The sequence below is a fragment of the Adhaeribacter aerolatus genome, assembly GCF_007991635.1.
Lineage (GTDB): Bacteria > Bacteroidota > Bacteroidia > Cytophagales > Hymenobacteraceae > Adhaeribacter > Adhaeribacter aerolatus.
Genome location: NZ_BJYS01000002.1, coordinates 1 through 115,343, shown reverse-complemented (window position 1 = coordinate 115,343; position 115,343 = coordinate 1). Strand labels below are relative to the sequence as shown.

Sequence of the window (115,343 nt, the reverse complement as noted above, 5' to 3'; positions counted from 1 at the left end):
CGGTGATCGTAGTAAGACAGCATAATGAGCAGGTGTTTTTCGTTCTGCTGGGTGGTGCCGCCGTACACGAAAAAAGTTTTTTTCACGGCAGGGGCATAAATAGCTACCGGAATATGGTTAGCGGTATAAGTACCCAAACCACCGGAATATTTATCGCCGTACTCCGAAAACTGCCCCAGCGTAAACCAGATGCCCTTGTACCCATCGGCCCGTTTAATTTGCGCCTCCGCTCCTACTGAAATCAGCAGTACGAACAGCCCAACTAAGGCATAACGCCAGCTTTTAAGTTTATCCATTTTGTACTTTCTTGCTACCACCTGCTTATTTGTTTTTAGCTTCCAAAACCATACTTTGTCCGGCCAGGCCGTCCGCCGGCAACTTAACTTGTATGGTAGTACCTTCTTTTTTGCCTTGCCAATTAGCTTGCCAGTTGTCACCGGTTCCTTCAAAGCGGCTGGTAATATTTAGTTGTAGCGATTGTAACTTGCGCGAAGGGTCAGATACCGTTAATTTTTGGATACCGTTTTTACCTGTCTGGACCATCACCATACAAGGACTTTGGGCGGTAAGCGTTAGACCTTTAGAGATATTTATTTTGCCGGGCTGGTAAAATACGATTTGGCTTACATTAGTAGCTTTATTATTTACCGCCTGCAATTCGGGGGTATTTGCCAATATTTCTAAGGGAGCTTTTTTGCGGTAAGCTTCTACCTGGGCAGCTGCCAGATTGGGTACTACAATATAAGCGTAGCTAGCATTTTGCGGCTTGATGCCGTGGTCGAGCCACACCTTAAACACGTCTTTTTTTACTTCTTTAGTAGTAGCCCAGGTATGATGGTTGATTTCGCGCCAGTTACCGGTAGCGGTATTGTTTTTCAGGTGCAGTGCCGTGGGGGTCGGAAAAATATAGGCAATATTATCGTGGGCCACCCACGAAACTTTATCTAGTGTGTGTTCACCTGATGGCAGAGTTTCTTTCTGGTTATTGCGTTTTACCGTTACCTGCTGGTTCAGCAAACTTTGGTTCAGGGTGGTGGCTACCGGGTAATCGGCTTCGGCAGTAATACCGGCGCCCAGGCAAACGTATTCGTTCTCGAAGAAAAACCAGGCTTTGCGGGCTTTTAGCGGGTCGTGTACGCTGGTTAAATCAATGGCCGCGGCACCCAGGTTGCCATCGGTTACCCCGCCTACAAAATCAGATTTTCCTTTCTTGGCAATTTGCTTCCAGTGCGGCAAAGCGGGTTTCTGCACCACCGTAGTACCGGGTATTTTTTGCCAATCCCACACCGGGAAAATATTAAAATATTCCTGGCCCGTGCGGGAAATAAAATTAGAGCCATCGGCGAAATGGTGGTTTTTCAGGCCCTCCTCGTTGTGTGGTTCTTCCATGTTATTCCCGCGGCTCGAATGCATCCGGACCGAAGCGAAATAGTTGGGTCGCTGGTGGGTAAAATATTCGGAATGCCAGAAAAAGTGGGTCCGCGCTAAATTTGGTTTTATTTCGCCTTGGCGGATTTTAACAATATCCGCCAGTTCGTCGCGGCGGTAGTTCGAGGCTAGCAATAAGTTTTGCGCTAATTCGGCGCTGGCCGGGCTAAGAATATCTTTGCGGGATAAATCACGGTTTTTGGCGCCCAGATCCGGGTACCGGCCGTACACCATCGATTGACAAATACCATCGAGAAAATAATCGACGAGCAATTTCATGGCCGATTCGGGTAAGGTGTATTTGGTACCCGCAATTTTTACGGCCCAGTACGCAAACGAGCTGGCGTAACCAGTGCCGTAAGACAAAGTAGATATTACATTATCGGTGCGATGGTGAAAACTTAAATCCGGCTTAAGCCCCCTACCGGTCGTAACTTTTATTTCATCTGCCATTACCCGCACTACCTTTTCCACAACCTGCTCGTCGCGGGCGAATAAACCTTGTTTACCTAGCATGGCCGCTATTTGAATCAGGTCGCCGCCCGGCCGCGCTCCAAAAGCTTCCAGGCTGGCGCGGTTCGCAATTTTTAAACCTTTCTCGCGCTGGGTTGGGGTTAAATCGGTATCCAGCACCAGCAAAATATTAATCATGTGGCCGGGCGTACCCATTTCGTTCCACCACCAGTTATCGCAAATAAAATCGTGCTTCAGCCAGAAATCCAGCGCCGCCGAAACCGCCTTTTTCAGTTCGGGATTTCCCTGGAATTTAGAACCCGGCTTCTTGAGCGCGCGACCCATATCCAGCATATTTTGCAAATGCTCGCTGTGCTGAAAACCGGTACGCGATACATCCTGATAATTAATATTCGGCCAACTGCCATCCGGCTTTATGGTTTTGATTAGTTGAGTTATTTCGCCTTCCTTAACGGCGGGCTCCAGCAAATCCTCGATAATCCGGGTGCGGATTTTTTCCAGATCAGCATTGGCAGTTTTATCAGGGGCAATATTTTCTGTATTAGATTTTAAAATTTCTGATTTATTGTGCGCAACTGCCCCTAAAGGCAATAAATAAACATAGCAGTAAAAACTTAACAGGCAAACAGATTTATAATTCATGGCGGATAAACAGAGTATTGGAGCAAGAAGTAGCTAAACCTGACTAATAAATAAGTGGCGAGAAATATTTAGATGAATAATTGATTTAGAAATTTACCACCCCTACCCCTCCTAAAACAGGCTACCATTAGGACACATGTTGTGTAAAAAACTGGTTTTCAATTAGTTATAAAATACTGAAATATTTTGTAAAATGTTGATAATAAGCAGTTTATAAAACAAGTGTCCTAATGGTAACCTAAAACAGGAGGGGAGCTTTCAATATATATTAATCGACTTATTTATAGGGCATTAGGTTATAAATATTACTTATCGGCTCGCTTTAATCAAAAGTTAAAAAGGGTTTCATGAGCGTGGGGAAAGTCCAGGCGAAATGGTGCGTGGGGTAATACAGCGGCCGTGCCTCTTTTACATAGGCGTTGTACTTTTCTTCTTTATAAATCGGGTACATGGCCTCCAGTAAGTTGCCGGGCCAGGAACCAGGTTTGCCGGGGTGCGGATTTTGGAACCACTTCCACTCGTCGGGATGCTGGCTGTGGTAAAGCATGTAATCCAGCGCGGTTTTAATGGAGCGGCCGTTTTCCTGGTAAGTAAACAAATTGGTGCCATCGGCCTGGTAGGCTACCCAGCTCGCAGCCGTAATAGGAGCCAGGGAAAAGTAGGTATACCAAATGCCATTGGCCTCGCGCTTAACTTCTTCGGGCATGTGCCCGTCGGGCGCAATTTTATGAAACAAGTCGCTTTTTATTAACCGGATATTTTCGGCCACTTCTGCTTTGTCGTCGAGCAGATAAGCCGTGAGAATAGAGCCCAGCCGGCCCCAATCGGCCCAGTTGTTTTTGCGGTTGCGGATTTCGTCGGCCGATTTCCGGTAAACGTTTTTGGCCCAGCCCATAAATTGCTCTTTATCCTTTTTCTGCCAGCCTTTGTAGTTATAGAGGAGTTCGGCCGAAATAATCATGGCCGTACCGGAGTAAGCCATTACCAGGCTGCCGTCGGCATTCGAATATTTTGTATTCTTGTTTGCCCAGGCCATTAAAAAATCCAGCGATTTATCGGCATACTTTTTTTTACCGCTTAACTGGTAAGCCAGGGCACAAGCGTAAGCATTAAAAGCATCGGTCTGTAAACTTTTGGAGTTGGTCCGGTGGGCAAGCGCATCGCGGTAATAGCCCGGCACATTAAAATCGGCCAAGGCATGGTCTTCTGCCTGTAACGCCGAATCCGCTTCGGCTATTAATACCTGATAAGCCTGGTAGTAAGGCTGCTCTTTTTGTTTGATTTTTTTCTTTACAAAGTCAATCTGCTTCTTCGGGTGCATGCCGCCCGGATGCTCATAAGCAATTGCCGATTGCTGTAAAGCAAGACAGAAGAAAATAATTAATAGGCGTACACTTCGCATTTGAGTTAATTTAAAATTTATTGCCTGTTAAGTAGGCTCAGGTTTTATGAAAATATTACCCCTGAATTTATTAGGAGCGGTTTAATTACTACTCAAAATTTTTAGAGGATAAGTTTAAGCAATCCACATTTGTCGTTCAGGAGGAAACTTTTTGGCTATCTGCTAAATAGGTTCCTCCTGAATGACAAATGTGGGTTCAAAAGCCTTATAGAATTTTACCAATCCCGTACTCCATACCACTACTTACCAGGCAGCGGCGATTTTGGCCAGTGGGCCAATGGATGCACTTTATTGGTTGCTTTCTTCTCGGCGTTTTCCGGAATTAACAAAACTGTAAGGGCACCTTTGGTTTGGGCCGGCATTTTGGCTTCGAAACCGACTAAAGTGGTGCCGGGGTTAGGTGCATCGTAGTCTTTAGGAGGATCGGTAGACCAGGTTTTCATGGTTATTTGCGCCGGTTCCTGCACCTGCAAAATCATCTTTTTACCGTTTTGGGTTAGCTCCGCGCGGTTTTTGCCGGTTATTTTTACCTGGGCTGGCGTTAACATAGTCCAACGAATAGTGCTGGCCTGGGGCATAGTTTCCAATTCGTCGCGTACCACAACATACGCTTGGTCCACGATGGCAATTCCCCGGTTTGCTTTGGCCAGCGAACCTTCGTAAACGGTGCTCATATCGGTAGTGGCACTCATAAAGGCCGGTGCTTTGGAGAAACCCGTAATAGGCGCTTTGCCAGCTACCCGTTGCAGTTCGTTGTTTACAGTAAGCGTATTATGCACCCGGTTGGTGTACCGGAAAACTTCCCAGCGTTGCGCATCCTGGGTGCGGCCAAATAATTGAATGCCTTTTGATTCCAGCGATTCGTAACCTTGCATGCCGAAGTCCATGGCCCAGCGTACGCCATTAGCTTCCATTACAAATGATCCAATGTCCATGTGGGCGTGGTTTACCGATGCCGAACCGCCTTTGAAACCCACGTAAATAGCGTTGGGGTCGGTCCAGGAAGTGCGCATGAGCGCCACCGGCATACTGCCCGCACCGGCCCAGACTTTCTCTGTTGGGGTTGGAATATTTAGAATGCTTTGGCCATTGCTCCAGATCATAATGGCCGGCAACAAGCGATCTCTTACGTGTCTGCTCGCCTCCTCATTTTGCAAGCGGCTGCGCTCTACCCATAACACCGATGGGTCTTTTAATTTATTGGCAAACCAGAACATGGCAGGCTGCAAACCGCCACCGGTACCAGCATCGGAATAGTTAAAAGAGCTACCCGATGGGCCCGTCATGTTTTGCAGGTAACCGGCCGTCTGCAGAAAACCAGGCTGGCTGTTCAAACCAAAATCCTGCCCAAAGGCTTTCTCAATGGCACTGTTAAACATCACGTTAAAGCTGGTGCCGTAGCCCCAATAACCGTAACCTTCGGGGTAAGCGCCCCCTGGACTATAATCTTTCATGGGCAACACAATGGTTTCGATGGCGCGGTTAATAATATTGCGGGCCAGTTCGGGCTGATCTTCGTAAATAGCTAAGGCACCGTAGGCCATGCCGGCATTACAAACCTGATTCCAGTTGTGGGTAACTTTCAGCCAACTGTTGTGCTTGGGGTTCATGGAAGGTTCCAGTCCCTTTTTCAGGATGGCTTCTTTTATAGAAGCTTTGGCAGTTGACGATAAATTTTGATGCAGCCAGTCGTAACCAATGGCCATAGCCATGGTCATTTCGGCTACATCCAGAAAGTGCGAAGGATTCCAGTCGCTAAAACCCGCAATGGCAACCATTTCCTTTTCGGCCCGGGCTAGATATTTTGGTTGCTGGCTTAAGCGATAGGCGTACGACAAAAAGAATATCCGCCGCAAAGCTTCCCGCGATTTATCGAGTAAGCGGCGGCCAATCTGAATTCTTTCTACCGGAGGTTTATCCAGTAAATTATCGCTTTCGGCCAAAATAGCCTGGTGCATTTTCTCCCAGGTTTTATCGGCCGAAATGGTTTTCCGGATAGTGGCTTCTTCGCCTCCTAGCAATAATATACGCGGGTGTGCCGGAAGTTTGGTGTTGGTGGTGATAGGCCCGGTTTGCGCTGCTACCGAAGTGGTAAGCAGCAGCAAAACGGCCAGGGCATTCATTAAGTGGTGGAATAATTTCATTTGGAAAAATTTAGTTGGTATTGTAATTCGGATTGGTTAGCAGCTTAATTAATTATTGCGGATTGGGAACCCAGTTACCTTTGTTGCCTTGCCAGACCCACATCCGCGGATTACCGGCCATTTCCTGCGCTGGTGCATTTTCACGGTGGGCCCGCCACATAGCGGTTACAAACGGATCGAAAGTGGTAGTTTCGGCTTTGGGGCGCGGATGAGTACCGCGCGCATTGGCATACGGATCGTCCAATCGCATCCACCGATCGATGTAATCAAAATGCGCATCGTGGTTCCAACCTTTTATGGCTTTTAGGTACCGCGCTGCGAGGGCAGTTCCGGTCCAGGCGACGGCATTGCAGCACAAGCGGTAGCTCTCGGAAGTTTTATCCCATTTCTCCCATTGTTCTGGCGGTTTCTCTTCGTAGTGGTCGCGCTTGCCGTGGTGCATCACCATCCAATAAAGCGCGTTTTGTCCAAACCAGCCTTTGCCGTAGTAGGTTTGGGTATCTTCGTGGAAAAAGGCGGTTTCGGGCAGTTGCGTAAGCGTGGGGTTATCGAGCATCAGGCTGGCAAATAATATTGGCCACTTGCGGCCGCTCGAATGGCCGCCGCCTTCGTTCCAGTACCCGCCCACCTGGGCTAACCCGTACAAATCAATGCCCCGTTGAATTAAACCTATGGCTAATTTTTCTTTTTGCGCCTGCGGTACATCCAGCAACAGCATTAAACTAGCCATCGAAACCAGGCGGGCGTGTTCACGACCATAATTAGGTCCGTTTTCGTTGGGCACCAGTTCCTGCTGTTCCCAGCTCATGAGGTGGTCCAGCCAAGGCCGCTGGAAATAACGTTCAAATTCTGACCATGAGGGCACTTCGCCGGCGGACTTTAGTTGGGGCAATTTTTTCCAATTAATATTTCGTGCCTGAAAGATTAGTTTTTCGGTACCGGCATAAGGGGGCCGGAACGCATCACGGGGCGGAACGGCTTCTAAGCAAGTTAAAACAGCGGCCGTTTTCATTACGGTCTGACATTTCTTTTCGGATTCCGGCAGAAAATTTTTCGCAAAATTATCGACCGGCAAAGTGGTATTGCTGATAGAAGAAATTAGTGACCGGTTGGGTGCAAGCTGCAAGGGCAACTTAATTACACCATTAGGACTGTACGACCCGGACCGGGAATCGTAGCTTTGTCTGGTACCTACCTTTAGCACAATCATAGAACCGTTGCGCATGGCCGTATCGGTTTTCAGGCTGGTATCGCCCCAATGGTTAATATTTATTTTGGTAGCGTCTTTCCGGATGGGACCGGGCTCCGGGGTAATTTTGGTAATGGTTACAGGACCAACCACCCACCAATCGCCGGTAATAAACTGACCGCTTTGCACGGGTTTATCAAAAGTCCAGGTAATGCCGTATTGGGTTATTTCCTGCCGGTAATCGGTTTTTGCCAAATCGACCCCGGCGTACTGCGGCTTACTGCACCGGGTAAAGGCTAAAAGGAGAAGCAGTTGAAGGGTAACTAAAGTAATTTTTTGCATAAATTATTCTTAAGTCACTGCGCCCGGACTAATATTAAATTTAGTCAAGGCTGTTGAATAAAATTTATCGGTAAACTCGACGCTAAGCAGCTTTATTCTTTTGTTTTAGGTTTGAAAGTCCTGGTATTAATTACCCTTTGGATTTAAACAAAAACACATATTCCTGTCGGAGAACATCTTCCTTTAAATTATTGCCGTTTTTTAGTTATCAGCTAATGTTAATCCTCCCCCTACCCCCTCCAAAGGGGGACTGTTCCTGGTTTTGGCGTTAGGTTAACAGCACTGCCTTTTAAGCTACTGCTGCTAGGGCATTAAGATAACTTTATCCGAACGCACCAGTTGCTGCTCGTTTTGGTTGCCGTTACCAGTATATTTATTGTTTTGAATTTTGCTATTGCGCGCGGCAAAGGCCTCTACGCCATAGCCATCGTTGAACTGAATTTGGTTATTGCTGACGGTAATATTTTCGGAGCCGCGCGACAGAAATTCTACCATTACGCCGCTGTGGTCGTTCGCCTCAATTAAATTATCCTTAATCGTAATATTTTTTGATTCGGAAATTAATACCCCGTAGTAAGCATTGCGGGCTATTTCGGAATTGGTAATAGCGGCATTCTGACAATGGTCTAAAGCGATACCGCTGCCGTGGGGCGAAGTATCCAGGCGGCTGTCTTTAATATTTATGTCGGAACAATGGGTTAACAAGAGGTTGTGTTGCAATTTGGGACCGGGTACTATGTTAGAGCCGTTTTCGTCCAAATCGCAGCGGGTAATATTTACATCCGTAGCGCCACTGATCAGCACGCCGTTAAACGTACAATTTCGCACAGTTAGGTTCGTAAGATTAATGCGCTTCATCTGTCCTTCCTGCAAGGCCCGGAAAATAATACCACCCCGGTTGTAGCCACCACGGTAAGAACGGGCACTGTTGGGATCGCTGGGTGGTTCTGGTTTATTAGAGCCTTCCACTACCAAATCCCGGATGGTTACATCGTGCAGGTCGTTAGCCGCATTAACCAAAGCTTCTCTTTCACCAGAAGCTGGGTCCAGGAAAAGAATGGTACCTAACCCTTCGCCGGCTAATGTTATGTTGCTGGGTATTTTAAGCGTGGTAGGTAAAGTATGTAAGCCCGATTTGGCCACCACCCACTTACCAGTGCCGGCTGCCGAGTTCAGCGCCTGTTGCAATGATTGGCCGGGCGAAACCATAATGGCATTCTCCGGAAAATTAAATTTAGTCCCTGCTCCAGCACCGGCCACATAACCAATGGGGCTTGGTTTGGGTGTACCGGATTTCGTTTGAGCTTTGGTGGCAGGTACCCGCACGGCCGTTAAAATACTGCGGTTAGCCTTTGGGCGGATTGAGTCGAGGGCCATTTTGGTGTAAGGCATTTCTACGCCGCGGGCCTTGTAATGAGCATAAACGGCTTCGTAATCATCGCGAAGGGTTTTGGCCCGCTCCGATATTTTACCGTAACTCTGGGGCTGCTGGCCGAGCAAAAAGCCGGCGGTATACTCGTAGCCTAAAGCCAGCCGGTTACTTCCCAAAGAGAAAAGATCAACGCCCTGCGTGTAAGCTATTTGAGCAGCTCCCGCAAATTCGCCCAAACCTAATTGTACGTGGGCCTGATCGCGGGTACTTTCCTGGCACTGGCCGCTGGGGTAAATATATTTGAAAATACTGCCGTTTACCGGCGCTCGTAAATAATGATTAACCGCATTCTGGAACATTTCGAGGTTATCGGTAAAAATCGCCATGGCCATAATCGAGTGAATAATGGCGCCATCCCAGTTGCCGTTAGCCTGCGGATAATAATGCCGCATTAACGGATAGTACACCGTCATCAGCATATTTGAGAAGTTCTCTATTTCTTTTGGTTGCCAGCCGGCGTTGGTGTAGCGCAATATTTCGGCAGCATTGCAAAGTACATGGCCGGTCCAGGCAGCCAAGAGTTTGGCATCGTTGTAATCAAAATCCCAGAGCACCGGCGCCCAGGCATTTAGTATTTTGATCGCTTTGTCCGCGTAGGCTTTATCCTGGGTAATATACCAAACCAGCGCGCAGTTATAAGCCATTTGGGCACTTTTGGCTAAATCATCGCCGCCAATATTTGGTTTGCCGTAAGGCCCACGCAGCACGTGCGTATGCGGCTTAACGGTATAATTTAAATCTGCTACGGTTTTGAGGCGGGCAAAGGCATCTTTATAAGGGTGTTCGCCTTTCAGCACCAGGCTTCTCAGGTGGGCCAGATCCTGAGCGGTTTGGTCGATGCCCGGATGAATAAACTTTTGCGCCGAAGCACGCGTGGGCATTATGGCGTTTAACGCGGCAGTTAAGGCAAAGAATACCATGCAGACCGTGAAACGCGCTCTCATATCCATCCCAAATAGTTGGTTCTTTAGTTAAGAACCCCGCTTACCGCGGGGTTCTTCTTATTGGTAGTGTATTCTTAGATTATATTCCTTATTAAGAAATTGCCTATTGCAGGGTAAACCGCTTAATACTAATCACGGCACTCTTGTTGGTATTATTTACTGAATTAACAAAGATATAAGCCCGGTATTTGCCATCGGCCGTTTCCACCCAAACCCCTGATTCTGCTCTCATGTTTATAGCAAAATTAGGCGCATCAGCTAAATTAAGTTCCTGGAAATCCAAATCATCAATAAAAATCCCGAACTGTAAACGGGCCAGTTGCTGATCCCTGAGGCCAAAAGCTTTGCTTACCTTAGTACTTTTATTAACTCCCGCCGGAAGCGTTATACCCGGCAAATATTGCGGATCGGCAGCCGGTGAAACCAAAGAATGGGCAAAGGAAGCAGGAGTAGTACGATGCAGGTAAACCAGGTCAATTTTATCGGCGTTGGCAGCAGCGTTGGCTGCGGTATAAACAGCCATATCAGCAATAGAAATATAACTGGCGGCGCCATCTCTTACGGCTAAATCCAACTTCATATCCATTTTAGATATTTGGTAAGGCCCCATCGCGTAAGTAACCGTTTCGCCGTTGCTACTGTTAGCCGTGAAGTTGAAGGTTACAGTTTGGCCACGGGCCGCTTCCGGAATAACGTAATAATAGCGTAGCGTGGCGGCGGTTGTATCGGTGGTAAAAGACACTTTGGTTATTTTACCTTCTGTGGCCGATGGTTCCCCGATTTTTACGCCTACATCCTGGCCACTGCCATTGGTGTAAAAAGATCTGTTTTCGAGAAACGTTCCGGTAGCGCCTTCTATAGATGCTTCTACCTGGGCTGAAACTAATTTACCTCTGGTTCTGGGTACGGCCATAGCATAGGCAAATTCAATTCTTTGTCCCACCAGGTTTGGCCCTAAGGTGCGCTTGATAACATCGTTCTGGAGCGCATCTTTTGTTTCCGGAATAGCGTATTCTTCTTCCTTACAGGCATTCAGGAGCAGAATTATTGCCAGCAGGAAGGTTATATTGATAAAATATTTGTTTTGCATAATCATTTCTTTAAATATCAAAAAGACTACTATTTCTGAACTGTAATAATTACCGTATAAGGCTTTTTAACCTTGCGGTTACCCGAAATAACGGTGTAAGTTTTAGGATTACTTAAATCAGAAAAATCAACTCTTCCCACAATTTTAGGATCCAGTTTGGCATCGGTTACGAGCGAAAACTGCGGATAAAGATTCTTTAAATCGGTACCGAAGAATACCTCCACATTTATGGTTTGGGCGGTGGTATCAATAACGGCAGCCTTACTCCTTACCGTTTGAAAATCAGAACCAAGTAATTCAAAACTACTGACGTAGCATTCGCCCCGGTTGGTAATAAGCAAGCCATCTTCATCAATTGGAAAATCTTTTTTGCAGCCAGCCCAGACAAATGGTACCAGTAAGCAGAAAACTAATATTTTAATATGTTTTTTCATCTTCAAATTTTTATAAATCTCAAGTAATCTTTTCTGGATTACCCATTACAACCATGGGGTATTCTGGGTTAAATTAGGATTCCGATCGCGCTCGCCCGGCGGTATTCTAAAGATATAGTTCTGTTGGTAAGTGCGTTCCGGCGTATTCTGGAAATAACGGGTTACGTTTGCACCGTGGGTATCAATTGTCCAGACACCCTCGCTGGCCGGTGGGCCCCATACTCTTTCCAAAGCTCTCCAGCGGCGCAGGTCGAAACCGCGGTGGCCTTCGGCTACCAGTTCAATTATTCTTTCCTGTTCAATGGCATCAAAGAATGCCTCTTTGCTGCTGGTTTTGTCGGATTTTAAAGCCGGCAGGTTACCGCGATGGCGTACTTTATTAACCAAGGCAATCGCATCGGGCTGGGGTCCGTTTACTTCATTCGTAGCTTCGGCGTACATCAGGTAAACATCGGCTAAGCGCATAACCGGGAAAGCATAATCGCCTTCGCTCCGGCCCTGCCCGGCATAGTTGCGGACAAACTTCCGGAACATATATCCGGAATTAGTGCCGTCGGTATTATAGGTAATGGTTTTATAGGGTTCGCCTTCGATGTTTATGGTTATAGGTTGAGCCCAGGTTTTATAAATAAACGGCACCCACCCGGTAGATTTCAAAGACGCCATACCAATACTTACTTCATAATCCCACATCATAGTGGCTTTCATACGATAATCGCGGTCGGCATAACTTTGCGGATTTATGGCGGAATTGAGCAAGGTTCTGGCCCCGGCAGTAGTAGGGTTACGGGGTATTAGTTTAGGAGCAAAATCGCCGGTAGTAGTTAACTGATAGCGGTCGGCTATTTCGTAGCGGGGCGACATCCAGCCCTGAGAACCTTCGTGCGAGCGACCGGAAAAGTCGCGCATTAACTCTTCGCCCTGGCCGGTACCCGTACCACCATGGGTAAATGACATAATCATTTCCGGATCGCCGTTGGCAACCGGCATAAACAGGTAAAAATAGTTAGGCAGATCCTCGGCCTCGCCAAGTTTATCAATATTACCGGGCTCACCGTTGCGGAATAGCGTTAAACCAAATCCTTCGATAACCTGTTTAAAATCGGCAGCAGCACCTTTAAAAGCGGCTTCGGCAGCGGCGGCACTGGGCTTAAAACCTTCCAGTTCCGGCCAGCCGTTTTTATTCCAGGAAGCCCAGTATAGTTGCAGTTTACCACGAAACGCCAGGGCAGCCGGTTTACCAGCCCGACCTACGGCAGATCCTTTTACCGGTAGTTTCTCATAAGCATAAGTAAAATCCGCCATAATAGAGTCTTTTACCTGGGCTATGGGTGTACGGGCCAAGGTGGCTACCTGTGAGTTGTCGGTTATAACATTCCCAATATAAGGTACATCGCCCCACATGGAAATCAGGCGGAAATAAACCATACCGCGCAGTAACTTTGCCTCACCCAAAATAGCTTCTAGACTGGCTACGGAAGAAGGACTGGCCGTCAGGAGCATTTTCTCTACGTTCTCAATTACGTAGTTAGTCCGATGCACTCCGCCATACAAGTAACGGTAATATTTATCGAAATTATCGGCGTAACCGGTTGGGTTAAAATCAGCCCCCTGGTAAGCATCGCCCAATCGTAAATTTCCACTGGTAGCACTGGTACCCCGGGCCCGTACATATTCGCCGTGGCCATCCAGGTAATAATCGCGGTCGAAAACCGGCCGTACTGCCGCATACGCGCCATTTAAGGCAAAAGTAGCATCTGCCTCTGTTTGCCAGAAAGCATTGGCACCCAATTCAGTAGTTGGTTCTTGTTCGAGCAGATCATCTTTACACGAACTTAGTGAAAGCATTAACCCGGCAAAAACAGGTAATAATATTTTAGAAGTAATATTTAATTTGTTCATGAATGTAGTGTTTATAAACTCAGATTAACACCAAGCGAATAAGATTTAACTATTGGGTACATATCGTTTCTGTTGCCGCCTCTATCGGGGTCCAGCCCCCGGTATTTGGTGAAAGTAGCCAGGTTCTCGGCCGAGGCAAAAATACGCAGGCTGCCCACGCCAGCTTTGCTAAGCAGGGTGGCAGGTATCCGGTAGCCCAACTGCAGGTTTTTAAGGCGTACATAGCTCATGTCATCTAACCAGAAAGTGGTTTCCTCGCGGTTGGCATTACCCGCCAGACGCGGCCATTCTCCGTTCCGGTTTTCTAAATTCCAGGGGTTATCCCAATGATCCCAGGTAGAGGCGTAGCGTTGGGTGCCAAAGTTTACGTTATTGTAATTGGTAATCCAGTAGTCCTTCCGTCCGGCTGCCCCCTGGAAGAATATGGCTAAATCGAACCCTTTCCAGGAAAAATTAGAGTTTAAAGCAAAGTTGGTGGTGGGTCTGTCGCGCTGCACTTTCGGGTCGGCAGAACGGTCATTACCATCAATCCGGCCATCACCATTTAAATCTTTGCGGAGAATATCGCCGGGAGAAGCACCCTGAGGCGTAGCATTATATACATCCTGCCAGGTTTGGGCGATGCCCATATCTTCGTAAGTATACAGGAAGTGGTAAGGCATATTTAGGAAAGTATAACCTCTGCCTAAAAATTCGTTCCATTCTTCCAGTACCGTAGCATTATAAGAAGCATTCAGGTTAACTGCATAATTTATTTCACCTAGCTTATCAGACCAAGTTAAGTTACCTTCAATACCGCGGTTGCGCAGATTACCAATATTCCGGCGCGGCGCATTGTAAGCCCCCGTTAACAGGATAGATAAATCAGAAGGCCGGTTCATACCGGTAGTTAAACGATCGTAATAATCAATTTCGGCGGATAACCGGTTATTTGCAAAACCTAAATCTAATCCTACGTTAAAGACCGAAGTGTTTTCCCAGGAAAGATTTGGGTTAACCATTTGGCTATATACAAAACCTTTGGCGATACCACCACCAATCATATAGTTGTTGGCATCCAGGGTTTGCTGTTGCTCGTATCGACCTACGCCGCTGTTATTACCCAAGCTTCCGTAAGACATCCGTAATTTACCATTACTTAAATAGCGGCTGGCAAAGGAATTAATAAAACCTTCTTCCAGAAAACGCCACCCTACTGCCACCGAAGGGAAGAAACCGAACTGGCTGCCGGGCAGGAACTTAGAAGAACCATCGTACCGGAAATTTGCTTCTAAAAGGTACTTATCGAAAGCGGTATAATTTACCCGGCCAATGTAAGATTGCAGGCCCTCGGCGCTGGAATTACCCCCAGTTGATTGAATATCGGTTAAAGCCGCATCAATTTCGTGAAGCGACGGGTGCAATCTATCGTTCCGGGAACTTGACTGCGAACGACCATACCAGTATTCCTCGCTATATACCGCCAGCGCGCTTATTTCGTGGTTTTTGGCAATGGTGGTGTTATAAGTTAAACGCCCGGTTAACATGGTTTTGTGCCCGGTACTGGTATTGTTACTTACCCCGGCATTTTGCCCGACATACACCCGGCTGCCAAACGCTCCTTGCTGGAAATTGTAAGCATGGTTAGGCATGTTGGCATTCCAGCGGAACTGGTTGTTGTAATTTAAAGAATAATCTACCCGGGCAGTAAGACCTTTGATAGGCGACCAATCGTAATAAATGCTACCATTGGCTTCCTGGCGGTTTTGGCGGGTCAGGTTATTTACATAAACTGTATAGGGGTTGTAAGCCTGCGGGTCTTCGCCATAAGCCATTACTCCGCCGTAATAACCGGTTACCGGATCGTAAGGCATAATACCGGCAATTGCGTACTGCATATCGAAGCCAGCTGTATTCGTAGAATTATCGTCGGTAAAACCATCTTCCAGGGCATAAGTAAAATTAGACGTATTGCCATTCAATTTAACCCCCACGTTCATGTTTTTACGCACTTTATAATCGTAATTAATGCGGGTGTTATATTGCTTGTAATCATTGTTAATCTGCAAGCCTTTCTGATCCAGCAATCCAACCGAAATATAAAAGTTAGACTGCTCATTACCGCCCGAAGCTGACAGGTTATGCCGTTGTATAAACCCGTCGCGCATAATAATATCCCACCAATCGGTATTGGGGTATTTTAATGGATCAATCATACCCAAAGCCATCCACTGGTCGATGGTACCGTCTTTGAAGTTTGAATTAATGGGCAACTGACTAACTGCCGCGGCCCGCTGGTGCAGGGTTAATGCCCGCGGATAATCCGACATAAAATCATACGCTTTTATGGGCTTTTCCAAAGCATTGGTACTGGTGAAATTAATGGTAGCTTTCTTGCCTTTACCTGATTTGGTGGTAATTAAAATTACGCCATTTGCCGCCCGTGAACCGTAAACCGAGGCAGAAGCCGCATCTTTCAGTACCGAGATGCTTTCCACATCGTTCATATCTATCCGGTTGATGTCTACATCGGGCATACCATCTACTACCACCAGCGGGTTAGCATTATTAACCGTACCCAAACCCCTGATAATTAAATTAGAGGAGTTACGGCCGGCCATACCCGAAGACTGGGTAGCAGCTAAACCAGGTACCAACCCCGCCAGACCCGAAGACACATTGGGTACTGCACGGCTAGCCGTTTGTTCATCTATTTTAACAGATGAAACCGCACCCGTTACATTAGCTTTCTTCTGGGTGCCATACCCTACTACTACCACTTCTTCCAGGGCTTTGGCATCTATTTGCAAGGTAACGTTAACCGTCGTTTGCCCACTGGTAAAGGGTACCTCGCGGGTGCCGTATCCAATGTAAGAAAATACCAAAGTACCGGCTGCTTCGGGTAAACTAAGCGAGTAAGTGCCATCTACTCCGGTTGCGGTACCATTAGTTGTACCCTTTACTACTACTGTCACGCCGGGCAGGGGCTCACCTTTTTCATCGGTAACTTTTCCGCGAATATCCATAACCGGTAAAACGGGTGATATAACGGTTGAACTGGGTGCAGTTGCCGTACTGGCGGAGCGGGCAAGCGTCATAGCGATTGCCGGATTGGTTTGGGTTTGGGCTGCCCCCGATAAACAAAGGCAGACCAGCGCGGTAGCCAGACTGAATTTGCCTAGCCGGGGCGTAGAGGTTTTTTGCATAGGTGTAAACTTAAAGAAGACGACTGGTGGATGTAATTATTCTGTATTCAATATTATTAAGTAAGAAAAGTTCAGAGATTAACTCTACTTTGCAGAAGTGGAGATTGAGGCGCCTTAAAAGCAGCAATGGTTAAGCCGGATGATTACCTTCCGCATTACCAGCAGGTTCCGGCGGCAGCACTTACCCGAAAGAAATCATTTTTTAATCATACCGCATTTTAATTTTGTTTAGCCTTTGGCTAATTTAATTATAAATAATATTATTTGGAATTTAGGAAGAGACCTGTCGTTAAAACAATATTTTTCCAAACAAGTCAAAAGGTTATATTTTGGTATATCCTAATATCTTAAATTCTTTATTTTTATTAAATATATATAAAGCTCCTCAAAATTAAAATTCTTTAACTCTTACCAAGAAGCTATTTGGATTTAAATTTTTCAACAAATACCTTAATTTATTTTATTTTTGAATACTTTTAACCCAAATAACAAAACCTTTTGGAACATGAAAACGTTATCCCATGTTTTTTTTCGATTTTTGCACTTTCATCTATTTCATGATTCTCCGCCATTGTACCTCCCGAGGTGGAATGATGCACCAAAAGGTTACTAAATGGTTTGTCCTGTTTTGTATTGAAATAATATACCCTAATAACCAGCAAATTACTACCACATAAGCCCAGCCAGTCACAATGTTAATTTTTCAAAGATTATTCATATATTAAACAATATTTCTTAGGTAACACCGCCAGGCTTTAGCTTTGAAATAGATTTTCGGCGACGCTATTTAACAAAAAATAATTCTTTTGTATTGTGTGTTACTACCCAACCAACTGCTTCTTATTAGGTCTTAAACGCTAACCACAGATACCATTGATTGACAAAAGCCCAGTGCAGCAATCAGTAACTACACGTAAGAACCGATGGCAACGGTACTCGCAACTACTGGCATTGGCTGGTCTGGGGTTAGGGTTGCTCGACTTAGCCGGGCAGTTTTACCGGTTATTTAGCAACCCCGATAAAGTTAGCCTGGTAACCAGTATGCAGTGGCAAACCGCTTTGGCGCTGGTTATCATGGGGGGCTGCCTGATTTTCCTCCATCGTAACCTGAAAATACCCGCCCGTTTAGGAGCCGGCCTGATGCTGGCTCTTGCCCTCCTGAACCTGGCAGATTTTCTATGGAAAAAAAACTGGGGTATCATTTTCTGGTTTTCGCCGGCCCCTGCCCAGCATTTTGCAAGCGCAACACCAGACTGGATACTGCTGTTAAATGCTTTTAATATAATGCTACTAGCCGTAGCGGTTTTGTTTATCACCTCGGGCTGGTTTGGCACCGGCCAGTTACTAGCTGCTTTTTTGTTTATTGTAGCTTATGCTTCTTTTATCGGTAACTTATATAATATAGGACACTTTTCGGTACCGCACAATCTTGAGGGTCTCACCAGCCAAACAGCCCCGGTGCTAATTCTATTCAGCCTGGGACTCTTGCTTTGTTACCCGCATAAAGGTTGGCTAAAAATGATGTCGAGTCAATATTTGGGTGGGATGCTGGCGCGTTATTCGTTCAGCTATTTTTTATTGGTAACCCCCATATTTATTGGCTTTTACCTGTACACCTTAACCGCCTGGCAACTAACTCCGGGTTTGGGCATTTTAAGCCTTTTTATCCTGACCTGCCTGATATCCTTACCCATTACCTATTATTATTTGCAGCGCCTGAATAACCTGGATACCCGGCTCCGGAAAGCTCACCAGGAATTGCAAATTACCAACACGGACCTTTCGGGACGTAATGAGGCACTCAGCGAGGCCCTGGACGATGTAAAAGCCGGTAACCGCGAACTAGCCGTTATGACAAAAGAAGTTTTGCTGAGCAGCCAGGCACTGGAAGCCAAAAACAAAGAACTTTCGCGCCTGAACCAAAGTCTCGATTACATTGTACACATGGCCAGCCACGACCTGAAAACACCGGTTTACAACTTAGAGTTGTTGCTGAAAGAACTTAGACTAACCTTAGAACCCCACATGCAGGCCCATGAAGAAAAGCTGGTTACCATGGTAGGCAACTCTATTGCCAGCCTCAAAGGCACCATCGAAGGCCTTACCCAAATTATTAAATCGCAGCAACTGATTATTGGGCTGCAGGTAGCCTTTTCTTTGAACAAACTTATACTGGAAGTAAAAAAAGAACTGGAACTGGAAATAGAGCAAAGCGGCGCTAAAATACAAAAGCACCTGGAAGTAGATACCCTGGTATTTTCCCAGATACACCTCCGTAGTGTGTTACTGAATTTATTTACCAATGCACTTAAATACCGCTCACCCAACCGCACCCTGCTCATAAATATTAGTTCGCTCGCAGTACCTAACGGCGTCAAGATAATTTTCGCGGATAACGGTTTGGGGATGTCGGCGTACCAGGCGGCTAATTTATTTACCATTTATAAGCGATTTCACACGCACGTAGAAGGCAGTGGCATTGGTTTATACCTGGTAAAGCAAACCATCGAAAATAATGGCGGCACCATTCGGGTAGAAAGCACCGAAGATGCCGGTACTTGCTTTACTATTTTTCTGCCCCAGGTTAAAAAGTGAAATGGGTTTAAAATAACCCAGTACCTTTGCTTATTAAATTTTACTTATGCCGGCGAGCTATTATACCGAAGAAACCTTTACGAAAATTAACTTTGCCGACCAGAACCTGACCGGAAGCGAATTTAGTAACTGTACTTTTAAACACTGCGATTTTACCCAAACACCTTTAAGCCAAGCGGTTTTCAGCGACTGCACTTTTGATACCTGCAACCTGAGTATGGTAAATTTACCGCAGGTAAAACTCGATAACGCACAATTCAGCCATTGTAAAATATTAGGGGTAGATTTCAGCGTTTGCTCCGATTTTCTGTTTTCCGCATCGTTTAGTTCTTGTCTGCTCGACTTTTGTAATTTCAGCCGGAAAAAACTAAAAGACACCAAATTTATTAACTGCAGCCTGAAGGAAGCAAATTTTGGCGATTGTAATTTAACCGGGGCTGATTTTTCGGGTAGTGATTTACAGCGGGCAATTTTCCGGCAAAGCAATTTAGAAAAAGCCGACTTTCGGGAAGCGCATAATTTCTCTATCGATCCGGAATTTAACCGCCTGAAAAAAGCAAAATTCTCGCGCTCAGGGCTGGGCGGCTTACTCGATAAATACGAAATAATCATCAGTTAACAGCGCCCGAAGCCAGTTTACATTTTTAAAGCGCCGTTCTCCCGCCATACTTTCGCAAAAAATACCAGGTGATAGGGCAAAGCATTTTCCCAATATTCCCAGGTATGGCCGCCGGGCCGCTCAGTGTAGTCGTGGGGTGTTTTGTTATAAACCAAGCGCCGGTGCAGTTCCCGGTTTGGCTGAATTAAAAAATCATCTACGCCACAGTCTATTATCAGGGCCAGTTTATTCGTTCTTATTTTTTCGGCCAGGTTTACCACCGAGTTAGCTGCGTAAAAATTGGGGGTTGCGTTGCGGGGACCAAATATTTTTTCCAGTCGTCCGTTTATTTCGGTTAGGTTTTCGGCGGGTAAATTCCAGCTAGCGGTGTTTAAATCCAGGGCGCCGCTCATGCTGCCGGCCGCGCAAAATAATTCGGGGTGGCGGGTAGCCAGGTACAAAGCGCCGTGCCCGCCCATACTTAAACCCGTAATAATGCGCCCGTTCCGGCTCGGAATGGTGCGATAGGACTTGTCTACCTGGGCCAGCAAATCGTGGGTAATAAAGGTTTCGTACTGGCTGTTTTTATCAACGGGGCTGTCGATGTAATAACTGGAAAAGCCCGCATCCGGGGTTACAATGATAATTCCGTACTGGTCGGCCAGCCGGTGTACTAGTTGCTTATCGGGTGTTTTAGATAACCAATCGCGGTAGTTGCCCCGGCCGCCGTGCAATAAATACAACACCGGGTAAGTAGCTTTGGATTTCCGGTAACTATCGGGCAATACCACGCCGGCCCGTGATGTTTTTGCCAGGGCTGCACTTTTAATTTCGAGCGTATCTACCCGGGCCGCAAATCCGCTAAAGGCCAGGGTAAAACAGCATAAAAGCAACAGGTATTTTAAGGCGCGCATAAACCAGATTAAATTATTCTACGCTAAAGCTAAAGATTTCTCTTAAGAAATAATGCCCTACGCCGCATCCATCCCGTATTTAACGGACTATTTATTTTAAATTTCATTTGCCGGGTTTCTGGAAAAAGAACATTCCTGGGTAAAAAGAAAAACACGTTTGAATTACCCCAAAACTGAAGTAAGCCAAACGTGTTATCCGGTAAATTTTAAAAGCTTTTAACCAGTACGGAACTGGCTAAAATATTGAATATTTAATCTTTATTCTTTTTCGATTAATTCTACGCTGCGTTTTACGAACGCCGTTAAAGCCGGGCCGGTAAGCATGTTCTGCGACAACAAAGCTAAATCGAAAGCCTGCTTGGCAATAATTTCTTTGTTTTCGTCTTTCGCTTTTAAAATGCGGCTGTTAATCGGGTGATTGGCGTTGATGCTTACATTATAAGTATCGGGCATGTTGCCCATAAACATCATGCCACCCCCACCGGTACGGCTCATGTCTTTCATGCGGCGCATAAACTCGGGCATGGTAATAATTACCGGTGAGTCGTTTGGCGACAGCGGCTCGATGCTTACGTGCATGTGCTGGTTGTTGATGGCTTTCTCGTACACTTCTTTCAGTGAAGTTTTTTCTTCCTCGCTTAATATGCTATCCTGGGAAGTTTCTTTCTCAATCAGCTTATCAATGGTTTCGGAATCTACTCGCTTCAGGGTGGTTTTTTCCAGCTTTTGCTCCAGCATGCCAATAAAGTGACTGTCAATCATGTTATCCAGCTTCAGCACATCGTAGCTGCGGTCTTTAGCCGCTTCTACAAAAGCGTGTTGTTTTTCCTCGTCGGTGGTGTACAACAGCACTAAGTTGTCGCTTTTGTCTTGCTGGTTGGCTTGTACGTGCTCTCTGTACTCATCTAGGGTAAAGAATTTATCTTCTACGTTTTGGACCAAGGCAAAATTTTTGGCCTTGTCGTAAAATTTATCGTCACTGAGCATACCGTATTTCACGAACAGGCCAATGTCGCTCCATTTCTGCTGGAAGCCTTCGCGGTCGTTGCGGAATATTTCGGACAGTTTGTCGGCTACTTTGCGGGTAATATAGGTGTTGATTTTCTTTACGTTGGCATCGGCCTGCAAAAAGCTGCGCGATACGTTCAACGGAATATCCGGTGAATCAATAACGCCGTGCAGCAGCATCAGGAACTCCGGTACCACGTCTTTTACCTCGTCGGTAATAAACACCTGGCGGCTGTACAATTGTATTTTGTTTTTCTGCAGCTCAAAATCGTTCTTCACTTTCGGGAAGTACAAAATACCGGTCAGGTTAAACGGATAATCTACGTTTAAATGAATCCAGAACAGCGGTGCTTCGGAGAACGGATACAGTTCTTTGTAGAAATTCTGATAATCTTCGTCGGTTAGTTCCGATGGTTGTTTTGTCCAGATAGGATTTGGGTTATTAATAACTTCGTCCTGAAACTCAACCTCAATCGGCAAAAACTTACAATATTTATTCAGGATAGTCCGGATACGGGCTTCTTCCAGGAACTCATCCGAATCGGCGGCAATATTTAAGATAATATTAGTGCCCCGATCTTCTTTATCGGCGTGGGTAATGGTAAACTCGGTGCTGCCATCGCAAACCCAGTGCGCCGCCTCAGCATCTTCCTGGTGCGATTTAGTTACAATTTCTACGGTATCGGCCACCATAAACGCCGAGTAGAAACCTAAACCAAACTGCCCAATAATCTGGTTGGGCTCCGGCTTGTCTTTGTATTTCTCCACAAACTCCACCGCACCCGAAAAAGCAATCTGGTTGATATATTTTTTAATTTCTTCGGCGGTCATCCCAATGCCGCGGTCGCGCACAATAATCTGGCGGGCTTCTTTGTCCACGCTTACCTTCACTTTCAGGTCGCCGAGTTCGCCTTTGTACTCACCAATAGCCGATAAACGCTTCAGTTTTTGGGTAGCATCCACGGCGTTGGAAACCAGCTCACGCAAAAATATCTCGTGGTCGGAGTACAGAAACTTCTTAATAATCGGGAAAATATTCTCGGTATGAATGGAGATATTACCTCTTTCTTCCATAGTAATGCTATCTATATATTTTTAAGTTTGTATTCTCTTTATTCGGGCAACTCAAAAGTTATTCCAGTTAAGTTATAACGGTTAATTAATGACAGGTTGGCAGAATTTGCGACCAGAAAGGCTGTTTTGTAAATATCTTAACCCCTTTAGTATCTACAACCTATTTGCTTACGTTGAAACGAAAGAGTACATTTGTACTATATAATTTTTCAGCGTGTCGGCCTACAGCAAATTTATTTCTTTTTTCCTGCTGGCAGTATTCTTTCGGGTACTGGTACCCGATAGTTTGGTATTGGCCTTACACCGGCACACGCACACCCAAGAAGTAAAGCTAAATCATCCGGCTGCTAAACACCAGTTAGGCGAAAAGCACATCCACTGCCCCGTCGAACATTTATTCGACAGCAGCTTTTATCATTTACCTCCGGCAGTAACCTGGCCGGCTATTCAAACTCCACCCAAAACTCACCTTCAGGATTTTAGCAGCATCTGGAAATTCACCTTCCCGAATAGCATTTGCTTGCGTGGTCCCCCTTCTTTGCCTGCTTTTTTAGCCTAATTTGTTTTACTTAGATTTTACCTTTACCGCCTGTTTTTTATTCAGGGCGACGACAGGCATATCTGATTGTAAGACAATTCATTAGGCACAAACCTTTCGTAAAATAATTATCGTTTAAAAGGTAACCCGATAGCCATCAGAAGCCATTGGGGAGGGCCGGCAATTTATTCTATTCATGAAACTAAGCCTTTATATATTTTTATTTTTGTTTTCTACGGCTGCTTTTGGCCAGAACAGCCTCAGAGGCACAATAACCGACCAAGCCACGCAGGAACCTTTAATTGGCGCTTCAGTTTATTTACCCGATTTGCGGCAAGGTGCCGCTACCGATGAAATTGGCCGTTTTGCCATCAATAACTTACCGCGGGGCCGGTTCCTGGTTCAGATAAAATTAATTGGGTACAGCCCGATTATTAAAACCGTGGTTATTGCGGGTGCTACTACTTTAGACCAGGCTTTGACCCCATCGGTCACCGAATTGGGCACCGTGGTGGTAACCGGCGTATCGGCTTCTACCGAAAAGCGCCGTAATCCGGTTCCCACGGCCGTAGTTGGCCCTAATGAATTGCGCCGCCGCGCCGGCAATAATATTATAGATGCTATTGCCCATACGCCCGGCGTATCGCAGGTTACCACGGGCGCGGCCATTGCCAAACCGGTAATCCGAGGCTTAAGCGCCAACCGGGTGGTAACGCTGAACAACGGCATGCGCCAGGAAGGCCAGCAATGGGGCGACGAACACGGCATTGAGATTGATGAATATTCCGTGGACCGCGCTGAAATTGTAAAAGGCCCCGGCAGCATTATGTACGGCTCCGATGCGATGGCCGGCGTCATTAATTTTATTTCGCCGGACCCGGTAGAAGAAGGCAAAATAACCGGTTCCTACGCCGGTAATTACCAAAGTAATAATGGCCTGATTGCCAACTCGCTGATGAATGCCGGTAACCTGAATGGTTTTAACTGGCAGACCCGCCTGAGCCAGAAAGCCGCCGGTAATTACCGCAACCGCTACGATAGCCGGGTGTATAACTCCGGTTTTAACGAACTGAACCTGAACGGCTACGTTGGCCTGAACAAAAGCTGGGGCTACTCGCACCTGAACTTTAGTAGCTTTAACCAGAATTTAGGGTTAATAGAAGGCGAACGCGATTTACAGGGTAATTTCCTGAAGCTAGCCGAAATAGACGGCGATGAACAGGAAGTAGCCGTAACCAATGATGATTTAAAAGGCTATGCGCTGAACGATCCGCGACAAAAAGTAAATCATTTGCGTTTTGCTTCACAGAATAATTTTATTTTGGGAGCTTCGCGGGTAACCTTAAACCTGGATTGGCAACGGAACCTGCGCCAGGAATTTGGCCACGCCCACGGGGCTGAAGAGGCAGAACACGAACCCGGCGAGGAAGACCACGAGGAACCAGGCCATGACGAAGCTTCGTTAATTTTTGATTTACAAACGTTAGGCTACGACCTGAAATATTTTTTACCCGAAGCAGCCGGCTGGAACACTACCTTTGGCTTGGCCGGTATGCAGCAGACTAACCAAAACCGGGGAATAGAATTTCTGATTCCGGAATACCGCCTCGCCGATGTTGGCGTTTTTGGCTTTACCCGAAAAGATTTTGGCAACCTGCACCTGAGCGGTGGCTTACGCTACGACCGACGCTTTATAAATTCGGATGCATTATTTTTAAACGATCATAGCGAACCAACTGATGACCCAGCAGAGGCTGAGCAGACTAAATTCATATCGTTTAAACGGGATTTCTCTAATATTTCGGGTTCGGCAGGTGCTACCGTCGATTTTTCGCAAAAACTGTCGGGTAAGCTAAATATTGCCCGTGGTTTCCGGGCACCCAATATTTCGGAACTATCCTCTAACGGTCGCCACGAAGGCACGGTGCGCTACGAAGTGGGTAATACTGAATTAAAACCCGAAACCAGTTTCCAGGTAGATGCCGGCCTAAGCTTGGACACCGACCACATTACTTTAGATATTAACGGCTTTAACAACAATATAGATAAGTATATTTTTGCCGAAAAGCTGCGCAGCGTAGCCGGCGGCGACTCCATCAGCGACCCCGCCAACCCGGCCGCCACCTTTAAATACGTACAAGGCGACGCCCGCCTTTACGGCTTCGAAATCGGCATGGATATTCACCCGCACCCGCTCGACTGGCTGCATTTTGAAAACACGTTTTCGCTGGTGCGCGGCATTCAGTTAAACCAACCCGATTCTACCCGCCATTTGCCTTTTATTCCGGCACCGCGGTTGCAGTCGGAGGTGCGCTTTAATTTCAAGAAAGGCGGTAACCTGGTGCGCAACTGGTTTACGCGCCTGGAGGTAGAACATAATTTCCGGCAAAACAAAATTTACTCGGCTTACGGCACCGAAACGCCCACACCGGCTTACACCTTGATTAACTTTGGGGCCGGCTTTGATGTACCCAATGGGCGCAAGCTAACTTTGCTTTCGGTATACTTAACGGTAAATAATATTTTTGATGTAGCTTACCAAAACCACCTGAGCCGCCTGAAATATACCGCTGTAAACGAAGCTACCGGTCGGCAGGGTGTCTACAACATGGGCCGCAATGTCAGCCTGAAAGTAATCGTGCCGCTCACTTTCCGTAAATAACTATTTTTTATATATTCAGTTTTAAAACAAGAAGCGTTGCTATATTAGCAGCACTTCTTGTTTTAACCGAATAAATATTATTGCCAGAAACTAAGATTCAGATAATAATACATGCTTTTATATAACATTACCGTTAGTATTGATAATGCTGTGGCCGCTGATTGGTTAACGTGGATGAAGCAAACCCACATTCCGGAAGTAATGGCCACCACCTATTTCGTAAAATATCAGATTGCCCGCATGCTCACCGAGGAAGCTGATACCGGTGGGGTAACGTATGCCGTACAATATTTCTGCCGCAATATGGAAGATTTTGAAGAATACCAGCAGGATTACGCCCCGGCCCTGCAAGCCAAACACGCTAATCGTTACCCAAATAAGTTTGTTACATTTGAGTCTTTGCTGGAAGTAGTAGATTAGTTTTGATTACTTTATGCTGTTAAACCAGAAAGCCTTCCAGGTTAGGAAGGCTTTCTGGTTTGCTTTATTGCCTGAACTTATGCTACTACCTTAATCTTGGCTAAGGTCTAGTGGTTATTATCCAGCAACTAAAGATTTTCTACATACGCCGCAATTTCCTGCTCATTCATGTTGCAGTTAATCCACTCGGCATCGAGGTTGCAGTTCAGTTTTTTGTAGAAAGCAATGGCGGGTTCGTTCCATTCCAGCACCTGCCACTTCAGGCGCTTGGCACCAAGTTCCAAGGCCCGCCGGGCAAAGGCATCGAATAACTGTTTACCCAATCCGTAGCGGCGGTAAGCTTCGGTCACGATTAAATCCTCGAGAAACAGCATTTTGCCTTTCCAGGTAGAGTACGCCATGTAGTACAGGCAAATGCCCACTACTTTTTCTTCCGCTTCCGCTACAAAAAACTCAAAAACCGGGTTTTCGCCAAAGCCATCTGCTTCCATGTCGGCCAGGGTATTGGTTACTTCCTGCGGGGCGCGTTCGTACTCGGCCAATTCCTGAATAAGTCTGTAAACCTGGGGCAAATCTGTCTTTACGCCTCTCCGGATTGTAATATTCATTATGGTTGAATTTAATATTTAGTCTCGAATGAAAGAGACAAAATTAAAAATGGTAAGCGGAATGAACAGCATTTATTCACGCCGATTACCATTTTAATTATTGTTCCAGAAATATACTACAATCTGCTACCGCCAGTTTAGGCAGAGCTGTAACTGGTGGTTATAAATAATTGGAAGTTTCCTACTGCTGGAAGCTTTCCCTTATAACACACCACCGGTTACGCTATGCGTTAAACTGACGGTAGTATTTATATCCGCTGACTTCCCTATAATATTGCTTCCTATATTATTTAGGCGTGCTATACGGGTTCACACCCATATTCTGGTACACAAAAGACCAGATATCGGTGGCTTCTTCTATTTGCTGCGCTGTAGATTTACCAGCGCCGTGGCCGGCGTTTACTGCTACCCGGATTAAGTATGGGTTTGGTCCGGCGCCTTTTTCCTGCAGGCGGGCAATATATTTAAACGAGTGGGCTGGTACCACGCGGTCGTCGTGGTCGGCGGTGGTAACCAAAGTAGCCGGGTAACTTACACCGTCTTTAATATTGTGCAGCGGCGAAAACTGGAGTAAGTTCTTGAATTGTTCGGGGTTGTCGCTGGATCCGTATTCGGGCACCCAACCCCAACCAATGGTAAACTTATGGAACCGCAGCATATCCATTACACCCACGGCCGGCAGAGCAACTTTAAATAATTCGGGACGCTGGTTGGCTACAGCTCCTACCAACAAGCCACCGTTAGAGCCGCCGGCAATGGCCAGTTTTTCCGGCGAAGTATATTTCGCCTGAATCAAATATTCGGCCGCCGCGATAAAATCATCAAACACATTTTGTTTATGGGGTGTCATGCCGGCTTTGTGCCATTCTTCGCCAAACTCTCCCCCGCCGCGCAGGTTAGCCAGTACAAATACGCCGCCGTTTTCGAGCCACAACATCCGCGAAATACTGAAACCAGGTGTATACGACACGTTAAAACCACCATAACCATACAGGTAAGTAGGATTATTGCCATCCAGCACCAAACCTTTTTTATGCACAATAAACATCGGTACTTTGGTGCCGTCTTTGCTCGGGTAAAACACCTGTTTGGTTTCGTAGTTGTCCATATTCACATCCAGATCGGTTTTCCGGAACAGCTCGGAGGTATTCGTGGCTACTGTATATTTATAAATGGCGCTGGGATAGGTAAAGGAATTGAATGTATAAAAAACTTCTTTGTCTTCTTTCTTCCCGCTAAAACCCGTTACCGTACCCAGGGTAGGTAATTTTAACCCGTGCAGGCGCTTGCCGTTCACATCAAATACCACTACCTCGCTGGCGGCATTTTTCATGTAATTTACAATTAACCGGTTATTAATAAGCGACGCCCCCGAAATTACGTTCTCCGATTGGGGTACCACAGTTTTCCAGTTGGCCGGTTGCGGCTTTTTGGGGTCGATGAGTACGATCTGGTTTTTAGGCGATTTATAAGTGGTTTGTACCAGCAGTTTATCCCCTAAGTTATCAATGACGTTGTATTCGGCGGTGAAATTGCTAACCACCGGTATAAAGGCGTTTTTCTCATCGCGCAGTTCCTTTACATACAAGGCATTGGTGCTGGTAGCGCCTTCCGAAACGGTAATTACCAGGTAACGTTCGTCGTCGGTGGTTTGGGCGCTGAAGTACCGCAGTGGCTTGGTTTTGTCTTCGTAAATTAATTTATCCTCGCTCTGCGGCGTACCTAGCTGGTGATAATATACTTTGTGGTATTCGTTTTTGGCTGCCAGCTTGCTGCCATTTTTAGGCGCATCGTAGCGGCTGTAAAAAAAGCCATCTTTAAACCAGGCTGCGCCCGAAAACTTGATCCACGCCAGTTTATCGCTTAACTTTTCTTTGGTAGTGGCATCCAGCACGTAAAATTCGTTCCAGTCGGAGCCGCCGCCGGAAGTACCGTAGGCCACGTATTTATTATCCTTAGAAAAGCTAACGGTGGTTAAAGAGGTAGTACCATCGGTCGAGAATTTATTCGGGTCGATGAAAACTTCCGGTGTGCCGTTGAGTCCTTTCTGCACGTACAGAATGCTTTGGTTCTGTAGCCCGTCGTTTTTGTAGAAATAATAGTTTTCGCCGCGCTTAAAAGGAGTGCCGTACTTCGGGTAGTTCCAGATTTTAGTTAAGCGCTCTTTTATTTTATCCCGGAACGGAATCTGACCGAGGTAATTGAAAGTAACTTTATTTTGCGCCTGTACCCAGTTGGCTACCGCTTCAGAAGTATCATTCTCGAGCCAGCGGTATGGGTCGGGTATTTCGGTGCCGTGGTAATTATCGATGTGGGTTACTTTTTCGGTTTCGGGGTATGCAATAGTGGCCTTATTCATGTTGGTTGTATCTTCGGTGGCCGTGGCAACAGCAGCCTGGGTCTCCGGCGTGTTAGTCTTGGTTGATTGACAGGCGGCCAGAAAGCTAAATCCGCCAGCCACCAGAAAAAAGGTGATTTTATTCATATAACAGGGTGTTAATTAAATCATAACCCCAAATTTACGAAAACTGTGCCGGAAACCTGAATAAGGTTTGAAAATTGTGCGGGGAAGTAAGAAAAGGGTTTAGAAAGAAGATATTGTTGAATTGTTGAATTGTTGAATTGTTGAATTGTTAATTTAATTTGGTAAAAAGCGTGACCAGAGGTGTTGAAAGCAGTATGGAAGCTATTGAGGATTTCTTTTTCGAGCAAAATACAGCGCCATTGGTGGGGTTATCACCGCCAATCTTAAAGATTCTGCCTAGTTAACTGGTGGTGTCTCTGCAGCAAAGGCGGCGGTAAGCCTATATTTAAAAGCTTTAGTAAATAAAACCACCCCAAACCCCCTCCTGGGAAGCAAGTTTTCCGGAAAACAGGGGGCGAGCTAAGCCGATGATTTAGCCACTATCTTTCCCGGGAGTTTGGTTGTCCTTTATTACAGGGTAAGAGGTATAAATTTTCAGTTTTTACCCTTCTTTTCTATCCTGGAGTTGAACATAGCGAATTTTGTAATTCTGACTACCACTACTAAAACTTTAATTGCTGCATATACGATGCCCCCACCGGTACAAAGTTGCCTTTTACCTGCACCTGGTGGCGCTCTATTTTTTCTATTTTATCGTTGGCTACAATATAGGACCGGTGCACGCGGGTAAACTTTTCGGGGGGCAGTTGGTCGCTGAGTTCGTTTATGGTCATGCGGGAGAGTAGCTTTTTGTTTTCCAGCACAAAGGTTATATAATTGCCGGCTGCTTCCATGTACAATATTTCGTCGTAATGCACCTTTACCTGCTCGTAACCGGTTTTCAGGAAAAGGTAATCCTTGGGCGCCACGCTTTGGCTGCGGAGTTGCAGCAATTCCTGGGCTTTGTTGCAGGCTTTTACAAACCGGGCCAGCGAGAAAGGCTTCAGCAGGTAATCAATGGCATCCAACTCAAAACTAATAACGGCGTGTTCGGAGTAGGCGGTGGTAAAAATAACCAGCGGCTTTTTGTGCAGGCTGGTTACAAATTCTAATCCGGAAATATCGGGCATTTTAATATCCAGGAAAAGCAGATCTACCGGCTCGTGCTGTAAGTATTCCAGGGCCTGAAAAGCATCGGTAAAGCAGGCTTTGAGGTTTAAGTAAGGCACTTTAGCGGCCAGCGAGCGTACTACTTCCAAAGCCATTGGTTCATCGTCGATGGCAATTGCAGTCATATTATTTTATTAATTCTGTTTTCGTTCGGGCCAGTTAGCTTAAATTATTTATTCCCCAGTACCTCGTCCAGCTTTTTATAAAAGTCCTCCTCCTCTCCCACAAACCTGCCCATAATTTTCTTTCCCGCATTCAGGATACATTTAGTGGGGAATGCTTTTACGCCGTAATTAATTGCGACCGATTCATTTATATCTGCCGTATCAATAACCTGGGGCCACGGGAGTTCGTGCTTTTCTACGGCCTCCCGCCATTTTTCTTCGCTTTCATTACAGTTAATACCTATAAATTCGGCTTGGTTCTGGTATTGCCAGTAATATTCTTTCATCCGGGCCAGGCCCTTTATACAAGGAGCACACCAACTGGCCCAAAAGTCCAAGACAATATATTTACTTTTAACCGCATTTAAAGAGAATTCGCCGTATAGCCCGCCGAGCTTAAAATCAGGTGCCACTTCCCCTTCTTTAACAGCTAGTTCGGCGGCTTCGGTTCTTCTAAGCTTCTTTAGCGTATTTAACTTGTCATCGAGCATTCGCTGAAACATACCTTCCCGAACATCCGGCGCAAGCGCACTGTAGTATTTCTCGATGGTATCTAAAGGCTGCAGGGTTAAATAATAAGCCGACAGTTCTTTCTCTGGATTGTTTTTGATAAATTCCAGTTGGGCTAAGCGGCTAATTTTATTTATATCGTTCCGCTTCTGAAAAAGCACGTTTATAACATCGCCATTCGCTTTACCGGCCATTTGGGCATCCAGTTCCAGTTCCAATTTTACCGCTTCCGCCGCCGCTGTAATGTAGCTTTTTCTTACTTGGGTATAATATTCATTAAATTCAGAGCCTTTAACTTCGTAATCGGTATAATATTCGTACAGTTCGCCGGTAATTTCTATTTTGTCGCCGTAGCCAACCAGCACCACGATAGATTTTTCTTTTGCCCAAAACGGCCGGCCGTCAGCTCTGGTTATAATGGCTTTCTGGGGCATCAGGTACAGCAAAACCGGTTCTTCTATAGCCAAATCGTAAGTAAAGCGTCCGTTTTGGGCAACGATGGTATCTTTCACTGATTCATCAAAATCGGCTGGGTTTAATATTTTATGATACAGCACCAGAATGGTATCGTTGCCTAAGCCCTGAATATTGGCCTGAATACTGGGTTTGGTCATGTTAGAGTTGGTTACACTTATCTTTTTAGAGCAGGAAACTAATCCTAATATAAGCATAAAAGCGGCTGCATACAGGAAGTTCTTCATGATAATTATTCTGGGTAAGCCGGCTGATGCTTTCCGGCAAACAGTTATATTTTTACAAAGTGAGCGTCAGGTGGACGAAAAATTCTTCGGTGGTTTCTCTGATAATTAATTCGTGCTTGTTGGGGTAGAGTAAGGCCAATCGCTGTTTTACGTTTTCGAGCCCAATGCCGGATTTATCTTTCTCCGGATCTTGTTCGGGCTTGGCGTGGGTGCTGTTGTACACATCAAAATACAACTTATCTTGTTCGTAATGAAGGGTTACCTTAATCCAGGATTTTTGCTTCAGGCTGATGCCGTGTTTAAAAGCATTCTCCACGAAAGGTATCAGCAACATGGGCGCAATAAATTTTTCGGCCAGTACGTCGGCTATTTTGGTTTGAATAACAATATTGGGTGTGGTAGAAGTACGCAGCGACTGCAACTCGATGTAGTTGCGCATATATTCAATTTCGCGGGAAAGCAATATTTTGGTTTGGTGGTTTTCGTGCAGCATAAACCGCATCATATCGCCCAGCATTTGAATACCCTGCGCCGTGCGCTCGCTGTTTTCCTGCAGGGCCGTGCCATACAAGGTATTCAGGGAGTTAAACAAAAAGTGGGGGTTTATCTGGGAGCGTAGAAAATCGAGGTTGGCGTTGGAGCGGCCGAGTTCTTTTTTCAGCACAAATACCTCTTCGCTGCCGCGCATCTGCCGTTTAAACAGCACCCACGAAAGCGGCATGGTTAAAAACAGTTGCACAAAAGTATTAAATAAACTTACTACAAAGCCAAACTCGCGGTGCGGCGAAAGCAGATATCCGAGCAAGCTAACGGGCAAATAGGCGATTATTAATACCAGAAGGGTTCTTAAAAGATAAGCCTGAAATGGTTTCTTTTTGGTTAGCGAAACCGGAATAAGCCGGGATATGGAGTAGAGATAAAATATAATGCTGCTCGGCCCAATTATTCCCCAGCCTACTATTAACGGTATTTCAGCATCGGCAATAAGTAAAAAAAACATACTCACCATCCAAAACACAATAGCCAGCAGACCATCGCGGGTAATTACCCGGTATTTAGCCTGAATAGCTTCGGAATTAGATAATAAGTAGATGCCGGCATATTTAACTACGGTATAAAAGCCAAAAATAAACAGGAGCCACAAGGCAAACAGAAAACTGCGCTGAAAGATAAAGTCGTAGGTTTCCTGCTCCGATTCGTATTCCTGGAAAAGGTAGTTTTTTAAATAGGTATCGGTAATACCAAAAACCAGCCAAACAGCTATTAAGGTAAATAATATAAAAAAGCCATTCAGGAATAAGGTTTCTTTCTGAATTAGACGGGGAATTACCTTGAAATTTAAAAACCAAAAAGCGGCATATAGAACTGAATACTGTATTAAATGGGGTAAAAAATAATTCCGGTAATAATGGAAAGGAATATTTTCTTCCTCAAACAAATAGCTATTGCGACCACCCTCCGAAGTAATAAGCGAAAAAACGGCAAAGACAAAAATGGTGGTTGCCGCCCAAAATTCTATCTTTCTGAAGGTATCCGGATTATAGATTAAATCTTTCATGGTGTAGCTTTTATACCACAATGATAATTTATAGCTCCCACGAAAAATATAAAATGTGACGAAGGCCCCGAAAACTGGGATAAAACGCTTGATTATTTTAAATAACTCTTTATACTGCGTCTAAAGTAAATAAGCCATATTGGATTTGTCGAAATAACTAAATCTAGTTTTATCTAAGAAGCTGTTTAATATTTAGACTAAAAGCAGCGATGATCGCCACTGGTGGTGTTATCACCGCCAATTTGGAAGCCTGTGCCCAACTACTTGCTGGTGAAAACACGCGGCAAGGGCTAATGACTAGCGAATAAAGTAGATGCCTAAATATTAATCTGCCTCCGTTTCGTGCGTTCGGTCAGGTACCACTAGCTTCTTTAACTGTTGGCGCTCGGCTTCCAATTGGGATTTTTGTTCTTCGGTAAGGGGCTGTAAATTATTTAAATCGGGCTGGCCGGCATCTACCCAGCAGGTGTACCAGAAAGAACCCACCAGCCAAACGGCGTAGCGCATTTGCCGCTCTACCTGGCCTTTCAGTTTTTGATGATAGATGGTGCTATACACTTTGGAATAGGTCTTTACGGTAATATTATTGCGTTCCTCAAAAGTATATTTTCGGTCTTCTGGTAGTTGTGCTGCTACTTCTTTCTCGAACCTAAACACGGAATCCAAAGCGGCGTGCGACCGGCTGATAATATCCCAGGCTTTTTGCTGTGGCTTGTCAACGTAAACGGCTGGTCCTACAAAAAAATCATAATTGCCAGCCAGCAACTCTGGTAACCTGGATTCCCAAAACCCGTGAATGCCGTGCTGGTTTGTAAATTGCCCGTTGTAGTTGCGGGTAGTATGCAAGGGTACGCAGGCATCGGCTAAATAATGACCTAAATCGGCGGAGAGGCGCAGAATAGCGGGTACATCGTGGTGCTTAAAAGCTTCGGTTAGCTGGTATTTTACCAAAGTTAAATGCCAGGGCAGAACGCCGTGTTTCGCCAGCGAATCTTCGCCAAATTTAGCCACGGCATCCGGCCAGTTACGGGGCAATTTGTACACGGCGCTATCGCCGTACACATCCAAATCAATAAAGTGGCGCGGCCCTTCGGCTTTTACCACGTAGCGCCGCTTATCGGGGTTAACGGCATTTTCCGAAATATACAGAATATGCTTTTTGTAGAAGCTTATCATTTCGGGTGGTAAGGTAAAAACCGCCAGCCGGTTGATGCGCTGGTGCGCATAAAAGCCCCACGGAAAAATATTCCCAGCCGGGCATACTATCAGCAGTAACAAAAAAACCATTCGTTTTCTCATCCCTAAATATGCTATACCGGTTGCTATGTAAACATCTATCCTGATTTATATTAAATTTGGCAGAAAGTTATTAAGCAAATTACATCCGGAATTCTTCCTGTAGCTCCTTGTTAATCATCACGCCGGCTTTGGTACCTTCGGCGGCGGCCACAATTACTAGTTGCATATCGCGGGCAGCATCGCCGGCCACATAAAGCCCCGACACATTGGTTTGCTGCTGATGATAGGTTTTAATAACGCCTTTGCTCGTAAAATCGCAGTTAAGCTGGCGCCCCAAAGTAGCCCGCTGGTCTTGGCCGGTAGAAAAGAAGATGGCATCGCAGGCCATGCTGCCGTTATTCTTAAAAACTACGCGCTGTAGCTTGCTTCCTTCGCCTTCCAGTCGCTCGATGGGGGCAGTACAAATTTTAACTTTATTCCGCTCCAATAGTTGGGTATCGGCGGCCCGCAAGCGGCGGGTGCCGTCGGTGTAAAGCGTAACATCGCTGCTCCAGGTTTTTAACGATAACGATAAGCCAATGGCATCGCGGTTTTTGCCGTACGCGCCCAGGGCCGTATTTTTATGCTCCCAGCCGTCGCAGTAAGGGCAGTGGTGAATACTTTTACCGTTAAAAGGCTCGCAACCGGGTATCTGGGGCCAGCGATCCTGAATGCCGGTAGCCAGCAATAATTTCCGGGAAAGATAAACCTGATCCTCGCTATCGGTCACTTCAAAAAAGCCGCCGGCGCACCGGGCACTTACTATTTCTTTGGCTTTAAACTCAAAATCATATTTCTCCAGGTCCTGCCGGGCTTCTTTTATAAAATCGCGGGGATTAATGCCATCGCGGGTAATAAAAGCGTGCATGGCATCGGACCAGGCATTGCGGTATTCTCCGCTATCAAAAACAATAACTTTGCGCATGCAACGGCCCAACAGCAAAGCCGCACTTAAGCCGGCCGGTCCTCCCCCAATAATGGTTACATCGTACATAAATTTCTAAAAGTTACAGCTATGACTTAACGGGATTTAACCATTTTGGTAAACAAAAACCCGCAAAAAATAATCTTTTTTCAAAAGCTCTGAATACCGGTGTTTACCTTTCCTGCTTTTAAACATTAATCTATACTTAGTACCTGCTACCGATAGAGATGATTTTTGCCGGATATCTTGTAATTTATATTGAAAAAAACAGCTGGCAGGAAAATGCATAAGAATAATTTACGCTTTATAAAACTTTAGTCTGCAAACACTTAGCCTATACAACCCAAACACGACCGTTACTTAGCGCTTCTATTAATAGATAAAAAGTATAGTTCTGAAAATAGATAAAAGGCAATAAGTATAGCTTATAAAATATACAATATGCGGTTTGCAGCAAATACGGGCGTTTTTACACACAAAATATATGCGTTTTACTTTGCTTTAAATCCAATAAATAATTACTTTGTTACAATTTGTTCACGCACAAACTTAGAAATAATTTGCTTAGAAATCATGTTTAAACATTTACTTAAACCCCCTCTTATTTTACTTCTGATTACCTGGCTAACTAGTTGTGGGATAGAAGCTTTTGCCCAGACCGGTGTTACCATAACCGGCCGGGTTACCGATGCCAAAACCAATGAGGGCCTGGCGGGGGTAAATATTCACGTAAAAGGCAGAGTAATTGGCACTACCTCTGATAACCGCGGCACCTATTCGCTTACCACTACCACCGAAATCCCTTTCACGCTGGTTTTTTCTTATGTAGGCTTTCAAACCCAGGAGTTTAGCATCAGTAGTAACCGTTCCGACCTGAATGTGGTGATGAGCGAGGTTTCGGCTTTGGGGCAGGAAGTGGTGGTTACGGCTTCGCGGGTAGAAGAGAATATTTTACGCGCGCCCATCAGCATTGAGAAGATGGACATATTAGCCATCCGCGAAACCCCGGCCGCTAACTTTTACGAAGGTTTGCAAAACCTGAAATCGGTAGATATGATTACCAGCAGCATGGGTTTCAGAATAATAAATACCCGTGGTTTTAACAGTACTACCAACCCGCGCTTTGTGCAATTTATCGATGGTATGGACAACCAATCGCCCGGTTTGAATATTCCCATCGGCAATATGGTAGGCCTTTCGGATTTGGATGCGCACAGCGTAGAGATTGTGCCGGGTGCCGCTTCGGCTTTATACGGTCCTAACGCTTTTAACGGCGTCCTTTCCATGACCAGCAAAAGCCCGTTTGAGTTTCAGGGGCTGAGCGCCATGGGCCGGATAGGCGTAAACCATATTAACAGCCCCAATGCCGATGCCAGCCCGATGTACGAGGGCATGATTCGTTACGCCAAAGCCTTCCGGAACCGGTTCGCCTTTAAAGTAAACTTTTCTTATTCCAAAGCACTGGATTGGCACGCCAGCAGTACGGAAAACGTAGACCCTTTTACCCGGGCTACCCTGGGTAACGACCGGAGTAATCCGGCTTACAATGGTTTAAACTTATACGGCGACGAGGCCGTTACCGGCTTACCTATTGGCCCGGGCGGCGCTTCGGTGCGGGTAGCACGCACGCCTTACGAAGAAAAATACCTGGTAGACTACAATACCTTTAACATAAAAGGCGATGCTGCCCTCCATTACCGGATAACCGAAGGTTTGGAAGCTATTTATCAATACAGAGGCGGTAAGGGCACCGCCGTATACCAGGGCGCCAACCGCTACGGAATTAAAGATTTTATTTTACAGCAACACAAAGTAGAACTGCGGGGCGCTAACTACTTCCTGCGGTCGTATGCCACCCTCGAAGATGCCGGCAATTCTTACGACTCCCGTTTTCTGGCGCTTAACCTAAACCGGACCTGGAAACCCGACCAGCAGTGGTTTACCGAGTATGCCGGTGCCTATCTGGGCGGAGTACCCGGGGTTACGCCCAGCAACCACGATGCAGCCCGCGCCTTTGCCGACCGCAACCGGCTTTTACCCGGTACGCCTGAGTTTGAAAAAGAAAAAAACCGCATTGCCGGCGAGCCTGATTTCCGGACCGGTGCCCAATTTATAGATGCAACCCGTATGTATCACACCGAGGGCCAGTACGATTTTAGCAAGTGGACAAATAAAATTGCCGATGTGCAAGTGGGCGGCAGTTACCGGCTGTTCGATTTAAATTCGGAAGGAACTATTTTCAGTGACACCACCGGCAACGATATTACCATTTACGAATACGGTGCTTATGTGCAGGCCATTAAAAACCTGATGAGCGATCGCCTGAAAATAACCACTTCGCTGCGTTTCGACAAAAACGAAAATTTTGAAGGCCGTCTCACGCCCCGCGCTTCGGCGGTATTTACCTTAGCCGAAAACCACCACCTGCGGGCTTCTTTCCAGACCGGCTTCCGGAACCCTACTACCCAAGACCAGTTTATTTTCTTAAACGTAGGCCAGGCTATTTTAGTAGGGGGCGTACCGAGTAACAGCCAGGGACTTAACTTGTATGGCAATAATTCTAATGCGGTCAGTTTATCGTCGGTGCAGGCTTTTGCCGCGCAGGTAGGAGCCGATGTGGCCGGTGGCACGAACTCTTCCCGGGCAGTAATCCAGCGGGCCGGGCTGTTGCGGCCGGCCAATGTGAATTACGTAAAGCCAGAGCAGATAAAAGCTTTTGAAATTGGCTACAAAGGCCTGACGCTGAATAAATCTTTGTTATTTGATTTAAACTACTATTACAGCAGTTATAATAATTTTATTTTGAACTACGCGGTTATTCAGCCCCGCAACAGCCAGGTGGTGCGCAACGAAACCAACACCGGCAACGAGGCCGTGGCGTTTGATGTGGCTACGAATAATTTCCAGCCGTACCAGTTGTATTCTAATGCCACCCAGAAAGTAGCCGCCCAGGGAGCCAGCCTGGGGCTGACGTATTCGTTACCCCGGGGGTATACCCTTAGCGGCAATACCAACTGGAATAAACTAAACCTGGGCGAAAATCATGATCCGGACCAGGTGCCCGGCTTTAACACCCCCGAATGGAAATTTAACGTAACCCTGGCCAACCGCAACTTCTATAAGAATGCTGGTTTTAGTGTGGCTTACCGCTGGTCCGATTCTTATATCTGGCAATCGAGCTTTATACCGGGAATTAACAACGCCGAAATTCCGGCTTATGGCACCTTGGATGCGCAGGTAAGTTATAAGGTACCCAGCCTAAAATCTATCTTTAAACTGGGCGGTTCTAACATTACCAACAACTACTACCGCACGGTTTACGGCGGGCCCTACGTGGGCGGGGTTTATTACCTTTCCATCACCTTCGACGAATTACTCAAATAAGCAGGCCAGCCGGTAAAGTGGTTTTTACAGCTATGCATTTTTAAACAGAATATCCCCATGAAAAATATAAAATTACTCGCCGTTAGCTTTTTGTTTAGCGGTATTTTCTCCGCCTGTTCCTATTCCCCGCCCGAACCGGCCGAAGACCCGACCAATCCCAGAACCCCGCCGGTAGCCGGCAACGCCGACTTCAGCAAATACGTGGCCGTGGGCAATTCCATTACGGCCGGGTTTATGGATAATGCTCTTTACCTGGAAGGTCAGCAAAGCTCATATGCGGCAATGCTGGCCGAGAGAATGAAATCCGTAAACGGCGACAAACCTTTTAATTTTCCAACATTTGGAGCGGAAGAAGGGGCCGGCTTCGGTGGTTTTGCGACCGTGGGCGGAAATCAGGTGCCGGTAGGCCGTTTAAAGTTTCTATTACCCACTTGCCCCAATGCCGATGCCACCAAAACCCTGGGGTTAACGCCCGGCCCTTCCCTGCCCGGCGAAAATCTCGCGCCTTTTACCGGCGATAAAGCTGCCCTGAATAATTTTGGGGTACCGGGGGCCCGCAGCTACCATGTGCTGATACCGGGTTATGGTGCCAGCCCTACGGTCGGCAATCCATTTTTCTGGCGCTTTGCGTCCTCGCCGGCGGCCAGCGTTATCGCCGATGCAGTAGCGGCCAAAGGCACCTTTTTTACTTACTGGCTGGGTTCTAACGATGTGTTGCTTTATGCCATTAATGGCGGCAACGCCAACGCTAATCCGGGTATCAATGCAGCTACTTACGGCCCGAACGACATGACCGACCCGCTGGTATTTGGCGCGGCACTGAAAAGCGCTTTAGATGCCTTGCTCGGAACCGGGGCAAATACCAAGGGCGCCGTGGCCACCATACCGGATGTAACGAAGTTGCCCTTTTTTCAGTTGGTAAATGCCGGCTTGGTAGCCGGCGGAGCCAATGCGCCAATCCCGTTTAACTTATCGGCCGCCCAGGCAGCCGCGCTTAATGCGGCTTACGGTCAGTTTGGGCCCGCAGCAGCGGGCGTAAATTTTAAGGCTGGCAAAGTAAACTACCCGGTTATTACCACCGCTACCGGCCTGCGCCACCTGGACCCTACCAAAGACTTCCTGACCCTGTTAACCCCGCAGGATAATTTACTGTCCGGCCCTATCAGCGCCTGCAATCCGGCGCAACGGGCCGGTTGGGGCATAACTACGCCTATCCCCAACCAGTACGTGCTGGATCAGGCCGAGGCGACCCTGGTAACCAACCGCGTTACCACCTTTAACAATATTATTAAGCAGGAAATAGCCGGCCGCAATAATCGCTTAGCCCTGGTTGATGTAAATATTGCTTTAAGTAATTTAACCAGCCTCCAGAACACGTTAGCTCCGCCGGCCGGGCTTTTCTCTTTAGATGGCGTACACCCAAATCCACGCGGGCAGGCTTTAATTGCTAATACTTTTATTAAAGCCATTAATGAAGCTTTCAGTTCTACGCTGCCGCCCGTAAAACTTAGCGATTACCGCCTGAACACGCTTCCTTCGCAATAAATGCACTGCCTTACCCCATACAAATAAAAAGAAGAGCTGCCTTATCCGCAGCTTTTCTTTTTTATACCCAGAATAAAACCAACAGGTCTGCGTTAAGCTTTCGTAATGTAGCCAGGTGTTGGAATCAGCAAATTTCAACCGGTACGCAGGCATTTTTATTCTCCGGATTATATTACCAGGTATCCGACTTTACCGTATGCGGATAGAATTATGGATGCAACTAAAATTAAAAACGAGCGGATGAGAATAGAGGGATTTGTTACTTTCTCTATTTTTCACCTTTAAATAGGAGTATTATTCTGGAGAATGTTTTACTACTTTTGCTTCATCAATCAATAAATTATTAAATTTAATCTGTTTACTATGAAAAATTATAGTGCGTTAATCTTCCTGTTCTTTTTAACCTTTGTAATTGCCGGTTGCGATAAAGACGACGATGCCGAACCAACAAAAGAAGAAATTATAATGTCGAAGAATTGGAAAGTTACCGAAGCTAAGGCTGTACCTACCGGTTTATCCACTGAGTTTAATCTTTATGGTCTTTTGGTTGATTGCCAAAAAGATAATTTTTTAGATTTTAACACTGGCGGCGTGGTGGTGGTTGACGAAGGGCCAACAAAATGTACACCTAACGCACCACAAACTGTTCCGGGTACCTGGAGCTTCCAGGAAAATGCTACCACCGGCGATGTAATCACAATTAACGGCAATATTTTACTTTCCTATGGTTTAACTACTTCAGCGCCTAGAAACTTAAAGGTTGTAACACTAACCAACCAGACTTTAAAAGTAACTTTTAACGAAGGCCTAACCTTACCTGGCACCACAACAGCAGTTCCTTCAAAAATAGATTTAACTTTTACTGCCCAATAAATACTTGGGTTTAGTTATACCACAAAAAAAGCCACTGCTGAAGTGGCTTTTTTTGTGGGCCGGCATTCAGCTCCTAGGTAATTATAGTTCGCATAAGTCCTGATTTATTAAAATAGAAGGCCGCATACCAGGTGGTTTTCTTTTTAAATATTTTTCTGTATTTTAGGATATTCTCCGCCTGCCCCGTACCGAAGCCTTTAAGAATCAGAATTATATAATTTTATTTTAATTAAAATTGGTGTGCATGTATCTGTCCAAAAGAATTACCGTTGAAGAAATTTCAGAATGGCTGATGCAATTGTAATCTTGTTAATTCCCGGCAACAAACTCCTCTAAACCTGTTACTTAAACTTATTCCTTATGCGAAACCTCAACTCCCTTTTAGTAATGCTGGTTTTAGTGCTGGTGTTTGTTGGCTGTGAGAAAGATAATGATCCGCCCAGTAATTCCGAACTAATCGTTGGCAAAGATTGGAAGATTACGAATTATCTGGTTACGGAAAATACGAGCCCGCCCTACGACCTGTTTACAACGCCCAGTGTTACCAACTGTACCAGAGACGATATTTATAAGTTTTCTTCGGATGGTAAATATATGATTGATGAGGGCGCTACCCGGTGTTACCAGAACGACCCGCAGATTTACCAGGAAGGCACCTGGGTTATTGCGGATAATATTTTAAAATGGACGTATCCGTACCAACGCGGGCATTTTACCGAAACCTACACCATACTGGAGCTAACACCAAAACAAATGGTGCTGGAACGCACTTTTACCGAACAGGGCTATAATTACGTTTTAAAAATCACGTATGTCCCGCAATAATCAATACCAAATAGTACAAACTATATTCCATAGTAAACTACAGGAAATATTGCTCTGTGGGCTTTAATAATATTTGTTAATTAGCTATGGAAGGATGTAAATACGATTTGGTATAAAATACCACTATCTACAGGTTGGCAATATTTATGATAAACCCCCAGGCCACTTACCGGCGGCCTGAGGGTTTATTTCTTTAGTGCGCTTCGAGCCAGTTTTGCCCTACACCTATCCCAATTTCCATGGGTACACTCAGGGGCAGCGCATTTTTCATTAAATTTTCTATGTGGGGTTTTATGTAGTCTATTTCGGCTTTCGGCGCATCAAACAGCAATTCGTCGTGCACCTGCAAAACCATGCGGGCTTTTAGTTTTTCTGCGTTCAGCCAATCGTGGATGTGAATCATGGCAATTTTAATAATATCGGCGGCGGTACCCTGGATAGGCGCGTTAATAGCGTTGCGCTCAGCGTAACCCCGAATATTGGCGTTCTGCGAATTTATATCGCGGAGGTAGCGGCGGCGGCCCAGCAAAGTTTGTACGTATTCCTGCTCGCGGGCTTTACCAATGGCTTCGTCCATGTAACCTTTTACGGCCGGAAACTCCTGAAAATATGCTTCAATTATATCGGCGGCTTCGCGGCGCGGAATATTCAGGCGCTCGGCCAAACCAAAAGCCGAAATACCGTAAATAATACCAAAATTAATGGTTTTGGCTTTCCGGCGCATATCGCTGTCTACCTGGTCGATGGGCACCCTGAATACTTTGGCCGCCGTAGAGGCGTGAATATCCAAACCTTGCTGGAAAGCTTCTTTCATGGTGGCATCGCCGCTGAAATCGGCCATAATGCGTAATTCAATCTGCGAATAATCCGCCGAAATAAGCAAGTGATCCTGATTGCGCGGCACAAAAGCTTTCCGGATTTCGCGGCCTTTTTCAGTGCGAATGGGAATATTCTGCAAGTTGGGGTTGGTAGAACTCAAACGCCCGGTAGCCGCTACGGCCTGGTTAAACGATGTATGCACCCGCCCATCCGACTCACAAATTAATTGCGGCAGCGCATCAATGTAGGTCGATTTAAGCTTGGCCATTTCCCGGTGATCCAGGATTAACTGGGCAATTTCGTGTTTGTGCGCCAGCTTCGATAATATTTCTTCGCCGGTGGCGTGCTGACCGGTTTTGGTTTTTTTCGTTTTTTCCTGAATGCCCAGCTTTTCGAACAATATTTCGCCGAGCTGCTTGGGTGAGCCAATGTTAAACTGGGTGCCGGCCAGTTCGTAAATGCGCTGTTCTAACTCCGCCATATAACCCGATAATTCCTTCGAAGATTCGGCCATGGCGCTGGCATCAATGGCAATGCCTTCTTTCTCGATGCCCGCCAGCACCGGCACCAAAGGGTTTTCTACTTCGGTAAACAGCTTCATCAGGCCATTTTTTTCCAGCAGTGGCTGGAAGTAGTTTTTCAGGCGCAGGGTTACATCGGCATCTTCGCAGGCATATTCATACACTTCTTCCGGCGTTAAATCGGCCATGGTAAGTTGCTTTTTTCCTCTTTTACCAATTAGTTCGGTAATAGAAACCGGCGTGTAACCCAGGTACGTCTCGGAGAGCAAATCCATGTTGTGGCGCATATCTGGCTCCAGTAAATAATGAGCCAGCATGGTATCAAATATTTTCCCCTTTACCTCAATGCCGTACGATTTCAGAATCAGGATATCGTATTTAATATTTTGCCCGATGATGGTAATATTCGGGTTTTCGAGTATTTCGCGGAATTCGTCTACAATGGGCTGGGCTTCAACTAAGTCTAAGGGCACGGTTACGTAATAGGCTTCGCCGGGCAAATAGCAAAACGACATGCCAATCATACGGCCGGTAATCGGGTCGAGGCGGTCGGTTTCGGTATCGAAAGAAATTTCTTTTTGCAGCTTTAAATATTTTACCAGGCTGGCGCGCCGTTCCGGGGTGTTAATTAAATGGTAATCGTGCAGCGTGTTGTTGATATTTTTTTTCTGGCCGGCCGGCAACGGCGCCGGTTCCGGCGCATCTACCAATATTTCGTCCAGATCCTCGAACAAAGAGCTTTGCTGATCCGATTTTTTTCCTTTTACCAGGGTGCGGGTAGTCTTAACGGGGGTTTTGGCCGGAGCAGTTGCCAGACTTGTACCCAAAATCCGCTGCGCCAGTTGCCGGAATTCCAGCTCCTCGAACAAGGCCGTTAATTTTGCCACATCCGGGCCCTTGTACTCAAACTGGCTTTCGTCGAAAGCAATAGGCACATCCAAATGAATGGTAGCGAGTTCTTTCGACAATAATCCTTGCTCGGCGTATTGGATAATATTTTCGCGTTGCTTGCCTTTCAGTTCGTCGGCGTGGGCAATTAAATTCTCAACGGAGCCGTATTTCTGAATCAGGGATTTAGCGGTTTTTTCGCCGATACCCGGAATACCCGGAATATTATCGACGGCATCGCCCTGCAAACCCAGAATATCAATTACCTGCTTTACATTGCTTATTTCCCACTTTTCACAAACCTTTTTCACATCCAAAATATCTACGCCGTTGCCCAGGAAAGCCGGTTTGTACAGAAACACGTGGTTGGTTACCAACTGGCAAAAGTCTTTATCGGGGCTCATCATGTACACGTCAAAATCGGCTTTTTCGGCTTTGCAGGAAAGCGTACCAATAATGTCGTCGGCTTCGTAGCCCGGCAATATCAGCAACGGAATATTAAAGGCATCCACAATTTTTTTCACGTACGGAATGGCAATGCCAATATCTTCGGGCATGGCCTGGCGGTGGGCCTTGTACTCGGTAAAGTTATCGTGCCGGAAAGTTTTCTCCGGCCCGTCCATAGCCACGCCAATGTGGGTGGGTTTTTCCTTGGATAAAACTTCAAACAGCGTATTGGTAAACCCGAGGGCGGCCCCGGTGTTCATGCCTTTGGAATTAATGCGGGGATTTTTGCTAAAGGCAAAGTGCGCCCGGAAAATCAGGGCCATGGCATCCAGCAAAAACAATTTTTTGGTTCTCTCGCTCATAAAATACGTTGGGCTGTCAGGCCGTAATAGAGCCTGATTTACCCTTATTAACTTATCTGTAAAAATTTTGTTCAGGCACCTTCGTGTAACCTCAAAGCTAATGGCTTTTGGCTAAATATTAAGTCTCTATTTTAAGTCTAAAAATTAGCGCAACCGGTCTGTCGGGCCGAGATAAACTTACCCCAAAACACTGCTATTACCAGGAGTTACTGTTTAAAATACATAGCTTAAAGCCAATAAACCAATAATTATCAGCTACTTAACAACCTAATAAACTACCCGTTCCGGGCTGGTTATCATCGGCTTTTAACCCCCTATTTTAGGCATTCATCCGGTGTCTTCGGCCCTTCATTTAAACTAATTTTTATTCGCTTAAATCCTGATGCAAATTTGTAACGCAACCAGATAACAAACCGTTGGTTGCCAACAAAAATTAAACCCCGACCCCTAAAACACCAAAAAGCTATGAAAAAGATTATTTTAACCTTAGTCCTGGCCGCTCAAACCGCTTTCGGTTTTGCCAACGGCCACCAGGCGGTAACGGCCAGTGCCCGTTACGAAAACAGTAAAATGTACCGCCAGCCCGGCACTTCTACCGAAGTTCTCAAAGCCTTGAAAAGCACCGACGAAATTGTGGTAGTGCGCCGCTACAACAGCAGCTGGACCATTGTAACCGTGAACGGGCAAGTAGGCTACATGCTGACGACGGAATTGGCCAAACCCCAAACCACTAACAGCGCGGTAATGGCTAAAAAGTAAAGGTTAGGGTTTCGGTAAGCTCCGTAGGCAGACCGCAAACTTTAAATTCCAGCCTTTAGCATTAATTACCCTTTTAGCCCCGTAAGGCTAAACCCCAAAAGCCCCGTAAGGCTTTATTCCAACCTTCACCCAAGCCCCGTAAGGCTTATTACGCGTTACCAGTGCTGCTAGCCCCGTAAGGCTTCCGCTGGTGCCTCTAAAAAATACCTGAACCTGCAGCAAAAATTTAAAGCCGGCTCCGCCAGAGCCGGCCGCAGGAGGTGTGTTTAAAGCAGCCTAAATTATTCAAAAATAAACAAACCAAAAAACACCAAACTAACGCAAAAACAAAACTATGAAAACAACATTTAACACCCTCAAATTATCAACTTTGGCCCTGGTGCTCACGTTTGCCTCAACCTCCTGTAGCTTATTCGAAAAGAAAGACGATCCGAAACCAGCCAAAAACGAAGTAGAATACAATGGTACCAAATACGAGATGGATGAAAGCCTGATGGTGGAGTACGGGGCCGAAACCTTGTATGGCGATGACGATACCCATTACATTAACGATTTTTATATAGCCAACGGCAATATTTTATACCGGAACGGGACGGTGGAAGAAGTAAGCGGCAGCTTTGCCATTTATACCGAGCTGGTTTCTAATGGAACTGATAAATTTAATACCGGCACCTTTAATTATATTGATAATGGCAATGATGGCAGCCTGAGCGAAAGCCAACTGGAACAAAAGTATAAAGGTAAATCGGTATTTGGCGATGCCCAGATTTATATCGACACGAACGGCAACCGCATGTTATCGGATGAAACGCCCATCCACGCCACTGGCGGTACAGTTAAAGTATCTGGCTCTGGTAATACTTACACCCTGGAATACAACCTGACTTTGGAGAACGGCAAAACCGTAAGAGGCAGTAACTCCAGTAGCTTTTCAAAAATAAACGGCTAATTATTTTTAAACCCGCCTTGCCGGCCCGTAAGCCAGCAACGGTTTCAGTGGCCTGTAATTTCAGTAAGATTACAGGCCACTTTGGTTTAAAGTACCCTTGCCAAAGAGCATCAGTTAATAATCTCGCCTTTGTTATTGGCCAACTTTTCGCGCCATTGCTGGATTTCCGCAGGTGTTTGTCTCTCCCAATCGGTTACTTCGCCAACAATTTTTAATGGTGCCTCGGAGCGGTAAGAGCGGGTTGGGTTACCCGGAAATTTTTTGTCTGTCACATTCGGGTCATTTTCGAAACGCCCGGTTGGTTCAACCATATAAACCCGTTCACGTCCATCGCCTTTGGCTAATGCCGCCGCAAGCCCTGCCCCATTAACCAGGGCTGTGAAATAAATGTGGTTCATTTTGAGTTCAGCTTGGTAATTAGAACTCCCCCCTGCTGTCAGCAAATCGCCAACCTGCAAATCTGCTTTTGTGCCATGATAAAAAGGACCTTTGTCGGATGGTTTATCTTTAAATGTAGTGGCTAAAGCATCTTGCTGTTTTGCCTTCTCCGGTTCGCCTAAGTCTGCATAACATTGGGCAATATTTAAATACAGCGCCGGAAAAGCACTCTTAACGGCATCGTTGTTTATTTTTAAGGCAAACCCTAAAGCTGTTTCGAGCCATTTTAGTTTGTCGGCAATATTTTTTTGCTGGCGGGCTACATAATAAGCAGCCAAAAATTTTTCAAAGTCGTTTGTGGCTTCGTGCCAGGCTTGCTGAAACAGCTTGCTTGCTTCTTCCGGTTGGCCATTTTCTTCCATGACCATACCTTGCAGACAGCGTTTAACAATATGGTTGTTTGAGTTGAATTCCATTTTCTAAATATTTTGCCAGTCTGGCAACCAATAAAGTGTATTACCACAACGGCTACGGACTTGTGTAAAAGGCAGCGGAGGCCATCGGCCGGAGCTGGCGTTTACACGTGGTTGGCGGGCGTACTTTTATTTATCTCTTCAACTAACTGGTCAGAAACTTGATTTGATAAGTTTACAAACTTTTCTAAAAAATGTATTTCTCTTATCCTTATATGTCCATAAGAACCAGCTAGTAAAACCTTATTGTCCATAAGGTATTTGTATCCGTTCTGACTTTCTAACTTTAACTTTGGATTTCTTACAAAGAAGCCCCCTTCATGAGCTAATTTATTCCTTACTAACTTGTAAATATCAATTTCTTCCCAGTAAGCGTTCTTTTCTGCACTTTTTATTTGGCCAATAAGATGTAGATATTTTCTATATTGGTCTAGATAACCAATGCCTTTAAGGTCATTCAAAGTAATAGGACTTAAATTCTTGCTTTCCACAAACTTTGAAAGCATTAAAATGTGATTTTCAAAATTTGCGTAGAGCGCAATAAAAATAGAATTTAAGAAAATCCAATCTATATTTTCTAATTCAGAGAATTCAGGCACATATTCTTCGAAGGATTTAGCTGTCCCATTCGCGTTTTCGTCGATAAACTTTTGAGTATACTCAGCAAGTTCAATCTTATTTCTTGCCAAATTCTTTTTAGCAAGATTTAATAGGATTTCATTATTACCCTTATAGATTAAGTTCACCAGTTTGTTTTGAATTTTATCTAATTGATTCTTAGCATTGCCGCCAACGCTTTGTATAGAAGGCGAACGAGGCTTAGCCGAAGTTTGACTTTTATACCTTGTTGGCCAAAGTTTTTTATTCCTCCCAGAAGATTTTTCTTGTATTTAGTCCATTCGGAGAAATCCTTTTTATCGGTGTTAAGTCGTACCATGTGGTTCCTACCTCTGGTAGTCTGCTTGTAAAGGTTCCATCAGGATTCTTATGAACAAAGTTCATGCTTTTTTCAAGTCGAGTGTCGACAGCAATATGAACTATTGAATCTGCCTTTGTTTTGATTGTAGTTGCACCAAGTGGGAAACGCAAAACTTGCTTGCCTTTTTTATCTGAAACTGTTCTGATAAATACTGAATCGCTTGTAGTAGCAACTGAGTCAAAGTCATAAATAGCTCTTCCTCCTGAATTAGCCTTGTAATAAACTGTTTTTACCGTAAAGTCTCCAAGCTTAGTATATTCTGTCTTTATTGGTAAGGTATCCTTTGGTTGTTCAAGGTCAGACTTAAAATTGAAGATTAATAAGGTATCGTTAGAAATCCATTAACTTATTGAACCATCAATTTCTTGGCCTTCACCTTCCTTAAATTCTTCATCAATTCTAAATAACTCCGTATTAGAAATGTCTGAACTAAAAGCCATTGGTCCATACCTAGCATAATCGTAGATGACAAACTTACCACTTGGTGTAATCTGTTTTCCAAATCTGTAGTACTCATATACTTCTTTCTGCTCACTGCAGGATGAAAAAAGAACAGTGATTAAAAAGAGATACAGTATTCTTATCATATTCTGATTAAAATTATGGCCAACTCATTTATAAACGTAAGTGGTGCATTCATACCACCATTTTCTAAGATATAAACGCACCTAAACCAACGAATATACTATATATATAAACAAGTATAAAGATACAGAATAAAAATTCCGGTCTTTATTGCTTCTTCTGTGTTCAAATAAATTTCTTTGCAAAAAGATTAGTTTACCCGTTAGCCTGTACCTAGGTGTATCTTACTTCACGTCTGATTAAAGAAGCATCGGAGCTATTAAAAAAAATAGCTGAACCTTCTTTTGGGCTTTAAACTTAATCTATTCTTCTATCCGGAAAATTCCTGAACAACGGAGCAGTTGCTACATAATCGTACACCGCTGTCCGGATACGGACGCCTTCGGAAATACTTCTAACTGTCTTTTATCTAAATATTTAAATGCTGGCAGGCATTATTTAATCATTCTATAAATTTAAATAAGAATATTTGCCTACCGGTCTATGCTATTCAAGGTATTAATCTGGTCATTCAACCGGTATAATGAGCACTTCAGGGAATATTATTTTAGGATAATCGAAGCTTTTTGCACCTTTGAAATGCTAACGCACAGCAAGCCAGCCCAATTTGTTAAATATTTCAAGCTGTTATATAGTAAAGCAAAATATTTGGCACGCCGCTTGCACAACTTTAAACAACAGCACATTACCAAGAATAATTTAGCTGTTAACAATAGAATAAATAATTACCCCGACCCCTAAAACACCAAAAACTATGAAAAAGATTATTTTAACCTTAGCCCTGGCCGCCCAAACCGCTTTTGGTTTTGCCGATGGCCACCAGGTAGTAACAGCTAGTGCGCGTTACGAAAACAGTAAAATGTACCGCCAGCCCGGCACTTCTACCGAAGTACTTAAAGCCTTGAAAAGCGCCGACGAGATTGTAGTAGTACGTCGCTACAACCAAAGCTGGACCATTGTAACCGTAAACGGACAAGTTGGTTACGTATTAACGGCAGAGTTAGCCAAACCAGCTAAGCCGGCGACTCAGCAAGTAATTGCTAAAAAGTAAGCTTGTAAAATCTGGGGTGACCGTTCGCCCGTAAGCCAACGGTCACCCCAGATTGGTTTAGCCCCGTAAGGCTTTACCCCAACTGAGCCCCGTAAGGCTTATACTTGAATCAAGCCCCGTAAGGCTTAACACCAACACGAAACACAGCCCCGTAAGGCTGCTTGCTCGTTACCAGTTCTGCTAGCCCCGTAAGGCTTCCGCTAGTATGCTTCAAAAATTAAAAGCTGGCTTCCCGGATAATCAGCAAGCATTTTCCGGGAAGCCAGCAAATTTTCTTTACAAATAAATATTCTGCTTACCTCGCTTCTCTGTCTATTCCTGCTTCGCATTATTCTTACATGAACCCGTTCTTTTCTAAAATAAATTTAGCCGGGCTGTCGCTGATAGCTCTTTTATTTCTTTTTACCTCCTGTACCGAAGATTCCATTCTGGATAAATCCCGTAAAGTAAGCGGTACCGTTGTAGACCAGGCCACCGGTAAACCCCTCGAAAATGTTACGGTACAATTAATTGCCGACGACGATAATATACTGGTGCATGCGCGGGTGGTGCAGGAAACGTTAACCGATGTCAGCGGCAAATTTGCCTTTGCTTACGAACGGGTTGAAGATGTTTACCGGGTTGAAGTAAACAAACCCGGCTACACGTACAAACAATTCTCAAAAGGCAAAAACGGTTTTCCGGATTCTTACGCCGATTTTCAACTCCTGGAATATTTTAAAAAAGAAGAAAACTTTCAGTTCCCGATGTATGCGTTGGGTACGCTGGCGGTTAAGCTCAAAAACAACGCGCCGGCTGCCAGCGCCGATGTAATTGCGGTTACTTGCCCTAACTGCGAAAGCGAAAAAATGGGCATTGTAAAAGCACCCCGCGCTTTTACTTTTACAGGTACCGGCGAACAAACTTTAAACTTAGGCCAGGTAGCCGGTAATACGTATATCCGCCTGAAATATAAAGTAACGCACAATGGCCAAACCCAGGAGCTAAAAGATTCGGTTTACGTACAGCCTTTTGTGCTGAATAATTTCGACTTGCATTATTAAGCTGCCGGCTAACCGGCCATCGTTAATTTAGGTGCCAGACTTTGCGATAACGCCGCGAAGCCTGGCTTTTTTTGTAGTTGCCCCAACATTACAGCGCGGCCTTAAGTATGTGTTGATAAATATTTACCAATACGCTTAGGGCTAAAATATTTGCGCAGGCCGGCACCGCTACAAAATGACAAAAAAATTATTATTCCTTTACTTTTGGCTGTTGGCTTTTGCTACCCGGGCGCAAACTCCGGATTCCGTACTGCACCAGGTATATTTAATTGGCAACACGGCTACGGCGGCGGTGCCGGAGGCAAGTCTTACTGCATTTCAGCAGGAATTAAGCAAGCAAAAGAACCCTTTTACGGTGGTGCACCTCGGCGATATTGCCGCTAACCAAGGTTTGGGCAAAAAAGAAAAATTAACTACCGATAAACTCGATTTACTACTGCAACTTACCAACACCAACCCGCTGGGCAACATGTATTTTGTACCCGGCGATAAAGATTGGGATAATTCGGGACCCGATGGGCTAAGCGATGTGAAGCGCCTGGAAGAATATTTGAGCCGCAACCTGAACCGCAAACAAGTTTTGTTACCCGGCCAAGGTTGCCCCGGACCCGAAATTATAGATATTGGCTCTGGCTTACGCATTATTGCCCTGAATACACAATGGTGGATGCACCCGCATAAAAAGCCCACCGAACCCGATACCGATTGTAAAATAAATACCCGCGAAGATTTTTTAGAAGAACTGGAAGATGCGATTGCGGAAGCCGGTAACCGCAATATTTTATTGGTTGGGCATCACCCCATCATCTCCAACGGCATGTACGGCGGGCGCATGCCGCTCCGCAAACATTTATTTCCCTTCGCCGACCGCAACCCGGCCAATCGCGTACCGCTCCCAATATTAGGCAGTTTCTACGCTGCCTTCCGCCAAAACGTAGGCACACCCCGCGACATGGCTAATCCGGATTACCAAGCATTTAAACAAAAAATGGAGCGCTTGTTAAAAGAAAATCCACCCGTAATATACGCCGCTGCCCACGATTATAATTTGCAGCTAAATTATTCCGAAGAAAATTACCATTTGGTATCGGGCAGTTTTGTACAGCAAGATTTTGTAGGGAAAAATGCCTTAAGTCTGGTAAACGAAGCCAAAACGGGTTTCAGCAAACTTACTTATTATACCAGCGGCAAAGTAACCAGTACTTTTTATACGTTTACCAAAAGCGGTTTGCAGGAACTAGCCACCAAAGTATTATTTACCTCTGCCTGTCAGCCGGCCGAAAATAAGCAAATACCCGTTAACCCATCTTTTGGTCCTTGTATTACCGCATTAGGCACTAATCCTGAAAAAAATAATATTCCTGCGGCCAAACCAAAAAGTTTTGCAACCGTCATCCCCGGTCCGGAATACAAAGCTTCTGGGTTTAAAAAATTCTTTCTGGGTGAACTCTACCGCAAAAGCTGGACCCAACCCGTAAAGCTGCCTTATTTTCATCTGGGTCAAAACCCACAAAATTTATCGTTGTTGAGAACAGGGGGCGGCCTGCAAACAAAAACGTTGCGGTTGCAGGCACCTAACAAAAAGCAATACGTGTTCCGGTCGGTTACCAAAGAGCCAATTGGAGTAGTGCCGCCAGAACTGCGCTACACCGCTATCACCGATTTATTGCAGGAAATAAACCCGACCACACAGCCCTACGGGGCACTGGTTGCCAGCAAACTCCTGGATGCTACCGATATTTTACACGCCCGACCCGAATTATATGTATTAGCCGATGACCCGGCTTTTGGCCCATTACGCGACGAATACAAAAATTTAATCGGCTTTCTGGAAGAACGGCCCGGCGACTCGGAAGATAGCAAAACCTTTTTTGGCGAATCCGACGATATTAAAAAAAGTTACCGCTTCTTCCGGCAATTATTCCAGGACCACGACAACCGCTTAGACGTGCAGGCTTACGGCAGAGCGCGGGCTTTCGATATTTTTATCGGCGACACCGATCGGCACGCTGATAACTGGCGCTGGGCCGAATACCAAAACGGCAACCAACGCCTTTACCGGCCTATTCCGCGCGACCGCGACCAAGCTTTTAGCCGTTGGGAAGGTTTATTTTTCTGGCTCGCCGACCGGGAATGGGCTTCGCTCAGTATTCAGAATTTCGACGAAGAATTAGGCGGCATTACCAGTTTAACCTGGACGGCCCGACACCTCGACCGGTTGTTATTAACTTCCTTGAATAAACAAGACTGGCTGAACTTAGCGACTTACCTGCAAAACAAAATGACTGACCAGGTAATTCACGAAGCCATTGCGCAGTTACCGCCCGAAATAATACCCACGGATGGCCAGGAAATTGGCCGCCGCTTAAAGGCCCGCCGCGAGCGTTTACCCCAGGCGCTGGAAGCATATTACAAATTATTGGCCCGCTACGTAGATGTGGTGGGTTCGAATAAAAACGAATATTTTAAAGTAGAACGCCTGCCCGATGCCAGCGTAAGGGTGCAAGTATTCGAAAAAGATAAAACCACGAACCAGGAAGAAGGCAAACCTTATTTCGACCGCACTTTCTATAAAAACGAAACCAAAGAAATCCGGCTGTACGCCTTCGACGGCAAAGATGTAGTAACTATTAGTGGTGAGGTACCCACCAGTATCCGGGTGCGGGTAATTGGGGGCTACGGCAACGACAGCATCCAGGACGCATCTAAGGTGCGCCGCAGTTTGCGAGGCAACACCCTTATTTACGACAACTCCGACACCAAATTAGCTTTAGGACCCGCCAGCCGCAACCGTACCGCCGATAAACCCAACATAAACCAATATAACCGCCAGGCTTTCGAGTATAACACGTACAACCCCAGCGGCAGTTTGTTATACAATAAAAGCGATGGTCTGGGCATAACTTTTGGTATTAATTACAAACGTCAGCGTTTCCGGAAACCCGATTACGGCAGCTTGTACGGCGTAAACTTTAGGGCTACGCAATTCGGCAACCTGCAACTTACCACCGATTTTACCTGGCGCCAGGCTTTGGGTAATTGGGATGCGGGTACTTTCGTGGATATTGGCCGCAACTTTCCGTTCTACAACTTTTTCGGGCTGGGCAACAACACCTTTAAAAACGAAAACTTATACGACGATAATTATTATGTAGCCCGCTTTAGCGGTTTGGTTAGCCATGTGTATTTGCAGCGGCAGTTTTTCCGCCGCAGTTATTTCCGGATTGGGCCGCGCTACGAAACCTTCTCTTCGCGGATAACGCCGGGCTCATTTATAGAAGAAAATACCGGGCCGCAAGGCGATTTAGCAGACCAGCAATTAGCCGGAGCCAGTGCCATATTTAACTTAGATTTACGCGACAAGCCCATATTTACCCAGAAAGGCTTACGGCTATATGCTAGTCACCAAAGTTTTCGCCGGCTGCAAGATTCCAAAGATTATTTTGGTATTAGCCAAGGCTTTTTAGATTATTATGCCACTGCTCGGTTGGGCTTACCCATAACGTTGGCTTTGCGGTTGGGTGGGGCTAAAAACTACGGTGAAAACCTGCCTTTTTATAAATATACTACCCTGGGCTTGCTCCAAAACTTGCGGGGCTTTGTGCAAAACCGCTTCTCCGGCGATGCCAGTGCTTACCTAAACTCCGAACTGCGTTTCCATATCGGGCAGGTAAACAATTCATTTCTGCCTTTCCGTTATGGTCTCCTCACGTTTTACGACCAGGGCAAAGTGTGGTATCAGGGCGAAGCAGCCGGCGGCTGGCACCGTGGATACGGCGGCGGTTTTTACATTGCACCATTCACCGAGCGGTTTACTTTTTCTACTTTAATACAGCATTCCCGCGAAGAAAATATATTATTTCAGTTTGGCGCCGGTTTCCGGTTTGATAATTAGGGAAATCAATTTTCAAACGTATTAACCAGAACTTTCTGAATCTACTTTTATGCCCTGAATCAACACCGCTTTGGCAACTGACGCCTCAAATAACCTGGCAAGACTTAGCCTTTTGGGGTCGTTCCGGTAGGCTTCAAAATCAGCTATTGTCGGAAAGGATACAACATGGATTTCATCAGGGTGGTTGGGAGAAGTTATAGAATTTTTTAACCGGAGTTCGAGCTTTCCTTTATACTTCGGCAGCAGCGGCAAAACTTTGTTTTCGTAGTCCTGATATATGGATTCCTGGCCTTCGCGGATATATACTAATAAAGTGTAGTAAACTTGAGTTGGCGGCATACAGAACTGCTATAAATCAGGTAAGAAACATTATTTTTTACTTTTTACCCTACTCTGCCAAACCGGTACGTAATCGTAGGTCGGGTAAAACTCGGTATCGAAAGCACCCCAAGCCCCGTTTTCAATAGCCAGGTTTAAAGTTCTTAAAGCAGATGCCGGAATTTTAACCGTAACCACTTGCCCAATACCCATCATAACGTACCACGAAACTACCCGCGCTTCTTTGGGTGGGAATATTTCCCACAATTTATTAGATTCCTGTACTTTCTGGATTTCTTTTAAATTTTTATCCTGCTGATGTTTCAGGAATATGGTAATCATAACACTGTCGCCAGTTGCTTTACCAATATTGCTGGTTTGCGCATCACAACATACCGGAATTATTAACCCAAGAAAAAAGATCAAGACCGCAGATTTCATCTGGATGCTGCTTATGGTTATATCAATGATTTTCTTTTAAATCAATATTCTTTGCGGACTTCAAACTTATAAGATCAGGAATTGGATTATAGACAAAATCCTGCTAACTGGTAATAAATGAGCTTCGCTAGAAAAAGTATTCTGTTTACAAAAAGCTTTAAGATTGGCGGTGATAACACCACCAATGGCGCATCGATCATTCGAGACTAGAAATACTAAACAGCGTCAATATTAAACGACTTAAAAAAATATTAAAAATAATTCTCAGCTCTGCGATGAGCGGTCTTACTTAATTATTTTCTAGTCATTCAAAGCTGTTATTTCGCCCAATTCTCGATTTTTAATCCTGCTATTCTATTAAACTCTTTTTCGTTGTTTGTTACTAAAGTCATATTTAAACTTAAGGCATGGGCGGCAATAAGGGTATCAAGTGGCCCAATAGGCGTGCCTTTCTTTTCTAAATCTGCCCTTATTTTACCATATGCTATTGTTGCCTCATAATCAAAAGCTATTATATCGAGCGGCACTAGAAATTGGGTAAGTGCTTCTATATTTTTTCCGGATTGGTACTTTTTCGGACACCATACTCTAATTCGGCTAAAGTGATGGTAGAAATGGCAACACTACCTAAAGTTATTCGGCTAAACTTTTCAAGTACAATGGCAGGTTTTCTCTTAATGATATAAATGCAAATATTAGTATCGAGCAAGTAAGTCATTAGTCAAATGCTTCCCGGGCTTGATTGTCCGATTGATTTCTTTCTTCCATAAAATCAGGTGTGAATTTATCAAGACTTTCGAATAGGTTTTGCCAAGGATTATGAAATGGAATTAAATATAAAGCATTGCCTATTTTCTTAACATAGACTTTATCATCATTAATTTTATAATTATCGGGTAATCTAATCTCCTGACTACCTGAATCGCTTTGTATGTTAATTGTTTCAAAAGTCATCGTTTATAATTTTAGCTAATCTATGAAATTAAATTTTTTTCTGTTTCCCGTTTTACGATGAGCAACAACGTTAAGGCTTATCTTCCTATCTGTTAACTTTTTCTTAAGTGTTAGTTTTGCTACACAATCTACTGGGCAGAAATATTCTTTCTTACAATTACTTCATCCGAAGCACCCGAATTAAAAAGTAGCTAGCTATCACTACAAAAAAGGCGATGAAAATAAAATCGTAATGTGAAAAGACCAGGGGATATAATTTTAGCAGAAATATTCCGCCGGCCAGCAGTAAGAGAATTACGATTAAGGCCAGCCATTTCTTCCAGGTACTTTTATTTACCTTTTCCAGAAAATCTATTTGCTTGCCGGTGCCTTTCTCTATAATATTCATAATATTATTTACGAATGGGTTAAGGCGTAACTGGCATAATCCGGGCTAAATGGCTTTACCAATCGCTGCTGGCGCCGCCGCCGCCAAAGCTACCGCCCCCAAAACCACCGAAGCCGCCACCGCCGCCAAATCCGCCACCTCCAAAAGGACCGCGTCCACCGGAAAAATCGCCAAACACTACCGGCGGGAAGAAAGGACCGCCCAAGGTGCGCATACCGCCGCCACCCCGGCCACCGCCGCCCCGTTTCCGCAGGTTTATAAGTACAATCAGCACCAGGAAACCAATAATCAGCCAGAACATAATAGGTGTATCGCCTTCGCTGTTATCCTGCGGATCGGCCTGATACTGACCGCTGGCCACATCAATAATAAAATCGGTAGCCTCGTTCAGGCCCTGGTAATATTTACCGTCGCGGTAGTTGGGTTTAAGGGTATATTCGGTAATACGTTTGGCTATGGCATCGGGCACTACGCCTTCCATGCCGTAGCCGGTGGTAATATTTACTTTACGCTCGTTTACTGCCGTTAAAATGAGGATACCGTTGTTCTTGCCTTTCTGCCCGATGCCCCAGCTTTCGGCTAAGCGCACGGCATAATCCGAAATATCGTAAGGCCCGATAGAAGTAATATTTACTACCGCAATCTGGGTAGAAGTAGAGTCGTTATAGGCCACCAGTTTCTGTTCGAGGGCCGCTTCTTCATCGGGGCTCAGAATATTGGCCAGGTCGTTTACCAGGCGCGGCGGGTTGGGTCGCGCCGGAATCTCGGCACCTTCCTGCGCCCAGGCAGACCACAAGCCGATTACGGTATAAAAAAATATTAACAAAAAGCTTTTCTTCATCATCATGACCTGGGTATTGGCAACTTAACAGGGGGCATTAGCAGGTCGGAAAGGCTGAGAATATTCCGTTTATCCGCTTAATATTTAGCCATTGCCGTTATCAATCTTTCCCGTAGGAAATATCGTTTTTTAATTCGTTTATATCCGATTCGCCTTTGTTCGGGAAATAAGTTTTTAGCTGCTCGCCGGCCATTATGATGCCTTTGGCTAAACCTTCGGCATATTTCTCTTGCTTAAAGTACCCGATTACCAGACTGGTAATTTCGTTCCAGAAGTTAGGCGGCACCACGGCGTTAATACCGGCATCGCCGAGAACAGCAAACTTATGGCTCTTGAGCGCCACGTAAAATAACACGCCGTTGCGCAACGCCGTTTGGTGCATGTGCAAATAGGCAAATACCTGGGTAGCCCGGTCCAGCACGTCTATCTCACATTTGTTTTCAATGTGCACCCGTATTTCGCCGGAAGTATTCTCTTCGGCTTGTTTAATGGCATTTTCTATCTGCTGCTCGTCTTCGGGCGTAATGGTATCTTTCATGCTGTTGTGTAGTTAAATATTAAAAGTTTAAGGTTGAAAGTTTTATCAGCTTCAGACCACTATCAAGCGCAGAAATCACGCAATATTTGAAAGTTCTGGGGCATACGCTGCCTCATTTATAAAACTTTAACTTTCAACCTTAAACTTTTAACTTATTTAAAACTGTACCGATGGCGCCCGTTGTGCTCCTGGGTCGGCGGCAAAAGGCGTTTTACGTTCGAAGCCAAACATACCGGCAAAAATATTGCGCGGAAACGACCGGATATAGGTATTATAGTCCTGCACGGCATTATTAAAATGCATCCGCTCTACCGAAATCCGGTTTTCCGTACCTTCCAGCTGGGCCTGCAGTTCCAGGAAGTTCTGGTTCGACTTCAGCTCGGGGTAACTTTCGACGGTAGCCATTAAGCGCGAAAGCGAACCGCTTAACTGGCCCTGCGCTGCCTGAAAGGCGGCAATATTTTCGGGGGTCAAATTTTCGGGACTTATCTGCATGCTGGTGGCTTTGGCCCGGGCATTAATTACATCGGTTAGCGTGCTTTTCTCGAAGTTGGCCGCTCCTTTAACGGTATTTACCAGGTTAGGCACCAAATCGGCGCGGCGCTGGTAGGCGTTTTGTACCTGCGCCCATTTAGCGCCAACATTTTCGTCTTTGGCTACCATTTCGTTGTATCCGCAGGAGCTCTGGGAAAGCAACACCACTAACCCAAAAAAGTAAAGCATTAATTTTTTCATAGTTTTCAGCGATTTTACCGGTTTTAAGTTAAAGTAATTTTATACCGTAACGGGATAAAGGTACGAATTTAGGTAATCACGGTTATAAATACGTAAAACTCCAGATAAATACGGGAGCCGGACCGAATAAAAATAATATTGGCTGCCCACCCTACTAATTACGGCTGGTTTGTGCCCGCAAACCATTGCCAATACATATTATTATTTATATTGCACGCCCTAACAAAACCCAGCATGAAAGCAATTATTCCCGTTGCAGGTATTGGTTCCCGGCTGCGTCCGCATACCCATACCCAACCCAAATCGCTGATTCCGGTGGCAGGCAATACCATTCTGGGCCATATTATTGAGCGTTTGCTGGCCGGCGGCATCGAAGATTTTGTTTTTATTATCGGCTATCTCGGCGATAAAATAGAGTCTTTTGTAAAGCGGGAGTATCCGCAAATCAGGGCCGAATTTGTGGTGCAGGAACCCCGCGAGGGCCTGGGCCACGCCTTGTATGTAGCCCGCGAAACCTACCAGAACGAAGCCGATATCATTATTATGCTGGGCGATACCGTGGTAGACGTAGACATGCAGAAGCTGATCCAGTATCCGGGCACTATCCTGGGCGTGAAAAAAGTAGATACGCCCTCACTGTTTGGGGTTACCGAATTGGGTCAGGACGAGTTTGTAACCAAGGTAGTAGAGAAACCCAAAATTCCGAAATCGAACGTGGCCCTGGTGGGCCTGTATAAAATTAATAACCCGGCTAACCTGGTGCAGGCGCTTACCTATCTTATCGGCGAAGGAATAAAAACCCAGGGCGAATACCACCTGTCGGATGCGCTGATGCACCTGATTAAAAACGGCGAAAAAATGGCCACCCTGCCGGTAGATAACTGGTTCGACTGCGGCCGGAAAGAAACCTTGCTACAGGCCAATGCCATTCTGCTCAACCGCCCACCCTTCCGGGATAATAATTTACAGTTTCCCAACACCATTATTATTCCGCCCGTCAGCATTGGCGAGCACTGCGTTATTTCAAATTCTATTATTGGCCCCAACGTTGCCATCGGCGATTATACCATTGTGCAGCACACCATTCTGCACGATTCTATTATCGGGTCTTACAGCGAACTCCGCAACGCCGTGATGCACGACTCCATTGTGGGCAGCGACGCCTCCCTGCTGGGCCTGACCCACAGCTTTAACATCGGCGACAATACGGAAATTAATTTCAGTGAATAGGTTTGGTTGTTGGTTGATAGTTGTTGGTTGATAGTTGGTGGTTGTTGGTTGTTAGGGTTGAAGTCTAATACCGCTATTGAATACAGGCCAGAAAATATTAATTTGGAGGTGCTGCATGATACCAGGCTGTTGGTATTCACACCTGTTATTCAGGAGGAACCTATTTGGCAGACTACTAAATAGGTTCCTCCTGAATGACAAATGTGAGTTACTTAAATTTTAATTTTAAACTTTTTATTACGCACTGATAAAATAATATTTTACTCAACCCGATATTACAGTGCGTAAACAGCACGACATTATCTTTTAAGCAATATTCTAACCTGTAAGAAACTTTTAAACGGTTTTATAAAATATTATTCCACGCTCCAATCCTGACAACCAAAAACCGACAACCATCAACCAACAACACTCGTTTCGTTCGTTCGTAAGACATACATTGCATTTTTGGTATTTAATTTGCCAGGCATACATAAATATTAACTCCATGACCCTCCGCCGTACCCGATTACCCCAAAATATACCGGCCGCCTTCGCGTGCCTGCTGTTGCTTTTTATTTCGGCCTGCAGCGGCGGCGGCGATAAAAAAGCCGAAACAAAATCGACCGCCCCGACAGCTGGGAAAGAAAAACCAGCGCCGGCAGCCAGCACCAGTATTAGCCAGGTAAATGTATTTTTAGAGGTTTCGGGCAGCATGAAAGGGTTTATGCCCACAAACAAAGCCGAAGGTATTACCCAGTTTCAGCAAACCATCGACCCATTTCTGGCGAGCATCCAGCAGAGCAATCTGATTCAGAATAAAAATTATTTTGAGGTGCGCGAGAAACCGTACCCCACCACCTACGATCAGTTGGCACGCACCATGCGCTACGGCATCCAGCAATCCGCTTCCAGCACCACCATTCCGGCTATTCTGGATTCTATTATTTCGCAGAACCAAAACGGCATTAATATTTTAATTTCTGATTTTATTTATTCCCCCGAAAATAACCGGGCCGTCAGTTACGTCAGCACCGATATTTACCGGGTATTATCTAAAGCGAAACAGCAGGGCCAGGCGCTTTCGGTTTTTGCGGCTACTTCCGATTTTGACGGCACCTTTTACCCGGCCCAGAAGTCGGCCCAGAAAACCATTGCTAATTGCTGCGACACGCCCATCCCGTATTACGTTTGGGTAATGGGCAAACCCGAACTGGTAAGTTTATTTAACCGGTCGCTGGTAAAAAATACGTTTCCGGAGGAACTGCATTCCGGTTTCACCTTCGAGGCGCCGGCTTACTCGGTGCTGGATAAATATATGCCGGCGGGCAACTGGTATTGCGTGGCCGAAAATGGCAGTTGCCAGGCCATTACCATCAGCGACCTGAAAGCCCCCGTAGAAATGATAGTGGGCGCCAACTTTAGCGGATTACCCGCCGCCTTTACAGGTGCCGGCTACCTGAAACAAAACCTGAAAATTCAGGCCGAAAACACGGATGCCCAAATCACCAATATTTACCCGGCGGCCCAGTTCCGGACTTTACCGGGCGTTAGCGGCAAAAATACCGATCCGCTGAAGCCCTTCACCCACTTTATCAAAATAAAACTGACCAAATTAAACGCGCCGCAAACCGACCTGCGGCTGCAATTGGCCAACCAGCGCCCGGCCTGGGTGCAACAATGGACTACCACCAACGACAGCCAGATAAATCAGGCCGGCGCCAAAACTTTTAACCTGGCGGGCATTCTGGAGGGCGTAGAGCGAGCTTTTGGCGCAGATACCGGCGGAAATATTTTTGATATTGCAGTTAGATTACAAAAAGAAAAATAAACGATATGCTACCAGGTTTCTTTAAATTTATTTACGAGTTGTTTTTGTCATCGCCGCAGCCGCCGCAAACCCGGCCGGTATTCTGGAACGAAATATTCCCGAATGTGGGCCTGGTTAATATTATTACCAGCCTGCTGCTGATGTTTGTTTTTTATTACCTCATCAACCATATTTTACCGGTTGCTTTTTTCCGGAAAGCCTGGCATTGGGCGCTGTTTATGCTGCTGAGTGCCGCCATTGGCTTTGGTTACGCGCTGCAATATTGCGACACCAAAGAAGTAGAACAAAACTCGTACGTCTGGAGCTTTGCCACAATTAATGCCTTGTACGGGGCATTATTTTACATCATTTTCTCGTTCCTATTCCGGAGATGGTCCCGGGGGGCCAGCACCACACCAGTCCGGTTTTAGGTATCTGTTGGGCTGAGGTGGCAGAAATCAAACCACCCCTGCCCCTCCTTATCCAAGGAGGGGAGCGCCAGTAGCACAAGATTATCCGGTATGATGAGCCGAAACGGCAATAATTAGAATTGTTAAATCGAGCAGCAAGTTGGATAAACCGGGGTGTTTCTGCAATTCCTTCCCTAATTTAGAGAAGGTGCCCGGAGGGCGGAAGGGTTAAGCTCATCCAGGAGAAAAGTAAGGCCCAGCCGGCCAGGCGAAAGCAAGAATAAAGAAAGACTTCAGCTACTCGAAATAAAAATACCGGGCCGAATGAAATATTAAAAGGATATTAATTATCCGGCTATTAACCACTAAATACTATGTCTAAACTCTTTATATTCGGAATAGGAGGCACCGGTTCGCGCGTTATCCGGTCCTTAACCATGTTGCTGGCCGCCGGGGCCGAAATCAAAAACTGCGAAAAAATAATCCCCATCATCATCGATCCGGATGCGCAGAACGGCGACATGAACCGGACGGTAGAATTATTAAAAGTATACCGCCGTTTGCACAAGCACCTGGGCAGCCGCCCCAACGGGTTCTTCAAAACCGATATCAGTACGCTTTCGAGCCTGGCCAACGATACCGATGGCGCCGTGCAGGACACTTTTGTTTTTGACTTTGGCGGCATCAACCAGCGTTTCCGCGATTATATCCATTACAATACGTTAACCCCCGGCACCAAGAGCGTAGTGGATTTGCTTTTCACCGAAGATAACCTCGAAAGTCCGCTTACTATTGGCTTCCGGGGCAGCCCCAATATTGGCAGCATCGTCCTGAACAAAGTAGTAGAGTCGGCTGAGATCCAATATTTTGCAAAAAACTTTCAGAAAGGCGACCGCATCTTTTTTGTGAGCTCGATATTTGGTGGTACCGGCGCGGCCGGCTTCCCGTTGCTGCTCAAAAACCTGAAAGACCCGAATTCGCCGCTGGCCAACGCCGGTTACATACAGGATGCCTTAACGGGCGCGATTACCGTACTGCCTTATTTTGCCTTGCAAGCCGACGACGGCAGCGTTATTGACTCGAACGCTTTTATTACCAAAACCCGGGCAGCCCTCTCCTACTACGAGCAGCACCTGAACGGCCTGGAAGCTTTATATTACATTGCCGACACGCCGGACGCGCCTTACCAGAACCAGCCCGGCGGCAGCGGCCAGCAAAACCGCGCCCATATTATAGAGCTGCTCAGTGCCATGGCCGTGCTCGATTTTATGGACTACGGCCCCGCCGATTTTGGTTCCAGCACGCTGTACCACGAGTTTGGCCTGGCCGAAGACGCACGGGAAATTCAGTTTGGCCATTTATCGCCGGAATCGAAAGAAAAAATTGCCGAGAGCCTGAGCCGTTTCCTGTATTTTGCTACCTACTTTAATAATTATTTGCGCGAAGACAGCGATTCGCCTTATTATAAAACCCTGGAGCTAAATAATTTATTAGGCAAAGACAGCTTGTTTAAAGACCTGGATAAAATCATCAACAGCCAGGATTTCGGGTTCCTGAACTGGTTAAAAGAGCTTAACCACAACCAACGGTCTTTCGCACCCTTCAACCTGAGTACCGACGATTTCAACCTCATGATCCGGGGCAAGGAAATTATTACTAAAGCCTGGAACCCCTTCGACAAAGGCATCAGCCACGGCTTTTTCCGGAACGAGCTCGATGCCACCGAAAAGAAAATCAACGAACCCGACCGCTTCCGCAAATTCGTCATGCTCTTCGAAAATGCCACGCAAAAAGCATTTTCGGAGAAAGTGAAGGCGGTGTAATTCGTTGCTCGTTATTCGTTATTTGTTGTTCGATTTTTGTAACAGGAGTATGAAATATCCCAACCGGGAAAGTGGAAAAGGTAATCAAAGCTCCCCTCCTTAGATAAGGAGGGGCGGGGGTGGTTTGATACACATATTGAATTATGGCCGACAACACTCATAACCGTAAAAACCTAAAGACCTTCGGCAGCAAAACCGAAGCAACTTAACACCTGCCGAAGCCGAATTATGGAAGCATTTACAGAATGGCAAATTGGTTGGCAAGAAATTCAGAAGGCAGCACAGCATAGGTAATTACATTTTAGACTTTTATTGCCCGCAGGAGAAGTTAGGCATAGAATTAGATGGCAAGGTTCATTTTACTGATAATGCCTATGAAGCAGACAGCAAAAGAACTGAATACCTAAACAGCTTAAATATTAAAATAATCCGGTTTGAAAATAAAGATGTATTTAACCAACTAGAAGGTGTACTGGAAGAAATCAGGCGGAACTTTACCACCCCTAACCCCTCCTAAAATAGGCGGGGAACTGCGGCTGATGCCAAGCTTAGGCCTATTCCAAGCATTAGCTCCAACTCCTTCCCTGTTTTAGGGAAGGTGCCCGCAGGGCGGAAGGGTAACAGTACAGCGGTGATTAACCGGAAGCTTTGATTCTGAGAATCACCCGCTATAGAATCAATAATTATTATCTGCAGCCCATCAACAGGCTACAGACTAAAAATAAAATTAAAATATCCCCATACAGGGACTAAGAATTAAAACCAAAACAGCTTATGCCAAAGGTATTTCGCTTACACGACAAAGGAAAACAGCAGATAGAAGGCTGGCAGCAATCGTCGCAGATAACGCACATTGAAATTAATGATATAACCGACCCGACCGGGGCCAAGGCAAGCAAAATTGTTACGTCTATCCCCACGCCTTTCGCGCGGATGCACCTGTTCGAGACGGCTTTCGATTTTGTAAACGCCGATAAAGGCCGGCACCAGCAATCGTTGTACCACGAGTTAGTGTCGCATTACTGGGATTTGTTCGAACTCTTGTTTAACTACCACCATTACCAGGAAGCCGGCAAAAAAATCAGCATCCGCCGCTGGAACATTGAGAGCGAGTTGCAAATATTAAGGACCAACCCCGGCACCAAATTATTGGGCGATACCCTGCGGTTGTTCCTGAACGATGGCCGCTTCCAGGGCTTTGCCGATTTGTATTTGATTTATTACGAATATACCCGGCCGAACGGTGAAACCGCCGAACGCCTGATTGGCGGCACTTCGCCGTTTACCCTGCTCTTTACCACACCGGCGGTACAGCCTTTGGATATTGAGCGCCCGCAGGCCCGCGGCCATTATTTCGATAAAAATATAGTGCTGCTGCACGACCGCGACCGCGCTTTCCAGGATTTTGTTTACAGCCTTTTCCTGACCAAACCGCAGCTGCGGCAGAAAAACTTCAGCGGCAGTGTATTTGCCAATTTAAACCTGGAGAGGTTTAATGCCCTGGAACTACGTGGTGATATTACGCCTACCAGCTTTGCCACCACCTACAGTACCCTGGCCGATGTACAGGGCAACCCCGTTACCATCAAGGATCTGGTGCTGCCCACCCGTTCCAACGCCATCGAAATTAGCAGCGATTTATTTATCCGGGTTAGTCCAACGGTGTCGCAGCCGGCGGTATTGCCCATTGTACTGAAGCCGAACCTGAAAATTGAAGCCAACTACCTGAACGGGCAGCGTTGGGATGCCGCCACAACGGTGCCCTGGGTAGAGCAGGTGCCCCTGGAAAACCGAATCTTGCCAGGCAAAAAATACAAATATCCCTACCTGACCATCGGCGATTTTCTGGAGGAACATTTAATCGAGATGCCTTACGAGGTAAATACCGACCGCTTCCATACCGGCCAGGTTACTTACAGTTACGGCGCCGATACCCGCTTAAAGCACAAATTCCCGTATTTATTACCCATCAAGCGCACCTTTTTCGATTATTTCGATGTGCACGATTTGTACGAGAACTTGACCTTTGCCATCGATATTAATCATATAAAAGTTAGCCTGCGGGTTCCGGTGCAGGGCAACGACTTTATTACTTACGAGCGCAGCTATTACACCAATCCGCAAAACCCCAAAGACCAGTACGGCCAGGAAATACCCGAAAAAGGAGCGATTGTTAAAGCGAAGATTGGTTTAGGGTTCTTCCCGTTCTACAAAATGCGCAGCCAGCCGCAGCACAACGATTTGTACAAAGTGATGCTGGTGGATGATGATACTGCCCCCAACCTGGTAAACAAGCGCTACGACCTGAATTTTTACGTTCAGAATCAATTAATTACCCCCGAGGGCGGCAGCCGCAGCGCACAGAAAATACAGCGTACTTCCAAAACCATGGCCTCGGCGGGCTCTACGTATTTTGAAGTACGGCATACGCACTTTGATTATCTGGAGCTGATTTGTCCGCAGGGCGAGCATGTAAAAGGCCTGATTGTACCCAAATGGACCGAGCTGGACCGCGGTACCCAGAATTTTACGTTCTCCGTTGATTTTGGCACGACCAATACGCACGTGGCCTATAACAACCAGCCCGGCGCACACCCTAAAACCTTTAATATTGGCTTAGCTGATATGCAAGTGGTGTTGCTCAACAGCCCGTCGGCGGATGCAAATAAAACGGTTTACGAACGCTACCGGGCCGGCTTCGGCGAATTATTCCCGGTACTACTCATTCAGAACCGTGAGTTTGTGCCGTCGTTTATTGGCGAGCAGGGCTCTATCTTTGAATTTCCGATCCGGACGGCTACCTGCGAAACCCCTAATTTCCCGAACGAACCAACCCAGGTGCTCGGCAATATAAATATTGGCTTTGCGATTAATTCGGAGGTGTCGGCGGTGCAGCAGGCGCGCTACGAAACCAATTTAAAGTGGTCGATGGAGCTGGATACGCACGGCGAAGACCGGATCGAAGCCTTTTTCCGGGAACTGCTCTGGATGATGAAACACAAGGTAGCCCTAAACAACGGGATCATCGAAAATACCAAGCTTATCTGGTTCCGGCCGCTCAGCTTCGATATGTTCTCGCTGAACCAGTTTAAGAGCAAGTGGGACGAGGCGTATCAGCAAATATTTAAAACCAGCCAGTCTACCATTAATATTACCGAGTCGGTAGCGCCTTACTATTACTTAACGGCCACTAACCAGGTAGTTGCCAACCGCGACGAAAACGTGGTAAATATTGACATAGGCGGCGGCACCACCGATTTATTATTCCTAAAAGGCCAGCAACCCGCTTTCAGTACCTCGTTTAGGTTTGCCGGCGACGACCTGTGGAGCGAAGGTTATAACCGTATGCAGGGCAACGGCAAGCAAAACGGTTTCCTGCAATCGTATCGCCAGGAAAGCCGCGCCATGCCTACCTCCAGCCAGGAGCAGGAAGCCCGCCAGGCATTTGAACTGGCCATGAACAACGAGCAGTTCCACTCCGCCGATGTGGTAAGTTTATTATTCAGCTACGACGATGAACTCCGGTTTAGCCAGCATTTGCTTAAATCGCGGCAACTGCGCATTATTTTCTATTTACACTACACAGCCATTATTTACCACATCGGGCAGTTGATAAAGCACCTGGACATAGACACACCACGTTATTTCTGTTTCAGCGGCAAAGGCAGCCTGTACGTGAAATTACTCAGCGGTGGCGCCAACATGATGGTGGTAGAACGCCTGACCAAAGCTATTCTGAAAAAAGTAACCGGCCAGGAACCGAAAGCCAACTTCAAAATTATTCTGGCAAATAACCCCAAAGAAGCCACGGCCAACGGCGGGGTATTATTCGACGGCTCAGCCGAACATAGTGCTTACGATTACATCCAGGAGACCAAATTATTAGGCGGCACCGAGCCCCTGGATATCCGGGTTAATTTTACCACCGGCGAACAGGTAGATGCCACCGTGCGCGAATCGGTACTGGCTAATGCCCAGGCCTATTTGAATCTGGTGTTACAGGAGCCCGAAGTGGTGTCGATGCTGCCGGATTTAGGCGTGCAGGTAGACATGAACTTTATGCGGGAATATTTGCGGCAGCAGATTTCCGACAGTTTAAGCATCGGCCTGAACCAGTTGCACAAACACCTGCGCCGGGACGAAGTACTGCCCGAAACGCTGTTCTTCTACCCGTTAAAGCAAACTTTATTTAACTTATCGAGAGAGTTGTATGAAAAGCATTATGCCCATAAAGCAACGGTTTAAAGTAAAGCAAAAGTTTAAACTAAAGTATGCGGCCGTTTTAGCTTCTTTGAAACTGGCTGTATTCATCAGCTTATTTATTGGGGTGCAAAGCATTGCGTTGGCCCAGCAACCGAGCCAAATAGAGCAGGCCAAGCTGGATATCTGGACCGAAACCGCCTCGTTTGTATACCGCGATGCGAAGCTGGCCGAGCCGCAGAATATTGTTAACGCTACCACTTTAAAGCAGTTTGAAGAAGCTATCCGGCAGGAAGATAGCAAATCGCAGATTTATTCTAAGCTGTACCGGCCCATAGAACAAACCGGCACTTACAAGCGCGGCAAAGATGCTAAAGCGCAGCTCGATTTATTAATTAAGTCTATTAATGCGAAGCTCCGCGAAAATGAGCAGCGCATGAAAGATATAAATCGGCGGCAACAGCTAAGCGATTTATACAAGCAGTTACAGCAAATCGCTTCCGATTATGTAAATCCGGCCGTAGTAGCAGGGGCCGGCCTGCCTGATGACCCTACCACCGGCGACGCAGCATTTACCGCACCAGATGCCACCGAAACCGATCCGGATACCGCTGTCGAAAGCGCCTTTGCCGAGAATCAATTGAGTTCTTTATCGAAAAAACAACCACAAGACCAAACTAAAACCACCGACTGGATGACTACTGCGGCCTTATTGTTAAGCATACTAAGTTTAGGATTAATATATTTCCTGTATACTAAAATTAATGCGCTGAATAAGCGCATGGACCAACGCAAAAAAGATATTGATTATTTAACGCAACAGGTAAATGCGCCTGGCCGGAAAACACCCAGTGGCAATGGCCAGCTCTCGCGCGAAGAAATAGAAAGTCTGGTGCAGAAGGCAGTTGCCCGCGAAACTGCTAAACTTACAAACGGTTCAACACCAGCGGTAGCTCCTAAAGCTTCGGTTCCGGCCCCTGCTCTGCCCAAAGAGGCACCTAAACCAAAGGTCGAGCTGCCCGCCGAATCGGAAGAAGCCTTGTTAAATCCGCCACCAGCACCGGTAGCAGTTCAGCCAGAACCGACTCCCGCGCCAACTCCGGCCCCTGATAAACCTCAGAGCAAATTTGCCCGGGTGCCCGTAAACGGTGGTTTCCACGAGCAGGATTTACACCCTACCCAGCAGCACGACAGCATCTACGAAATCCGGGTAAGCCGTAAAGACCCCAGCAAAGCTGCTTTCCGGATTGTACCCAACTCGCCGGTACACCGCACGGCCATCGAGAGCGCCTACTTATCGCTGAAAGATGCCTGCCAGTACCAGCTAAACAACCAGCACGCCACCCGCATTATTACTGATGAGCCCGGCACCCTTTCTTACCAGGATGGTTTTTGGCGTATTGATAAAAAAGCAAATATTCATTTTGAGTAAAGCTAATTGCAAGTAGTTGATGGCCTTTTAGCGAATCTTACTTAATAGCTGTCTCTCATTTTGCAGGTGTCATTCAGGAGGAAACTATTTAGCAGGTAGCTGTAATAGTTCTACCTGAATGGCATTTTATTATTTCAGCGACTAAAAATTTAAAGGGCAGATTTTTCCAGAGAGTAAATCCGTCGTTTGCCTGATTACCAATCCTATAAAAATAGTACCTTACACGTGCGTTACAACCTTTTGAAAATTTCCGGATAGCAATTTGAAAAGAAGCAGCCAAATAGCTTTCTCCTGAATGACAAAGAAGGAATTCTGAAAACAAAAGTAAAATCAGCGACCGCCTTAAACCAAACATGTTTGAAGTAATATTAGAGATATTTGTAATTATCGGGATTGTACTCCTGCAAGGCTTTATCTTTCTCCAGAACCGGGGAAAGATAGCCCGCTTGGCAGAATTATTTCCAGGTAAAAGTCGGCTCCGGATAACAAAGGAATACGTAGATGCCAGCGGTAAAACACCGGACGAGGCCCGCAACAGTTTGCCCCCGGCCGCTGCCGAAAAACTAGCATTACTGGAGCAAGGTAAAAAATTTCTTTTTCTTAGTAAGCCTTCGGAACTGCATCAGGTAACCAACCTGAATAACCGCGGCGAAGCCATTGAGATGAAGAAAACCGTATATGAAGGTTTTGCCTCTACCTCCGAAATCTACCAGATGCCGTACCTCCGGCTGCTGAATATCGCCCAGAACGCCGACACCCAAATTGTAGGATTAGAAACTGCCGGTAACAATATTACGTCAGCATCGGCTAATACTGCTCCGGAAGTAGAAATTGACATAATCGCAGCCGACCGGCCCTCCCCTGCTTTCGCCGAAATTATTCAGGATACGAACGATTATTTGCGCCATAACAAAGGTGCGGCTGCTGATTTTAATATTTTAAAAGATATTGCGGAACGGCAATCGGAGGTGCTGGAGAGCGAAATACAGGCTACGGTGGCTACGCCGCTTTACATTGGTTTGCTGGGCACTTTTTTGGGTGTAATCCTGGGCTTGTCGGGCATTATTTTCGGTGAAGGCGTCAGTAACGAATCTATCCAGACTTTTATAACCGGTGTGGTGGTGGCGATGGTGGGCAGCTTTGCCGGTTTGCTTTTTACGTTGTGGGGCAACAACCTATTTAAAAATGCCCGTTTCCAGCGCGATCATCTAAAAAACAATTACTACACCTTTTTGCAGGCCCGCTTATTGCCCAAACTGCACTCCGATATGGCTACCAGTTTAGGTAACCTAAAATCGGTACTGGATGCGTTTAACAAAGACTTTTTTGATAAAGTAGCTGATTTCAAGCCCATTATTGCTGGCATCACGGAAAACATTAAAGTGCAGCGCGATTTCCTGGTGAAGATGGAAGAAGTGGGCTATACCGAAATTGCCAATGCCAGCGTGCAGGTGTTTGATAAGGTTACCCGGAGTACCGAGGAGTTTCAGAAGTTTTTGGGTTACCAAATATCATTGAATAAATCGCTGGAAATGGGCGACCAGACGGTGAGCAAGATTCATGGTTTGCTGGACCGCATGAGCAGCTTTGAGAAAGGTATTAACAACCTGGGGCAACACATTGGCCAGCACGATAACCTGATTCAGAAGCAGCTCGATTTTTTCGGCAAACACGAGCGCGAGATGGAAGATATTTCGGCTAAGATTGAGCAGTTCTACGACCAGTCGGCGGGCCGCTTAACCGAGCTGATGGATGCCCGCATGAAATATTTAGAACAGGACGCGCAGAACGCTTACGAACGCTGGGCCAACCACTTTGAGCACCTGAACCGCGATAATATTTACGAGCGCATTGTTAATTACCTGGAGCCTTTCGGGCAGCTAAACCGCCAGCAGGAAACCATGCGCCAGGAACTGAACCAGACGCAACGCACCTTACTCGAAAAAATAGACCGCGACAATGAAACACAAGCCCGGCTGGTGAAACAAATGGAAATGCTCAACTACAACCTGGATAAACTCACCCAACCCGGCATGTTTAAGAAAATGATGAACCGAATGATGGGTAAGTAATTCGTTGGTCGTTATTCGTTACTTGTTGTTCGAAGCCGATGAAGTTCATTTGTGTCATTCAGGAGGAAACTTGTTGGTTATCTACTAACAAGTTTCCTCCTGAATGACAAAGGTGGGTTACTTAAACTTTTGTTTTTTAGCTTTTCGTAACATCAGTCAAAAAGAAACAACTAGATAAATCAGACTAAAATTGGTTAACTATTTAAACATTACAATGGGTTAATCTATTGATTGGAAAATAAATAATCATTGAAACAAGATAATAAAGATTTTTTCTGGCCCAGTTACGTCGACCTCATGACGGCATTATTTATTGTGATGCTGGTGTTGTTTGTGCTGAGCTACAAATTATTTCAGGATAAACAGAGCGAATTGCTGGTACAGGTGGAGCAATTGCGCAAAATTCAGGAAATAGAATTAGCGCTGAAAGGCCTCGAAGGCAAATACTTCCGTTTCGACCCGGTGAATAAGCGCCACGAGTTGAAAGTGGATATAACTTTTGACAAGGACAGTTGGGTAATTAAAGAAAAAGACAAAGAAGTGCTTTACCAGGCTGGCTTAACCTTAAAAAAAATAATTGAAGATATTAAAGAAGATCAGGGCGTAAAATACCTGGTCATTATTGAAGGCATGGCTGCCCGCGATCCGTACGACCCTAAGTTTCACATAAAAAACCGCGATTACGGGTACGAACTGAGTTATAACCGGGCATTGGCTTTACTTAACTTTTGGCAGGCCCGCAATATTAACTTTAACCCCAATCGTTTCGAGATAATTATTGCCGGCAGCGGCTTTTACGGTACGGGGCGCTATACCGGCCGCCGCGAATACGAGAACAAACGCTTTCTCATTCAGGTAATTCCCAAAATAGGCAAGATGAGTCAGGTTAAAGCTTCTTGATAGCCAGCTTTTCTGCCAACGCAGGCAATCATTTACTCTGCGTGTAATAGCCGCTCAATATCTTTTATCCGGCCAAATAATACCAGAATATCGTTTTGCTCGAAACGGGTATCGGCTGTAACTACGCCCAGCACCCGGCGCTGCACACTTCTGTTCCACAACTTTATACTATTATCGGCGCGCAAAATGGTGAGCACGTTTACCTTATACTGGTTCCGGATGTTAGATTCTACAATCGTCAGGCCAACGTAACGGTCAGGTACGGTAGCCTCAATAATGTTGTAATCATCGGCTAAATCAAAAGAATCAATTACGCCTTTCATTTCCAGGCGTTTAGCCAAACGCTCGGCCGCTTCCTGTTCCGGCCGCACAATCTGGTCGATGCCAATGGCTTCGAGTACTTTCTGGTGAATGGGCGAGATAGCCCGGCCAATAATGCGCTTTACGTTTAGCTGTTTAAACAAGGCAGTTGCCATTACCGAGGCGCCAAAATCCTCGCCGATACCTATTACTACGACATCGGTTTCTTTTATGGGCAAGGTATGCAAGGCTTGCTGGTCGGTGGCATCGAGGCAAATAGTGTGGGTTATCTGGTTTTTGTAATTATCTACTTTTTCCAGGCTTTTATCAATCGCTATTACTTCGTGGCCCATAGCGGTAAGCTGCATGCTCAGGGTAGAACCAAAATTACCTAATCCCACAATTATATATTTCATTTGTAATGCTTTACGTTAGCTGATAATAATATTTTCACTGGGGTAGCTGTAATGCATGGCTTTGTCGCGGTTAATAAAACTAAGCACAAACGTAATAATGCCCACCCGCCCCAAAAACATAGTAAGCATTATTATTATTTTACTACCATCGTTTAACTGCGGCGTAAGGCCTAAACTTAGACCTACGGTAGCAAAGGCCGAAAAAACTTCGAAAACCACGGCTTTTAAATCGTGCCGGGCATCGAAAACGGTTACCAGAAAAACGTTCAGGCCAATAATCATAAAAGATAAAAATATTACCCCAAAGGCTCTCTTAACCGACTCATTAGGGATTTCCCGGTGCATTACTTCCAGGCGGTCGCGGGCTTTGCCAATGCTGATGATATTTAGGAAAGCAAGGGCAATGGTTGTGGTTTTAATACCGCCCCCGGTGGAAGCCGGCGAAGCACCAATCCACATGAGCAGCAAATATATTAAAACAGTAGGCGTGGTTAGGGCAGTCATACTAACCGTATTAAACCCGGCCGTCCGGGGGGTAACCGACCCAAAAAAGGAAGTAACCAGTTTACCGTACCAGGAGTGTTCCTGCAAGGCATGCCGATACTCCAGCACCCCAAACAAGACAGTACCCAAAACCAATAATATAGCCGTGGTTATAAGCACAATTTTAGAGTTAACGCTTAACAGCCGGGGTTGGTGCTTATAAGCGTGTGGCCGGAAAACAGCGTAAAACAATTTTGATATTTCCTGTTTCAGGTATTTATAAATGTTAAACATTATAGGAAAACCTAATCCGCCAAAGATAATGAGCCAGGCCAGCGTGAGCTGTAAATTATAATTGTACCGAATCCGGCTATCGTACAGCCCATCGGTTAGGGTAGAAAAACCGGCATTACAAAAGGCCGAAATAGCGTGGAAAACAGCAAAGCCCCACTGTTCTACCGGGTTGCCATTATAAAGCTGCTTATCTATACTTAAATAAATAAACAGCGCCCCAATAGCTTCTATGAGTAAAGTAACGCCTACAATTTTAATAATGGTGCGGAAAGTTTGGCCCAGGTGTTCTTCGTTTACCATGCTTTGCAAAAACAACTGGTTCTTAAAAGTGCTGTTTCTCTGGAAAACAAGCGCCACAAAGCTGGTAAAAGTCATGATACCCAAGCCGCCCAGCTGAATAAGTAAGATTATAATTTTTTTACCAAAAGGGGTAAAGGCCGTAGCCGTATCTACTACGGTTAAACCCGTAACGCAAACGGCACTGGTAGCGGTAAAAAAAGCATCCAGAATAGAAATTTCCTGGTGCGTAGCCCGGGGCAGCAGCAGTAAGCCAGCACCGGCAAAAATTAAAAATAAAAAACTGTAAATAAAGAGCAGCGCCGGGTTAAAGGTTAACCGGTAAATCCGGAAATCTACCCGGGATAATTGCACCAGGAAAATATAAATAAAAACCAGGTGGGTAAAAGCGCGCCGGTCGAAGAAGCTAATCCAGCTTACATCTCCGTAAGGCGTGTTGCGCATAAAAAAGCGCAGGCAAAGCGCCAGAAAAAAGAACAAGAGCAGCACAATTTCAAGCCTGCGTTTCCGGGTAATATTCCGGTGGTTAAACAAAGCCAGAAACCGGATACCCAGCACCACAAAAAAAGTAATCAGCAAAAAAGAATTCGCTTTGTGAATAGCGCTCTCGGTTTCGGGTGTATAACTAAAGCCAATATTATAGAGCATCAGCAGCAGGGCAACCACACTCAGGAATAATGTAACCTGCTCTATTACTTTGAGTGCCTGCTTCCGCCATCGCACCAAGGTGTGCTGCATTTGCTTTACCCAGCGTGTCTGGCTCATGCTTTATCGTGGTATGTTAAGGCAATTTTCAACCTGTTTATGAATGGCAGTATTTATGAAGGCAATAAAACGGGTTATCCTTCCGTACCAAAGCGCACAAGCCACTATGCGTAAAGCTATAAATATTTAGCTGAAAGTTTACAAATAGCCCTGCTTACTGCATTTGCCGAAAAGCTAAACCTGGCATGTACCCGAATTCAACTTTAGACACATGCTACCCTGCGTGGCTGCGCAGCTTAAGGCTATTTAACAGCGGCAACCCCACAAAGTTTGCTTTACTCCGGTTAGATGACTCCTGTTAAAACCGCTGGCGGAAAAAGATTTTCCCGGTAACTACGCCTTGGCGTTCATTTTGAACTAATTATAGCCCATAGGCTGCTACTATTGCTTAATAAATTCCGTTACCACAACCATTTTAGCAGCCCGCTTAGCAACTCCGTTTTCTATATAATTGTCGGGCGCAATAGCTACTTGCCAGTACATTCTTTCTTCGGTTAAAAAGGTAATTAAGTGTTGCGAACCGCCGGGTGTGTCAAGAAGAATATATTTTTCATCTTCTATCTCGTGTAACACATATTTAGATGATTTCGGTGTTGCATTTTGCTTTGATAAGGTAACATACCCTTTCGTAAATTTAAAAGTAACAGTATCGTTTTCCTGCTCCTCAAAAATTTTGTTACCCGCGCCATCGTAATAATTGCGGGTAAAGGTGCTTTTCCAGTTTCCTTGTATGCGGTCGTCCAGGCTGGGCACCGGCGCTGCTTTTTCGGCACAACCCACTAACAGCCACAAAAATATTGGCAGTAGAAATATTACCTTCATGCTGTTTTATTTAAAATTAGATTTATAGTAATTAAAATATCACTGCTTTTTATCAAGTGGGTAACTGAATCTGCGCAAGAACCAAATACGGGGCTGACGTATACATCAGGCTGGTTCTGGCGAAATAACCCGATAGTAAAACCAATAATGCACATAGTATGCTTATTATCTGTAACGTTATACGCCTATAAGATAAACGTAAACGGCCGCAAAACCAAGCCATTATTTTGCTTAGATTTACCTTAAATTATTTAACCTGTGCATACTATTTCTAAAAAGAAGCTGGTTTACCCGGTATCGAAAAAGCTGCGGAAATACCTGCAAACCTACGACCGGGAAAGAAAACTGCCGCTGCGTTACGAAGACTTAACGCATTATACCGAGTCTTTTCCGTACTACGATAAGCAAGGGCACGATACGTTGTGGCAGGTGGTACTTTACGAACAGCACCAGCGCGAAGAACTTAACCAGGGCCTGACCATGATTTATGCCTTGTTAAAAACCGACGGTGATATTTCGGTAATGGAACACTTGCAGGTATCCAGGGTAGATTATTGCACCTTTGGTAATACCAATCCGTTTCGGGTACAAATTAAAAACCAGCTAAACGATAACTACGATTATTTTTATGTAAAACGCGCCGATGCTTCACGGATTTACGGTCTGGAACTGGAGCATATATTATCGCCCAGCCGCATTAATTACCTCGTAGACGGCGAAACCCTGATTGAAGAGCATATTGCCGGCATACCCGGCGATGTGTTTATAAAAGAATATTTGCCCCGGCCCAACACCAACCTGGTGCGCATAGCCAAAGAGTTTGTAAAATTTAACGAGCGTTGTTTTATCCGACTGCTCGGCGATATGCGCTCTTACAATTACGTAATAGATGTTACGCCCGATTTTGAAGACGAGCAATACCGGGTGCGTTCCATCGATTTCGACCAGCAATCGTACGAAGGCCGCAAGGTAATGTACCTGCCACAGTTTTTTAAAGACAACAACAAGGTAGTAGAACTGGTATTAAAACTGCTGAAGCCCCAAACCATTCAGCAATATTTAAGCGAAGAACGCACCTTGCTGTATCACCGTTTAAAACTGGCCCGCTACCGGCTGAAAGACCTGATTGACATAATGCGCACCGACACCATTTCGACGCCTGAAAAAGTAGAGCAGCTAAAAAAAGATTTGGCCGAGCACCACCAGTTAGACGAGTTTCTGAAGTGCAATAATATGGGCGATTTGGTGCGGTTAAACCTCAAAACCATTTTAACCCGCGAACCCCGGATTGTGGTTAATGTTCATAGAAAGCAAAGCTAATATTTTAGCTTTTGTACCATTTGCAGTGTTTCAGATTAGATTAGTATTCTATTTAATTATCCCAAATTGTTCTGATAAAGGTCGCAGTAGAAAATTCTATTCCATCTATTTTGGTGTTGCCGGTTAGTCCTCCTAAATAACCAATTTGGTTGCATTCAGCATCTACTACTTTAGCGCCACTATCTGACATACAATTTCCAGGACTGAGAACATAAACTATCTTGTTTTGAAATTTATATTCTTTGACAGAAGCACCTTTATCGCATGGTGATTCCTTGTTTAATTTCTTTGTACTCTTAACAATACAATCGGAAACGCCTGGTTCAATGCCTAATCTATCGCAACCGGTAAAAATTAAAATAATTAACACTTGTAAAAATAGTAGTCGTTTCACGATATGTATTCTTTCTTAATAAATCCAATCCCTTTTGTTTTGACCCTATATTTAACTAAGTGGTTGCACACCCTAATAAAATACTTCCCACTCTGTGATTTCGTCAAACAAGAAAGTTCTTTTGCTTTATAATTACACCTTATTTATCTGATAAATAAAATATTAATAGCTTACAATTTCAAACATTATAAATCAGGCTTCAGCCACTTTGGTACGACGCAGTTTTTCGCGCTGGGCCAGCACCAACCCGGCAATTACCATAGCCGTTCCGGCGTACGTATAACCTGTAATGGGCTCACCTAATAATGCCCAGGAGTAAACAAAGCCAAAAATTGGGCAGAGAAATAACCAGAGCGAAGCCCTTACGGTATCTTGCCGCACCAGGAAAAACCAGAGTTGCAAAGCCACAATCGAAACCGGCCCGATGAGCCAAAGCACCCCACCCCAAAACTGCGCATTCCAGCGGGTGGCACTAATATTGGCAGTAAACAAAGTAAAAGGCAGCAGAAAAATACCCCCAATTAATACCTGCCAGCCATTAATAACCAACGCCGGTAAATTCCAGGTTATGCGCGCATAATAAACTGTAGCCGCCGAAACCGATACCATGCCTGTTAGTAATATTAACAACCCCGTAAGAGTAGCGTGGCTGGTTTGTAGCAACGGGTAAGTAGCCAGCGCTACGCCGGCCAGCCCCAGCAAAATACCGGCTCCTTCGTACCACTTTAAGGTCCGCTGCAGCCAAACCGCCGAAAGTAAGGTAATAAATAAAGGATTAGTAGCCGTAGATAAACTGCCGATTCCAGCCGAAACCTGCTTTAATGCCAGCACAAAAGCGCCCAGGTAAATGGTAGTATTTAATAGCGCAAAGACCATTATATAGCGCCATTGTACGCCGCGGGGCATTGGATTGCCGCCGGGCTGCAAAAAATAAGCATAAACCAGCATCAGGGTACCGGCAATCAGGAACCGGACCAAAGCCAGCACCAGCGGATCGGCCGCCTGGATTCCTATTTTAGTTGCTACCGAAGCCGAGGCCCACAGCATGGCAAAAAGTAATCCGGGCAGTAACTGGCGCATACACAGGTTTAATATTTACGCCGGCAAAGTAAATAATTTAATACCAAACAGGCAGTGGGCAATTTTACTTAATATTTAATATAGATAAGGTTACAACTTATCTGAAGTAAATACTGTAGAAAAAGGCAACTTAGTTCCCCGCCTTAGTTAAGGCAGGGTTCGGGTAGTTTGTTTTCTTAGATTGGCTTCTGGCTAGTTCTGGCGCAGACTATTACAATATTTAAAACATTCTCTTTAGCTGATGCCTTTTGCTACAGCTTAAACTCGTTATTATTTAACGCGGAGCAGTGAATATTTGCCAACTATTTTATAGATTGAGGTATGAGCGCCGTCATAAATTGTGCTGCCTATGCAGATGGCCACCGGATAGCCAACCTCAAAGTAAACGACATTGGCAAAATACTCCAGCAAACCGATAAATTTGTTTGGATTGGACTAAACGAGCCCGACGAAGCTTTGCTGGCCGAAGCCCAGCAAGAGTTTGGCTTACACGACTTGGCTATTGAAGATGCCCACCGTGCCCACCAGCGGCCTAAAATTGAAACGTACGGCGACACTTTCTTTATTGTACTGCGCACGGCCCAGTTGCAGGAAGGGCAACGCGAGATTACCTTTGGCGAAACACACTTTTTTGTAGGCGTAAATTTTATTGTAACGGTACGGCATGGCTCTACTTTTTCTTACAGCGACGTGCGAACCCGGTGCGAAAGCACGCCGCACTTGTTGCGCAAAGGTCCGTTCTTTGCCCTTTATGCCGTTATGGATGCCATTGTCGATCAATATTTTCCTATTATTCAGACTTTAGGCGAAGAGTTGGAAAAACTGGAGGCCGATGTTTTCAGCGGCAAACCCAATCGCGAAACCATTACCCAAATTTACCAGCTAAAAAGGGAACTACTGGAAATAAAGCGGGCCGTTTCGCCGCTGATAGATATTTGCAACCGCCTGATGCGCTTCGACTCTACCATAATTCCGGAAGAAACCCGCCCCTACTTCCGCGATATTTACGACCACGCCATCCGGATAAACGAAATGATAGATACCACCCGCGAGCTGCTTACCAGTGTACTCGAAGTTAATTTCTCGCTTATTTCTATTTCGCAGAACGAGGTTTCCAAAAAATTTGCCGGTTGGGCGGCCATTCTGGGCGTACCCACGGCCATTGCGGGCATCTACGGCATGAACTTCGAATTTATTCCGGAACTGAACTGGCGGTTTGGCTACCCGGTGGTACTTGTATTTATTGCCGGCACCTGTGTTTTCCTTTACCGGCATTTCAAGCAATCAGGCTGGCTGTAAAGCCGATTTCTTGTTGTTATTAATCCGGAATAATTCTGAATATTTTAACCCTTTATTAGGTAAATGAGTATACCTTGCCAGCTATATTTTAGATAAAATAATTTGACTAAACGTGATTTTGATGCGGTAGTAGTAGGCAGCGGTCCTAACGGTTTGGCCGCAGCCATTACTTTACAACAGTCCGGGTTATCGGTTTTGTTGCTGGAGGCTAAAGCTACGATTGGCGGGGGTTTACGCTCCGCTGAATTAACTCTACCGGGCTTTGTTCACGATATTTGTTCGGCTATTCACCCGCTGGCCGCTGAGTCACCCTTTTTTAAAACCTTGCCGCTTCAAGCCCATGGTTTGGAATATATTTATCCGCCGGTTGCCGCGGCTCATCCCTTCGATGATGGTACTGCCGCTATTTTAGGCAAATCATTAACCGAAACCGCTCATTTACTTGGGGCTGATGCGCAAGCTTACCAGAATTTGTTAGCGCCTTTGGTAAAAGATTGGCCCGGATTAGCAACCGCGGTATTAGGACCGTTACGCATTCCTCGCAATCCTTTTGCGATGGCTCGTTTCGGCTTAAATGCGCTTACTTCGGCAAACTTTCTGGCTAACCGCTACTTCAAAACGAAGAAGGCCCGGGGACTTTGGGCTGGTATGGCTGCTCATTCTATTCAACCTTTGTCAAATGCTACCACTTCAGCCATTGGATTGGTACTAATGGCAATGGGGCATTTGCACGGTTGGCCAATGCCCAAAGGCGGTTCGCAGGCTATTGCTAATGCCTTAGCGGCTTATTTTATTTCGTTGGGCGGAAAAATAGAACCAAATACTTATGTAAAATCTTTAAAAGAATTGCCTTCTTCCCACGCGGTGTTGCTGGATGTTACGCCCAAACAGTTATTGCAAATTGCCGGTCACCAATTTTCATCGGTTTATAAATGGCAATTGCAACGATACCGCTACGGCATGGGTGTATTTAAAATAGATTGGGCGTTAGCTGGTCCCATTCCTTTTAACGCCCCCGAAGTCCGGCAAGCCGGCACCGTGCATTTAGGCAATACCCTGGAAGAAATTGCGGCCTCCGAGAAATTAACTTCCAGGGGCCATCATCCCGAAAAACCATTTGTGCTTTTGGCTCAACAAAGCTTGTTCGATGCCACCCGCGCACCGGCGGGCCAACATACAGCCTGGGCTTACTGCCACGTACCCAACGGCTCCGAAAAAGACATGACCGCCGCCATCGAAAATCAGGTAGAGCGCTTTGCCCCCGGCTTCGGGGATATAATCTTGCACCGCCATACCATGAATACCGCCCAGATGCAGGCTTATAACAACAATTATATTGGCGGCGACATAAACGGCGGCATTATTGATATTGGGCAACTTTTTACCCGGCCAGCCCTGCGGCTTTCGCCTTACCGGACGTCGGCCAAAGGCATTTACATCTGTTCTTCCTCCACCCCACCAGGCGGTGGTGTACACGGCATGTGCGGTTACCACGCTGCCCGCCGCGCGCTGAAAGATGTCTTTAATATTCGAGCCACACCCAGTTTATAATCTTTTTGGATAAACTAACGGCTGTCTTAAACTAGAAAGCCATACCTAAATTATTATTCATCCTTAAGCGTAAACACATCTGGCAAACCGATAAAATTCCATTCGGAATATTACAAAGCTTTACCCAAACCTTATCTTAAAGCTGGCACGAAACGCAGGAATTTATACCACTATTAGGAAGTTTATGCGCTTACATTATTGTGGTCATGTTGAGCTTGTCGAAATAGCTAATAACTACTTTACAATGCTGTTATAGATCCTTCTACAAACTCAGGATTACCAATAATGTACACTTAAGCGCCAGTCCTATTTTATAGGGCATTAGGTAGTATTTACGAGCTGAAATATTTACCAATCGCGGCAAAATCTATAAATTTGGTTAATTTATTTCGAGCCCGGATTTTATGTCGGTAGTGCAGGTTTTGCAGATTATTTTGGTAGGTGGGGCGGTGCAAGGTTTGTTCCTGGCTTTTTTGCTGGCAACCCGGCAAGCCAACCAATTGGCTAATCGTCTGCTGGCTGGCCTCATCATAATCATCTCCTTTCAATCTACTCTGGTAGCGTTTGATACCCGCGAGTTCTTTCTGGCTTTTCCGCACCTGAGCAAAGTTAGCTGGTTGTTGCCCATGCTTTTAGGTCCGCTTATCTATTTATTCACCCAAAAATTAACGCACGAACGGCCCCAATTTAAACGGACTGACCTAGTACATTTTATTCCTTTTTGCCTCACCTTTATTTACTTACTGCCTTATTACTTAAAGTCCCGCACCGAAAAAATAGCTTACCTGAACGATTTTGAATTAGCCCGTCAGGATGATTTTGGTTGGCTGGGCCAAGTTACCTTATTCCTGATTCTTTTTTATTTAGTGCTTTCGGCGGGAGCCTTAAAAAGATACGAGCGCAAAATATTAGATACTTTTTCGGAGTTGGAGAAAATACGGTTGCAATGGCTGAAGCAATTTATTTATGCTTTGTTGATTATTTTGTTCTTAGCTACGGTTGCTTTTTACGCCAAAAAGTGGACCATACCGGTACTAACCGAAATTTACCATTACCACATTCATTATTGGTTTGTTATTATTCTTATTTACTGGATTGGCTACAAAACCCTGGCCCAGCCACGCATTTTTACCGAAACCGCATCACAAATAAACCAGGACTTAGAGTTAGAATTAGCCCAAATACAACCCGAACCGGAAGCTGTTTCGGTACCAGACTTATCACCGGCGACCAGCCCGCCGGTTGTTGCCCAAAACAAAAAATATCAGAAATCAATTTTAAAAGAAACAGAAAGCCAGGCTTATTTGGATCAATTGCTGGCCTTTATGGAAACGGAGAAACCTTACCGCGAAAGCAATATTACCATACAGGAATTAGCCGATAGTATTGGGCTGCCGAAACACCACCTCTCGCAGGTAATTAACGACCGCTTGGGTAAAAATTTTTATGATTTTATTAACCAGTACCGGGTAGCCGAGGCCCAACTGATGCTGGTTAATCCGAAGTACCGGCACCTGACCAACCTGGCGGTAGCCGAAGAAGCCGGTTTTAATTCTAAGGCCACTTTTAATGCGGTTTTCAAAAAACAAACGGGCCAAACCCCTTCGGAATACGTCCGGAACCATACCGTCCAAAACGGCTGAACTTAGCGGATTGGCTTTATTAAGCTTTAAAAGAGGTCTGAACTTAGCGGGTAAGACGACACGCACCTTCTCAAAATTTAGTTTTGCAGTGTTCTATCAGTCTAAAACCATGAAAAAAATCAACTTCTTGAAACACTGTTTTTTTACCTCGCTGTTCTTGCTGGGCTCATTTAAAAGCATGAGTCAGCCCGCCAAAACTCCCATTGATCCGGCTAAACAATTTACACCGGCCGAGTTGCAAGCCGACCTGAAACTGATGCGTACTATTCTGGACGAATCGCACCCGGGCTTTTACCGCTATACCCCTAAAGCACGTTTTGATGTGCTGTTCGACAGCATTGGCCAAACGCTGAATCAGCCCATGACGCAGCAGCAATTTTATGTAGCCGCTACGCCCATTATTGCGGCTATTAAAGATGGTCATATAAAATATATGCCGCACGTGCGCCCGCACTGGCAATATTATTATAACCTGGATAAACTATTTCCGCTGGAATTATATTTTACGCCAACCCAAGCTCATCTGGTTCACAATAACGCCGGCACAAACAATATTCCGCTGGGCGCCGAAATATTAGCCATTAATAACCAACCCATTTCGGAACTCATTCAAGAATTATTGCCCACCGTTTACTTTGCCGATGGCAACAGTCAGGCCATAAAATACCAATCGTTAAATAAGTTTTTTCCTTTCTACTACGGCACCTACGTGGGGGCTTCGGCTACTTATAACATTGCGTACCGACCAAAAAACGAAACGGCTATTAAAATCGCTCAGGTACCTGCTATTAATTTAGCTACTATTCAAAAACGGGAAAAAGAAACTGAAAAACCTAAACAATTACCTATCCGGCTGGAATATAAAGACAACAGTACCGCTTTGTTAACCATCGACCATTTCAATATTTATAAAAACGAAATGGACGTTGAAAAATATTTGAAAGACACTTTTTGGCAGATTAATGCCAAAAATATTCAACATTTGGTTATTGATGTACGCGGCAATGAAGGCGGCGTAGATCGCTGGGGTGCCCTGCTCTACTCTTATCTCACCCAAAAGCCTTTCCGGTATTACGACCAGCTAAAAGTAGCGCAAAAAAAGAAATTCAGCTTTGCCGAACACATTGCCTGGGTACCCAAATATTTTCCGGTTTACCGGCGCTTTTTGTTAACAAAAACGAAAGACGGCGGCTATACCTTCCGTTTCAAAAGAACGCTGAAAGAGCAAAAACCTCAGTCACATCCGTTTAAAGGTGATGTTTATATTTTAACCGATGGCTACAGCTTTTCGGTTATTACAGAATTTGCCGCCATTGCCCACCATCATAAGCGGGCGACTTTTGTGGGCCGGGAAACCGGCGGCGGTTATTACGGCAATACCAGCGGCTTTTTTGTAGTAGCCGTGCTGCCGCATACCGGCATAGAACTTGCCGTTCCGCAGTGGGGCTACCACATGGCTGTTTCGGGTTACCCTTACTCCGATAGAGGCGTATTGCCTGATTACCCCATAACGCCTACTATCGACGATGTACTGCAAAAACGAGACGCCGAACTAGCTTTTACCCTGGATTTAATCCGAAAGAAAAAAGCGGCTGCCTCTAACTTCCAATCCGCCCCGAAAAAAACCGTTTCTAACTAATTTCTTTACCTACTCTATTAACCCTCAATAGCCGGTCAAAAAATCCGGCGTGGAACTTTATTGCCCTCTAAAAAATAAACCTATGAAAAAAAACGCTTTTACCCATTTGCTCGCGGCGGTACTGCTTTGCTGCAGCCTCGGCTCGCTTAGTGCACAAGACCTTAAACAATCCCAGTTAAGCATTTCTTACCGGCTCAGCCATCTTACTTTCCTGGACCAGCAAGCCTCACCGCTTATTTACCAGGCAAACTTAAACGGAGTGGCGGTCGCCTACGAACACAGCGCTCCTAAATCCAGGTCCTTTATTAACTTTCAGGCGAACCTGGGTACTGCTTTACCCAAGGGTATTGGTATGCGCGAATTTACTTTTACCGGTACCGACTTTTACGGCGAAACTACTACCACCAAATTATTACATGCCCCTACCATTTACGTGGGCCAACTGGAGGCGGGTTATTTACGGCGGCTGAAAACCGGGGGCACAAAATCGATATTTGTAGGCGGCACCCTGCAAAACTGGATTGCCTATTCTGATAATATTGGCTTCTGGAGCACCATGGGTATCAACACAGCCTCGCTCAATGCTGCTATTCAGTACGAAAAAAAGCTAAGCCCCAAGCAGCAATTTAAAATGGGGGCTTCCTTCCCAGTAGTAGCCATTGTGTCGCGGATGCCTTACAGCAATGTTATTTCGGCCCCGGAGCGGGGCAACTTTGAGGCATTTTTCACCGAAGGAAGCCAACTTACTTCCCTGCATCATTACCAACGCCTGAACCTACACGCTGCTTACAGCTACCGGTTAAGCCGCCATTGGCAAACCGGGCTGGCTTATAATTTCACCTGGCTGCATTACACCCATCCCCAACCTATCCGGGTGTTAAATCAGGCCCTGAATATCCAGGTTAATTATTTGTTTTAAATTTTAAAGTTAATCCAACATGAAAAAGAATATAATAACCTCAATAGTTTATTTACTGATGCTCCTGGGTATTTCGGGTTGCGAAAAGACCTTAGTAGGACCAACAACTCCAAATAATCCGGAACAGAACTTCGAAATGCTCTGGCAGGAATACGACCGGCTATCGGCTTTTATAAAGGTGAAAAATATCGACTGGCAAGCTCTTTACAACCAGTACCGTCCCCTGGTAAAGCCCACCACTTCCGATGCCGAATTATTTAAGATTTTGTCGGAAATGCTTGACCACCTCGACGACAGTCATTTGACCATGCTGGCACCCGGGCCGAACCCGATGCGCTACGATGGTGGCCTGGGCGGCAAATTAACCCACGAAGACTTTTCCTTAACGGTAGTGAAAGAAAAATATTTAACCGAGGTAAGTACCTACGGCGATAATTTCGTGTACGGCAAGCTTTCGCCACACGTAGGGTATCTTCACCTGAAACACAGTGATTTTGGTGTAGCCTACTACGAAAAAGCCTTATATAAAATTTTAGGTAGCTTTAACGAAGTAGATGGTTTGGTATTGGACCTCCGGGATTTTGAGGGCGGCCTGGATAAAAACGCGGCCTATATCGCCGGCCGGTTTGCTACGTCTAAAAACCTGTTTATGACCAGTCGGAAACGCAATGGCCCTAACCACAACGACTTTACCCAACCCGTTAGCTGGTATGTGCAGCCCGAGGGCAAAACCCCATTTACCAAACCCGTTGTGATACTAACCAACCGCTGGACGGCCAGTTCCGGCGAAGTACTGATTTGGGCGCTTAAAGCAGCAAAACCAGTAGTACAAGTTGGCGATACTACCTTGGGCTGTTACTCCGACCAGGCCCGCCGCGAATTACCGAACGGCTGGTACTATACTATTAGCGTGAACGATATGCGGGCGGCAGATGGTAAGAGTTATGAAGGCATTGGCATTGCGCCCGATATTTTAGTAAAAAAAACCAAGGCCGAAGTATTAGCCGGAAAAGATAAGGCGCTTGAAAAAGCAATGCAAGCTATTCCTTAACCCAAATAAAACTACCAACAGCAACTTTAAAAAGGCCGGGTGATTTAAAGAGAATCCGGCCTTTTTGGTTTACCTATAATTTATGCCGGCGGCGTGCTAAGAACAAATTAAGTTGGCACTATGCTAAACGACGGCACTTTAATATAGATGTCTGCAATTTTAATTTTAAAATTTATGACGTATGTTTACGACATACATCAAAGATAATTAATCTTAAAAAATGACTTATTCCAAAGCAGCATCTTTTACTGCCGAAGAACAGCAACTGGCTGCCTTAGCCAAAGCGCTTTCGCACCCAGCCCGCATAGCTATAATCAAGTTACTGGCCCGGCAAAAAACCTGTATTTCCGGCGATATTGCGCTGGATTTACCATTAAGCCGCACCACTGTGTCGCAACATTTACAGGAATTAAAAGCCATTGGCCTGATAAAAGGCGAAATAGACGGGCAAAAGGTTTGCTACTGCCTTAATCCGGAAATGATGAAACAGGTAAAGACGCAGTTTAACGCGTTATTTACCCTGGTCCTGGAATCCTGCGACTGCTGTTAAATTAAAAAGAAATAAATATTATGCGAATAGCTTTATTCAGTGACATCCATGCCAATTTACCGGCCTTAGAAGCGGTACTGGCCGACATGGGAACCCGAAACTTAGATGCCATATATTGCCTGGGCGACCTGGTAGGGTATGCTCCCTGGCCCAACGAAGTAGTAGCCGAAATCCGGAAAAGAAAAATACCCACCATAGCAGGCAATTACGACGAAGGCATTGGCCTGATGAGTAATAATTGCGGCTGTGCCTACAAAACCGCTCAGGACAAATCTTTGGGAGCCGTATCAATCGGGTTTACAAACAACATAATTTCGGAAGAAAACCGGCAATATTTACGGATGCTGCCCCGCCATATCCGGCTTACTTTCCTCGACGACTCCAAAGAAGAAAATAAAATAGAAGCGCTGCTGGTACACGGCAGCCCCCGCAAAATAAACGAATATTTGTTCGAAGACCGGCCCGAGAAAAGTTTTCTGCGGCTACTGGAAGAAGCAAACGCCGATATTTTATTTTTTGGCCACACCCACAAACCATTCCACCGAACGCTGCCTTACGAGCACGAAGGCCAATCCCGCTACCGGCACGCTATCAATATTGGCTCCGTAGGCAAACCTAAAGATGGTGATAACCGGGCCTGTTACGCGGTGCTGGAAATAACCCCCACTACCAAATTAACCCAACTCAACAGCCTGCGGGTTGAGTTTGTACGGGTAGCTTACGATACCGAAAGAGCAGCCCAGGCTGTAGAAGATAGCCCGCTCCCTAACGAATTTGCCGACATGCTGCGGAAAGCTTATTAAAAAATTATGAGTCAGTGTAATATTCAAAAAAGAAAAAGATTATCGCTCCTGGATCAGTTTTTAACCGTTTGGATATTTGCCGGTATGGGGGCGGGCGTGTTGCTGGGCTATTTTTTTCCTCAGAGCGAGGCTTTTATTAATTCCTTTCAGGTAGGCACTGTAAACCTGCCTATTGCCATTGGGTTAATTTTAATGATGTACCCGCCCTTGGCCAAAGTAAAGTACGAGCAGTTGGGCCGGGTTTTCGAAAACGTTAAAGTTATTACCTTATCGCTGGTCCTTAATTGGCTGATTGGTCCGGTTTTAATGTTTTTCCTGGCCATAATTTTTCTGCACGATTACCCCGAGTACATGGTAGGCATTATTTTAATTGGCTTGGCCCGCTGTATTGCTATGGTTTTGGTTTGGAACGAATTAGCTGAGGGCGACCGGGAATATGCAGCTGGTTTGGTGGCTTTTAATAGTATTTTTCAGGTGCTATTTTACAGCGTATTTGCCTATTTATTTATTACAGTTCTGCCTACCTGGTTTGGCCTGGAAGGCAAAGTGGTAGATATAAGCATGGGCCAGATTGCCGAAAGCGTTTTAATTTATTTAGGTATTCCGTTTTTGCTAGGCTTTTTGTCGCGGTTTATTTTGCGCCGAATGAAAGGGAATGATTGGTACGAACAAAAATTTATTCCGGCCATTAGCCCTATTACCTTGGTTGCCTTGTTATTTACCATTGTGGTCATGTTCAGCCTCAAAGGCAATTTAATTGTACGTATTCCGCTGGATGTAATCCGGATAGCGATTCCGTTGGTAATTTATTTTGCCGTGATGTTTGTAGTAAGCATTTATATGGGCAAAGCCTTGGGGGCTAATTACGCGCAGAATGCCTCGGTAGCCTTTACGGCCACCGGCAATAATTTTGAACTAGCTATTGCGGTTGCCATTGGGGTTTTCGGGTTAAATTCCGGGCAAGCCTTTGCCGGTGTAGTAGGCCCCTTAATTGAAGTACCCGCTTTAATTTTGCTGGTAAACTTTGCCTATTGGTTTCGAAAGAAATATTATAAACAGAAACCAACCCTAGAAACATCCGGCCATCTGGAGCAAGTATAAAGAATTTTCAAGCCAGTAAGAGTTGAGCATAAACTTGCCATCGAGGCCCTAGCGCAATGATTTAAACAAAATAGCCTGTTAAAATTAACAGGCTATTTTGTTTTAACTGAAGAAAAAACCGGGTTGAGCGAAAAGCAGTCCGGAATTTTAAATATTCTGAATTACCGGGTAGTTACAATTTGCTGTTGTTTCAACCAAGCGTAAATCTCTTCTATATCTGCTTTATTACAAAGTTCCGAGCCGGGTGTCATGGTGGTGGCGGTACCGGCAGCTACGCCGTATTTTATTACTTCGCACAACGGCCAGCCTTGCGCTAAGGTAAACACCATACCCGCTACCATGCTATCGCCGGCGCCAACGGTACTTTTGGGTTTAATCTCGGGCGGGGCTACATACTCTATCTGGTCTGTGGTTACCAGCATCGCGCCCTGTGCCCCCATCGATACCACCATAACTTCGCACATACCATCCCGTACCAGTTGCTGGGCAAACCCTTCTCGTTCGTGTTCTTCCAGGCTTTCTTTACCCGCCAGTTTAGCCAATTCCGAAATATTAGGTTTAAGCAGGTATACACCAATACCGGCCGCTTTTTTCAAGGCTTCACCAGAGGTATCGAGTATTAATTTCGCACCCATATTTTTGGCAATGGTGGCTACGCGGGCATAATAATCGTTGGGTACGCCCCGGGGCAAGCTGCCGCTAGCCACAATATATTCGGGCCTAGGGGCCGTCTTTTCTAATTTAATCAGCGAATATTTCCATTCTTCTTCCGGAATTTCGGACCCCGGCATACCAAACCGATATTGCCGGTCGGTATTCCGTTCGGTAACAGCAAAATTTTCGCGGGTCCATTTAATGGAAGGAATCGGAATATGGGTAAGTCCCTCTTTATCCAGCAGTTGGCAAAGCACGTTGCCGGTAGAGCCTCCGGCCAGGTAATAAGCCAGGGATTCTCCGCCCATGCGTTTTATAGCCCGCGATACGTTGATGCCACCGCCGCCTGGCTCAAATACGGGGGCATCACAACGCAATTTATGATCAGGTAATATTTCGTCAACGTACGTACTTTTATCTACGGCCGGGTTAATGGTAAGCGTAACAATTTTCATCTAAAAGAGATTTAGCAGAACATTGGCAATTTAAAGCAAATATTCAATTCTAACTAACACAAAATTAGCCAAGTGTTGCACAAATTATTCCGTTTATTTATTTGGTAAAAAACTAAAAATTAATATACCCGGAATACTTTCAGTCACAAACATTAGCTACAAACACTTTATAATCAATAAATTACTACAAGCATTAGCCCTCAAACGCAGGAATGATTACTGATGTTGGGCAAACCGGCCAAAATAATATTCAGGTAAGGGCAATGGCTTGACAAATTGAATGAAGTAAAATTTTACACGCTATTCCGGCAGGAAGTTTACGATCTTCAAACCTTGAGGGCCGGAATAATTTGATCAGGTTGGATTGAGTATTAATATAAATTACTGCATCCAGCGGGGACAGATAACTTTATTTGTATTAAATAATTTAAGCCCCACTATTATTTCGTGCGATCCGGTATTGGCAATACTCAGATTAGACGTATTAAAATCGTAAGCGTAGCCCACATCCATAATATGACTAATATTAATACCGCCCATCGCCGAAAAAGCATCGTCTTTGCGGTAAGAAGCGCCGGCCCAAACCCGGTCGGCATAAACCGCCTTCAGGTTAACATCCACCGAAACCGGACTCGGACTCGCTAGCTTAACCATAACTGAAGGAATAACATTGAAATTAGGCGTAACCCTGATTTTGTAGCCGCCGGTAACAAAGAAATGCCGCTGCAAACGGGCACCACCGTTCCCGTCTCCTTCGGCAGCATTTAAATCGCGTCGGTTTTTAATTAATTGCGCTCCCGACAAGCCTACAAAAAAAGTTTCGGAGTAAAGCCAGGTGCCTAAACCTAAATCAAAATAAGCGTTATTTATATAATCGCTGTTAATGCTGGGGTCGAAAGGATTCGTGAAAGTAGCTTCCTGCGGATTAAAACTGCGGGACAATACGCCGGCGGTTACGCCCGTAGAGATACTTACCTTGGTACTCAGCGGCAAATGGTAGGCATAAGAGCCGGTAAAATTAGATTGTCGCAGGGGGCCTGTTTTGTCGGTTAAAGCAGTAAGGCCAAAACCGTGGTGTGCATATGGCGTCGAGAACCGGTTCCGGTTTACGGTCCGGGTACTAGCAATTCCCCGCCCCCGGTTCCGGACCCGGGTAGCTTGTTTGCCAATGGGCATGTGGGCACTCACATAATAAGTAACCGGCGCCCCTTCTAAACCCACCCATTGCTGACGGTGGCCAAATCGCACATCGGCATAGTCTTCGATGCCGGTTAAAGCCGGATTCAGCAAATAATTGTTCATCATGTACTGGCTGTACTGCGGCCGTTGCTGGGCCAGCGCCGGGCCAAAGGCCACCAGTAAAAAAGCTACTAAACTTAAAATTCTTTTCATGAAAGCTTATCGGATAATAGTGATCGAACCGGAAATTGGTTTGGACACATTGTCCAGCCGGATGATATAGTAGTAGGTAGCCAATGGCAGTATACTACCTTTATGCGTACCGTCCCAGGGTTGCCGGTAGCCCACATCAGATTTATACACCGGGTTGCCCCACCGGTTAAATACCTCTACGATGGCATTTGGATAATTTTCGATGTTCCGGATCTCCCAGGTATCGTTAATATTATCGCCGTTCGGGCTAAAAGTATTTACCACTACTACCCGCGGAATAACGGTTATGGTTATTTCATCCGTTGCGGTACAGCCATCTTCGATGGTAACTATTACCTGGTAGGTGGTAGTTTTGGTCGGAGTGGCAATAGGAGTAGCTGCATTCGGGTCGTTCAGGCCAGTAGCCGGCGACCAGACATAGGTGGTACCGCCGGTTGCCCGCAGCCCGAAAGGTTGGCCTTCTATAATAGTGGTGTCGCGGCCGGCATCTGCCGAAATAGTAGTAACCGTAACTTTAACCGGGGTGCGGGTAGCACTCACACATTGGTTGTTATTGGTTGCCTGCACATAATAAGTAATGCTGTTGGTTAATACCGGGGTAACAAATACGGGCTCGAAAGATACGGGATTACCGCCAGTCTCGGATGTAAACCATTGGTAAGTACCGCCACCGGTACTGGTTACGCGCAAAGTAGCCGAAGTACCTGCGCACACCCGTACATCGTTTGATTCTACGGTAGGCGCTGTTGGCAATTTATCGACGGTTACGGCTACCACGTTTGATACTACCGGGGGGCAATCTGAACCAGCCACCTTAACCGTACGCCGGTACCAGGTATTTTGCACAATAGAACCGGGTGTGTAATCTTTACCATTATTGGTACCGATGGCCGGGTTAAAACCGGCACTGGCACTGGTAATACTACTCTCCCACAGGTAAACCAGGTTACCGCTACCACCTGTAGCCATCGAACCGGTTAACACCGGCACGGCGCCTTCACACACCACGGTTTTAGCCGCCGTAATGGTATTATTATCAATAGCAGGCACTACGGTTATGGTTACTACTTCACTCATAATTGGTTCGCAGGAGCCCGAGGTAACCGAGCGCCGGAAATAAGTGGTTTGGGTTAGAGCGCCCGGATTATAAGTAATACCGTTATTGGTGCCGGCGGCTGGGCCAAATCCGGCTGTTGCGCTACTGGTGCTGCTTTCCCAGAGGTAGGTATAGGTGCCGGTACCGCCCGTTGGCGTAGAACCGGTTAAAACCGCTGGCGTATTATTGCCGCAAATAGTTTGGGACGTACCAATGGTATTCTGGGTAAGGGCCGGTGCTACTGTTACAACAATCACATTAGAATAGCCACTGCAACCAACTGAGGTCACCTGCCGGCGGTACCACGTAGTTTGGGTAACCGGGCCGGGACTAAAGTTTTCTTCGTTGATAATAATTGGGGAGCCATTAGAGCTGGTAGCCGGAGCAAAACCGGCGGTAGCACTGGTGGTGCTGCTTTCCCAGATAATGGCATAATCTACACCATTACCCCCGGTTGGCCGCGACCCGATTAAGGTGGCCGGTGCCGAACCGGCACAAACTGTCTGGTCTGCGGTAATGGTATTTGTGGCGATAACAGGTACTATGGTAATTTCTACTGCGGCACTGGTATCGGGTTTACAGGAAGAGGAACGAACCATCCGGCGGAACCAGGTAGTTTGGCCCAGTGCCGCTGGGGCATAACCCGAACCATTATTTACGCCAGGCGCTACGCTAAAGCCGGTGGTAGCGCTGGTGGTGCTCATTAACCACGTATAGCTAAAGTTACCATTGGCACCACTTGGCTGCGTGCCGGTAAGCGGTGCGGGCGTAGCACCGGCACACATCGATTGCGGCGCCTGAATGGTATTGTTTTGAATGGGCGGCAGTACGTTTAAAGTAAACACACCGCGTTCGCTGCTTTCACAACCGTTTAAAACTGCGGCAATATAGTAAGTAACTGAATTGGTAACCGAATTAATTGGGTAAGCCGTGGTATCGCTGGCAACGGGGGTACCGCCGGTAGGGGTGGTGTAAAAATTAAATCTGACTGAACCGTTAGGCGTGGGGGTGATAACGTAATTTTCGCCGCCGCAAAGGGTTACACTGCCATCGGCTGGTTTAGGCGGGCGGGCTGTTATGGTAATGGTAGCCGGCGGACGTTGATTAGCGCCCGGGGCATCCTGCGATCGCTCGCATTCGTTGGCAAAATTTACGGCCACCGTATAAGTACCGGGTCCCGGAAAAGTTATTTTCGGATTTTGAATATTTGGGTTATCGAGGGTAGCGCCGCCCGAAATTACCCACTGAATGGTACTGGGATCGATGGTGCCTAAATTGGGGTCAAACTGAGCAAGTTCGCTACCCATAATTACCTGCGGCTGGTTATTATCCGCACAGAGTTCCCGGCCAAATATATTGACCTCCGGGTACACAATCAGCACCGACTCTTCCTGCACGTATTTACCGTCCTCATCAAAATCATCCTTGGGGTTTTCCGGGTCAAAGGGGTCAATCGGCCCAATGGTATCGTTGGGGCTAACACAAGCATTTTTAACCGAAAGCTTGATCATATAGCGGCCCTTTTCGTTGAATTGCAGAATCGGATTTTTAGTAGTGTCGGTAGTACCTTCTATAAACGAGTAATTAACCGAACCGCCCTGCTGCGTATTGGTAACCGTCCATTTGTAAGTTAAGCCGCCGCCCGTCGATTCATTCTTCAACGCAACCCGCACCGGCACACCGCATAAAGGCGCCGGAAACTGGGGCTCTATCCGTTCTTTCTTATCTACACTAAAAATAGCTTTGGGATCTTTGCCCACGTTAAACGGAATAGTGGTAACGGCCGGACAAACATTGGGGTCGGTGCTCAGGGCCGTAACGGTAATCGGGTAATTTCCTTCTTTGTTATAAGGCGTGGCATTACTAATGGTAGTACTACCGGTAAATTGCGCTAACGTATAATTATTTACCTCGCCGTTCCCCCAATCTACCTGGTAGCCGCTAATGCCGGTGGTATTGGTATTGGGGTTGGTTAAAGTAGCGGTAACCGAAATACTCTGCACCGAGTCGGGCACACAAATATTACCCCCGCTCCCGTTATCTACATTATTTTTAACAGTAGGCGGCGAAAAGGCTACCTGGGGTTTAACGGTTACGGTTTGGGGCGCCGAATCGTACACGCAGAGTCCTTTCACCCGCCGCACACTTACCGTAAAATTACCCGGAGTGGTTCCGGTTTGGGTATAAGCATAGGTTACCTTACTCCCATTGGCCGTAAGTTTTGAAGTGGGCGTTGAGGTGCCATTGCCAAAGCTCCAGATATAGGTTTCATCGTTGGCCGGACTCAAATTAACAACTTCAAAAGTTATCGGACTGCCAGAACAAGCGTTATTGGGGCTAAATTGAAAAACCGGAACCGGATCTAAACACTGGGCCTTTAACAGAGACGAACTGCACAGGAACACCAGCGTTATGAGAAAAAAATTTCGAATACTGTGCACGGAGTAGAATTTGAAAACCAAATATTATTTAAATTTAATTAAACAGAACAGCATCCAGAGTTGCATTATCCGGCATAATTCCGAATAAGCGCTATTTACACAGGTAAACGTAAACTGCCACCCAGGCCGCTATCAATTACTTATCGCAAAAAACTGCAAAATATTGTAGGCCTAAACTACCAATTATTATTTTCTAAAAAAGTATTTTTTATAACACGGGCAGGCTCCCACAAAGGGTCTAAAAATAAGGTATTATCTTTTTACCAGCAACATTAATAAAACACGATTGTTTTGTACGAAACCAAAACTAAATAGTAATAAATATAAAAAGTTAAGGGCTAGACTATTGGTTCCGGTACCAGGGCCGTTTTAAACTGGATGGTAAAAGCAGTGATACCGCTTTCATCGGTTTCGAGGGAGAAAGGAAAGTTATGATTCAGGAGAATATCGCGTATCATGGTGAGGCCAATGCCCTGGCCATTTTTTTTGGTGCTGAAGAATGGGGTAAATAATTGCTGCCGCACGGCTTCCGGAATGCCTTCGCCGTTGTCTTCAATTAATAAACAAGGAGGATTTAGCTGGGTTTTTACGTTAATAGAACCATCGGCATCAACGGCCTCCATCGCGTTTTTGGCAATATTGATGAGTACCTGTTCCAGTTGCTGGGCATCCGCTTCAATAAATAATGGTTCCGGAGTTAGTTGCCATTGCCAGGCAATATTACGTTGTTCCAGTTGGGGTTGCATCAGGCGGTAAACGCCTTGCAATAACTGGTGCAGGTCGCAGGGTTGGCGGCAGGGAGATGGCAAGCGCACCATGGTAGCAAAGTTGGCCATAAAGCCGGCCAGGTTTTTATTCCGTTCAATCGAAACCTCCAGTGCTTCTTCGTAATCGGCCCGCAAATCTTCCTGCAACTGGGGGGCGTAACTTTTAACTGAATTTAAGATAGAATTAATGGCACCGATGGAATTATTTACCTCGTGCGACATCATCCGGATTATTTTTTCGTAAGCATATTTTTCTTTTTTAATAATGTCTTCGGTCAACTCTTCCAGCATGATAAAATAACGCGGAAAACCTTTATCGATAAAATAAGCTTTATGGCCACGGTACGTGTGAATGCCGTTGATGTGAAAAATGCGCGATTGTCCTTCTTCCAGGATGCTTAATTCGGTGCGCCACTGCCCCGGCAAATCTTCCAGCTTTTTACCCAGCAACGCCGGCATGGGTACCTGCAACCAGGCTTTGGCCGCCGGGTTTACCTGCTGAATGTAGCCATCGTAATCGAGCATAATAATACCGGAAGGCGAAGCCTGGATTAAGCGCTCCAGCAAATATTGCTTTTCGTTCTGACTTACCCGCTCCTGTCGCAATTGTTCCATCATCAGGTTATACACCTCAATGAGTTGGTCTACCTCGGGCTGGCCGGTTTTCAGGAACTTAACCGTAAAATCTTTTTCTTTAATGGATTCAATACCCGCTGCAATTAAATTTAAGGGCCGCACAAAGGCCCGGTAAATCTGAAACGTGATTACCAGCGAAACCACAATCAGCGCTTCGGCCGCCAGAAATAACAATTTATCTGTCAGCAGGAAATGGTAAGTCAGAATCAGCAGCGTGGCGTGTACCACCACCGCAAACAAAATAAATTTAATCCGCAGCGTCATAAGGAATATTAAACTTATCGAGGCGCCGGTATAAAGCGCCGCGGCTCACGCCCAAAGCTTTGGCTACTTTGCTAACGTTGTGGTCGTAAAATTCCATCGACTTCCGGATCATGGTGGCTTCCATTTCTTCCAAGGTCATAGAGCCAACGGCCGGCATACTCTTTTTGTCGGCCTTTTTGGGCGCATACTGCAGGTAGGCCTGAAAGTCTTCGGGCTCCAGCACGTTTTTCCCCGAAATCAGTACCGTCCGCTCTACCAGATTTTTCAACTCCCGAATATTGCCTGGTAGCGGCAGTTGCTTCAGCCAGTTTAGGGCTTTAATAGTTACGGTTAGTTCGTGGCGATTGTAAATCTTTTTGAGGTTATCAATAAAATAATTAACCAGCATCGGAATATCGCCGGGGCGCTCCCGCAAAGCCGGCAGCTTTATGGTAATTAAATTGATACGGTAAAATAAGTCTTCGCGGAAGCGATTATTTTCCACCATGTCTTCGAGGCTGCGGTTGGTGGCACTAACTACCCGAATATCGAGTTTGCGGGGCCGGCTGTCGCCGAGTACTTCGTAAGTGCGATCCTGCAATACGCGCAATAATTTTACCTGGCTGTTCATATCCAGTTCACCTATTTCGTCCAGAAAAATACTGCCTTTGTTCGCCATTTCAAAACGGCCCACCCGGTCGCCTTTGGCATCGGTAAAAGCGCCCCGCTTGTGGCCAAACATTTCACTTTCGAACAAACTTTGCGAAATACCACCCAGGTTTACTTTTACAAAGGGCTGATTTTTGCGCAGGCTGTTCAGGTGAATGGCTTCGGCAATTAATTCTTTTCCGGTACCGCTTTCGCCTTCAATCAGCACGGAAGCATCGGTAGCACTTATTTGCCCAATGTTGCGCAGAATAGCCAGGAAAGCGGGGTCTTCGCCCACTATTTTGCTGAAATTATATTGCTTGTCGAGTTGCTTCCGGCTTAGGCTAATGCTATCAGAAGTTTGTTCCTGGCCCCCGAGTTTCAGGGCGGTTTCTACCTGCTGCAATAAATATTCGTTGCTCCAGGGTTTGGTAATAAAATCGAAGGCGCCGGCTTTAATACCTTCTACGGCGAGGGCAATGGTGCCCCAGCCGGTTATTAATATTACCGGTACCTGCGGAATCAGCTTTTTCAGTTGCTGCAATAAATCCAAACCATCCTGCCCCGAGGTATCCAGCGAGAAGTTCATATCCATGATGACCGCCTCCAGTAAATGCGCCTCCTCTTTCGCTGTTTTCAGCGCTTCGCGGGCGTTAACGGCATTGGCCGTTTTATAGCCGGCTTGCTTCAGCAGCAAACTGAGCGAGGTACGTACGGCAATATCATCGTCGATTATGAGAATCATGAGGTAATTAAGATGCTAATAAATATAAAAAATTTGTATCAGTGAATCAGCAGCTTTAACTAACAAAAATACTGCTTATTGAAGAATATTGTAGCTATTTAGGTTATACAAAGGCTATCAATTCTTTAGGAGTTTACCTTTTGAAAGATTACATCTTTCAATGTTCAGGTGCTAACAGTTAGTTAATTCCTAAGTTTGCTCAAGGCCGCGCGGCCCCGTTTGGTCATTCGGGCTGCTCATCTTCCCTTTCCTCCTACGTCGGAATGCTGCGCACCGGAAATCTGAAAGGCCCTCATCGCCCGAACTGATGAAGCTTGCTTCGTAGCTGCTGCCTTCTGTTTTCATTAGAATAACTTGAATTTGAAAAGCTCTATCCATGGTAAGTTAGCGGTAATAATGCGTTGCAAGAGCTCCCCTCCTATTTTAGGAGGGGCCAGTGGTGGTAGAACAACCACTAACAATTCAGCCATTCAACAACTAATTTCCTACTCATCATGCAAGGCAGTTGCGGGCTGAATGGCAGCGGCCTGGCGGCTGGGGTAAGCGGCACAACCGGCAGCTAAGAGGTAAATAACCAGTACCGAACCCAAAATAGCCGCTACGTAAACACCGGTTTGTACGCCAAACACTTGTAATAACGGGAATTGCAAGGCTATAATAATGCCGATGATAATACCAAAAGTAGCTAGTACCAGTACTTCCCCGATAAATTGCCGGTAAACCTGACCGGAGGCGGCGCCAACCGCCCGGCGCAAACCTATTTCGGAAATGCGGCGGTTAATATTGTACCACAGCACGCCAAATAAGCCCAACGCCACATTCAGAATCAGGAAGCCACAAACCACGGAGAAAATAACGAGCGGGATTAAAGTTATTTTATTATCGGAAGCCCGCATTTCGTTCATAGTTTTTATTTCGATGGTCCAGCCCTGGGCAATTTGCGAGGCTTGTTTCATGAGCTTTTCTTCGAAAGCCCGCGTAACGCCCGGCTTTACCCGAATCATGAGGTTATCCAGGGTTCCGCCGGCGGTGCCATTGCTGGCATAATCGGTATTCAGGTATTCGAAATAAGCAGGTTTATCGGACGAATATTCGCCTTTCTGCCGGAATATTTCGACCACACCAACTATTTTCCGGTCCGGATTGTCTTTCTCCCGGACAACTTTACCTATCGGATTTTCATCTGGAAATATTTGGTCGCGCAAGGCTTGATTAATAACAATGGCTTTGGTGCCGGCGGCATTATCTTCGGTAGTAAACCAGCGACCCGCAGAAATGTCCATTTGCATTACCTCGGCAAACTCCTTATCTACCGTAAACCAATCGGCCATGGTAAACCGGTTATTGTAGGTAAAGCCGGTGTTACTCGTGTTCATGGTATACGGAATATTGGAGGCAGCAAGCGCAACCTGCGCTACTTCGGGGTTTGATTTAAGCTGCTGTTTTAAGCGGTATTGAATGTTCCGGACTTCTTCGGGCTTCTCCTGGTTCCAGCGCATGTTCATGACCCAAACTCTATCGTACTCAAAACCAAGTGGCTTCCGGTAGTTATCGAGGTAAAAAAAGGCCAGGCTCAATACGCCAAACAGCACAATAAAAGAAAAGAATATTTCGGTAATCATCAGGAAGTTGCTCTTCTTCCGGTTCCAGATTAAGGTAAACAAATGGCGTATCATACTTGGCCTCCTTTCAGCGCCTGCACGGCTTGTAATTTAGACATTTTATAGGCCGGGTAAACCCCGGAAATAAACCCGAATATTAAACTTAAACCCAGGCCAATACCAAAAACACGAATATTCAGACCCAACTGAGCGTAAGGAATTAAACCGCTATTGGCAATTATCTCCAGGACCAGTGCTGAAAGTAGAAAGCCAATAAGGCCACCAATGAGGGTTAAGAAAATATTCTCGACCAGGAACTGACCGATGAGGGTATTGGAAGAAGCCCCGAAAGCCTTGCGCACCCCAATCTCGGAAGATCGTTCCATAATCCGGCTCACGTTAATATTTACCAGGTTAATGGTGGGCATCAGCATGAATAAAAATACCACTATCGAAATAATGGCGATGAATTTACCCATCCCGGAATTTTCGCCGTCGCCTAATAATTGCCGCACAATGGTACCTTCCAGAATGCTTTCGGTGTGGCTATAAAATTTATTGAACTCTTTGGGGTTGGGCAATTTTACTTGTTTTACAATGCCCTGATATTCTTCTTTTATTTTCGGAATATCGGCCTTGGAAGCGGCTAATATAATTGCCATGTAACTGCCGGTTAAACCGGTATCGTTTTTATTATAAGGAGCGGTGGAAAGCGGTACCCAAATATTGGCGTAAGAGTTAAACCGGGAATACGACACATCTTCTACCACCCCGGTAACGCGGTAACGAATACCGTCGGCTACCATATATTTACCCACCGCACTTACGTTCGGTCCAAAATATTGGTCGCGGGCATGATCGGTAATGACGGCTACCCGGTTCGCATTTTTCTGGTCCTGCTGGTTAAATGCCTGGCCTTCCAGGAAATTAAAATCCAGCACTTCCCAGAAATTGGCGTCGGTAAACTTTAAATCCAATGACAGTCTTTTGTTGTTTACGTAACTGTTTACGCCTCTAAAAGTAGTGGTTACCGAAATTTTCTCCGGGGTTTTTAACCGCTTCACATAATGGTTCATGTAATAGTAACTGGGGAAAGTATTCATGTTACCGCTTTTGCCGGTCATTTTAATAAAATTAACGAAGAGCATGCGGTCGAGGCGTTTCTCGGGGGTAGCCGGACCAGTTACGTGGTCGATCATAGCTGTAGCCACCATCAGAATCATGAGCGTAAAGCTGATTCCGAACAAGCTGATGAAAGTAAAGAACTTCCGCCGAAGCAATACTTTCCAGGCTATTTTTAGGTAATTCTGTAGCATTTTTTTAGTTGTTAGCTATTAGTTTTTAGCGATTAGCTGCTTAGTGCTGGCTGGACTTAACTGATTTTAGTAAGTTTCATCACTTGCTGCATTTTCACGAGCAGAAAACGTTGGCCATTTTCTTCTACAAACTCTATCTCGGCGCCGGAGCCTTTCATATAAAATTTGGTTGCGCTGGTAGCGGTAAATTCTGTTTTTTCCTGGTCGCCGGGCGCCAAGGCGTACAGCTTATTATTTTCTACCGAAATGGTTACCTGGAAATTTTCGTCCAGCCGGTACACGCCCGCGTATTTGTTCAGGATTTCAGCGGCAACCGTTACTTCTTTCTGCTGGTTGGGCTGATTATCTGCTTTAGGTGCGCTTGCCTGCGCCATTGCCATAACCGACATGAATGGAATTAACAGGAATATTAAAATTAAGCTTTTCATAGTTTTAAGATTTTAGGTGTTAGATTATTAGTGTTATGGACTATTTGAATAATTTAAAAACAACCACCCCCGACCCCTCCTAAACTTAGGCGGGGAGCTTCCCCCGATTACAATTATTGGTTAGTTCAACCTGTTATTCAGGCAATTACCTTAATGTTTTCTGATAATTATTTCCTGGAAACTGTCCATTGGTTCTTTAGGAAAGTTTTTGCCCGAACAACGATTAATGAGCAACGAATAACGATTAAGAAACCTGGCTGCCGTCGAATAGGCGGATGAGGCGTTCGGTCTTTTTGGCCATTAATTCGTCGTGGGTTACCATTACAATGGTGGTTTGCTCTTCTTCGTTGAGTCGCAGCAGAATATCCATAATTTCGTTGCCCATCACGCTGTCGAGATTACCGGTAGGTTCATCGGCCAGAATTATTTCGGGCTGACCGGCCAAAGCCCGCGCAATAGCTACCCGTTGCCGCTGCCCGCCGGAAAGCTGGTTGGGGAAATGTTTGGTGCGGGCGCTTAAGCCAACTTTTTCGAGCGCGGCTAAAGCTCGTTTGCGCCGCTCGCTACCCGCCATACTGCGGTAAAGCAAAGGCAATTCTACATTATCGGTTACCGATAAATCGTTGATGAGGTGATAGCTCTGGAAAACAAAACCAATTTTCTCGTTGCGGAGACGGGCCAGTACTTTATCGGAGTAAGACTTAACGGAGGCGCCATCAATTTCTATGGTACCACTACTGGGTTCATCCAGCAAGCCCATAATATTTAAGAGCGTACTTTTGCCACAACCCGAAGGACCCATAATCGATACAAACTCACCTTTGCGAATGGCAATATTTATATTGTGCAGGGCTACGGTTTCGATGGTTTTGGTTTGGTACACCTTTTCAATATCGGTTAGTTTAATCACCGTTTTTGGGTGATGCGGGGGAGTGTCTACAGCGGCGCTGCTGGTGGTTAGGGGGTTTAGGGCATAATTATTCATAGCGTTATTTTAACTAATCTAAAGTGATGGGTTTATTTTTTTCGAAATCGTATAAAGTAAGTGTTCTTAAGTTGTAATAGGCCGTCCAGAAATCGCGTAAAGAAGAAACATAAGCGCGTTTGGCCTGGTCTTTTTCCATAGCGGCAATATTCAGGTCGGTAATACTGATTTTACCTATTAAGTAAGTGGCTTTGGTTATTTCGTACCGTTCCTGGGCTATCTGGTCGGCTTGGGCGCTCAGGCTTAAGCGCTCGCGCAGCATCTGAAATTGGTTTACCTGGGTGGTTACGGCTTGCTCAAAAGTGGCGGCATCCTGTTCTACTGTATATTGCGCCAGTTGCTGATTTATCTCGGCCGTTTTAATTGTTGCACGCTGCTTGCCCCAATCCATAATCGGAATATCGAACCCTATCCGCACCCGCTGCTGGTCTATGGGGCGCAAGTAGCTGTCGGTAAAAGATTCGGCCTGGTTGGTTAAACCGTAAGTGGCAAATAAATTGGCGTTGAGGCCGCTTTTACCTTTGGCGTAGGCTACCTCCTGCTCGGCTTGTAATATTTTACGCTTAAAACTAATCGCTTCTTTGCGGTTTTTACGGGCTTCGGCCAACGCTAATTCCTCGTCTATGATTAAAGCCGGTACATTCGCGGGGTTTTCCAGTTCCAGCAGTTCGTCGCCGGTGTAACCGATATAGGTGCGCAGTTTCAGACTAGCGTTACGGGCATCTAAGCTGGCCTGCGCCTGGGCTACTTTGGCATTCATTAAACTCAGTTGCAGTTGCAGCAAATCGTTGCGCGATACTTTACCCAACCGGAATTTTTCTTCAGCAATCTTATAAATAGCCTCGTTGTTCTCCAGGTTTTTCTGCGCAATTTCGGCGTTTACCTGTTGCAGCAATAAATCAAAAAATCGTTCAGTAGCGGTTAGCGAAATAACTTCCCGGTCTTCGATATATTTTTTCAGCGATTCTTCGTAGCGCAGCGGCTCAATTTTTTTGTTCCAGGCCAGGGCATTGTACCCGAACAAGGGCTGCGAAATACCAATAATGGCGGGGTTGCTGTTGTAGCTCTTCTGGTTCCGGTCAAAATCATCGAACCGCTGCACCTGCGAACGCACAAAAACTTCGCCGCCGGTAAGCCCAATGCCCTGGCTCAGACTCAGGTTCAAAGCCGAATTATTAATAGCTACTTGCCGGAAAGCCGTGGTACCGTCGGGCTGAATAACCGGGCTAATGGTGCGGCTGAAATCGGGCAAAGTGCCATCGAGCGCCAATTGAGGTTTGTAACCAGCTTTATAAGTACGGAACTGCCAGTAATTATTTTCTTTATTTGCCGCAGCCTGTTTCGCCCATATAGATTCCCGTAAAGCCAAAGAGATTACCTCATTTAAAGTAAGTCGCCGGGCAGGCGCAGGACTTTGCGCCAAACTTGCCTGCATTACCAGCCCCAACAGGTAGAAAAGGTATATCTTTTTCATAGGTGTATCTTTTGTCCTGTTTTAATTTTTCAGATTGATTTCCGAAAGGTGGCTGTACTCTTTCATATCCGACACGATTACTTCTTCGCCGGGGGCTATCTTATCTTTCAGTTCTACAAAATCGAAGTTGCTTTCGCCAATCTGCACTGTGCGGCGCACCGCTTTATCGCCCTGCACCACAAATACGGCCTGGTCGTGGGCGCCATTGTAAAAAGGCCCGTTTTTAACCCGCACTACTTTATCTTTAAAAGAAGTAATGGCATATACTTCTACGCGCAGGCTGGGCCGCAATAAAGCGTGGTTCTTATAATCCAGTTGTACAAAGAAGGTAACAATACCGTTGGCTACGGCCGGCTCAATGGTGCTGATGGTGCCGCGCAGGTCGGTGTCGTTTACCCGCACAATCACAGGACCACCGGGCCGCAACTGGTCGGCGTACGCATCGGCAATGCTGGCTTTTACTTTAAAGCTGTTAAGGTCGGCTACACGGGCTACTATATCGCCTTTGTTTACGGCAGCCCCAATTTCGGTATTAACCCAGGTTACTACGCCGTTTCTGTTGGCGGTTACTTCGGCCTGGTTAATGGTTCGCTGCAGTTCCTCAATATCGCGGGCCTGCATGTCCATTTCAAAGCCTAATTCTTTCAGATCGGCCTGCATGGCTACTTTTTTGTTCTGAATCTGGTCCTGCAGCAGTTTTAGTTCCAGTTGGGCCACCTGCAGGTTCAGTTCGGCCTGGCGGGTATTTTCGGGGGTACCACCGCCAATTTTTAATAAATACCGTTCATCGGCCACCACCGACTCCAGGCTTTTTACCCGCATTTTCTTAATATTATACTGCGCCTGCAAATCGTTCAGGTCGCGCTGGAGTTCGATGCGCAGTTTAGAAGCTTTGTTTTGTTTTAACTGCTGCTCGTCTTTGAGTTTATTGAAGGAGGTAAGGGTAGATTCTTTATCGAGTTGTAATACCGATTCACCGGTCTTAATTTTTTCGCCGGACTGGCGCAGTACTTTCTGGATGCGGGCCGGAATGGGGCTGGAGATAATTTCTTCGGTTTCAGGTACAATTACGCCAGAAGCGGTGATGGTTGCTTCGATGGGGCCAAGCGTAGCAATAGCCGTATTAATGGTTGCTTTGCTAACGGTGGGTTTTAGAACCAGGCGCAAGCCCATAATGGCCAGCAGCACAACTAGCGCTACCAAGCCTATTTTGCCGTAAGCTTTCCGTTTATTCTGCTTTATTTTAGCCTCAGATAATTCGCGATCCATGGGAGCAACAACTTAAATAGTGTTGCTTTACTTAGCCAAGGAACATGCCAGATATAAATTATTGAAACACAATAGCTTATACAAAACTAGACTTTATAAAACTGTCCGGATATGGACACTGTGATCGGAAATAGCGGGTAAATTAAAACTCACGCTTCTGACTTACCTGGCAAAGACGTGCGTTTGAACTAATACTATAATTCTTCCTTATTTATAAACCTTGTTAAGTGATATAAGCTTGGAAATTATCATGCTTATATTACGCAACTTATTGGTTAGCTTATAAAGCTTTTCGTTCGAATCCTGCAAATCAGGCGCTAAGCCTGGTGGCATCTCGTTTTTAGAACGAATCAATTTTTTAATATCGGCCTCAATCTTTCTTCTGTAAGAATAAAGGCTGTAATACAAATAACCAACTTCCATCTCTTTCATATCCGTACCCTGCATAATCTCCTAAAAATTAAAATTATTTACCTTCCCATCCGAAAGCAATTATACCTAAGTATTTTTTACATATAGCCGTAAAATACGTAAAAACAAATAAGTAGTTTTATCAAATTTCTACTTTTTCTGAATTTTATTCCCTATTCTTTTAATTAAATATTACACTAGCCAACAAAAACTGGTAAATGCGTTTCTATAATTATTATAAAATATTTAAAGGAGGATATTTTATACGTTCCAATAGATCTTAGTTTTAATATATTTTATATTTTATCTATCTACGTATTTTTTAATCAGGAGTCTTTATAATGGAATATTTCTTATACATACGAGTACAACTCAATCATTATTACACATAATATTAATAAGAATATTTATACTTTAAAAACACCTTAATAGTAGTTAAAAATTGTATTTACACTTACCATTATCGCTTATTCAGGATTTTTATTTCTGGCAGCTAAAGTATATACACAGTTAAAACCTTTATTAAAACCGCTTAAAACCTTAATTAGCGACTTTATTTTATTAACCAATCTATATTATTCAATTAAAATATTAAACATAAATCAGATAATCTTTTTTATAGAATATTTTTCTAAAATATGGAGACATATCTTTTTTGTTTAATTTTTTTATTCATACTTTAGCTGCACAAAAATTGTGTTTTCGCTTGATTTGGCAAACACCGAAAAAATAACGGATGATAAAACTTTACTCATGAACCAAGCATTTAAGATTTTTATTGTGTCCAATGATGTCCGATATAGTAATTTGCTGGAGCATCAATTATCACTCAATCCGGATTACCGGATAAAAAAAATGCTTTCTACCCAGGCTTGCCTATCATCCCTATCCGAAGAACCCGCGGTAGTGGTTATTGATTATGCCTTGCCCGACAAGAAAGCTGTTCCTTTGCTGCAAACCATTAAAAACCATAATTCGGCTATCCAGGTAATTTTTATTTCGGAGCAGGAAGATGTGCAACTGGCCGTAGACCTGTTGAAAATGGGCGCCTCGGATTATATTGTTAAAAACAGCACTACGAAAGAAAAACTCTGGAATTCGATTATAAACATTCGTAAAAAGCCCACTCAAAAATCTGAAGCCAACCTTACGCAGGACCTGAGCAAATCGTTGATTGGCGAAAGCGACGCCATTAAACGTATTTATACGCTTATTGAGAAAGCGGCCAAAACCAATATTACCGTGTCTATTACTGGCGAAACCGGCACAGGCAAAGAACTGGTGGCCAAAGCTATCCATAACTTTAGTGTACGCCGCCAAAAGCCGTACGTGGTGGTTAACGTAGCGGCCATTCCCAAGCAATTGCTCGAGAGCGAACTTTTCGGGCACGAAAAAGGCACTTTTACCGGTGCCCTGGCCCGCCGGATTGGTAAATTTGAAGAAGCCCACCAAGGCACACTTTTCTTAGATGAAATTGCCGAACTCGATATTGACCTACAGGCAAAACTGCTGCGGGTGCTGCAAGAAAAAGAAATTACCCGCCTGGGTGGCTCGGGTACAATTCCGGTGGATGTGCGCATTGTGGTAGCCACCCACAAAAACTTAATGGAAGAAGTTAAAAAAGGCACTTTCCGCGAAGACTTGTATTACCGCCTGCTTGGTTTGCCAATTGCTTTGGCTCCGTTGCGTGAACGCGGCAAAGATGTCATTTTGCTGGCGAAGCATTTCATCAACTCTTTCTGTGCCGACAATCAGTACCAGCGGAAGACGCTTTCGCCCGATGCCCAGCAATTATTATTGTCTTACCCGTTCCCGGGCAATATTCGCGAGTTAAGAGCGGTTGTTGAACTGGCAATTGTTATGTCGGATAGTGACACCATTCAGAAGAGCGACATTACCCTGAACGCTTCCGACTCCATCGAAAACTTACTGGTGCAGGAACTTACCTTAAAAGATTACACCAAGCGTATTATTCAGCATTTCCTGAACAAAAACAAAGGCAATATTTTAGCCACCGCCAAAAAGCTGGACATCGGCAAATCTACCATTTACAAGATGGTGCAAGACCAGGAACTACAGATTAACTATTAAAACACCTTTTAAACGAATGGGATATCCCTTTCCAAAATCTGGAAAGGGATTTTTTTTGCCTGACCGAACGCTGATCTATACCAGTAGTATATGCTGCCCGATTAGTTCATTAATTACACCCTCATTCTCTTAGTAGCTAATAATCAGCTTACTGCTTTAATTGTATTTACCCTTGTTTTCACCTCGAACCCTTTACCTAATCAGCCTTTTTAAAGTAACAACCGGCAGCCCTACCGCTTTAAATTTTATTTTTATCAAAGTTTTAAATGAAAACTTCAGTACGGTTAAATATTAAGCGCAGAATTTTTGGTTAGGCGGTCCTTTATTTTTCCTGACTTACCCTCATTTATTTCTGGCAATAATTTATTTTAAAATTTATTTCACTCCAAAACCAGCTTCTTTAATTCCATTTGGCCAAAGAACCACTTTATCTGATTCATCTTACCTGATTCCAGTTAACTTTTAGCATTCAGAAGTAGCCCGGCACTAAATTTCTGCGCAAAACCCTATTTTTCAACAACATACACCAATCTGTTTGGCAAAAATATTCGGCAACTCTACGGCTTGTTCAACTAGCACATATCCGATTTTAACCTCTGTTTACGAGATTTACAAATATATAAATAGTTACATATTATATTTATACGACCATACTGGCAAAATTTAATTTTATAATTTTATAATATCATCCATTATTAGATTGTAGAAATATTTTATATTTTTATTAAACTATATTTAAATTATTCCTAAGAATGGAATTTATATCTATATTTGAGAAAAATTATAATTGTGAATATCCAAAAAAATAGGTTTTAAAGTCTACTATACACTTTTATAATTTTGGCATTTTGTTGGATTTAATAATTTCTATGTTACAATTTATATTATTTAAATGAAACTACTTTACTCCCTTTCCAGATTTCTGAAGAATAACTCTTCTAACTTTAACCAATTCTTTTTTGTAGGTGTCCTGGCCTGGCTACTGCCGCTTTCCGCCGCAGCACAAATTCCCATGACGCAGGTGGGCACCCCAACTTATACCCAGGATTTTAAGACCTTAACAAATTCCGTTAACACTGTTTGGGAGAACGGCGTAACACTACCAGGCTGGTATGTACAGCAAGATTCCAAAGTGCCAGGAGTAATTACCCCTAATAACGGTAGTAACCCTAATCCGGCACTTTTTAGTTTGGGTGATGGCTCCTCTACTGATCGTAGTTTAGGCAGCATCTCTTCTGTTGCCACCGGTAAGCACGTTTATGTACTGCGGTTAGTTAACCAAACGGGTAGTCCTGTAAACGAGCTTAATGTTACTTTCGACCTGGTACAGTATTGGAACAACCCAGGTTCTAACGACCGTTTCGGCGTTTCTTTCCTGGCTGGCACCACTAGCGATGTACAAACCCTTATCGACAACAATGCATTACATAGTACCACCGGTTGGACAGTAGCCAGCGCTATTAAGCCTCCGTCTAAAGGCCGGCCCGGCTATAAACCCGGTGACCGGAAAAGTGTTTCTTTAAATTTAACCGGCTTTACTTTAGCAGTTGGCCAGGAAATCCTGATTCGGTTTGAAGATGCCATGAGTACCAAAAAGTTTGGTTACAATGCTATTGGTATAGATAATGTTTCTATAACGGCAAACCCCGGCAGTAATGCTGCAAGAATTTACCACTACGTAGGTGGTAATGGCAATTCTAAGGATGACCTGACCTTACCAGAGAATTGGAAAACAAATAAAGATGGAAGCGGCACGTCCCCTAAAAACTTCACCGATGATTTCCAGTTATTCTACATTGATGTGCCTAATAAAAAAGGCAATGGGCAACCCAGAACGCAAGATCCTGTACTTCCAAACCAATGGCTAGTAAGTGGAACCGGCTCCAAAGTAATTTTAGGTGATGGCAGTGCAGACTTCCGTTTAACTGTTGCTCCATCTGCGATTTTTACAGCCACCCTGGATCTGGAAAGCCAATCTACGCTGCTTGTTAACAACAGCAATAACTACGATGCCAATGGCATTCAGACACCTGCCATAGATCTGGATGTAGTTAAAAACAACTCTACTGTAGTGTATGGCGGCAATGTAAAGCAATATATTTCGGAGGCAGATTATTATAATTTAGAAGTTGCCGGTTCTGCAGACAAATATCTCTTTGGTAGTTCTTCCGCTATAGCCAGCTTAAACCTGAATTCTGCCCATATTTATCTAAATGAGTTTGATTTAGTAGTGGGTGATGGCAACAGCACTTCCGGATCAATTACCCGTAACCAAGGCTTTGTAGTAACCACGGGCACTGGCTCCTTACAACGGTTTGTTCCAAATGGCGGCACTGCCTTATTCCCGGTCGGCTCAACGGTAAATAATTCTTTTAACAACCTTCCGTCCTATACACCAGCTAATGTTGTTCAGAACGGCACTTCCGATTTATTAAGCGTTCGGGTGCTAGATGGCTATTACGAGAACTATAATCCTAGCACTTACCTGCCAGATGGTGACAAAGTAACGCAAAATGTAGTAGGCCGCTCGTGGATTGTTGAAGAAGCAATAGACGGAGGCTCAAATATTAGTCTTGGCCTGCAATGGACACAAGCTGCCCAAACTCCATTCTTTATTCCTGAACAGAGCTTGTTAAATTACTTTACTGCTGCTGATTGGTTGGATGTAACTAATTCGGTTTATTCAAACACTAATGGTCCCCAGATAACCGGCTCCGTTTCAGCTTTAGGTGTATTTGGTGTTGGTAATGGGGGTCGTAACAACCCACTGCCGGTAGAACTTGTAAGCTTTAAAGGCCGCCGCGTAAAAGGAGAGGTAGAATTAGTGTGGCAAACGGCTATGGAGAAAGACAACGACTACTTTACGCTGGAACAAAGCGCCGATGGCAAGAATTTTAGTGAAGTAGCCAGAGTAAAAGGAGCCGGCAACAGCAATCAACTAAAACACTACAGTTATCTGCACCGGAATGCTCCGGCCAAGGTTACTTATTACCGCCTGAAACAAACCGATTTAGACGGTGCTTTTACTTACTCTAACATAGTAGTAGTAAGTGGTACCTCGAACACAGGAGTATTGGCAGCTTACCCTAACCCCAGCACTGGCCAATATACCATACAGGGCATAGCCAATGTAACCGAGGCTTTAGTAGTAGACGCCACCGGCCGCATTGTATTGAAAGCAGCAGCCAGCCTGAATAATGAGATTGGCCTGAACTTAAACTTGGCAGATCAGAAACCAGGTGTTTATTTCTTGCGCCTAACCAGCCCAACCCAGACCAAGACCCTGCGCCTGATAAAGAAATAACCGGTTCCGGCTACTTTAAAAAATAGAGAGATACGTTAAAGCAGATGTATCTCTCTATTTTCTTAAGTTACTTAAAACCTTACCCATCAATTCATCCTTAAGGAGCGTAGCAGCTCGTCTATCGTTATATTACTTAATTTTTTCTAACTTCATTTAAAATCTTCCTTTCTGATGCTATATGTCAGGTGAGTTTTCAATTAACTTCTTCTTTCACCTGAAAGAGTAGCATTAGTCCTGATTAAACTAATATTTCCTGAGTAAGATCCTACCTAAATAAGTCAATTAATAAACTTTCTAGTTCAATAATTTATTCAGCTTTTTAACTAAAAATAATTTAAATAGCATATTATCCCACTTTTTCTAAATACTGGATAATTCTTCTACTATCCGGAAAATAATTGCTATATTTTAGTGCAAAATAATGGCAAAAACGGTCAATTTCTTAATTTTACACGGATATACCTTTTTTGGCATTCTTTTAGAATAGTTTTAGAAAACAGAAAAGATAATCTTTGTAAAATGAAAGAAATATTAACTTTTAGCTCAAAAAACAAGTACCTCCGGTACCCCGATGAAGATATATCCAGATTATATTATTAATAAATCTGATACAACCGCTTTGTACTTATTAAACCCAGCACCTACCGACCTAACCAGCTAAATTCTTTAATAGAATTAACCTAAGCACCGACCTATACCATTTATAACCCTAATATGATTACACTTTTACCAAACCAAAATTTAAACGGCAGTTTTTCCCGCATTGCCATCGTAGCCATGCTTACCTGCTTTGTGCTTTTCCTGGCAACCCTTACAGAATCGAAGGCCCAAGACATAACAAACTCCTTACCGGCTCAAACAGTTGTTTGCAATGGAGTCTCCTCTATTAAGTTAACAGCATCGGCAGAACATCAAAAGCAAAATTTAGTAGCGCAATGGCAAACATTATCTAACGGAATCTGGGTTAATGTTAATAACAACGTGGTAACTTCTTCTGCCGGAACCAAGCCCGTAATTACTACCAGTATCCTAACCATTTCAAATCTTTCTGATAAGCAAGCTTACCGGGTTGCTTTTGGGGTTAACTCGGCTGATCCGGCAACAGCCAGTGCCAGTGCCGTAACCAGAACGGACATTGTTATTCCGGCTGCTTCCTTTACCATGCCCACAGAGGTATTTGCCGGCGAAAATACTTCTTTAACCTTTACCGGCTCCGCTTCTACCGGAGCAATTTTCCAATGGACCAGCAAACAGGCTACGGATTTAGCGGTTATTAGCAATCAGCCTTTAAATCATGTGGTAAACTTCAGCACACCGGGCGAGAAAGAAATTACCTTAACCGTTAAAGATGGCGGTTGTACGGTATCTACTACCAAAACCCTGCGGGTACACGGCAATTACACCTGGAACGGCAGCAAAAGCGTGGATTGGTTTGACGCCGCTAACTGGACCCCCAACCTGGTACCAGGCGCTTCCGATAATATTACGATAAATACTGCGCCTTTCCCACCGGTATTATCGGCTAACACCAGCATCAAGAACTTAACCCTGAATACCGAAACTTTAGAGCTTGGTACTGCTACCTTAACGGTAAATGGCAACGCTACCTTAAATAACGGCTCAATAAATGGTGGCATCATTGCTATTGCTGGCAATATTTTAACTGCAGGAAATAGCCCGATAAATATTTATACCGCCGCTTTAATTGGCAGTGCCTCCCAGGTAATTAGTACTACCGGTAATGCGGCTCCTGTATTTAATAACTTAACTGTTTTAAAAACCGATAATACAGTAAGCTTAGAAACCAACCTGACTGTAAATGGCACATTGGATTTAACTAACTCGAATAAACTGGTACTGGGCAATTCAAATCTGCTGATTGGTTCAACAGGTAGAATTGTTTCGGGACAAGCAGGTTATGTGGTTACCAATGGTTTAGGTACCCTGCAAATGACCGTGGCTAACGATGAGGCTGAAGTATTTTTCCCGGTGGGAAATCACTCCTACAACCCAGTTAAAATAAAGCAAAAAGCTACCGGCACTACCGATATATTTAAAGTACGGGTAAAAGGCGGTTTGTTTGTACTGTACGATGCCGATAATAATGGCATCGACCCGGCTGTAGAAGATGGCGTAAGCCGCACTTGGGTAATTGAAGAAGCCGTTAAAGGTGGTTCTATCGCCCACGTTACGCTTCAGTTCTCGTCAGGTAATACAGCTAATGATTGGGCCCCTTCTTTTGACCCTAAAAAAGCTGTAATGGCCCAATATACCGAAAACTGGGCGGCTCCTACTACCGGCAGTGCTACCTTAGACTCAAAAAACACTACTCTGCTGCAAGTTAGTCTGGATAACTTAAGTTCTTTCCGGGTATTTGGCGTGTTTAACTACGACCACCAACGGTTAACTACCTTACCGGTAGAGCTGGTAAGCTTTAAAGGCGCGCGGGTAAAAGGCGAAGTAGAACTAAAGTGGCAAACTGCCATGGAAAAAAACAACGACTTTTTCACGGTAGAAATGAGCGTTGACGGTAAAAAATTCACCGAAGTAACCAAAGTAAAAGGCATTGGCAACACCAACCAATTACAAAACTACAGCTACCTGCACCGGAACGCCCCTGACCAAACTACTTATTACCGCTTAAAACAAACCGATTTTGACGGTACTTTTACTTACGCTAAAGTAATTAGCTTTAACGGCACCGCTCCATTAGCTAGCGTAGTGGTTTATCCTAACCCTGGTACCGGTCCGTTTACGGTACAAGGCGTTACTAGTGTAACCGAAGCCGTGGTACTGGATGCAACCGGCCGGTTAGTTAAAAAATTACCGGTTTTAAATAAAGAAATTTCTTTCGATTTATCTAACGAGCAATCTGGCATTTACTTCCTGCGTTTAACTGGTGCCGCTGAAACCCAAACATTACGCTTGATTAAAAAATAATATTACTTACCTGTTTTAATAAAAACTCATCTTGGCTTGTACTAAGGTGAGTTTTTTTGTTTAGGATTTTACAGAAGTTTCATTCGCAACTATTTGTACCAAATCTCATAAACGCTCTTCCCTAACAGAACGATGGCT

General features: G+C 45.2%; 82 protein-coding genes and 2 pseudogenes (1 of these 84 running past the window's edge). 36 read left to right on the top strand and 48 right to left on the bottom strand.

What is annotated here, in order from left to right; genetic code table 11:
- From AAE02nite_RS02420 to AAE02nite_RS02375, 10 genes are all read right to left on the bottom strand, one after another.
- Positions 1-296, bottom strand: the 5' portion of a protein-coding gene (locus AAE02nite_RS02420) for a BNR-4 repeat-containing protein (protein ID WP_146894855.1). 1,087 nt of this gene lie to the left of the window's left edge; only the first 296 of its 1,383 coding nucleotides appear in the window; the start codon lies at positions 294-296; the stop codon falls past the left edge of the window.
- Positions 297-321: 25 nt separating this feature from the next.
- The gene (locus AAE02nite_RS02415) at positions 322-2,544 is read right to left on the bottom strand and encodes a polysaccharide lyase family 8 super-sandwich domain-containing protein (RefSeq protein ID WP_146894854.1); all 2,223 of its coding nucleotides are present in this window, start codon (positions 2,542-2,544) and stop codon (positions 322-324) included.
- Between the two features lie 322 nt (positions 2,545-2,866).
- Positions 2,867-3,946 (bottom strand): alginate lyase family protein, encoded by a 1,080-nt coding sequence (locus tag AAE02nite_RS02410; protein WP_246150742.1) that lies wholly within the window; start codon positions 3,944-3,946, stop codon positions 2,867-2,869.
- A 239-nt stretch (positions 3,947-4,185) separates the two neighbouring features.
- Positions 4,186-6,090, bottom strand: coding sequence for a heparinase II/III domain-containing protein (locus tag AAE02nite_RS02405; RefSeq protein WP_246150741.1), 1,905 nt, complete (start codon positions 6,088-6,090; stop codon positions 4,186-4,188).
- A gap of 52 nt (positions 6,091-6,142) precedes the next feature.
- Entirely contained in the window at positions 6,143-7,621 is a 1,479-nt protein-coding gene (locus tag AAE02nite_RS02400; RefSeq protein WP_146894853.1) for a hypothetical protein, read from the bottom strand.
- A 303-nt stretch (positions 7,622-7,924) separates the two neighbouring features.
- Positions 7,925-9,997, bottom strand: a complete 2,073-nt coding sequence (locus tag AAE02nite_RS02395) for a right-handed parallel beta-helix repeat-containing protein (RefSeq protein ID WP_170252504.1) — start codon at positions 9,995-9,997, stop codon at positions 7,925-7,927.
- 103 nt (positions 9,998-10,100) lie between these two features.
- Complete coding sequence (locus tag AAE02nite_RS02390) at positions 10,101-11,087, bottom strand: DUF4466 family protein (protein WP_146894851.1); 987 nt, start codon at positions 11,085-11,087, stop codon at positions 10,101-10,103.
- Positions 11,088-11,116: 29 nt separating this feature from the next.
- The gene (locus AAE02nite_RS02385; RefSeq protein WP_146894850.1) at positions 11,117-11,521 is read right to left on the bottom strand and encodes an SGBP N-terminal domain-containing protein; all 405 of its coding nucleotides are present in this window, start codon (positions 11,519-11,521) and stop codon (positions 11,117-11,119) included.
- 45 nt (positions 11,522-11,566) lie between these two features.
- Entirely contained in the window at positions 11,567-13,423 is a 1,857-nt protein-coding gene (locus AAE02nite_RS02380; protein WP_146894849.1) for a RagB/SusD family nutrient uptake outer membrane protein, read from the bottom strand.
- 11 nt (positions 13,424-13,434) lie between these two features.
- A complete protein-coding gene (locus AAE02nite_RS02375) occupies positions 13,435-16,608 on the bottom strand; it encodes a SusC/RagA family TonB-linked outer membrane protein (RefSeq protein WP_146894848.1) in 3,174 nt (1,057 codons plus the stop codon).
- An 873-nt stretch (positions 16,609-17,481) separates the two neighbouring features.
- Here AAE02nite_RS02375 and AAE02nite_RS02370 point away from each other — a divergent pair.
- Positions 17,482-19,203 carry a sensor histidine kinase gene (locus AAE02nite_RS02370; RefSeq protein WP_146894847.1) on the top strand — a complete coding sequence of 574 codons (1,722 nt, stop codon included), beginning with the start codon at positions 17,482-17,484 and terminating at the stop codon, positions 19,201-19,203.
- 46 nt (positions 19,204-19,249) lie between these two features.
- Positions 19,250-19,822, top strand: a complete 573-nt coding sequence (locus AAE02nite_RS02365) for a pentapeptide repeat-containing protein (protein ID WP_146894846.1) — start codon at positions 19,250-19,252, stop codon at positions 19,820-19,822.
- 17 nt (positions 19,823-19,839) lie between these two features.
- On the opposite strand, the gene AAE02nite_RS02360 is transcribed toward AAE02nite_RS02365, so the two are convergent.
- Positions 19,840-20,715: an alpha/beta hydrolase gene (locus AAE02nite_RS02360; RefSeq protein ID WP_146894845.1), complete on the bottom strand. Its 876-nt coding sequence runs from the start codon at positions 20,713-20,715 to the stop codon at positions 19,840-19,842.
- A 258-nt stretch (positions 20,716-20,973) separates the two neighbouring features.
- Positions 20,974-22,797 carry a molecular chaperone HtpG gene (gene htpG, locus AAE02nite_RS02355; protein ID WP_146894844.1) on the bottom strand — a complete coding sequence of 608 codons (1,824 nt, stop codon included), beginning with the start codon at positions 22,795-22,797 and terminating at the stop codon, positions 20,974-20,976.
- Positions 22,798-23,011: 214 nt separating this feature from the next.
- Between htpG and AAE02nite_RS02350 the strand changes: the two genes are divergently transcribed.
- The 3 genes from AAE02nite_RS02350 to AAE02nite_RS02340 all read left to right on the top strand — a co-directional run bounded on the left by AAE02nite_RS02350 (position 23,012) and on the right by AAE02nite_RS02340 (position 26,417).
- Positions 23,012-23,356 carry a hypothetical protein gene (locus AAE02nite_RS02350; RefSeq protein ID WP_146894843.1) on the top strand — a complete coding sequence of 115 codons (345 nt, stop codon included), beginning with the start codon at positions 23,012-23,014 and terminating at the stop codon, positions 23,354-23,356.
- Between the two features lie 175 nt (positions 23,357-23,531).
- Positions 23,532-25,997, top strand: coding sequence for a TonB-dependent receptor (locus AAE02nite_RS02345; RefSeq protein ID WP_146894842.1), 2,466 nt, complete (start codon positions 23,532-23,534; stop codon positions 25,995-25,997).
- Between the two features lie 111 nt (positions 25,998-26,108).
- On the top strand, positions 26,109-26,417 hold the full coding sequence (locus tag AAE02nite_RS02340) for a DUF4286 family protein (protein WP_146894841.1): 309 nt from the start codon (positions 26,109-26,111) through the stop codon (positions 26,415-26,417).
- 128 nt (positions 26,418-26,545) lie between these two features.
- Here AAE02nite_RS02340 and AAE02nite_RS02335 read toward each other — a convergent pair whose 3' ends face one another.
- The 7 genes from AAE02nite_RS02335 to AAE02nite_RS02305 form a co-directional block, all read right to left on the bottom strand.
- Complete coding sequence (locus AAE02nite_RS02335; RefSeq protein WP_146894840.1) at positions 26,546-27,025, bottom strand: GNAT family N-acetyltransferase; 480 nt, start codon at positions 27,023-27,025, stop codon at positions 26,546-26,548.
- Between the two features lie 286 nt (positions 27,026-27,311).
- Positions 27,312-29,510 (bottom strand): prolyl oligopeptidase family serine peptidase, encoded by a 2,199-nt coding sequence (locus tag AAE02nite_RS02330; RefSeq protein ID WP_146894839.1) that lies wholly within the window; start codon positions 29,508-29,510, stop codon positions 27,312-27,314.
- A 542-nt stretch (positions 29,511-30,052) separates the two neighbouring features.
- Positions 30,053-30,724 (bottom strand): LytR/AlgR family response regulator transcription factor, encoded by a 672-nt coding sequence (locus AAE02nite_RS02325; RefSeq protein ID WP_146894838.1) that lies wholly within the window; start codon positions 30,722-30,724, stop codon positions 30,053-30,055.
- Positions 30,725-30,768: 44 nt separating this feature from the next.
- A complete protein-coding gene (locus tag AAE02nite_RS02320; protein WP_146894837.1) occupies positions 30,769-31,974 on the bottom strand; it encodes a TlpA disulfide reductase family protein in 1,206 nt (401 codons plus the stop codon).
- Positions 31,975-32,026: 52 nt separating this feature from the next.
- Entirely contained in the window at positions 32,027-33,532 is a 1,506-nt protein-coding gene (locus AAE02nite_RS02315) for a sensor histidine kinase (protein WP_146894836.1), read from the bottom strand.
- Positions 33,533-33,856: 324 nt separating this feature from the next.
- Positions 33,857-34,819 carry a zinc dependent phospholipase C family protein gene (locus AAE02nite_RS02310; protein WP_246150739.1) on the bottom strand — a complete coding sequence of 321 codons (963 nt, stop codon included), beginning with the start codon at positions 34,817-34,819 and terminating at the stop codon, positions 33,857-33,859.
- A gap of 91 nt (positions 34,820-34,910) precedes the next feature.
- The gene (locus AAE02nite_RS02305) at positions 34,911-35,804 is read right to left on the bottom strand and encodes an NAD(P)/FAD-dependent oxidoreductase (RefSeq protein ID WP_146894834.1); all 894 of its coding nucleotides are present in this window, start codon (positions 35,802-35,804) and stop codon (positions 34,911-34,913) included.
- A 504-nt stretch (positions 35,805-36,308) separates the two neighbouring features.
- On the opposite strand from AAE02nite_RS02305, the gene AAE02nite_RS02300 reads away from it, so the two are divergent.
- The 4 genes from AAE02nite_RS02300 to AAE02nite_RS02285 all read left to right on the top strand — a co-directional run bounded on the left by AAE02nite_RS02300 (position 36,309) and on the right by AAE02nite_RS02285 (position 42,362).
- Complete coding sequence (locus AAE02nite_RS02300) at positions 36,309-39,119, top strand: TonB-dependent receptor (protein WP_146894833.1); 2,811 nt, start codon at positions 36,309-36,311, stop codon at positions 39,117-39,119.
- 57 nt (positions 39,120-39,176) lie between these two features.
- On the top strand, positions 39,177-40,664 hold the full coding sequence (locus tag AAE02nite_RS02295; protein ID WP_146894832.1) for an SGNH/GDSL hydrolase family protein: 1,488 nt from the start codon (positions 39,177-39,179) through the stop codon (positions 40,662-40,664).
- A gap of 363 nt (positions 40,665-41,027) precedes the next feature.
- Complete coding sequence (locus AAE02nite_RS02290; protein WP_146894831.1) at positions 41,028-41,537, top strand: hypothetical protein; 510 nt, start codon at positions 41,028-41,030, stop codon at positions 41,535-41,537.
- A gap of 360 nt (positions 41,538-41,897) precedes the next feature.
- On the top strand, positions 41,898-42,362 hold the full coding sequence (locus AAE02nite_RS02285) for a lipocalin family protein (RefSeq protein WP_146894830.1): 465 nt from the start codon (positions 41,898-41,900) through the stop codon (positions 42,360-42,362).
- A gap of 193 nt (positions 42,363-42,555) precedes the next feature.
- On the opposite strand, the gene polA is transcribed toward AAE02nite_RS02285, so the two are convergent.
- Positions 42,556-45,399, bottom strand: a complete 2,844-nt coding sequence (gene polA, locus AAE02nite_RS02280) for a DNA polymerase I (RefSeq protein WP_146894829.1) — start codon at positions 45,397-45,399, stop codon at positions 42,556-42,558.
- A 465-nt stretch (positions 45,400-45,864) separates the two neighbouring features.
- On the opposite strand from polA, the gene AAE02nite_RS02275 reads away from it, so the two are divergent.
- Positions 45,865-46,158: a hypothetical protein gene (locus AAE02nite_RS02275; protein ID WP_146894828.1), complete on the top strand. Its 294-nt coding sequence runs from the start codon at positions 45,865-45,867 to the stop codon at positions 46,156-46,158.
- 334 nt (positions 46,159-46,492) lie between these two features.
- Positions 46,493-47,107, top strand: a complete 615-nt coding sequence (locus AAE02nite_RS02270; RefSeq protein ID WP_146894827.1) for a hypothetical protein — start codon at positions 46,493-46,495, stop codon at positions 47,105-47,107.
- Between the two features lie 110 nt (positions 47,108-47,217).
- On the opposite strand, the gene arr is transcribed toward AAE02nite_RS02270, so the two are convergent.
- The 3 genes from arr to AAE02nite_RS02255 form a co-directional block, all read right to left on the bottom strand.
- The gene (gene arr / locus AAE02nite_RS26990; protein WP_371863458.1) at positions 47,218-47,565 is read right to left on the bottom strand and encodes an NAD(+)--rifampin ADP-ribosyltransferase; all 348 of its coding nucleotides are present in this window, start codon (positions 47,563-47,565) and stop codon (positions 47,218-47,220) included.
- A 497-nt stretch (positions 47,566-48,062) separates the two neighbouring features.
- Entirely contained in the window at positions 48,063-48,704 is a 642-nt protein-coding gene (locus AAE02nite_RS02260) for a hypothetical protein (protein ID WP_146894825.1), read from the bottom strand.
- Positions 48,705-49,278: 574 nt separating this feature from the next.
- Complete coding sequence (locus AAE02nite_RS02255; protein ID WP_146894824.1) at positions 49,279-49,524, bottom strand: hypothetical protein; 246 nt, start codon at positions 49,522-49,524, stop codon at positions 49,279-49,281.
- 752 nt (positions 49,525-50,276) lie between these two features.
- Between AAE02nite_RS02255 and AAE02nite_RS02250 the strand changes: the two genes are divergently transcribed.
- The 3 genes from AAE02nite_RS02250 (at position 50,277) to AAE02nite_RS02240 (ending at position 55,511) form a co-directional block, all read left to right on the top strand.
- Positions 50,277-50,573, top strand: coding sequence for an SH3 domain-containing protein (locus tag AAE02nite_RS02250; RefSeq protein ID WP_146894823.1), 297 nt, complete (start codon positions 50,277-50,279; stop codon positions 50,571-50,573).
- 338 nt (positions 50,574-50,911) lie between these two features.
- Positions 50,912-51,616: a carboxypeptidase-like regulatory domain-containing protein gene (locus AAE02nite_RS02245; RefSeq protein WP_146894822.1), complete on the top strand. Its 705-nt coding sequence runs from the start codon at positions 50,912-50,914 to the stop codon at positions 51,614-51,616.
- 175 nt (positions 51,617-51,791) lie between these two features.
- A complete protein-coding gene (locus tag AAE02nite_RS02240) occupies positions 51,792-55,511 on the top strand; it encodes a metallophosphoesterase (protein WP_146894821.1) in 3,720 nt (1,239 codons plus the stop codon).
- A 21-nt stretch (positions 55,512-55,532) separates the two neighbouring features.
- Here the strand turns inward: AAE02nite_RS02240 and AAE02nite_RS02235 are convergent, their stop codons facing one another.
- The 8 genes and pseudogenes from AAE02nite_RS02235 to AAE02nite_RS02200 form a co-directional block, all read right to left on the bottom strand.
- Entirely contained in the window at positions 55,533-55,850 is a 318-nt protein-coding gene (locus AAE02nite_RS02235; protein ID WP_146894820.1) for a DUF1330 domain-containing protein, read from the bottom strand.
- A gap of 30 nt (positions 55,851-55,880) precedes the next feature.
- Positions 55,881-56,270 (bottom strand): hypothetical protein, encoded by a 390-nt coding sequence (locus tag AAE02nite_RS02230; RefSeq protein ID WP_146894819.1) that lies wholly within the window; start codon positions 56,268-56,270, stop codon positions 55,881-55,883.
- Between the two features lie 317 nt (positions 56,271-56,587).
- Positions 56,588-56,988, bottom strand: a pseudogene (vapC, locus tag AAE02nite_RS26985) (type II toxin-antitoxin system tRNA(fMet)-specific endonuclease VapC).
- On the bottom strand, positions 56,988-57,224 hold the full coding sequence (vapB, locus tag AAE02nite_RS02220; protein WP_146894818.1) for a type II toxin-antitoxin system VapB family antitoxin: 237 nt from the start codon (positions 57,222-57,224) through the stop codon (positions 56,988-56,990). Before vapB ends, vapC begins: the two are co-directional and overlap by 1 nt.
- Positions 57,225-57,381: 157 nt before the next feature.
- Entirely contained in the window at positions 57,382-57,612 is a 231-nt protein-coding gene (locus AAE02nite_RS02215; protein ID WP_146894817.1) for a hypothetical protein, read from the bottom strand.
- A 55-nt stretch (positions 57,613-57,667) separates the two neighbouring features.
- Positions 57,668-58,453: a TPM domain-containing protein gene (locus tag AAE02nite_RS02210; protein WP_146894947.1), complete on the bottom strand. Its 786-nt coding sequence runs from the start codon at positions 58,451-58,453 to the stop codon at positions 57,668-57,670.
- A 100-nt stretch (positions 58,454-58,553) separates the two neighbouring features.
- Positions 58,554-58,991, bottom strand: a complete 438-nt coding sequence (locus AAE02nite_RS02205; RefSeq protein WP_146894816.1) for a TPM domain-containing protein — start codon at positions 58,989-58,991, stop codon at positions 58,554-58,556.
- Positions 58,992-59,147: 156 nt separating this feature from the next.
- Positions 59,148-59,726: a LemA family protein gene (locus AAE02nite_RS02200; RefSeq protein WP_146894815.1), complete on the bottom strand. Its 579-nt coding sequence runs from the start codon at positions 59,724-59,726 to the stop codon at positions 59,148-59,150.
- A gap of 234 nt (positions 59,727-59,960) precedes the next feature.
- Here AAE02nite_RS02200 and AAE02nite_RS02195 point away from each other — a divergent pair, with 234 nt between their 5' ends.
- From AAE02nite_RS02195 to AAE02nite_RS02155, 9 genes and pseudogenes are all read left to right on the top strand, one after another.
- Positions 59,961-60,956, top strand: coding sequence for a sugar phosphate nucleotidyltransferase (locus AAE02nite_RS02195; RefSeq protein WP_146894814.1), 996 nt, complete (start codon positions 59,961-59,963; stop codon positions 60,954-60,956).
- 487 nt (positions 60,957-61,443) lie between these two features.
- Complete coding sequence (locus tag AAE02nite_RS02190; protein ID WP_146894813.1) at positions 61,444-62,766, top strand: hypothetical protein; 1,323 nt, start codon at positions 61,444-61,446, stop codon at positions 62,764-62,766.
- Positions 62,767-62,771: 5 nt separating this feature from the next.
- Positions 62,772-63,176: a hypothetical protein gene (locus tag AAE02nite_RS02185; protein WP_146894812.1), complete on the top strand. Its 405-nt coding sequence runs from the start codon at positions 62,772-62,774 to the stop codon at positions 63,174-63,176.
- A 353-nt stretch (positions 63,177-63,529) separates the two neighbouring features.
- Entirely contained in the window at positions 63,530-64,978 is a 1,449-nt protein-coding gene (locus AAE02nite_RS02180) for a hypothetical protein (protein ID WP_146894811.1), read from the top strand.
- 244 nt (positions 64,979-65,222) lie between these two features.
- A pseudogene (locus tag AAE02nite_RS02175) lies at positions 65,223-65,495 on the top strand (endonuclease domain-containing protein); the annotation flags it as partial.
- A 257-nt stretch (positions 65,496-65,752) separates the two neighbouring features.
- Positions 65,753-69,223, top strand: coding sequence for a hypothetical protein (locus AAE02nite_RS02170; RefSeq protein WP_146894810.1), 3,471 nt, complete (start codon positions 65,753-65,755; stop codon positions 69,221-69,223).
- Positions 69,189-70,610 (top strand): hypothetical protein, encoded by a 1,422-nt coding sequence (locus tag AAE02nite_RS02165; protein WP_146894809.1) that lies wholly within the window; start codon positions 69,189-69,191, stop codon positions 70,608-70,610. Before AAE02nite_RS02170 ends, AAE02nite_RS02165 begins: the two co-directional genes overlap by 35 nt.
- Positions 70,611-70,963: 353 nt before the next feature.
- Positions 70,964-72,682, top strand: a complete 1,719-nt coding sequence (locus AAE02nite_RS02160; protein ID WP_146894808.1) for a hypothetical protein — start codon at positions 70,964-70,966, stop codon at positions 72,680-72,682.
- Positions 72,683-72,931: 249 nt separating this feature from the next.
- Positions 72,932-73,582 (top strand): hypothetical protein, encoded by a 651-nt coding sequence (locus tag AAE02nite_RS02155; protein ID WP_146894807.1) that lies wholly within the window; start codon positions 72,932-72,934, stop codon positions 73,580-73,582.
- A gap of 32 nt (positions 73,583-73,614) precedes the next feature.
- On the opposite strand, the gene AAE02nite_RS02150 is transcribed toward AAE02nite_RS02155, so the two are convergent.
- From AAE02nite_RS02150 to AAE02nite_RS02140, 3 genes are all read right to left on the bottom strand, one after another.
- Positions 73,615-74,298 (bottom strand): potassium channel family protein, encoded by a 684-nt coding sequence (locus AAE02nite_RS02150; RefSeq protein ID WP_146894806.1) that lies wholly within the window; start codon positions 74,296-74,298, stop codon positions 73,615-73,617.
- Between the two features lie 15 nt (positions 74,299-74,313).
- Positions 74,314-76,137 carry a TrkH family potassium uptake protein gene (locus AAE02nite_RS02145; protein WP_146894805.1) on the bottom strand — a complete coding sequence of 608 codons (1,824 nt, stop codon included), beginning with the start codon at positions 76,135-76,137 and terminating at the stop codon, positions 74,314-74,316.
- Positions 76,138-76,518: 381 nt separating this feature from the next.
- Complete coding sequence (locus AAE02nite_RS02140) at positions 76,519-76,959, bottom strand: hypothetical protein (RefSeq protein WP_146894804.1); 441 nt, start codon at positions 76,957-76,959, stop codon at positions 76,519-76,521.
- A gap of 258 nt (positions 76,960-77,217) precedes the next feature.
- Between AAE02nite_RS02140 and AAE02nite_RS02135 the strand changes: the two genes are divergently transcribed.
- Positions 77,218-78,279, top strand: a complete 1,062-nt coding sequence (locus AAE02nite_RS02135) for a hypothetical protein (RefSeq protein WP_146894803.1) — start codon at positions 77,218-77,220, stop codon at positions 78,277-78,279.
- Positions 78,280-78,331: 52 nt separating this feature from the next.
- On the opposite strand, the gene AAE02nite_RS02130 is transcribed toward AAE02nite_RS02135, so the two are convergent.
- Both AAE02nite_RS02130 and AAE02nite_RS02125 read right to left on the bottom strand, forming a co-directional pair.
- Positions 78,332-78,673 (bottom strand): DUF6970 domain-containing protein, encoded by a 342-nt coding sequence (locus AAE02nite_RS02130; RefSeq protein WP_146894802.1) that lies wholly within the window; start codon positions 78,671-78,673, stop codon positions 78,332-78,334.
- A gap of 192 nt (positions 78,674-78,865) precedes the next feature.
- A complete protein-coding gene (locus tag AAE02nite_RS02125; protein ID WP_146894801.1) occupies positions 78,866-79,753 on the bottom strand; it encodes a DMT family transporter in 888 nt (295 codons plus the stop codon).
- A gap of 321 nt (positions 79,754-80,074) precedes the next feature.
- On the opposite strand from AAE02nite_RS02125, the gene corA reads away from it, so the two are divergent.
- The 9 genes from corA (at position 80,075) to arsB (ending at position 90,309) form a co-directional block, all read left to right on the top strand.
- Entirely contained in the window at positions 80,075-81,052 is a 978-nt protein-coding gene (corA, locus tag AAE02nite_RS02120; RefSeq protein WP_146894800.1) for a magnesium/cobalt transporter CorA, read from the top strand.
- 102 nt (positions 81,053-81,154) lie between these two features.
- Positions 81,155-82,603, top strand: coding sequence for a phytoene desaturase family protein (locus tag AAE02nite_RS02115; RefSeq protein WP_146894799.1), 1,449 nt, complete (start codon positions 81,155-81,157; stop codon positions 82,601-82,603).
- Positions 82,604-83,007: 404 nt separating this feature from the next.
- The gene (locus AAE02nite_RS26175; RefSeq protein WP_170252503.1) at positions 83,008-84,246 is read left to right on the top strand and encodes a helix-turn-helix domain-containing protein; all 1,239 of its coding nucleotides are present in this window, start codon (positions 83,008-83,010) and stop codon (positions 84,244-84,246) included.
- Between the two features lie 109 nt (positions 84,247-84,355).
- Positions 84,356-85,885: a S41 family peptidase gene (locus AAE02nite_RS02100; protein ID WP_170252502.1), complete on the top strand. Its 1,530-nt coding sequence runs from the start codon at positions 84,356-84,358 to the stop codon at positions 85,883-85,885.
- Between the two features lie 82 nt (positions 85,886-85,967).
- The gene (locus AAE02nite_RS02095) at positions 85,968-86,804 is read left to right on the top strand and encodes a hypothetical protein (RefSeq protein ID WP_146894795.1); all 837 of its coding nucleotides are present in this window, start codon (positions 85,968-85,970) and stop codon (positions 86,802-86,804) included.
- Between the two features lie 19 nt (positions 86,805-86,823).
- Positions 86,824-87,855 carry a S41 family peptidase gene (locus AAE02nite_RS02090; RefSeq protein ID WP_146894794.1) on the top strand — a complete coding sequence of 344 codons (1,032 nt, stop codon included), beginning with the start codon at positions 86,824-86,826 and terminating at the stop codon, positions 87,853-87,855.
- A gap of 220 nt (positions 87,856-88,075) precedes the next feature.
- A complete protein-coding gene (locus AAE02nite_RS02085; protein ID WP_146894793.1) occupies positions 88,076-88,405 on the top strand; it encodes an ArsR/SmtB family transcription factor in 330 nt (109 codons plus the stop codon).
- Between the two features lie 20 nt (positions 88,406-88,425).
- A complete protein-coding gene (locus AAE02nite_RS02080; protein WP_146894792.1) occupies positions 88,426-89,208 on the top strand; it encodes a metallophosphoesterase family protein in 783 nt (260 codons plus the stop codon).
- 6 nt (positions 89,209-89,214) lie between these two features.
- Complete coding sequence (gene arsB, locus AAE02nite_RS02075; RefSeq protein WP_146894791.1) at positions 89,215-90,309, top strand: ACR3 family arsenite efflux transporter; 1,095 nt, start codon at positions 89,215-89,217, stop codon at positions 90,307-90,309.
- Between the two features lie 161 nt (positions 90,310-90,470).
- Here arsB and AAE02nite_RS02070 read toward each other — a convergent pair whose 3' ends face one another.
- From AAE02nite_RS02070 to AAE02nite_RS02015, 12 genes are all read right to left on the bottom strand, one after another.
- On the bottom strand, positions 90,471-91,418 hold the full coding sequence (locus tag AAE02nite_RS02070) for a 1-phosphofructokinase family hexose kinase (RefSeq protein ID WP_146894790.1): 948 nt from the start codon (positions 91,416-91,418) through the stop codon (positions 90,471-90,473).
- Positions 91,419-91,799: 381 nt separating this feature from the next.
- Entirely contained in the window at positions 91,800-92,810 is a 1,011-nt protein-coding gene (locus tag AAE02nite_RS02065; protein WP_146894789.1) for a PorP/SprF family type IX secretion system membrane protein, read from the bottom strand.
- Between the two features lie 6 nt (positions 92,811-92,816).
- On the bottom strand, positions 92,817-96,194 hold the full coding sequence (locus AAE02nite_RS02060) for a T9SS type B sorting domain-containing protein (RefSeq protein WP_246150735.1): 3,378 nt from the start codon (positions 96,192-96,194) through the stop codon (positions 92,817-92,819).
- A 491-nt stretch (positions 96,195-96,685) separates the two neighbouring features.
- On the bottom strand, positions 96,686-98,014 hold the full coding sequence (locus tag AAE02nite_RS02055) for a sensor histidine kinase (protein ID WP_146894787.1): 1,329 nt from the start codon (positions 98,012-98,014) through the stop codon (positions 96,686-96,688).
- Positions 97,998-99,386: a sigma-54-dependent transcriptional regulator gene (locus AAE02nite_RS02050; RefSeq protein WP_146894786.1), complete on the bottom strand. Its 1,389-nt coding sequence runs from the start codon at positions 99,384-99,386 to the stop codon at positions 97,998-98,000. Before AAE02nite_RS02050 ends, AAE02nite_RS02055 begins: the two co-directional genes overlap by 17 nt.
- A gap of 485 nt (positions 99,387-99,871) precedes the next feature.
- Positions 99,872-101,062 (bottom strand): ABC transporter permease, encoded by a 1,191-nt coding sequence (locus AAE02nite_RS02045; RefSeq protein ID WP_146894785.1) that lies wholly within the window; start codon positions 101,060-101,062, stop codon positions 99,872-99,874.
- Entirely contained in the window at positions 101,059-102,303 is a 1,245-nt protein-coding gene (locus tag AAE02nite_RS02040; RefSeq protein WP_146894784.1) for an ABC transporter permease, read from the bottom strand. The genes AAE02nite_RS02045 and AAE02nite_RS02040 overlap by 4 nt, the downstream gene beginning before the upstream one ends.
- Before the next feature lie 56 nt (positions 102,304-102,359).
- Complete coding sequence (locus tag AAE02nite_RS02035) at positions 102,360-102,731, bottom strand: DUF3471 domain-containing protein (protein WP_146894783.1); 372 nt, start codon at positions 102,729-102,731, stop codon at positions 102,360-102,362.
- Positions 102,732-102,975: 244 nt separating this feature from the next.
- The gene (locus AAE02nite_RS02030; RefSeq protein WP_146894946.1) at positions 102,976-103,641 is read right to left on the bottom strand and encodes an ABC transporter ATP-binding protein; all 666 of its coding nucleotides are present in this window, start codon (positions 103,639-103,641) and stop codon (positions 102,976-102,978) included.
- An 88-nt stretch (positions 103,642-103,729) separates the two neighbouring features.
- On the bottom strand, positions 103,730-105,190 hold the full coding sequence (locus tag AAE02nite_RS02025; RefSeq protein WP_146894782.1) for a TolC family protein: 1,461 nt from the start codon (positions 105,188-105,190) through the stop codon (positions 103,730-103,732).
- A gap of 21 nt (positions 105,191-105,211) precedes the next feature.
- Entirely contained in the window at positions 105,212-106,459 is a 1,248-nt protein-coding gene (locus AAE02nite_RS02020) for an efflux RND transporter periplasmic adaptor subunit (protein WP_146894781.1), read from the bottom strand.
- Positions 106,460-106,666: 207 nt separating this feature from the next.
- Positions 106,667-106,891: a hypothetical protein gene (locus AAE02nite_RS02015; RefSeq protein ID WP_146894780.1), complete on the bottom strand. Its 225-nt coding sequence runs from the start codon at positions 106,889-106,891 to the stop codon at positions 106,667-106,669.
- A 675-nt stretch (positions 106,892-107,566) separates the two neighbouring features.
- Between AAE02nite_RS02015 and AAE02nite_RS02010 the strand changes: the two genes are divergently transcribed.
- From AAE02nite_RS02010 to AAE02nite_RS02000, 3 genes are all read left to right on the top strand, one after another.
- Positions 107,567-108,961: a sigma-54-dependent transcriptional regulator gene (locus AAE02nite_RS02010; RefSeq protein WP_307725519.1), complete on the top strand. Its 1,395-nt coding sequence runs from the start codon at positions 107,567-107,569 to the stop codon at positions 108,959-108,961.
- 892 nt (positions 108,962-109,853) lie between these two features.
- Positions 109,854-112,265 (top strand): T9SS type A sorting domain-containing protein, encoded by a 2,412-nt coding sequence (locus AAE02nite_RS02005; RefSeq protein ID WP_146894779.1) that lies wholly within the window; start codon positions 109,854-109,856, stop codon positions 112,263-112,265.
- A 714-nt stretch (positions 112,266-112,979) separates the two neighbouring features.
- The gene (locus AAE02nite_RS02000) at positions 112,980-115,205 is read left to right on the top strand and encodes a T9SS type A sorting domain-containing protein (protein ID WP_146894778.1); all 2,226 of its coding nucleotides are present in this window, start codon (positions 112,980-112,982) and stop codon (positions 115,203-115,205) included.
- Positions 115,206-115,343 lie beyond the last annotated feature (138 nt).

Excerpts from the sequence above, each read along its gene's own strand:
- AAE02nite_RS02415 (WP_146894854.1), bottom strand. The coding sequence starts at position 2,544 with ATGAATTATAAATCTGTTTGCCTGTTAAGTTTTTACTGCTATGTTTAT.
- AAE02nite_RS02410 (WP_246150742.1), bottom strand. The coding sequence starts at position 3,946 with ATGCGAAGTGTACGCCTATTAATTATTTTCTTCTGTCTTGCTTTACAG.
- AAE02nite_RS02405 (WP_246150741.1), bottom strand. The coding sequence starts at position 6,090 with ATGAAATTATTCCACCACTTAATGAATGCCCTGGCCGTTTTGCTGCTG.
- AAE02nite_RS02400 (WP_146894853.1), bottom strand. The coding sequence starts at position 7,621 with ATGCAAAAAATTACTTTAGTTACCCTTCAACTGCTTCTCCTTTTAGCC.
- AAE02nite_RS02395 (WP_170252504.1), bottom strand. The coding sequence starts at position 9,997 with ATGAGAGCGCGTTTCACGGTCTGCATGGTATTCTTTGCCTTAACTGCC.
- AAE02nite_RS02390 (WP_146894851.1), bottom strand. The coding sequence starts at position 11,087 with ATGCAAAACAAATATTTTATCAATATAACCTTCCTGCTGGCAATAATT.
- AAE02nite_RS02385 (WP_146894850.1), bottom strand. The coding sequence starts at position 11,521 with ATGAAAAAACATATTAAAATATTAGTTTTCTGCTTACTGGTACCATTT.
- AAE02nite_RS02380 (WP_146894849.1), bottom strand. The coding sequence starts at position 13,423 with ATGAACAAATTAAATATTACTTCTAAAATATTATTACCTGTTTTTGCC.
- AAE02nite_RS02375 (WP_146894848.1), bottom strand. The coding sequence starts at position 16,608 with ATGCAAAAAACCTCTACGCCCCGGCTAGGCAAATTCAGTCTGGCTACC.
- AAE02nite_RS02365 (WP_146894846.1), top strand. The coding sequence starts at position 19,250 with ATGCCGGCGAGCTATTATACCGAAGAAACCTTTACGAAAATTAACTTT.
- AAE02nite_RS02360 (WP_146894845.1), bottom strand. The coding sequence starts at position 20,715 with ATGCGCGCCTTAAAATACCTGTTGCTTTTATGCTGTTTTACCCTGGCC.
- htpG (WP_146894844.1), bottom strand. The coding sequence starts at position 22,797 with ATGGAAGAAAGAGGTAATATCTCCATTCATACCGAGAATATTTTCCCG.
- AAE02nite_RS02345 (WP_146894842.1), top strand. The coding sequence starts at position 23,532 with ATGAAACTAAGCCTTTATATATTTTTATTTTTGTTTTCTACGGCTGCT.
- AAE02nite_RS02340 (WP_146894841.1), top strand. The coding sequence starts at position 26,109 with ATGCTTTTATATAACATTACCGTTAGTATTGATAATGCTGTGGCCGCT.
- AAE02nite_RS02335 (WP_146894840.1), bottom strand. The coding sequence starts at position 27,025 with ATGAATATTACAATCCGGAGAGGCGTAAAGACAGATTTGCCCCAGGTT.
- AAE02nite_RS02330 (WP_146894839.1), bottom strand. The coding sequence starts at position 29,510 with ATGAATAAAATCACCTTTTTTCTGGTGGCTGGCGGATTTAGCTTTCTG.
- AAE02nite_RS02325 (WP_146894838.1), bottom strand. The coding sequence starts at position 30,724 with ATGACTGCAATTGCCATCGACGATGAACCAATGGCTTTGGAAGTAGTA.
- AAE02nite_RS02320 (WP_146894837.1), bottom strand. The coding sequence starts at position 31,974 with ATGAAGAACTTCCTGTATGCAGCCGCTTTTATGCTTATATTAGGATTA.
- AAE02nite_RS02315 (WP_146894836.1), bottom strand. The coding sequence starts at position 33,532 with ATGAAAGATTTAATCTATAATCCGGATACCTTCAGAAAGATAGAATTT.
- AAE02nite_RS02310 (WP_246150739.1), bottom strand. The coding sequence starts at position 34,819 with ATGGTTTTTTTGTTACTGCTGATAGTATGCCCGGCTGGGAATATTTTT.
- AAE02nite_RS02305 (WP_146894834.1), bottom strand. The coding sequence starts at position 35,804 with ATGTACGATGTAACCATTATTGGGGGAGGACCGGCCGGCTTAAGTGCG.
- AAE02nite_RS02300 (WP_146894833.1), top strand. The coding sequence starts at position 36,309 with ATGTTTAAACATTTACTTAAACCCCCTCTTATTTTACTTCTGATTACC.
- AAE02nite_RS02295 (WP_146894832.1), top strand. The coding sequence starts at position 39,177 with ATGAAAAATATAAAATTACTCGCCGTTAGCTTTTTGTTTAGCGGTATT.
- AAE02nite_RS02290 (WP_146894831.1), top strand. The coding sequence starts at position 41,028 with ATGAAAAATTATAGTGCGTTAATCTTCCTGTTCTTTTTAACCTTTGTA.
- AAE02nite_RS02285 (WP_146894830.1), top strand. The coding sequence starts at position 41,898 with ATGCGAAACCTCAACTCCCTTTTAGTAATGCTGGTTTTAGTGCTGGTG.
- polA (WP_146894829.1), bottom strand. The coding sequence starts at position 45,399 with ATGAGCGAGAGAACCAAAAAATTGTTTTTGCTGGATGCCATGGCCCTG.
- AAE02nite_RS02275 (WP_146894828.1), top strand. The coding sequence starts at position 45,865 with ATGAAAAAGATTATTTTAACCTTAGTCCTGGCCGCTCAAACCGCTTTC.
- AAE02nite_RS02270 (WP_146894827.1), top strand. The coding sequence starts at position 46,493 with ATGAAAACAACATTTAACACCCTCAAATTATCAACTTTGGCCCTGGTG.
- AAE02nite_RS02255 (WP_146894824.1), bottom strand. The coding sequence starts at position 49,524 with ATGATAAGAATACTGTATCTCTTTTTAATCACTGTTCTTTTTTCATCC.
- AAE02nite_RS02250 (WP_146894823.1), top strand. The coding sequence starts at position 50,277 with ATGAAAAAGATTATTTTAACCTTAGCCCTGGCCGCCCAAACCGCTTTT.
- AAE02nite_RS02245 (WP_146894822.1), top strand. The coding sequence starts at position 50,912 with ATGAACCCGTTCTTTTCTAAAATAAATTTAGCCGGGCTGTCGCTGATA.
- AAE02nite_RS02240 (WP_146894821.1), top strand. The coding sequence starts at position 51,792 with ATGACAAAAAAATTATTATTCCTTTACTTTTGGCTGTTGGCTTTTGCT.
- AAE02nite_RS02235 (WP_146894820.1), bottom strand. The coding sequence starts at position 55,850 with ATGCCGCCAACTCAAGTTTACTACACTTTATTAGTATATATCCGCGAA.
- AAE02nite_RS02230 (WP_146894819.1), bottom strand. The coding sequence starts at position 56,270 with ATGAAATCTGCGGTCTTGATCTTTTTTCTTGGGTTAATAATTCCGGTA.
- vapB (WP_146894818.1), bottom strand. The coding sequence starts at position 57,224 with ATGACTTTTGAAACAATTAACATACAAAGCGATTCAGGTAGTCAGGAG.
- AAE02nite_RS02215 (WP_146894817.1), bottom strand. The coding sequence starts at position 57,612 with ATGAATATTATAGAGAAAGGCACCGGCAAGCAAATAGATTTTCTGGAA.
- AAE02nite_RS02210 (WP_146894947.1), bottom strand. The coding sequence starts at position 58,453 with ATGAAGAAAAGCTTTTTGTTAATATTTTTTTATACCGTAATCGGCTTG.
- AAE02nite_RS02205 (WP_146894816.1), bottom strand. The coding sequence starts at position 58,991 with ATGAAAGATACCATTACGCCCGAAGACGAGCAGCAGATAGAAAATGCC.
- AAE02nite_RS02200 (WP_146894815.1), bottom strand. The coding sequence starts at position 59,726 with ATGAAAAAATTAATGCTTTACTTTTTTGGGTTAGTGGTGTTGCTTTCC.
- AAE02nite_RS02195 (WP_146894814.1), top strand. The coding sequence starts at position 59,961 with ATGAAAGCAATTATTCCCGTTGCAGGTATTGGTTCCCGGCTGCGTCCG.
- AAE02nite_RS02190 (WP_146894813.1), top strand. The coding sequence starts at position 61,444 with ATGACCCTCCGCCGTACCCGATTACCCCAAAATATACCGGCCGCCTTC.
- AAE02nite_RS02185 (WP_146894812.1), top strand. The coding sequence starts at position 62,772 with ATGCTACCAGGTTTCTTTAAATTTATTTACGAGTTGTTTTTGTCATCG.
- AAE02nite_RS02180 (WP_146894811.1), top strand. The coding sequence starts at position 63,530 with ATGTCTAAACTCTTTATATTCGGAATAGGAGGCACCGGTTCGCGCGTT.
- AAE02nite_RS02170 (WP_146894810.1), top strand. The coding sequence starts at position 65,753 with ATGCCAAAGGTATTTCGCTTACACGACAAAGGAAAACAGCAGATAGAA.
- AAE02nite_RS02165 (WP_146894809.1), top strand. The coding sequence starts at position 69,189 with ATGAAAAGCATTATGCCCATAAAGCAACGGTTTAAAGTAAAGCAAAAG.
- AAE02nite_RS02160 (WP_146894808.1), top strand. The coding sequence starts at position 70,964 with ATGTTTGAAGTAATATTAGAGATATTTGTAATTATCGGGATTGTACTC.
- AAE02nite_RS02150 (WP_146894806.1), bottom strand. The coding sequence starts at position 74,298 with ATGAAATATATAATTGTGGGATTAGGTAATTTTGGTTCTACCCTGAGC.
- AAE02nite_RS02145 (WP_146894805.1), bottom strand. The coding sequence starts at position 76,137 with ATGAGCCAGACACGCTGGGTAAAGCAAATGCAGCACACCTTGGTGCGA.
- AAE02nite_RS02140 (WP_146894804.1), bottom strand. The coding sequence starts at position 76,959 with ATGAAGGTAATATTTCTACTGCCAATATTTTTGTGGCTGTTAGTGGGT.
- AAE02nite_RS02125 (WP_146894801.1), bottom strand. The coding sequence starts at position 79,753 with ATGCGCCAGTTACTGCCCGGATTACTTTTTGCCATGCTGTGGGCCTCG.
- corA (WP_146894800.1), top strand. The coding sequence starts at position 80,075 with ATGAGCGCCGTCATAAATTGTGCTGCCTATGCAGATGGCCACCGGATA.
- AAE02nite_RS26175 (WP_170252503.1), top strand. The coding sequence starts at position 83,008 with ATGTCGGTAGTGCAGGTTTTGCAGATTATTTTGGTAGGTGGGGCGGTG.
- AAE02nite_RS02100 (WP_170252502.1), top strand. The coding sequence starts at position 84,356 with ATGAAAAAAATCAACTTCTTGAAACACTGTTTTTTTACCTCGCTGTTC.
- AAE02nite_RS02095 (WP_146894795.1), top strand. The coding sequence starts at position 85,968 with ATGAAAAAAAACGCTTTTACCCATTTGCTCGCGGCGGTACTGCTTTGC.
- AAE02nite_RS02090 (WP_146894794.1), top strand. The coding sequence starts at position 86,824 with ATGAAAAAGAATATAATAACCTCAATAGTTTATTTACTGATGCTCCTG.
- AAE02nite_RS02085 (WP_146894793.1), top strand. The coding sequence starts at position 88,076 with ATGACTTATTCCAAAGCAGCATCTTTTACTGCCGAAGAACAGCAACTG.
- AAE02nite_RS02080 (WP_146894792.1), top strand. The coding sequence starts at position 88,426 with ATGCGAATAGCTTTATTCAGTGACATCCATGCCAATTTACCGGCCTTA.
- arsB (WP_146894791.1), top strand. The coding sequence starts at position 89,215 with ATGAGTCAGTGTAATATTCAAAAAAGAAAAAGATTATCGCTCCTGGAT.
- AAE02nite_RS02070 (WP_146894790.1), bottom strand. The coding sequence starts at position 91,418 with ATGAAAATTGTTACGCTTACCATTAACCCGGCCGTAGATAAAAGTACG.
- AAE02nite_RS02065 (WP_146894789.1), bottom strand. The coding sequence starts at position 92,810 with ATGAAAAGAATTTTAAGTTTAGTAGCTTTTTTACTGGTGGCCTTTGGC.
- AAE02nite_RS02055 (WP_146894787.1), bottom strand. The coding sequence starts at position 98,014 with ATGACGCTGCGGATTAAATTTATTTTGTTTGCGGTGGTGGTACACGCC.
- AAE02nite_RS02050 (WP_146894786.1), bottom strand. The coding sequence starts at position 99,386 with ATGATTCTCATAATCGACGATGATATTGCCGTACGTACCTCGCTCAGT.
- AAE02nite_RS02045 (WP_146894785.1), bottom strand. The coding sequence starts at position 101,062 with ATGATACGCCATTTGTTTACCTTAATCTGGAACCGGAAGAAGAGCAAC.
- AAE02nite_RS02040 (WP_146894784.1), bottom strand. The coding sequence starts at position 102,303 with ATGCTACAGAATTACCTAAAAATAGCCTGGAAAGTATTGCTTCGGCGG.
- AAE02nite_RS02035 (WP_146894783.1), bottom strand. The coding sequence starts at position 102,731 with ATGAAAAGCTTAATTTTAATATTCCTGTTAATTCCATTCATGTCGGTT.
- AAE02nite_RS02025 (WP_146894782.1), bottom strand. The coding sequence starts at position 105,190 with ATGAAAAAGATATACCTTTTCTACCTGTTGGGGCTGGTAATGCAGGCA.
- AAE02nite_RS02020 (WP_146894781.1), bottom strand. The coding sequence starts at position 106,459 with ATGGATCGCGAATTATCTGAGGCTAAAATAAAGCAGAATAAACGGAAA.
- AAE02nite_RS02015 (WP_146894780.1), bottom strand. The coding sequence starts at position 106,891 with ATGAAAGAGATGGAAGTTGGTTATTTGTATTACAGCCTTTATTCTTAC.
- AAE02nite_RS02005 (WP_146894779.1), top strand. The coding sequence starts at position 109,854 with ATGAAACTACTTTACTCCCTTTCCAGATTTCTGAAGAATAACTCTTCT.
- AAE02nite_RS02000 (WP_146894778.1), top strand. The coding sequence starts at position 112,980 with ATGATTACACTTTTACCAAACCAAAATTTAAACGGCAGTTTTTCCCGC.